The following is a 111,748-nucleotide window of genomic DNA, read 5'->3' as shown; positions in this document are numbered from 1 at the left end:
GTCGCGGTGCGATTCCCGCCGGTGGTTCACGCCGATCCACTCGCGGTGGGTCAGGGCCACCCCGCGCAGCCGGGCAGCGTCGAGGCTGCGGTCGTCCGCGTTCAGGCCCGCGGCCGTCGTCCGCAGTTGGTCGTACATCTCGGCGGTGAGGTTGGCGCCGGCTTGGGACATCATCAACCGCACATACAGTGTCGCGGCCTCGGCCAGATCGGGCAGCAGCGCGCTGTCGCGTTCGACGCGGGCCCCGCCCGCGGTCAGTGCCTCGGCGACCCGCTCGACCCCGCCCCGCACCGCGGATCCGGTCGGGATGAACGGATGTTCGTCGAGTACCAGGACCCGGAAGTCGGCGAGCCGCTGGTGCCGCGCGGCCGGCAGCCGCAGATCGTAGGCGATGCCGTGCGTCAGCGGGTCCGGTCCCGCCAGCACATCCAGCAGTAGGCTGAGATCGCGGGCGGTGCGCGCCATCGGACCGCAGACGGCGAGGTCGCCCTCGGCCGGCAATGCCCGTGCCGGCGGCGGCACCATCCCCCGGGCCGGCACGAGTCCCAGGGTCGGCTTGTGCGCGTAGATCCCGCAGAAATGCGCCGGATTGCGCAGTGACCCCGCGAGATCGGAGCCGAGGGACAGCGCGCCGAACCCCGATGCCAGCGCCGCCGCCGATCCACCGGAGGATCCACCCGGCGTGCGATCGTGATCCCACGGATTGTTGGTGGTGCCGTAGATCTCGTTGAAGCTCTGCCAATTCTGCAGCATCAGCGGCACATTGGTCTTGCCTAGGATTACCGCGCCCGCGGCCTTCACCCGCGCCACCGCCAGCGCGTCCTCGGCGGCCCGATGGTCCGCGAACTGCGGCATCCCCCACGTCGTCGGCAATCCGGCGATGTTGTAGGACTCCTTGACCGTGATCGGGATACCGAGCAACGGCCGATCTTCGCCGCGCGTGTACGCGGCGTCGGCGTCACGTGCCGCGGCCCGCGCCCGGTCGAAGTCCGGGACGCAGATCGCGTTGATCGCCTTGTCGCCCCGCTCGATCCGGGCGATCGCCTCCTCGGTCAGCTCCACCGAGGTCACCTCACCGGCCCGGAGCGCGTTCCGCTGCTCCTCGGCCGACCGAAAACTCCACTCCATCGAACCGACCCTACCGACCGATTCCGGGCGCCCGGATATGCGCGGGAGGCCCGCGTCCATCGGGAGGCGGGCTGTCGCTGGACGGCCGCGACTTTCACGGCCCGCCCGATCCCCGCCGTGGTGACGGATCAGTGGAGCCACGAAAAGCCCTTGCGCGCAACGAAACCGGTGTCCGACCGGCCGCGAAGGGCAGCCCGAACCGGTCCCGGTGGAGTCAGGACCGGCCGGTTCGAGGGTTGTCGCCCCAGCGATCCTGTGCCGGTACCCGGTCCAGCGGCGGTGCGGCGATGGAGCAATGGGTTTTGCATTGTGGCGCGGCGCTTTCCGGTGCGGCACGCAAGGTGTTGTCGGAGACGGTCAGGGTGGTGAGGGCGGCGCCGGCCAGCATGGTGATCGCGCAGGCCACGATCGCGTGGTGGAAGCCGGATGCGAAAAGGGCCGGGTCGGTATAGGCTTCGCCGCCGAGGCCGGCCAGTGGCGGAACGGCGGCGACGCCGAGCAGGCCGGCGGCGCGGGCAACGGCGTTGTTGACGCCGCTGGCGATGCCCGCGTGCCGGGGGTCCGCGGAGGCCAGCACGGTGGCGGTCAGGGGCGCCACCATCGCCGCGAGACCCAGCCCGAACACGAACACGGCCGGCAGCACCGTGCCCGGATAGGTCGAGGTCCGGCCGACGCGCAGCATCAGCAGCATGCCCGCCGCGGCGACCACCAGCCCGACGGTCATCGGGATGCGGGGGCCGATCCGCTGGGCGAGACCGCCGGCGGGCGCGGACAGCAGCAGCATGACGACGGTGACCGGCAGCATCGCCGCGCCCGCGACGATCGGCGAGAAGCCCGACACCACCTGGAGGGTGAGGGGCAGCAGGAAGAACACGACTCCCATCGCCCCGTACACGACGAAGGTCACCCCGTTCACGGCGGTGAACTGCCGCGAGCGGAACACCTGCGTCGGCAGCATGGGCTGCGGGCCGGTGGTGTCGTGCGAGCGTCGTCGTTCGACGACGATGAACCATGCCGCCGCACCGACCCCGGCTACCGTGGCGAGGAGCACCAGCAGACGGTTCGCGGTATGGGTCGGCGCCTCGGTCAGCGCGTAGGTGATACCGGCCAGGGCCGCCGCCGCGAGTGCCGCGCCGAGCACGTCGAAGCGGCCCCGGGCGCTGTCGTCGGAGGTCTCGGGCACGTGCCGGGCGGCGACGGCGATCACCAGCACGGCCAGCGGCAGATTCAGCAGGAAGACCCAGCGCCAGCCCGCCACGTCGACCAGCCAGCCACCCAGGAAGGGCCCGGCCGCACCCGCGATCCCGCCCAGTCCGGACCAGGCGCCCACCGCGCGGGGCCGGTCGTCCGGCGTGAAGGACGCCTGGATGATCGCCAGCGCGCCCGGGGTCAGCAGCGCGCCGCCCACACCCTGTAGCGCCCGCGCCGCGACCAGCATCGGAATGTCTTGCGCCACAGCGCACAAGGCGGAGGCCAGGGCGAACCACACCACCCCGATCAGGAACACCCGCCGCCGCCCGAACCGGTCGCCCAGCGATCCGCCGAGGAGGACGAATCCGGCGAGGGTCAGCGTGTAGGCGTTCACCGTCCACTGCAATCCGGCCATCGACGCGCCGAACTCGGAGCCGATCCGGGGCAGTGCGACGTTCACGACGGTGGCGTCCATCATCGCCATCCCGGATCCCAGAACGGTGGCGAGCAACACCCAGCGCCCGGCGGCGGTCGACAGCCGAATATCGGAACTCATGCAGGCATCGTCGCATCGGGCGACCGTGCAGCGGGGCAACGGTGGGCGAATTCCGCCGGACGGTACGCTGCCCGGGTGCGCAGCGAACCCGTGGAGCGGCTCATCGACACCGTGGCCTGGGTGCGCATCGAGGAGGGCCGCATCCTGTGCGCCCGGCCGCGCGGCAAGGACGTCTTCTACATCCCCGGCGGCAAACGCGAACCGGGCGAATCGGATCTGCGGACGCTGCTGCGCGAGATCGACGAGGAGTTGACCGTGGCGCTGCTGGCCGGCACCGTCGCGCATGTCGGCACCTACGACGCGCCGGTACCCGGCGAACCCGGAACGCTGGTCCGAATGGCTTGCTACACCGCCGAATTCACGGGCACGATCGCGCCGAGCAGTGAGATCGACGAGATCGCCTGGTTCCGTTACGCGGACCGGGACCGGGTTCCGCCGGTGGACCGGATCCTGTTCGACGACCTGGTCGGGCGCGGCCTGCTCCCCCGCGATTAGTCCGGCAGGATCGGCACCGACAGGCCCTCACCGCGACCGAGCAGGGCCGCCCGGGTCACGGTGCCGGCGCCGAACCGGTCCCGCAGCCGGTCCAGGGTGGCGTCGAGGGTGGCCTCGGGCCGGGGGCCCAGTGGCAGGGCCAGTTGCACGGCTTCGGCATCGTCGAGGTTGGTGAGCGACAGGCCGATCAGGGTCAGGCCGCGGTCCCGGATCGCGGGCAGCACGCCGGACAGCAGCGCGCGGGCCGTGCGCAGCAGGGTCGCGCCGCCGTCGGTGGCCTCGCGCAGCGTGTGTGAGCGGGTGGCGCGGGTGAAGTCGCCGAAACGCAAGCGCAGCACCACCGTTCGGCACACTCGGCCCGCGGCGCGCAGCCGGTGGCCGAGGCGGTCGCTGAGTCCGGCGAGATACGCGTCGATCTCGTCGGCGGACCGTGGCCGCTGCCCGAGGGCACGCTGCGCGCCGATCGACCGCCGGCGGCGGCCCGTGTCGACCCGCCGCGGGTCCCGGGCCCAGGACAGGGCGTAGAGGTGTCGCCCCGCACCCGGTCCGAGCATCGACATCAGCGGACGTTCGCCCAGCGCGGCGAGTTCCCCGATGCGGGTGATGCCGTACTCGTGCAACTTCGCGGACGTGACCGCGCCGACGCCCCAGAGTCGTTCCACCGGTAGCGGATGCAGGAAGGCCAACTCCCGGTCCGGCGGAACCACCAGCAGCCCATCGGGTTTCGCGACCGCGCTGGCGACCTTCGCGAGAAATTTGGTGCGCGCCACTCCCACCGAGATGGGCAGTCCGACCTCGCGGCGCACCCGGTTCCGCAGTTCGGTCGCGATCCGTTCCGGCGTGCCGTCGATCCGCCGCAGGCCGCGCACGTCCAGGAACGCCTCGTCGATCGACAGCCCCTCGACCTCGGGGGTGGTGTCGCGGAAGATCTCGAACACCGCCTTGCTGGCGCGGGTGTACGCCGACATCCGCGGTGGCACCACGATCGCCTGCGGGCACAACTGCCGGGCCTGCCGGGCGTTCATCGGCGTCCGCACCCCGAACGCCTTGGCCTCGTAGCTGGCGGCGAGTACGACCCCCGCGCCCACGATCACCGGCCGGCCGCGTAGGCGCGGGTCGTCGCGCTGCTCGACCGACGCGTAGAACGAATCCAGATCGGCGTGCAGGATCGCCGCACCCGTCGTGTCCGGCGTCGTCGCACCCTCCGTCATAGAACATATGTTCGCATACCCCGGCTCCGGGCGACCGGGCTCCCGCGGGAGAAAACGGTCGAGCTGTCGCCCGGGGCCTGCCGGGCGGCCGGGCGCGTGCCGCGTCACCCTTGGGCGGGCCGGGTCGCTCCGGGCCGCCGGGCGCGTGCCGCGTCACGCTCGGGCGGGCCGGGCCGCTCCGCCAGGGGCGCGCCGCGTCACCTTCGGCCGTGCTCGTTCAGGACCGCGGCCAAGCGTGACAGGTAGCCCCCGGCGATGTAGGCCGCGTTGTGCTGGCCGGTCAGATATCCCCGCACGCCGTCGGCGGCGGCCTGGTAGCGCTGCCAGGTCCGGATCGGATGCATCCACCAGTTCGGGTCGCCCGGCTGCCATCGGTTGTCGCGCAGCCTCGTGATCAGATCCTCGGTCCAGCCACCCAGTTCCGCGAAGGAGAACGCGCTCATCGCGTCGGCCACGTTTCGCAACGGGGAATCCGCTGGGCAACAGGTGATCACGTCCAGCCGGTTCGCGCTCTCGACGTGCGGGTGCGGTGGATCGAACCGCACCCGGCCCGCGATCCCGAAGCCGATCGAATCCGGCTCGATCGAATCCCCTTCGCGCCGTAGCGGATTGGCGACACACGCGGTCCAGGCCACCTCGCAGTCGGGAAATTCGCCGTGCGCCTGCGCCTCCGCGAACCGGGTCACCACCTCGGCGCCGAGCGAATAGCCGAGGATGCCGACGGGATTCACCGCGGCCCGGATCGCCTGCGCCAGGTTCGCGACGCCCTGGCGGACCGACTCGGCCTCCGACGGCCCGAGCGAACTCCCCTCCGGCCCGGCCGGTCCCACGGAGGCCGGATAGGGCAGATCGCCGATGAGCGTGTACGCCGCCGGATTCAGCTCGGCGGTCACGTAGGACAAGAGATTTCGGGTCCCGCCCGCCGGCTCGGCCGTGCCGCGGCACGTGATGACATCCACCGTCATGGCCGATCCTCTCGCCGGGTATCACGGCGCGCCCGGGAAGAACCGAGCGGCGTCGCCGGCGACCGTCTGCGGTGACCGGTCCTCGTCACGGTAACGGCCACGGCGCGCGACCGTTGCCGAAACCGGCCCGGAAGAAGTTCCGAACAGCGCACTATCGGCGTGTCGGAGCCGGGATGGATTCCGAGTGGCATTGCGCGAGAGGTTATTTGCCGCGCCGTCGGTCGGAGCGTCGCCCGCCGAGGCCGGGTACGCCGCGCGTGTCGACCGGCAAACCCCAACTGCCGCCGCTAATTCGGGTTCTGATCACCGGCGGTGGCCGAGGACGGGTCGCCCGTTCGCCGCAACCGGTTCCGTTGTCCCGGAGCATATTCGCGGCGGGGCCGTGGTCTGCCCGGAAACCTGCTCGCGCCGGACGGCGAAGGCCCTGTCTACTGGGGGCATGGTCATGGGATGGGTGCAGGTCGCGATCGTTGTCGTCGTGATCGGGGCGCGGTTGCGGGCGGCGGGATGGCTGCTGGTGGCGGGGGTACTGTTCACCTTCGGGCTGCTGCCACTGGCCTTGCTCGGCCCGCTGGTGGCCGACGGTTTCCTGGCGCCGCACGCCGCCTGGCCGTTGCTCGTCGTGGCCGACGTCCTGCTCCTCATCAGCGCGCTGACCTTCCCGGACGGCGGCGACAACGGCCCGCTCAGCCCCATCCTGAGCGAGGCCGCCGCGAGCTCTCCACTGGGGAACCGGGTCGCGACGGCCGGAATCCTCACCGGCGCCGCCTACGTGACGGCGCTGGTCGTGCTGACCGTCTGGACCGTGGTCGGCTGAGACCACGACCGGCGCGGCCCCCGGCCGACGGCGCGCCTCGGCGGTATGTTGTCGTCGGCTCATCCGGATCGGCGGACGGCCGCCGATCCGGATCCGGCACCGATCTGACATGCGTTGCCCGGGAGGAATTGTGGATATCGCCCAGCTGATCCTCGACGACCACCACGAGCAGCGCCGGCTGTTCGCGATCCTGGAGGAGATCGATCGCGCCGACACCGGCGTGCTCACCGCGATCTGGGACAGGTTGTCCGCCTTCCTCGAACTGCACGCGCAGGCGGAGGAGGACATCTTCTACCCCGCGCTGCTGCAGGCCGGGATCGCCGCTCGCCGGACGGCCGGGGTGGAGGACGAGACGCTCGACGCCATCCACGACCACAACGAGATCCGGGACGCGATCGCCGAGGTGGGCCGGCATCGGGTCGGTACCGACGAGTGGTACGCGGCCGTCGCCGCGGCGAACGCGGCCAACAGCGACCACATGGCCGAGGAGGAACGTGAGGGCCTCACCGACATCCGTCGCCTGACCGGCCTGCCGCGCCGCCACCAATTGGCCGTCGCCTTCGCCGCTTTCGAGGCACGCAACTATGCCGGCGTCGAGCCGGTCGACAAGGATCCCGAAACCTATGTCCGTGCGATGGAAGGCGATCCGCTGGTCACCACGTGCGGGTCACTGCGTGTCGGCAGCCTGAAGCGGCCCTGAACCAGGAATCCGCGGTCGGATGTCCGAGCCCCGGACGTCGCTATCCCGTATGCCGGCGGGCTGCTGGTGACCGAGGGCGCGGTGATCCTCGGCGCGATCGGCGCCTCCGGAGCCCATGCCGCACAGGACGAGGAGGCGGTCCGCTTCGCGGTGACCCGCTGGCACGAGCACCGTTCCGGGATATAGTGAAACCGGTGCCTTTCGGCCGAATCCGCGACACCGGTGCGCCGGTACCCGATCGGGGCGGTGATTGCTGAGCGGCGCCGGACCACTGATCGATCGGACGCTCATCCGCCGCACAGAGGGGACCTGCCGCGATGCGCTGCGCCGGGGTGCCGACGACCGTACTCGGTACCGTCCTGATCATCGCCGCCGCGATGGTAACCGCTTGCGGGAGCGGCGATTCCGTGAAACCCGCGTTGAAGGCGGGACCGGCCACGGAAACGACCACCACCACCACGATCGCCCCGTCCGGTACCGCGCAACCCGCCACGCTCCCGTTTCCCGGCCTGCAACAACCCCGAGGCCTGGCGGTGAGCGCCACCGGTGACGTGTTCGTCGCGGACCGCACCGAAGGAGTACTCGGATTGGCTTCGGGCGCAGACAAACCGGTCCCGGTCATCTCCGCCGGTCCGGGCAGCCCCGCGAAGGTGGCCCTCGACACCGCCGGAAACCTGTACGTCACCTACGGACTCGGCGTGGGCAAGGTGCTGAAGGCGATTCCCGGATCGGACACCCCGATCACCCTGCCGTTCACCGACGCCAACGCGCCCGCGGGCGTCGCCGCCGACGACGCGGGCAACATCTACATCACCGACGAATCCCTCGGCCGGGTACTGAAATTGGCGGCGGGCACCAACGCGCAGACCGTTCTTCCCTTTCCCGGCCTGGTCGCCCCGGCCGACGTGGCGGTGGATCACTCGGGCGCCGTGTACGTCGCGGACAGGCAGCGGGTGCAGAAATTCGCGCCCGGCGCGCCGGCCCCGACCGCACTGCCGTTGCCCGGACTCACCGCACCACAGGCGGTCGCGGTCGACGCCACGGGCAATGTCTATGTCGCCGACCGTGATTCGAACCGAGTGCTGCGACTGGCCGCCGGCGCCACCACCCCGACCGTGGTGCCCTTCGGAAAGCTCACCGCCCCTTACGGTCTGGCCGTCGACGCCGCCGGTGACGTGTACGTCACCGGCGACGACCGGACCGTCCTGAAACTGCCGGCGGCCCGCGCCGCGGTCGACGCCGCCGCGGTCCCCGGTTCCGCCGCCGCGGCGACCAGCGGCGCGCCCGTGATCCCCGGCCACGCCACCGTGATCCTCGACGGCGTGGATCAGCACGCGGGCGGCACCGTACAGTGCACCACCGCGGACGGTTTCGTCACCATCCGGATCAGCGGCAGCATGCTCGGCGCGAAGATCACCGCCGCCGACCCGCCGCAGGCCGAGGAGGTCACGGTCTCCGCCCTGGTCGGTGCGACCGAGACCTGGTCGTACAAGCGGGGTGTCGCGGGCGCGGCGACGGTGACCAGGTCGGGTACGACCTACCGGATCACCGGCACCGCGGCCCGCGCCGGATCCGCCACCACCACGAGGCCGTTCGAGTTCGCCGCGACCTGCCCGTAGCGGAAACCGCTCGGCCGCTACGGTATCGGCGAGGCCGACCGGCTCAGCGGCCACCCACCGAGCGGAAGAACTCCCGGATGTCGGCGACGAGTTCGACGGGCGCCTGCAGCGAGGCGAAGTGGCCGCCGACCGGATACTCGTTCCACCGGACGACGGTGTTCGCCCGCTCCGCGAGGCCGCGGACCGCGCGATCGCCGCGGAAGTTCGCGACCGCCGTCGGCACACCCGAAGGCGCGGGCTTACTGCCCCACGAGCTTCCGGACTCCCGGTAGAGCCGGGCGGCGGATCCGGCGGTGCCGGTCAGCCAATAGGTGGTGACGTCGGTCAGGACGATGTCGCGATCGACGGGCGCCTGATCGGTCGTGGTCGGGTCCCAGTCGACGAACCACTCCAGATTCCAGGCCAATTGGCCGGTCGGAGAGTCGTTGAGGGCGTACGCGATCGTCTGCGGCCGCAGGGCCATCTGGGTGGCGTAGCCGTTGTGCCCGTACCACCACATCTGGTTCTCGGTCACCTTCGCCCGGTCCGCCTCCGACAACTCGTCGAGTTCCCGGCCGGAGCCGGTGACGGTCGCGGCGTCGGCCAGCGCGTTCACGTGCACGCCGACGACCCGGTCCGGTGCGATCCGGCCCAGCGCCGGCGAGATCAGGCTGCCGTAGTCGCCGCCCTGGGCGCCGTAGCGGTCGTAGCCGAGCCGGCTCATCAGCTCGTCCCAGGCCCGTGCGATCCGGGGCACGTCCCAGCCGGTGTCGCGGGTCGGCCCGGAGAAGCCGAATCCGGGCACCGACGGCGCCACGACGTGGAACGCGTCCGACGGATCGCCGCCGTGCGCGCGCGGATCGGTCAGCGGCCCGAGGATGTCGAGGAAGTCGGCCGGCGTGCTGGGCCAGCCGTGGGTGAGGATCAGCGGGGTCGCGTCCGGCTCCGGTGACCGGACGTGCAGGAAATGCACTGTCTGCCCGTCGATTTCGGTGATGAACTGTGGCAGTCGGTTCAACCGCGCCTCGTGCTCGCGCCAGTCGTAACCGGTTCGCCAGTACTCGGTCAGGTCGATCAGGTAGTCGCGGTCGACCCCGTAGGACCAGCCGACGCCGGGCAGGGCGTCGGGCCACCGGGTGCGGCCGAGCCGAGCGTGCAACTCGTCGAGGTCCGCCTGCGGAACGTCGATGCGGAAGGGGGTGATCACGGAGGATGTCTGGGTCACCCGGACAGCATCCGGCGTATATAGGACGCGATCGGTCCTCGATGTGCGCGATGATCGGAACATGTCGCAAACCACTCCCGTCCGGCTGCTCCGCCTGCTGTCGCTGTTGCAGCGGCACCGGGACTGGACCGGCGCCGAGCTGGCCGAGCGACTCGACGTCACGACCCGGACCATCCGCCGCGACGTGGATCGGCTGCGCGAACTGGGCTATCCGGTGCACGCGGTGATGGGACCGGTCGGCGGATACCGGCTCGGCGCGGGCGCCGCGCTGCCACCGCTGCTGCTGGAGGACGACGAGGCGGTCGCCGTCACGCTGGGTTTACAGGCGAGCGCGACCGGCGAGGTCGTCGGCCTCGAGGAGGCGTCACTACGCGCACTGACCAAGGTGGAACAGGTGCTCCCGGCACGACTGCGGCACCGCGTCGACGCTCTCCGCGGCGCGGTGGTCGCGCTGCCGCCCCGCTACGATCCCGGCGCGCCGGTCGACGCCGACACGCTCACGGCCATCTCGGCCGCCGTCCGCGCCGCCGAGACCCTGCGTTTCGACTACCGCAGCCACAGCGGCGCCGAATCCCGCCGCAGCGTCGAACCCCACCGGATCGCGCACTGGAGCCACCGCTGGTACCTCGTCGGCTGGGACACCGGCCGCACCGACTGGCGCACCTTCCGCGTCGACCGGATGTCGCTGCGGACACCCAACGGCCCGCGCTTCGCCCATCGCCCGTCCCCGGACGGCGACGTCGTCGCCTACCTGCGCCGCACCATGGGTTTCGCCATGTGGCCGTATCGCTCCGTCATGCGTGTCCACGTCCCGGCCGAAGATCTCGCCGGCCGGATCGAAGGCATCGTCACTCCCATCGACGAGCGCACCTGCCGCCTCGAAATGGGTTCGGACTCCTACGCATTGGTCGCCCTGGTGGTCGGCATGCTCGACGTCGAATTCGAGGTCGAGTCCCCGCCGGAATTGGTAGCGCACCTCCGCGCCCTCGCCGAACGGTTCACCCGCGCCGCGAATCCGCGGTGAGCGGGTCACCGTTGCGCGGAGAACCGTTGCGGCAGCGCGGATCACGGGTCGGCGCGCGCTCTGCCGGATTCCCGGGGAAGCGGATCCCGATGTCGGCTAACATCACAATGCCACACGGCGCGGGCCGGTGCCCGCCGCCGTGTCGGATCCTGGTGTAGCTCAGCGGCAGAGCACCCGGCTGACCGGGAGGGCGCGAGTTCGACCCTCGCCGCCAGGGCAGATCGGCCCTTTCGGAGGATTCGTTGTCTGATCAGGTGTTTCGCGACGGCCCGGCGCAGTACGCGATCGGGCAGCTGGAGCGTGCGCTGGAGGCCGCGATGCGGGCGGACGACAGCGCGGCACGCGAACGGGCCCGGCAGAAGGCGCGACGCTGGCGAGATGTGCTGGGCGGCATGGCGTCCGGGGCCGTCACGATCGGCAGCCGCACACCCGTCGCGGACCTGCTCGCCTGGGTGACCCTCGAGGTGGCGCACGGCGGTTTCGCCACCGGCCGGGCACGATCCGAAGCGCCGTTGAGCGCGGCCGAAGCCGACCTGGTCACCCGGCTGCCAGCCGAGGTGCCGGGTGCGACGGACCGGGAACGGCTGAATCTGTGGTACCTGGGTGACGCCGGCCGGGCCGAGCTGCTGAGCTCGATCGCGAACGGCCGCTACCGGATCGAGCTGCCCGAGGACGCGGCGCTCGCCGTCGTCGCCTTGCTGCTGCACCACGGCTTCCCCGAACAGGCGCTGGATCTGATCACCGCCCTGCGGCCGTTCCTGGCACGGTTGCGCTTCACCCCGGTCATCCCCGCCGCCGCCCGCCCGGCCGGTCCGACGGTGCGGGTGGTGTCGGCGGCCGCAGCCGCGGCCACGCTGCGGGCGGTCACCACGCCGGAACAGCTCACGGTCATGCGCACCACGGTCGATGTATGGACGCCCCTGTACGACCGCCTGGTGCGGCTGTGGTGCGACTCGGTCGACGGCGACCTCCCGCGCCTGGACGACTCCGGCGCGGTATGCGGTGGATGGCCCGGCCGGATCCGGGGGGCAGCATGGGAGGACGACCGCATCTACTGGCTGATCGACTTCGGCGCCGCTCGCCGCGACCACAAATTCCGCGGACGGCACGCACACCGCAAGAGCAACTTCACCCGGCTGCACGAGGCCCTGCTCGACTGCGCCGACCTCGGCCCCCGGCAGCTCGGCCGGGTCCGCCGCGCTCTCGCCGACACGATCACCCGGCACGGCGAACCCGGAAGTGCCGCACGCGAATCCGCACGACTCGCGCAGACCGAGGCCGTGTCCGGGCCGCTGTTCGCCGATTACGCGGCAGTGCTGGCGGCCCGGCTGGATCGCGTCCCCGGCGACGGCGGGCTGCCCTCGCCCGACCCGATCACCGCCCTCGTCTCGGCCGCGGAGGCGGCGACCTCCGGCCCGTCCGTCACGCCCGGTACGGCGATTCCGCAACACCTGCGGGACAAGGCCTTTCGCGCGCTGGAGGCGCCCGTCGACGAGCTGATCCGGCGCGGGGTCATCCGCTCCGGCGAGGCGCTCGCGGACGTCCTCCCCCAACTCACCGCGCGACTGCTGTTCGCGGACATCACCGACCCGGTGGTCGCGGAGCTGGCCGAACAGCTCTACACCGCCTACCGCGGGCGGCGCAGCCTGCTGCTGACCGGCCTGCGGGGACAGGTGAGTCCGAAGGAGCTGCCCTGGTTCACCGCGCTGAACCCGTTGCGCCCCCACCGGAACGACGCGGGACCGCAGGCCGCCGCCCGCGCGCTGCTGCGGGAGCTGACCGTCCTGGCGATCGAATCGTTCCCGCACACCCCGCTGCCCAACCCGCTGATCAGCGAATTCCACACTCTCGCAGAGCGAGCGGGCCTGGAACTCCCCCTGGTCGAGGAACTCGCGGCGGACATCTTCACCGGCGCCTTCACCGAGAAATGGCGCGCCGCCGCCCACACCGCGAGCCGGACCCTGAACGGCACGCTGTACCAGGCGTATTACGACCTGCCCGCGCCGTCGGCATGGAACATCCAGAACCACAACGCCGTTCGCTGGAACCGCGTGATCGCCCCGGAGTTCGCCACCCGATGCGAGCAACGTGCCGCGGAGGCCGGCACCGGCGGAGGCCACGTGGCCCGCAACGGAACGGTACTGGAGCAGAGTCAGATCCTGACCACGCACAATCTGGCCGTGCTGGTCGACGCGCTCGACCTCGACGACCGCCTCCGCGCGATCGCCCCGGCAGCCGCGCGTCGCGCTTTCGACCGGATCCTGCGGCGACTGCGCCCGTCGGCCCACGGCCACGCCGCCCTCATCCAGGTGAAGAACGCCGCCTACGCCTGGCGACAGGCCGTCTTCCTGCTGAGTTACTGCGACGAGCCCACCCAGCGCGCCGAACTGCGCCGAATCTCCGAACAGGCCAACGCATCCCGGCTCGCCCCGGCCGTCACGGGCCTGGCGCACATCCTCGCCGGCGGCCGCTTCACCCCGGACGGCCGCACCCCCGACGGCCTCGGCCGCCGATTCCTCGGCTGGTCCGCGGGACCCCACTGGTACCTCGACTGAACGCGCCCTGCGCCGCCGTTTTCCGCCCTCACCGCTGGAGCCCCGGAACGCGGAGTTCGTCGGCAGCGGCGCTCGCCGGAACGCGCAGCACCGCCAATTGGCCCTCGACCAGTTGTTCCAGCAATTCGCGGAGTTCGTCGGCGCGGTCGGCGGCTACCCGGCACAGCGTTGTCCCGTGCACGAAACTGGTCGCCTGCTCGTAGGCGACCGAGTGGACTGCCGGCCAATCCGGATGCAGCACATCAACGATTTCGATTGCGCGCGGCGCTCATCGCCTACGACAGCACGGGCCACGCGGCGCCGCTGGTCCCGATGCCGCTGTCAACCTTCACAGCACCCGCTGGGGAAATTTTACATGTCTGCCCGAAAGGCCGTCGGGGACTTCGAATAGCGTGCGATATTCCTCGACATGATTGGCCTGAACAAAGTTTCCGGACGGACTCGGGGACTTGTCACCCTCGGCGCCGCTTTCGCCGCGCTGATTCAATGCGGCAACTATTCCGCCGCGCATGCCGACCCGGCACCCGCGACACCGTATCCGGTGCCGTACAACTTCATCGTCGACGCCGCGTTCGCCGCACTGCGGAACATCGGGGGTTCCGCTCCCGGCACCAACAACTGGACGTGCAAGCCGTCGGCCGAGCATCCGGAGCCGGTGGTCCTCGTGCACGGATTCCTGGCGAACCGCAACGACAACTGGCAGACCCTCGGACCGCTGCTGGCGAACAACGGTTACTGCGTCTTCGCCCTGACCTACGGCAACGACAACGGGGGTTCGTCGGCGGGGCTCGTCGGCGGCCTCGCTTCCATGGAGTCCAGCTCACACCAGCTGGACGCCTTCGTGGACAAGGTGCTCGCCGCGACCGGCGCGAGCAAGGTCGATATCGTGGGGCACTCCGAGGGCGCCACCATGCCGTACTGGTACATCAAGATGGACCACGGCTCGGAGAAGGTCGCGAAGATGATCGGCCTGGCCCCGCTGGTGCACGGTGTCGGCATCGCGCCCGGCGCGAGTACCGGTTCGAACACCGGCTCGGCGAACGGCCCTGCGCTGGCGGAGTTTCCGGCCACCTCGGCGTTCATGCAGCAACTCGACGCGGGTGGCATCACCGTGCCGGGCGTGGCCTACACCCAGCTGGTCACCCGGTTCGACGAGGTGGTGATTCCGTATACCAGCGGCATCATCGCCGAACCGGGCGTCACGAACATCACGGTGCAGGACCAGTGCCCGCAGGACTTCGCCGACCACCTGTCGATCAACTCGGATCCCGCCGCCGCCGCCGATGTGCTCAATGCGCTCGATCCCGCTCACCTGCAACCGATTCCGTGCACGCTGGTGCTGCCGGCGGTCGGGGCGGTGGGTAGCGGTTCCGGTGGGTCCTCGTAGGCGGATGATCCGCGACCACTCGACACCGGACCGAGGCAGGCGCGGCGTCGGCGGGAACCGGATCCTCACCGGTTCGTCGTGGGCACCATCACCGAACGGGCGGCGAGGATGTGCGCCTGCATCAGCGCGTCGGCCCAGTCGCCGTCGCCGGCCCGGATCGCCGCGACCAGCTCCAGATGCTGGGCGGCGCTGATCCGGATGCGCTCGGGTGCGTATTTGTGAAAGGTGCGCGCTATCAACGGGATATCGATGATCCCCCGTAACTGGGTGCCCAGATGCCGGCTGCGGGCGGCCAGCACGACGGCGCGGTGGAAGTGATTGTTGAGTTCGGTGAGCTCGTCACGGTCGGCGTTCGGATCGGCGGCCAGTTCGGCCATCCGGGTGGCCGTGGCCTCGAGTTCGGCGATGTCCTCCGGCTCCCGGCGGGCCGCGGCCAGCCGGGCGGCCAGGCTCTCCAGCCGGGCCCGGATCTGGTAGAGATCCTCGAGTTCGAGCGCCGACCAGGCGGTGACCTGCGCACCGCGGTTGGGAGCGAATTCGACCAGACCCTCCGCCTCCAGGCGCCGCAGCGCCTCGCGGATCGGGGTCCGCGACACACCGAGTTCCTGGGCGAGTTTCCCCTCCCGCAGCCATTCGCCACGGTTCAGCCGGCCGGTGACGATGTCGTCCCGGATCGAGGTGTACGCGTTCGCTGCCGCATCCGCCATGGTCGTCTCCTCGCTGTGGTCCGGTCGCCCGAAACTAACCGACGGCGCCCGGGAAGCCGCCCGCACGGGGCAGTAGCGCCGGCAGCTCCTTGCCCAGCAGCATGGTCATCTCACCGCTGGCCGCGATGAGCGCCTCGAGGTCTAGCCCGGTCGGCTGCCCGCCGCGGTCGAGCAGGTACACCAGATCCTCGGTGGCGATGTTGCCGGTCGCACGCGGCGCGAACGGGCAGCCGCCGATGCCGCCGACGCTGGAGTCGAGGGTGTCGGCCCCGTGCGCGAGCGCGGTCCAGGCGTTGGCGTAGCCGGTGTTCCGCGTGTTGTGGAAGTGGAAGCGCAGGCCGGTATCCGGCCCGGTGATCGCCCGGGTGCGGTCCGCCAGCAGCGAAACCTGCGGTGGCACACCGACACCGATGGTGTCGGCGAGGCAGATCTCCTGCGCGCCCGCGGCGTGGGCGGCGGTGACGATGCGCAGCACCGCCGCTGGATCGACCTCGCCCTCGAACGGGCAGCCGAATGCGGTGCCGACCGTCACGGTGGCGAAAATCCCTGCGGCGCGCGCTCTTTCGATGATACCGGCCGCGATCCGGGTGGAGTCGGCGGTGGACATGTTCTGGTTGCGGCGGCTGAAGGTGTCGCTGGCGCACACGACCACGTTGATCTCGTCGACGGCCGCGTCGAGCGCACGGTCGAGGCCGCGGTCGTTGAGCACCAGCGCCGAATAGCTCACGCCCTCGACCCGGTGGATGCCGGCGAGCACCGCCTCGGCATCGGCCATGGCGGGCACCAGTTTCGGATGGACGAACGACGCCGCCTCGATGCGCCGCACGCCGGCGTCGGCGAGCAGATCGGCGAACCGGATCTTGTCCGCGGTGGGTACCAGCACCGATTCGTTCTGCAGGCCGTCGCGCAGCGACACGTCGACGATCGTGGGTCCCGTGGTCATCGCGCCTGCCCTGCCTCGACGGATTGGGTTGCGCCGGTGGCGGTTCCGGTCTGCTCGGCGACGAGCTCGCGCACCTCGGCGTCGTGCTCGCCGTGCCGGGGGCCGCCCCAGCGGACCCGGCCCGGGGTGCGGCTCAGTCGCGGCGCGACCGCCTGCATCGGCACCGCGCCCAGCTCGTCGTCGGGCACCTCGACGATGCTGCGGCGCGCCGCGAACTGCGGATCCGCCAGCATGTCGGCGGCGACGTAGATGCTGCCGACCGGCACGCCGTGCTCGTTCAGGACCTCGAGCAGGTCCGCGGCGGTCAGCGTGCGGGTCCAGCCGGCGACCAGGTCGTCGAGTTCGGCCTGCCGGGCGCCGCGCGCGCGATGGGTCGCGTACTCCTCGGACTCGGCCAGTTCGGGCCGGCCCATCGCGGCGGCCAGCCGCCGGAAGACGGTGTCCTGATTGGCCGCGATGAGCAGCATCTTGCCGTCGGAGGTGGGGTACACGTTGCTGGGAGCGATGCCCGGCAGCACCGATCCGGACCGCTCGCGGGTGACCCCGGCGACGGCGTAGTCCGAAACCAGGGATTCGGTCATCGCCAGCACCGATTCGTAGATCGACACGTCCACCACCTGGCCCTGACCGGACCGGTGCCGTTCCTGCAGCGCGAACATCGTGCCCAGCGTCGCGTGCAGACCGGCCAGCAGGTCGCCCAGCGAGACGCCGAACCGGCTCGGCGCGGTCGCCGGATCGCCGACCAGGTAGCGCAGGCCGCCCATGGCCTCGCCGATGGACCCGTAGCCGGCCCGGCTCGCATACGGCCCGTCCTGGCCGTAGCCGCTGACCCGGGTCAGGATCAGGCCCGGGTTGAGCTCGCTGAGCACATCGAAGCCCAGTCCGAAGCGCTCCAGCGTGCCGGGGCGGAAGTTCTCGATCACCGCGTCCGCCCCGGCGGCCAGTCCGAGCACGAACTCGCGCCCCTCCTCGGTATGCAGATCGGCTGTGACACAGCGCTTTCCGCGACCGATCACGTTCCACGACAACGATCGGCCCCCGTGCACGACGCCCCACTCCCGCATCGGATCGCCGCGCTCGGGCTGCTCGATCTTGATGACGTCGGCGCCGAAGTCGGCCAGCAGCTGGCCGCAGAACGGCCCCGCGATGAGCTGACCGAGTTCGATGACCCGCAGCCCGGCGAGTGGTCCCTGCGGGCCTGGCGGAGGAGTCATGGGTTTCCCTTCTTCGGCGAGCGTGGCCGGCGCCACAGATATTGCATACAATCTTCCGCATCGAACCCGGCATATGTCAAGAAAATGCCGGTAAGTCCCAGAAATTGCATACGTATCCGGCCGAGCGCTACCCGATCAGGGCCAGACCCAGCCGCTTGCGGGCCTCGGCGTAGACGTCGGCCGGCAGTGGCCCGCGCGTGACCGTGGCGACGTTGGCCCGTAGGTGTTCGAGGTTGGCGGTGCCCACGATCGTGCTGGCCACGTCGGGGTGGCTGATGGTGAAGCGCAGGACGAACTCGTGGCGGCTCATACCGTCCAGGAGTTCGTCGAGCCGGGCGGCCTGCCAGCGATCGAGGGCCGACGGGCCCGACGCGCTGGGACTCAGCGGCTGCACACTGAAGTTCTTGTCCTCCGCCGTGGTGCCGCGGGCGGTTCCGCCGCGCACGATGACGCCCGCGCCGGCGTGGGCAGCGTCCGAGATCAGGGTGTCGTGTTCGGGTTGCAGGGCCGAATACGGGATCTGGAATTCGTCGAAGACGTCCATCGCGATATGTTCGGGCAGGTGGGGCAGCGTCCCGGACATACCGAGGAATCGCACCTTGCCCTCGGCGCGCAGCGCCTCGAGCGTTTCGATGGTTCCGCCGGTCTCCAGCTCGCTCCGCGACGGTGACAGGTGCACCTGGACGAGGTCGAGTCGATCGGTGCGCAGGCGCGTCAGGCTCTGTTCGACCCCGGCCCGGACGTTCGCGGCGCCGAAATCGTGCGTGTCGGGCATCGGCATGACGCCCGGCGGCAATGCCAGCGGGCAGCCGCATTTGGATGCCAAGAAGTATTCGTCGCGGCGAGCGCCGACGTGGCGGCCGATGAGCTCCTCGCTGTGGCCGTAGTCGATCGAGGTGTCGATGAGGTTCACACCCGAGTCGAGCAGTTCGTTCAGCAGTCGGCCGGCGTCGGCGTCGGGCAGGGCCGGACCGCTCATGAACTCGGCGCCGCGCAACTCCATCGCGCCGTAGCCCAGCACCGAGACCTCGGCCCCGGTTCGGCCGAGTGTCCTGCTCGGAAGAGTCATGGGTGTACTCCGTTCGATCGTTCCCGTGGATCACTATTACGGTACTTATGAGTTTCGAAACCGGCAAGTACTATATGTGGGAGGAAATCGGAGGTGTGAGGTGTCGGAGCAGCAGAGCCGTCCCGGTCGCAAACGTGATTCGTCGCGCGATGGCGCGATCCTCCAGGCGACGTTGGATGTCCTGGCCGCGGCCGGCTATGAGGGAATGACCACCGATATGGTGGCGGCCCGCGCGAACGCGAGCAAGGCGACGATCTATCGGCGCTGGCCCTCGAAGGCCGAACTCGTCGTCGAGGCGGTGGAGAGCCTGCGGGCCGAGCCGCTCGGCGACGCGCCTGACACCGGCAGTCTCGCGGGCGATCTCGCCGCGATGCTCGACACCTCCGGGAATGCCGCCGAATCCAGGAAGTTCAAGGTCGTGATGGGCCTGCTCTCGCTCCTGCCGCAGGATGCGGACCTCGCGAACGCCGTTCAGCGCCGGATCCTGGGGCCCCGCTCCGCGGCGATCCGGGTCGCCGTGGAACGCGAGCAGGCACGTGGCGGCATCGTCGCCGATCGAGACGCCGGACTGCTCGCCCTGGTCGTCATGGCGACGATTACCTATCGGCTGATCGTCACCGGCGAGCCCGTGGACCGGACATTCCTGACGGCCCTCGCCGACGGAGTGCTGAAGGGCTGACCCCCGAGCCGGCCGGTCGGATCGGACCGAATCATCGCGGCGCGAACTCGTTTCGCACAACACGCGAAGACACCTACCCGGACGAAGGTTGAGATACCGCGAAAGTTTCGATACAGTTTGTTTCGAAGTTATGAAACAGACTGTCGCAGAAGGGGTGTTGTGCGACCACTGGATCCACGCACGGTGCGCAGTCGGGACACCGCGCTCGCGGCGGCCCGGGAATTGCTGATCGAACAGGGATTGGCCGGGCTGACCCACGGTGCGGTCGCGGCACGGAGCGGGATCAGCCGCGCCACGTTGTACCGGCTGTGGGCCGAGCCCGCCGAACTGGTGCGAGCCACACTCACCCTGCACATCACCCGAGCGCAGTCGCGGCCGACGGGCGATCTGCGCGCCGATCTGCTGGCCGAACTCTCGGCGTCGCATGCGATGCTGCACGAGCCCGCCAGCGAGCAGGGGATGCGCGTGATGATCGAAAGAGCCGCCGTCGACCCGGCTTTCGCGGAGGCCAAGGAGGCGCTGTATCGCTCCGGCACCCGGGTGACGCGGGCCATCCTGACGGCGGCCGTCGCCCGCGGCGAGTTGCCGGCGAGCCTCGATGTCGACTCGGCCGTGGATCGGCTGTACGGCCCGATGTTCTTCCGGCGCTTGGTCGCTCATCGCACCTTCGATCTCGGCTATGTCCGCGATCTCGTCGACGACTTCCTGCGCAGCCATCGCGTCGAATCTCCACACCGGGAAGGGAACTCCTGAGATGACCGATCAGAGAACCGAAACAGCCACCGCCCCCAGACTTCTCGCCGTACTCGTCGCGATCGTCACCATGTTCGGTGCGCTGCTGGCGGATTTCGTCATCCCGGCGACCGCCGATCAGCACATGCGCAACGACGCGTGGCCGCCGCACGCGAAATTCCATGACGCCCAATACATCGTGATGTCGTTCCTGCTCGGCGGGGTCGCGCTGGCCCTGCTGGCGGCGCGCGGCGGCGGGGGCCGCTCGCGGCTGTGGACGGCCTGCGCGGTGCTGGCGGCGCCGTGGCTGGGCATGCTGGGCGCGATCCTGTTCCCGCGCACCGCGATCCAGGATCCCGAGTTCGACAATCCGACCATCGCGCGCCTGCATCCGCAGCTGCTGCTGGCCCTGATCCTGCTGACGCTGCTGCTCGTCGCCGTGCTGCTCCCCGCGCGGGCGATCCGGCGCCGCTGATCCGACGGCGGCTCGGGCTCAGCCGGATTCGCTCTCGACGGCGGCATCGTCCGGGAGATGGATGGTGCGCAGGATCCGCCGGGTGCGGCCCGGAGCGGGTTCGTTGGCCAGGCGCGGTGCCAGCACGCCGTACAGGTCGGCGAGGAAGTCCGTGAATTCGGTGTCGTCGAGCCACATTCCGGCCATCCGGTAGCCGACTCCGTCCCGGACGTAATCGATCTCGTCACGGTCGAGGTAGCGATCGAAATCGGCCATGACTCCGGCGATGTAGGCCATGAAGGCGCGGCGGTGCTCCTCGGTGCTCATCGTGGCGAGCCGGTCCGGGGTGATCTGCGCGGCGGCCTGCCGCAGCCGGTAGGTGCGTTCGACCGTGCCGCGGATCCGGCGCTCGGCGACCACCTCCAGGACGTCGGCGGCGACCAGGCGCGCGACGTGCCGATAGAGGCTGCCCGGCGGAACGTCGCCGAGTTCGGCGTTCAGCCCGCTCGTGGTCAGGGTCCGGTCGCCCAGGAACGCCTGCACGATCCGCAGCCGGACGGGGTGCAACAGGAGTTCGACGGAATCCATGATGCCGACCGTAGCAGTTATCGCTATCACTATTGATAATGTTCTCGAAGTTGGTAACAATGGTCCCCGTCGAACCTGGAAGGGGACCCGAATGTCGCATGTTCCGATGGCCGCGCTGCTACCGCTGGTCGTGGTGGCGGTCGGTTTCGTGGGTTTCTGCTGGTACGACCTGTCCCGGGCCCGGGTCCGCTACCTGCCACGATGGGTGTGGGCGATCATCTGCCTGGTCAGCATCCCGGTCGGCGGGATCGTCTATCTCGTGGTGGGCCGGGAGCCGGGATCGGATCGTGGCTGATCCGCGCCTCGAGGCGGCGGGGGTGTCGGTCCGGTTCGGCGACTTCACCGCGCTGGACCGGGTCGACTGGAGAATCGACCACCCGGGCGTCATCGGATTGATCGGGCTCAACGGCGCCGGCAAGACCACCCTGATCCGCGCGGTGCTGGGACTGCAACCGGTCACCGCCGGCGCCGTCCGGGTGCCGATCGGGCTCGGCGCGGTCGGATATTGCCCGGACACACCGGGTTTCGAGCCGTGGCTGTCGGCACGGGAAGTGCTCGAGCAATCCATGGCCATCGGGCCGGTCCGCCGCACCGGCCGCGCCACGATCGACACCGCGCTCGCGGCAGTGGATCTGGAGCGCCATGCCCATCGCCGCGCGGGCGGGTTCTCGCGAGGGATGTTGCAGCGCTTGGGAATCGCCGCGGCGCTGGTGCGCGACCCCGAGGTCCTGATCCTCGACGAACCCACCAGCGCGCTCGATCCCGAGGGCCGCGCCGCGGTCCTGGCGTTGATCCGGGAACTGGGCGGCCGGATGACGGTGGTCTTCTCCAGTCACCTGCTGGCCGACGTCGAGGACCTCGCCGACCGGCTGCTGGTACTGCACCGCGGGCGGGCGATCTTCACCAGCGACACCGCGGAGTTCCGGGCGGGCCACGCCGCCGAACCGACCCTGCGCATCGCCCTGACGAGTGGCCGGATCATCGAGGCCGCGCCCGAGCGGTGGGAAACGGTGCTGGCCGAGGTGTCCGCGCGCAGCGCCGAGATCGACGACATCCGCATCGACCGACCGTCGCTGACCGATGCCTTCTTCACCGCGATCGGGGAAAAACCTTGAACCGCATGATCTTCCGCGTCGAATGGTACCGATGGCTGCGCACCCGGCGACTGGTGGCACTGGTGGCGGCGTTCGTGCTGTTCGCCTTCCTCTCGTTGTTCGGCGCGAAATATCTGCCGGATCTGATCGGGCACTCCACCGAGATCCAGCTGTTGCGCACGCCCGATTGGCGGGACGGGATCCAGCAGTACGTGAAGAACGCCGGGCTGCTGCTCGCGGCGGTATCGGTGGTCCTGGCCGCGCAGGCGTGCGCGGTGCGCGGGAGCGACCCCGTCGGCATCTACTACCTCAGCCGCGAGGTCTCCCCGATCCGCCTGTACCTGCCGCGCATCCTCGTCTCGGCTGCCGTGGTCGCGGTGGCGGCGGTGCTCGGGGCGGTGATCGCGCTGTACGAGTGCCGGGCGTTGTTCGGCCCGTACCCGCTGGCCGCGGCGTCGAGTGTGCTTGCGGTGCAAGGGATCGCGCTGGTGTTGTTCGCCGTGTTCGGTGCGGCCGTGGCGGCGCGGACCGCGTCGGCCGGTCGCGCCGTGGCCGTGGTCGCGGCGGTGTACGTGCTGTGCCTCCTCGTCGCGACCGTGCCCGCGGCCCAGCCGTACCTGCCGATCACCGCGTTGCAGCCCGGTGTCGGCGACGCCGGAATGCCGGTCGTCGCCGCGGCGAAATCGTTGGCCGCGCTCGCGGCCGCGTCCGGGCTCGCACTCGCGGCGGCACTGACGGCGCCGATCCGCGCGATCGGCGCCTCGGCATCGTCGGAGGCGCGCACCGGGCAATAGTTTCCGTCGCCTTCGCCGAACCGACGGTCCGCGGCGGTAGCCTGTCGCGGTGAGGTCATCGGACGACACACCGGGCACAACGTCGCGACCGGGTATCGCACTGGCGGCGGTCACCGCCGTGCTGTTCGTCACCTTCCTCGACACGACCGTCGTCAGTGTCGCGCTGGGCGATATCCGCCACGAACTCAGCACCGACGTGATGCTGTTGCAGTGGGTCGTCAACGCCTACACGCTGGTCTTCGCCGGGCTCATGCTCGCCGGTGGGTCGCTGGGCGATCGGTGGGGCCGCAAGCGGGTGATGATCGCCGGGCTGGTGGTGTTCTGCGCGGGTTCGGTGCTCGCGGCGACGGCGGCCACCGTGCCGGTGCTCATCGCCGGGCGCGCCGTCATGGGGCTGGGCGCGGCGGCGTCCGAACCCGGGACGCTGTCGGTGCTGCGGCACATCTTCCCGGAGGAGCGGGTGCGCGCGCGGGCGCTCGGCGTGTGGGCGGCGGTGTCGGGGCTGGCGCTGGCGGCCGGGCCGGTGCTCGGCGGGGTGCTGGTGCACGCGTACGGGTGGCGTTCGATCTTCTGGTTCAACCTGATCATCGGCGCGGTGGCGCTGGTCGCGGCGCTGTGGTCGGTGCCGGAGAGCGCCGACCCGCATCCGGGGCCGATGGACTGGGCCGGAATCGTCTTGGGCGCGGGCTTTCTCGGGTCGGCGATCTATGCCGCGATCAGCGGGGAGGACCGCGGATACAGTGCGCCCTCGGTGATCACGCTGTTCGTGATCGCGGCCGTGGCGTTCGCCGGGTTCGTCGTCGTCGAGACCCGGGTTCGCGCACCGATTCTCGACTTCCGCTATCTGCGCCTGCCGGCCGTGCGTGACGCGCTGGTGGTCGCCTTCGCCGTCTACTTCGGCGTCTTCTCGATCTTCTTCTTCACCGCGCTGTATCTGCAAGTGATGCAATCGTATTCGGCCGCGCGCACGGCGGGGGTGTTCGCGCCGATGGCCGCCGGCATCATCCTCGGCTCGCTGGCGGCGGGCTTCTGGGTGTCGCGCCGGGGCGCCCGCACGCCGATGATCATCGGATGTCTCGCCGGCGCCGCGGGACTACTGCTGACCCGACACGAGCTCGCCGGGCCGCTGCACGACGGGCCGCTGGCGACCGCGATGGCCGTGGCCGGAGTGGGTTTCGGCATCGCGGTGGTGCCGCTGACCTCGGCCGTGTTGTCCGGGGTGCCCGCCGAACACTCGGGAATGGCCGCGGCGGTGACCAATACGATGCGTCAGGTCGGCTCCGCGGTCGGTGTCGCGGTGCTCGGCGCGCTGGTGAACTCGTTCCTCACCTCGGATCTGAAGAACCGGATGAGTGAGCTGGGGCTGCCGGGTTCGCTACAGCCCGCCGCGATCGACGCCGTCGAACGCGGCCGGATCCCGAAGGGTGTGGACACCACCCCGTACCTCAAATACCTGTCCAAGGTGAACGACGTCCTCAACACCGGCAAGGTCGCCTTCCATCACGGACTCGATGTGGCGCTGCTGGTCTCGGCGATACTGATCCTCGCCGCGGCCGCGTTCACCACTGTCGACGCGATCCTGCACCGGGACACGCCCGCGTAGTCCGCCGCCCGGGGCCGCCGCGCCGGATCCGGATCCCGCCTGAGCTATCGGGCGTGGTTCATCTGCACCTGGATTCGCAGCCAGGTCGGATCGCTGTCGGTCGCGGTGTCGACCGTCTCCAGATCGCCGGGCTCCCAGGTCCGCGCCCCGTCGGTGAGCACGAGTTGCGATTCGAGGTCCGCGTCGGCGTCCACGTCGGAGGTGCCCGCCAGGAAGTCCGTCACCGCGGCCGGTGACGCCACCGCGCGATCCGCGGATGCCGCGAGGCGAACCAGTTCGCCGGTGGCGTCGGCGACGACCAGGTCACCGCTCGCGGTGGCGGCCAGGGCGGTCACCGCGGCGCCGCTCGGGATGTCGTGAGCCAGCGAGCGCTGATTGCCGAGGTCGGCTTCGACGAGGGTGCCGGTCGGCGTGCCGATCCAGAGCACGCCGGGCCGGGTCCCGAACGCGATGTTGTGCCGTGACCAGGCCCGCATCCGGTCCAGCCAGTCCTGCGGGTACGGGTAACCGGGGCTGGGTTCGCCGAGCGTCGTGGACAGCACGTTGTCCAGCGAGGGGAACTCGAACACGTCCAGCGTGTTGACGTAGGCGTTGCCGCGGACCGCCAGATACCGGCCGTCCGGGCTGAAGATCGGCGTCTCGTAACCGTCGACGTCCAGGATCAGCGCACGGCGCAGCACCCGGGGCGCGACGGTGTGCCCGTCGCCGGCCCGGGCGAAGATGCCCAGTGTCGCGCCCTGATTGCTGCGCAGCGTGAGCACCAGCCCACCGGCGGGGTGGGCCGCGACGCCGGTGTCCCAGCCTGGTCCTTTGCCGCACGCGCCGGATTCGAGATCCACGACATCGGAGCATTCCCAGGGATCACCGTCGGTCACCGTCGGGATCGCCCACACCGTGCGGGCGTCCGGGCCGAAGGCCACGTTCCGGTAGCCGGTCGGGAACTTCGTGAGTTCGGACACTCCGGCGGGTGTCCAGCACCGCACCGGACCCCCGTCCGCGATCAGCAGTACGGGATCTTCGGGATGCCAGGCGACGGCCGGCCCGCGACCCCGGCCGTCGCTCGGCGACGCGGCCTCGACGACGCCGAGCGTGCGCAGATCGCTTGCGTCCCAGACATATACGGCCTCGCGGCCGAAGTCCAGGCCGGCGATCAGGGGCAGTCGCGGATGGCACACCACTCGCCCGACAACAGCTCCCCCACCGACCCGGACACGTGTGACGGTCTCAACGGTCATCCAGACACCGTAACGCCAGTGGCCGCGCGGCGCTCTCCTCAGCGTCGGGAAGAGATGTGCGGGCCGCTGACATGCTGTGGCACAAGCGATTCGGCGACGAACTCAGCGCCGGGACGAGGTGCGCGCGGGCACGGGATCGGCGGGACCGGACTCGAACGGTGACCAGGGCAGCACCTTGCCGTCGCGGATCAACTGCCCGTAGTGGTCCGGGCGGGCCGGGCGCAGCACGAGGTCGAGCAGCGCCACGGCCGCCGCCGCGGGGGTGGGCTGGTCGGAGACGTCCCACCACAGCGCCGAGGTCGGGGTGTTCATCATGCCCGGGCAGACCGCGGCCAGCAGGATGTCGCGCGCGAGATCGTCCTCGCGGCGCTGCGCCGCCAGCGCCCGGACGGCCGCGACCTGCGCGATCTTCGACGGGATGTTGACGAATCCGGGCCACGCGCCGGCTCGGGCGCTGCCGTCGGCGACGGCGTCGCGCCACGCGGCGACCTCCTTGTCGACCTCGTCCAGTGAGGCCGGGGCCGCGAATCGGTCGTGCAGCACGGGCGCGAGGTGATGCAGGGTGCCCAGCGAACTGGCCACGACGAGCAGCCGTCCGTGATCACGCAGCAGCGGCGCGAACGCGCGCAGCAGCCGGGTGGTGCCGAAGTTGTTGACCTCGGTGTACCGGTCGACGATCGCGCGCGGATCGTCGTCGGGGCCGACGCGCATGACCGCGTTGCCGAACACGATGTCGACGCCGCCGTGCCGCTGCCGCAGTTGTGCGGCCAGCCGCGCGGCGGCGTCGGGCTCGGCGACGTCGAGCAGTTCGCCGCGCACCGTCGCGCCGCCGGCCGGAACCGCCTCGACCGCGCGGTTGATCCGGTCGAAGTCGCGGCCGGTGAGGTAGACGGTGCCGTCCGGCCCCAACCGGCGGGCCAGCCCCTCGACCAGGGCCAGACCCAGGCCCTGGGTGGCACCGGTGACGAGAGCGACTGTGGGAGTGGACATTTCAGCCTTCCTGAGGGTGGATCGCGATCCGTTACCGGTCCGCTCAGTTCATGGTGGGCCTGTGCCCGTCATGTGACCAGCGAAAGTTGATCAGATGTGGTATGCGTAAATGTCATGGCCTTCGGTGACGCCTCGCTGACCGCGCTCCGGGTGTTCCGCGAGGTGGCGGAACGCGGCACACTGACCGCCGCGGCAGCGGCCCTCGGCTACACCCAGTCGGCGGTGTCGCGGCAGATCGCGACCCTCGAGCGCGCGGCGGGCGCCGAGCTGTTGCAGCGCCGCCACGACGGGGTCCGGCTGACCGCGGCCGGTCGGGTCGTCGCCCGCCGCGCCGCCGCCGTGATCGACCAGATCGATGCCACGGCAAGAGAATTGGCGGGGATTCCGGAGGAACTGGCCTCGGTCCGGCTGGGCTGGTTCACCAGCGCCGGGACCTGGCTGGTGCCGCAGGCGCTGGCCGAGTTGCGGCGCACGCATCCGGGGATCACCGTCGTCGGCCGCGAGGGCAGTACGCCCGCGCTGGTGCGGGCACTGCGCGCGGGCACGATCGACCTCGCGCTGCTCGCCTCGGCGCCACCGTACCGGCCGCCGGATTCGGAGACGCCCGCGCTGCGACTCCAGGTGCTCGCCGAACGCAGTCTGCTGGTGGCGGTCCCGGCCGATCACCCGCTCGCACGCGGCGAGTACATCGATGTCGACGATCTGCGCGGCCGCCGCTGGATCGCCGGCCCGCGCGGCGATTACACGATGGGCGTCTGGCCCGGGGTCGACGAACGACCGGAGATCGCGCACACCACCCGCGACTGGCTGGCGAAACTGCAACTGGTGGCGGCCGGTTGCGGCATCACCACCGTCCCCGCCGGACTCGGCGCGATCCTGCCACCGGGCGTCCGCGCCCTACCGGTGCGCGGCGGCGCCGACGAATCCCGCCGCCTGCTCCTGGCCCGCCTCCCGCACCCCCTCCCCGAGCCCGTAGCCCGCCTGGCTACCGCCCTCCGCACCGCCGCCGTCGGCACGCCCGCCTCCGGCTGACAAGCTGCGGCACAAGCGAATTCGTGGGCGGGCACCGGAAATCCCGCACCAGGCCCGCGACCGAGTGTTGACAACACGTATCCGGAGGACCGGGTGGCTTTGTTCGTCGTCGGCGGCCGCAACACAGGAGTCGCGATTGCGGTCGAATCGGCAACGCGCGGAGCGGCTGTCGGGAACAGCTACCCGGGCGATGCGGTCGTGACCGAGCACCGCCCGCGCCGCGGTCCGCCGATTCTCTTCCGTCGCCCGCCGATTCGACGCCGTATGGGGTGCGTACCGGCGGCTCGACACCATGCTGCGCTCGAGTGCCCGGATCCGGGGGCGGCACCGCCTGCTGTAGCTGGGCGTCTGTACAGGTGACGTTCGAGATCCTCGATCACGGTCCCGGATGGTCGCCGGGTGCCGTGGTCGAGTGGGAGCGCCGGACATTTCGACGATGTGGAGGTAGCCTTCTTTTGAAGGTTACCTTCTATTTGGAGAGTCTCATGTTCTCTTTCGGAGCGGCGCGGTGGTGGGCGCTCGGCGCGGTCAGCCTGAACGTGCTGGCGGTGAGCCTCGACGGCACGGTGTTGTCGGTGGCGTTGCCGACGCTGGCGCGGTCGCTGCACGCCACGGAGTCCGATCTCGAGTGGTTTTCGGCCGGATATCTGCTGGTCCTGGCGGCCGCGGTGCTACCGGCCGGGCTGATCGGCGATCGGTTCGGCCGCAAGGCGACGATGCTGGTGTCGCTGGGGCTGTTCGGGATCGGGTCGGCATGGTGTGCCTACGCGCCCTCGCCGGGCTGGTTCCTCGCCGCCAGGCTGCTGATGGGGGTGGCCGGCGCGGGCATCACGGTGATGGCGCTGTCGGCGCTGACCGTGCTGTTCGGCGAATCCGAGCGGGCCCGCGCGGTCGGCATCTATCAGGCGGCGAACTTCCTGGCACTGCCGCTCGGGCCGATCCTGGGCGGCTGGATGCTGTCGCATCTGTGGTGGGGCTGGATGTTCCTGCTCAACGTGCCGATCGTGCTGGCGGGCCTGGTGGTCGGGGCGGCGCTGGTGCCCGAGTCGAAGGCGTCGCGGCGGCCCGGTCTGGATCCCGTCGGGGTCACGGCGTCGGCGGTCGGGCTGGTCGCCCTGACCTACGGGCTGATCGAGGCCGGGCAGCGCGGCTGGACGGATGCGATCGCCGGATCCGCGATGGCCGCGGGCGTGCTGGCGCTGGCCGGATTCTTCGGCTGGGAGCGGTATCTCGCCCGCAGCGGCGGGCAGCCGATGATCGATCCGGAACTGTTCCGGTCCCGCGCGTTCACCGCCGGGGCGACGCTGGGCGGTCTGGTCGGTATGGGCATGGTAGGGCTGCTGTTCACGATGCCGCAGTACTTCCAGGCCGTGGCCGGGACGGACGCACTGGGATCCGGGTTGCGGCTGCTGCCGCTGGTCGGTGGCCTGATCGCCGGAGCGCTGCCCGCGGCCTGGTGTACCCGGACGATCGGTGCGAAGGTGACCGTGGTGCTCGGATTCGGGCTCACCGCCGTCGGCGCCGGGCTGGGCGCGACCACCGGCACCGGATCGGGCACCGGCTTCGTCGCCGCGTGGATGGCGATCATGTGCGCGGGCACCGGGCTGGCGTTGAGCGCGGTCACCTCGGTCGCGGTCGGGACCCTCACCGCGGAGCGCAGCGGGATCGGGTCGGCGGTGGTGCAGGCGTTCCAGAAGACCAGTGCGCCACTGGGTACCGCGATCCTGGGCAGCGTGGTCGCCGCCGACTACCGCGGCCGGCTCGACCTCACCGGATTGCCGCCCGCGGCCGCCGACACCGTCCGCAGCGGCGTGCACGGTGGGCTCGAGGTGGCGCGACGGACGCCCTCGCCGGGCTTCGCGGCGATGGTGCAGGATGCTTTCGTGCACGGAGTGGATATGTCGATGCTGGTGGCCGCCGGGATCGCGGTGGCGGGCGCGGTCGCGGCACAGGTGTTCCTGCCCGGCGCGCGTGCCCCCGAACCCGCCGCACCCCAGGAGTCGCATGCCGTCTGATCCCGCCAAACCCGGTCTGCGCGAACGCAAGAAGGCGCAGACGCGCGCCACCATCTCGGCGTGCGCGCTGCGCCTGTTCGACGAGCAGGGCTACGAGGCGACCACGATCGAGCAGATCATCGAGGCCGCCGCGGTCTCGGAGAGCACCTTCTACCGCTACTTCCCCACCAAGGAGGATCTCGTCCTCCAGGACGAGTACGACCCGCGGATCATCGCGGCGCTGCGGGCCCAGCCCGCGGACCTGCCGCCGATCACCGCGCTGCGCCGGGCCTTCGCCGCCGTGTTCGGCGACCTGTCCGACGCCGCGCGGACGGAGTTGCGCGAGCGGACCGCGCTCATCCTGACGGTGCCCGCCCTGCGCGCCACGATGCTGGACCAGTTGTTGCAGACCATGCAGGCGTTGGCGGTTCCGCTGGCCGAGCGCGCCGGCCGGGATTCGGACGACTTCGCGGTGCGCACGGTGGCGGGCGCGATCGTCGGCGCGCTGACGGCGGTGCTGGCCGAACTCGCAGACGATCCGCAGGCCGATGTCGCCGAGCTCGTCGAGCGGATCGTGGAACAGCTGGAATCCGGGCTCAGTCTGTGACGTCGGGAATGTCGACCACGATCTCGCCGCCGAGCCGGTAGCCCCCGATCAGGCGCAGATTGTCGCCGCTCCAGAACTTGCCCGGGTCGTAGTAGTTGGGGCGTTTCTCCGGCAGCAGGCCCATCGCCTGATACGTCATGGCGACGATCTCCGCGCAGTACGCGTTCTCCAGGCCCGCCGCCTCGGCGTCGTCCTTGCGCGACCGCCGGGGCAGCGGGACCCGGCCGAGGAACCAGCGGCCGGCGAGCGCGCTGGTCGACGGGAAGGGCATGCCGTCCAGCCGGGCCACCACCCGCAGCGCCGCGTCCTCCATCTCGCCGGTGACCGGGCGATCGAGCTGGCGCATCCACGCCTGCTGCCCGTATTCGTGCGTCCAGCGCAGGACCGCGGCCCGCAGATCGTGCAGCTGGGCGCCGCGGTGATTGGTGCCGGACCAGGCGTCCGGCAGCGCCCGGCCCAGTTCGGCATGCCAGATCAGCGGCGGTAGATCGTCGACGGCCACGACCATGCCGACATGGTTCACGGGACTGTTGGTGAGGCCGCGGATCGCGCGATCGGCGGGCGTGTGCCCGCGGAACAACCAGAGATCTCCGGTCCGGGCCAATTCCACCGCTTCGTCCAGGCCGATACTCGTGGGGGCTTCGCGTGGCACGGCGACTAGCCTAGACGCATGCGCTGGTGGAAAGTACTGGGTCTGGCGGGAGCGGCCGGGGTCGCGGCGACCGGTGTGGTGATCGTGCAGGCCGAACGCAAACGGCGCGCATACACCCCGGACCAGGTCCGGGAACGGCTGCACGCGCGCCTCGACGAGCAGGCCGCGCAGGCGCCGGCGGCCCCGTCGCTGGAGCCGGTCACCGCGCCCCGGTCGCCGATCTCGCTGGGACTGATCGTGATTCGGGAACGCGCCCGGCAGGTGAAGCGATCGATCGCCGCCCGGCGCCGATAGGCCGAGGGCCGCGTCGGTCACCGTCGCGCCGAGCGGTCGAGCCGGCTCGGATCATGGTGGGAGCGTGTGTTTTCCGCGACCCTCACCGATCGTCAGCGGGACGCCGATCGCCCGTCCGCACCGTGGCATCGCTGAGCACGGCCCGCAGCCCGGCGGTGAAGCGCCGGTCCCGGTCGCCGGTCATGATGGCGAGGATGTCACCCGACTCGTCCACGCGCGGAACGTCGTTCGACAACAGGGTCCGTACCAGCGGCTGCCATTCGCCGGTGCTCTCCAGCTCCAGGTAGGCCTGTTCCTCGATGACGAAACCGACTGTGTAGGAACGCAATACCGAGGCCAGGTCACCGGGTTGGAAGGGTGGCCGGGCGATCGCGGCGAGCAGGGTCCGCAGCACCGCCGACAGTTGCGACGCCGCGCCGAACGGCGAATACGAGCCGGCGACGATGCGGCCGCCGTCCCGGAAGCCCAGCATCGCCGCCCGCAGCCGCTCGCAGCAGGTGATCACCTGACCCACGCCCGGGTGCGCGGTATCGATGTCGCCGAGGCCGACGGTCCGGTAGATCGCGTCGGACATGGCCCGCTGCAGATCCTTCCGATCCCGCAGATGTTTGTACAACGCACCCGGCGTCACCCCGGCCGCCGAGGCCAGCCGGCGCATGGTGAGGGCGTCCAATCCGTGTTCCGCGACGTACTCGTGGGCGAGCTCCACCAGCCGGTCGCGGGTCAATCCGCGTTTGACCATCGGCGTCGAGCCTAGTGGCGCGCGCGCCCGGCGACGACGAGCCAGCCGGTGGCGAGCGCGGCGACGCCGAGTACGACGAGCAGCAGTGCCGGCGGCGTCAGGCGCAGACGCTCGTGCGCGACCGCGAGCAGGAACGGAACGGCGAAGCCGAGATAGCTGAGCGTCTGGTACACGGCGGTCGCGGTGCCGAGCGAACGCGGATCGGCGGCCTGCTGGATGTCGGCCAGCCCGCAGAATTGCGTGACACCGTAGGCGAATCCGAGGATCAGGGAGGTGACCAGCACCGCCGCGGGCGACAGCGACCACGCCGCCCCGGCCGCACCGGCGATGCCGATCAGCACCGGGATCATCGCCACGGGCAGGACGCGGCCGGGCCGCAGTCGCCGCAACGCGGTGCCCAGCGGCACCGCCGCGATCCCGGCCACCGCCCCGGCCCCGGTCGTGATCGCGGTGAACAGCAGCGGCCGATCCACCCGCGTGGCGACCAAGGTCGGCAGATAGGCCAGCGCGATCGCCGCGGAGCCGAACACCCAGGGCGCGAAGGGCAGCAGCACCAGCAGGAAGTGCCGGGTGAGCCGGTGCGGCGCAACCGTTTCCGCATCGGGCACGGGTGCGGCGCGCAATTCCCCGGGGGTGCGCCACGCGGCCGGTACGGCGGCCGCCACCAGCACCAGATGCGGCAGGTAGGCGGTCACCGTGGGCGCCGGAAGCCATTGCGCCGCAACGCCCGCCACGAACGGACCGGCCGCGAAACCGGCGGTCATGGCGACCGTCGAGCGCCGCGGACCGGCGGCCGCCGTGCCCGCCGCGGCCGAGAGTTCCCGTACCCAGGCCGCGCCGGTCCCGAACGCCGCGCCGCTGGCGACCCCGGCCAGGAACCGCCCGGCGAACAACCAGCCGACGTCCCCGGCCATCAGCAGGCAGGAGGCCAGCAACGACAGGGCCAGCGCGGGCAGCATCACCGGGCGGCGGCCGAACCGGTCCGACAACCGGCCCCCGGCCACCAGCGCGGGCACCAGGCCCAGGGCGTAGAGTCCGAACATCGCGTCGACGGTCGCCGTCGACAGTCCCAGCCGCTGTTGGTACAGCACGATCAACGGGGAGAACTGGTTCGCGCCCCAGCCGACCGCGGCCAGCGCGACGCCCGCGCCGAGCCAGTCCCGCCGGGACACCCTCGGGGACCGCGCTTCTCGTGTCATGACCATGTGGTCAACCCTGCGCCGCAGCCGAATCCGGCGACAGAGTCCGATCCGACAACAGGCGTACAGTTTCGGACATGAGCGTTGTCGCCGTCGCCCTGTCCGAAGGCGTGCCGATGTACGAACTCGCGGTGCCGTGCACCGTGTTCGGCACCGACCGTACCGAGATCACCGGCACCGACTGGTACGAGTTCCGGGTGTGCGGCCCGTCCGATGCCCGGGTCGACCGCTGGTTCCGCTTCACCGCCGAATACGACTACGCCGATCTGGCCCGCGCCGACACCGTGATCGTCCCGGCCTGCCACGACGGCGCGCTACGGCCGCCGGCGGATCTGGTGAGCGCGGTGCGGGCGGCCTACGAGCGCGGCGCGCGGGTGATGTCGATCTGCACCGGCGCCTTCGTGCTCGCCGAGGCCGGATTGCTCGACGGTCGCCGGGCCACCACGCACTGGCAGTCCGCGGCGTTGCTGGCCCGGCGCTATCCCGCAGTCACCGTCGACCCGGACGTCCTCTACGTCGACGAGGGCCGGGTGCTCACCTCGGCGGGCAAGGCCGCGGGCATGGACCTGTGCCTGCACGTGGTCCGGCGCGACTACGGCGCGGCGGCCGTCAACGAACTCGCCCGCCGCCTGGTCACGCCGCCGCACCGGGAGGGCGGGCAGGCCCAGTACATCACCACGCGGGTCCCGAAGTCGGTGCGGGACAACTTGACTCCCGTATTGGATTGGGCGCTGGCGCATCTCGGCGAGCCGATCACGGTGGACGACATGGCCGTTCGCGCCCATCTGACCCCGCGCTCGCTGCACCGGCACTTCCAGGAACGGGTCGGCACCAATCCGTCGACCTGGTTGCAGCAGCAGCGGTTGCGCCGGGCACAGGAACTGCTGGAGCACACCGACCACGGCATCGATCTGGTCGCCGAGCGCTCCGGCTTCGCGACCGCCGCGACGCTGCGACGGCATTTCCGGCGCGCGCTCGGCACCAGCCCTGACAGCTACCGCCGCACTTTCACCGGCCGCCTCGCCGGCTGAGCCTGCCCACCGGCTCGCCGACCGGGTCGGATCATCGGCTCGCCGGTTGAACCGAATGACCGGCTCCTCGGCCTGCCGAATCAGCGGCTCATCGGTGGAGTCGGATGACCGGCTCGCCGACCCGGTCGGATCAGCGGCTCACCGGTAGTACCGAATCGGCGGAATCGGTTACCGCCGTGCGGCATTCGCCGCCTTCACGAACTCGATCTGCGCGGGTGTCGGACCGCAGAACTCCTGCCGGATCCGGTCGGCGTTCTCGGTGTGCATGCGATACAGGCTGTCCCGCAATCCGTCGTCGCCGCCGTGGAAACCTTCCAGCAACGCCATCCAGCGCGCGGCCAGCTCCCCGGCCTCCGGGGAGGCCGGGTCCATACCGGCTGCGAGGGCGGCGTCGACCTGCGGGATGAGTTCGGCCCAGGCCGCTTCGGCCTGCCCGATCCGCTCGTCGCCGAGTTGCTCCCGGCGTTCGGCGAGCTGCGTCAGTTGCTGTTCGGAGAAGTACTGCTTGACGGTGTCGTCGACCATGACGGTCCTCCTGATCAGTTCCAGGAAGCGATCCGCGGACGCGTCGGGCCGGTTCCGCGCGGTCTCGGCCAGTACCTCGACCAGCGTGTGCAGATCCCGGATCGCGGTCAGCCGCGCGGCCAGATGGTCGCGATGCGCGGCCAGCACGTGCGCCATTTCCACGACCCCCGACAGCACCTCCGCGATCCGGTCCAGGCCGAGGCCCAGCTGACGGAGCGCCAGCACCTGATAGAGCCGTTCGACATCCGCCTCGGTGTACAGCCGGTGCCCGATCCCGCTGCGATGAGCCGGGCACACCAGCCCGATCCGGTCGTAGTGGTGCAGTGTCCGGATGGTCAATCCGGCCTCGGCCGCCAGTTCGCCGACCTTCCACACCTGTCCGGATTCCGGCACGTCCGCTTCCTCTCCGCTTCCACCGGCCCGTTCGCGCCGGTGCCGGTGACGCTATGACCCGACGCTACGTCAGGCGCAAGCCGCGAAGATCCGGCCCGGTGGAATCGAGCCGTCGCGACCGGTGGGCGTGACACTATGGCCTCCAAGATGGAACGTGTTCTAGGCTAAGAATGAAACGTGTTCTAGTAGAGGAGTCCACTACGCCATGCGTACCGAGATCTGTGAACGGCTGGGCATCGACGTCCCCATTTTCGCCTTCACCCACTGCCGCGACGTCGCCGCCGCGGTGAGCAACGCCGGCGGGCTCGGTGTGCTGGGCGCGGTCGGATTCACCGCCGAACAGCTCGAGATCGAGCTGGCCTGGCTGGACGAGCACGTGCACGGCGTGTACGGCGTGGATCTGGTGATCCCGTCCAAATACGAGGGCAAAGGCATCGAGGGGTTGAGTCCCGCCGAGCTGGAAGCCAAACTGGCCGAACTGGTTCCGCAGGAGCATCGCGACTTCGCCGAGAAGATCCTCGCCGACCACGGCGTCCCTCGTCTGCCGGAGGACGAGCACCACAACCAGCTGCTGGGCTGGACCGCCACCACCGCCGGGCCGCAGGTGGAGGTGATCCTGCGGCATCCCAAGGCCAAGCTCGTCGCCAACGCGCTGGGCACCCCGCCCGACGACGTGATCAAGCAGGTGCAGGACTCCGGCCGGCTGATCGGCGCGCTGTGCGGTTCGGTGAAGCACGCGCTCAACCATCAGCGGGCGGGCCTGGATTTCGTGGTCTGCCAGGGCACCGAGGGCGGCGGCCACTGTGGTGAGGTCTCCTCGCTGGTGCTGTGGCCGCAGGTGATCGACGCGGTCGGCGACCTGCCGGTGCTGGCCGCCGGCGGGATCGGCGACGGTCGTCAGGTCGCCGCTGCGATGGCGATGGGCGCCGCGGGCGCGTGGACCGGTTCGCTGTGGCTGACCGTCGAGGAATCGAATGTGCCGCCGGCGCAGATGCAGACCTACATCGAGGCCACCAGCCACGACACCGTCCGGTCCCGGGCATGGACCGGCAAGCCGGCCCGCATGTTGCGCAACGAGTGGACCGAGGCGTGGGAGCGTTCCGACACCCCCAGCCCGCTGCCGATGCCGCTGCAGATGATGGTCGCGCTCGACGGCGTGAAGCGCGGCCACCGCTACCCGGAGGCCGCCAAGGACGTCAACTTCAACCCGGTCGGCCAGGTGGTCGGGCAGCTGAACAAGGTCGAGCGCACCGCCGACGTGATGCAGCGCCTGATCGAGGAGTACCTGACGGCCTGCGAACGGCTGAACAAGCTCAACAACTCCTGAAAACCGTTCCGCCCCCCGCCATTCCGAGCGTATGTGGCCGGAATCCGTTGCCGGGTCCCGGCCACGATCACGCCGGGACGACGAGGGGCGCGGTCCCGGGATATGCACGGTCGGCGCCGATGCTGCCAGTATCCGGCGCGGAAGGTGTGTTGCCGAGACCCGAGTATCCGGGGCGCTACCGTATTTCGCTCACCCCGCGCGCACGGCGAGGACCTCCTTGACCACCGGCAGCGCCGCGAACACGTTCGGCCAGCCGACGTAGAACGCCAGATGTGTGAGCACCTCGGCGGCCTCGGCCTCGGTCAGTCCGGCGTCGAGCGCCCGTTCCAGGTGGAAGGGGATCTGCTCGACGTGCCCGGTGGCGAGGAGCGCGGCCACGGTGACCACGCTGCGGTCCCGCGGCGCGAGCCCCGGCCGCAGCCACAGATCGCCGAACACCAGCTGGGTGGTGTACTGCACGACACCGGGCGCGGTCGCGCCGAAATTGCGCTCGACCTCCTCGGCCCGTCGCGCCTCCGCCGCCGCGTCCTGCGGCAGCGGCTCCGCCTCGACCGGCGGTAACTGCTCGCGGCCGATGCCCCGGTGGTCGAACACCTTCTTGATGGTCGGCACCGAGGCGAGCGCGTCGGCCCAGCCGGCGTAGAAGGCCAGGTGGGTGACCATTTCGGACAGCTCGGCCGGGGTGATGCCGTTGTCGAGCGCCCAGAAGATGTGATACGAGAGGTCGGACAGGTGATTGCGCGCGATCAGCGCCGACACCGTGACCAGGCTGCGGTCCCGGGAGGAGAGGTCCGGCCGTTTCCATACCTCGCCGAGCAGGACCGATTGGGAGTACCTGTCCAGGACGGGTGCGACCGCGCGCACCTCAGCTGTGGGTAACCAGTCGACCATGTCCGTCCCCTGTCCGTTTGTCGGTCGGCATTGACGCAATCACGGCAGAACAGCAGCTAGCGGGTCACACGTTATGGCAGTGATCATCGCACACCACCCCGACACGGCCTCGGCCCGGACCGGCGCGATCCGGCTCCGGATCGGTGCACGTGATGCCATCCCGCAGCGGGTGCGGGACGCGTGGCACGGCGGCTGTGTTAGAACCGAGGCAGGTGTTCGGGGGCGTGCGGAAGGATCGAACAGGTGTCGCGGAGTGTGGACGGCTCGGCGGTCGCGGAGCTGATCGCGCGGCGGCGGGCGGCGGGCAGCGCGCCGGGTGCGCGCGCGGACGACGCGCGGCTGGCGCTGGTGGTCGAGGGCGGTTCGGCGCGCGGTGCGTACTCGCACGGCATGGTCATGGCGCTGGAGGAACTCGGCCTGGTGGACTGTTTCGACGCGGTGTACGGCTCGTCGGCCGGCGCGCTGAACGGGGCGTGGCTGTTGTGCGGGCGGGCACGGCATTCCGAGCGGGCCTGGCATCCGGACGTGGTGCGGCGGGTGATCTCCCCGGCCCGGATGCTGTGGGGTGGCCGGGTCGTCGACACCCCCTATCTCGTGCACTCGGTGTACGGGCACATCGTGCCGATGGACTTCCCGGCGATCCTCGCCAATCCGGTGACCTTCCATCCGATCGGTACGGACGCCGCGACGGGCGCGGCGGTCGATCTGCATCCGCATCTCACCGATGTGGCCGCGTTGCAGCGCGCGCTGCGGGCCACCACCTGCCTGCCGATCCTCGCCGAGCATCCGGTCGAACTCGGCGGTCGCCGCTACGTCGACGCCGGGCTGGCCGAGCCGGTGCCGGTCCGTACCGCGCTGGCCCAGGGCGCGACCCATGTGCTGGTGCTGCGCACCCGGCGGGCCGACGAAAAGGCGAGTGCGCCCTCGGGCCTGGAGAATCGGATCGTCACCCGATTCCTGACCCGGCACGCGCCCGGAGTCGTCGACACCTGGCTGACCCGCGTCGCCGTGCACGCCCGGGACGAGGAGCTGATGGCCACCCACCCGGCCGTGCTGCAGGTCCGGCCGCCGCTCGGCGCGCCGACGATCGGCCGCGTCGCGCGGGATTCCCGGACGTTGCTGCAGGCCCTCGCGATCGGCCGCGCCACGACCGCCGACGCGCTGGCTCCCTATCTCCCGGCGGCCACGCGCGCGAGCTGAGCGGATTGCACGGTATGCCGACCGGCAGCCGGTGCGTTCCGCCGCGCGCCGGTATCGACACACCGGAATCGGCGAAACACGTTGCTAGCCTGTTGCTGTGACCTCGACGTCGGAGCCGCCCGCACCGTTCTGGAATCTCGAGACCGAGCTGTCGTCGGTACTGCTCGTGCTGGCCGGATTCGTCGGCGCCGCGGCCTACACGCATTCCGAGGGATACTTCGTCACCTTCATGACCGGCAACACCGAGCGCGCGGTGATCGGCGGCTTCCTCGGCGATCGAGGTTTCGCGCTGGGCGCGATGGGATTGATCCTCTGCTTCCTCGGCGGGGTGTTCGTCGGCTCGGTGTTCCGGCGCTGGCGATGGTGGGGCAATCATCCGCACGGCTCGACCGTGCTGGCCACGATCGCGCTGGCCGCCGCCGCGGTGCTGGACTGGATCCTGTACGCGCACGAGGCCGATCTGGGGCTGGTGCCGATCCTGTTCGTCTCGTTCGGGATGGGCATCCTGAACACCTCGTTCGTGCGCAACGGCGAGGTCGCCATCCCGGTCACCTACGTCACCGGAACCCTGGTGAAGTTCGCCCAAGGGGTGGAGCGGCATCTGCTCGGGGGCGGTACCCACCGGGAGTGGCTGGGTTACGCGGTGCAATACCTCTCGTTCGCGCTGGGCGCGCTGCTGGGCGGCCTGGTCTCCCTGGTCGTCGACGGCCGGGACATGCTGGAGGCCGCGGTCGTGGCGTCGGCGATCGTGGCGGCGTACACGTGGCGGGCCGATGTGCGGTGGGTGCGCCGGCAGGAACGGGCCTGACCCTTCCGGTGGTAGCCGGACGCTTCGTCCTGTGACACATCTCGCGCCGCCACGATTTAGTTAGTTAGCCTCACGCAACTATTCTAAGTGGAGAACCTGTCCGATTACCCCGATCCGGAGGGGACCTCCCTTGGCTTCCGCACCCACACCCGGTGCCCTCGACGTCGATGACGTCGAGACCATCCAGCGCCGGCGGCGCATGGACCGCGACCACCCGAAGTACAAGTGGGTGGCGCTGTCCAATACGACGCTCGGCATGCTGATCGTCACCATCAACTCGTCGATCGTGCTGATCTCGCTACCCGCGATCTTCCGCGGCATCGACCTCAATCCGTTGTCGGCGAGCAACGTCAGCTACCTGCTGTGGATGATGATGGGCTTCCTGCTCGCCTCCGCCGTGCTGGTGGTGATGTTCGGGCGGCTCGGCGACATGTTCGGCCGAGTGCGGATCTACAACTACGGTTTCGTCGTGTTCGCGATCGCCGCGATCGCCACCTCGCTGGACCCGTTCTCGCACGGCGGCGGCGCGATCTGGCTGATCGCGTGGCGCGTGATCCAGGGCATCGGCGGCGCGATGCTGATGGCCAACTCGGCGGCCATCCTCACCGACGCCTTCCCCGCCAACCAGCGCGGCATGGCGCTGGGCATCAACCAGGTCGCGGCCATCGCGGGTTCGTTCCTCGGTCTGCTGATCGGCGGCGTGCTGTCGGAGTGGGACTGGAAGGCCGTCTTCTGGGTGAGCGTGCCGTTCTCCGTCGTCGGCACCATCTGGTCGTACCGCTCGCTGCAGGACTTCGGCCAGCGCAGCGCCGGATCCCTCGACCTGCCCGGCACGCTGACCTTCGCCGTCGGCCTGACCGCGCTGCTGACCGGCATCACCTACGGCATCCAGCCCTACGGCGGCTCCAACACCGGCTGGACCAACCCGTGGGTGCTGGGCGCCATCATCGGCGGCATCCTGCTGCTGATCGCGTTCTGTGTGATCGAGTCCAAGGTCGCCCAGCCGATGTTCAACCTCGCGCTGTTCCGCAACCGGGCCTTCAGCCTCGCCAACCTCGCCGGTCTGCTGTCCTCGGTCGGCCGCGGCGGCATGCAGTTCATGCTGATCATCTGGCTGCAGGGCATCTGGCTGCCGCTGCACGGTTTCGACTACGAGTCGACCCCGCTGTGGGCGGGCATCTACATGCTGCCGACCACGATCGGCTTCCTCGCCGCCGGCCCGATCGCGGGCTACCTGTCCGACCGGTTCGGCGCGCGCCCGTTCGCCGTCGGCGGTCTGATCCTGGTCGCGCTCAGCTTCATCGGCCTGATCGTCATCCCGGTCGACTTCAACTACTGGCTGTTCGCCGCGCTGATCTTCCTCAACGGCATCGGCTCGGGCGTGTTCGCCTCGCCGAACACCGCGGCCATCATGTCCAGCGCGCCCGCCGCCCAGCGCGGCGCCGCCTCGGGCATGCGCGGCACCCTGTTCAACGGCGGTTCGGCGCTGTCGATCGGCCTGTTCTTCTCGCTGATGATCGTCGGCCTGTCCAACACCCTGCCCGGCGCGCTCGGTTCCGGGCTGCGGGAACAGGGCGTCTCCGGGCCCGTGGCCGACCAGCTGGCGAACATGCCGCCGGTGGGCAGCCTGTTCGCGGCGTTCCTCGGCTACAACCCGATCCAGGAGCTGCTCGGCCCCAGCGGCGAGCTGAGCCGGCCGGGCGTGCACGGCGACGTGCTCACCGGGCAGGAGTTCTTCCCGCACCTGATCTCCGGCCCGTTCCATTCCGGTCTGGTGGTCGTGTTCCTCGCCGCCGCGGCGATGATGCTGATCGGCGCGATCGCCTCCTGGTTCGCCGGTAACGGTATCGCCGTGGACGAACAGGCCGAACTCGCCGAGGCCGCGCGAGAGGGCATAATCTCCGAAACGGACAGCATCGACGGCGATGTCGTCGGTGCGGCGACTGACGACACTGTCGTCGGTGTCGAGATGTCGACGTCGTCGAGGACGACCGGGTAGGAGCAGCCCACCGATGATCCAGCAGGAGCGCTCGCGCAGCACCGAGGAATTGGCCGAGGCAGCCGATCTGTACCTCGCCATCGGGCGCGTCACCCGGGTGCTGCGCCGCTCCGGGGATCTGGGATCGCTGAGCCAGGGGTCCGCCGCCGCACTGGGCACGCTGGTGCGGTCGGGCCCCATGCGGCTCAGCGATCTCGCCGCCGTCGAACACGTCACCGCGCCGACCATGTCGCGGATCGTGTCGGGACTGGAGAAGCACGGTTACGTCGTGCGCAGCGCGGACCCCGGTGACGGCCGGGCCCAGTTGCTCACGGTCACCGAACGGGCCAGCGCGCTGGTCAACGGCCTCACCTCCGCGCGCATCCAGCGCTTCGCCGCCGCGCTCGAACAACTAGACCCGGCCGAGCGCCGCACCCTCCTCGCGGGGCTCACGAAACTCGTCGGGCTCCTCGATGACTGACTTTTTGGCGCCACGGCGGCACTTTTGCGCCGAACTCTCCGACTTGCCGGTCGGTATTCATATTTTTCGGATGTTTACCGGAACTTTTGCGCGGGAACACAGTCCAGTGCCATAGCCCTCGGCAACTCGACGCAGTCGAGCGCACAAAGGTGATCACGGGAATCAGCAAACTGTCGGCCCGATCGGTGTTCGCATCGAAAGAATCGCCGTCATATCAACGATCCTTGCTCGGAATTACGGTTGCTGGTATACAGGTCGGAATTCTACCGACAAGATCTGGATCGCTCACAGCGTTGTGAGCCGGAGGCACCAGCCCCGGAACACGTATGATCGCTGCGGGTTTCGGGGTCCACACGGATTCCGGAGGAGATTCGTGATGATTTCCCGCCCGCAGACCACGCCGGTGACACCGAGGGAGAGCGAAGATTCGCTCGCCGACACTGTCGTCTGGCCCGATCCCAGTCCGCTGACCGCCTGGTGGCAGCAGGTCATGCAGACCCCCGCCGAGCAGACCGTCCCACCCGCGGCCGGCTGACGAACCGACAATCAAGCGGCACAACGGATCCCCGGGGTGCCTAGTTCCGTGGCGCCTGTGCCACGGTGAGCGTCACCGGGGTGTTCGCCGAGACCGTGGTACCGGGATCCGGTGCCTGTCCCGTAATCGTCCACGGGACAGTGAAACTCGCCGGATCGTGCATCACGTCGTGCCCGTCCGCGGTCACGACTCCGGTGACGTCGTAACACAACCCGCTGCCGACGACCGTGGTGGCCAGCGGCGCGCCACGGAAGTCCGGAATCGGTTGCGGCCAGCCCCGACTGCTACAGCGCGCGGCCGCGTTGCCGGCGGTGGGCGCGGCCGCGGCGCTGCTCGTGGCCGCCTCGCCGGTGGTCGAATCCGGCGCGGCCGCAACCGAACTCGACGCGGGCGCCGCCGCTCGCGGCGCCGCCGCCGGCGAACTCGCGGCGACCGTCACATGTGAGGCGACGGGCGCACCCGCGCCGGCTCCGGTGCTGCCTCCACCCGAATCACCGCAGCCGGCAACGAGAACGGACGCGAAGACGACCGATACGGGTACGGTCACGGCGGGGCGGCGCATGGAGGTCCTCTGTGGTCGCGGGGTCGGCGGCACGCTGCGCCACGCACCCTATCGGCGCGCCTCGACATCCCCGCGACGGGGGTGCCGTGCACCGGCTCCGGTCGGCGAAACCCCTCGCGAAAAATCGTGTGCCCGGAATTTTTTCCGTGGTGGTCACCGTTTCCGGCGGGCCACCGGAAAAACAGCGAATGTGAAATGGGCGAAGGTCCGAATCCGCCGTGACAAGGAGAATCGGGCGGTGGGGTCCGAGGGACAATGCACATCCCGGACCCCACCCGATCTGCGGTGTTGTCCACCGCGAGCCTTCGAATCGAACGATCCGTCCAATCGAAATAATGCGCCCGCGGCAGACATTCTATTCATCGATCGGTGTTACGAGCTGATGAATTCGCTGGATCACTGCTGCAGATAGTGCACCAGCTGTTCCCGCTCGGTCTGCAGCTCCGAGATGGCGCTCTTGACCACGTCGCCGATGCTGACGATGCCGGCCAGCCGGCCGTCCCGCAGCACCGGCAGATGCCGGACCCGATGTTCGGTCATCGTCGAACGCAGACTCTCCACCCGATCCTCCGGCGAGCAGGTGTGGACCACCGCGGTCATGATGTCGGCCACCGGCCGGTCCAGCAGTTCCGCACCCACGGTGTGCAGGCGCCGCACGATGTCCCGCTCGGACACGATGCCGTCCACCGTGCCGCCGCCTCGCGACACCACCACCGCCCCGACATTGCGCTCGGCCAGCACGCCGAGCAATTCCCGTACCGTCGCCTCCGGTACGATCGTCACAACCTCCGCGCCCTTCCGACGCAGAATCTCCGAGATACGCATAGCGGCCGCCCTTCCTAGTCGCGCCTCGCGTATCTATCAATATCCCGCGTCCCATCCCCGCTGACCAGGGCCGACTACTCGCAGGTTTGCGGCGGAGCCGAGGCAATCGAACACGAAGCAATCAAGCACCTTGTAGCATCCGGAAGATGGCCGATGCGAACCGTTCCGCCGCGGTGCGGGTGCTGGTGTATTCGAGCGACGCCGATACGCGCCGCCAGGTGACTACCGCCCTGGGCCGGCGGCCGCGGGCGGATCTACCGCCGTTCGACTATCTGGAGGTGGCCACCGCGGCGGTGGTCCTGCAGCAACTCGACGCGGGTGGTATCGACCTGGTCGTGCTGGACGGCGAGGCCGCTCCCACCGGCGGGCTCGGGCTGGCCAAGCAGTTGAAGGACGAGATCGCCGCCTGCCCGCCGATCGTGGTGCTCACCGCCCGGCCCGACGACGCCTGGCTCGCGAACTGGTCCCGGGCCGAGGCCGTGGCCGCGCATCCGATCGATCCGTTCCGGCTGGCCGAGGCCGCCGCGACCGCCCTGCACTCGCGCTCCGCCGCCTAGCGCGGCCCCTTCCCCGCACCGCCGGAAACCGGCGGTTCTCCGCCGTCGCCGGCACCCGTCGATCCGTCGTGCGGGTGCGGTTGTCCGGTCGCGTCGATTGCGCCGTTTCGGTCATAAGTGACTGTCCGGTTTTCGATCAAATGCCGGGGCGAAAGCACGGGCATCCATAACGATCAGTTGTAGGCTGTGCCGTAGCTCACACGAGTGCACCCGGCGATATGAATCCCCCGCGCCCCCGCTGAGCACGCCTCGAGGCGCGATTGACCCGGCAGACGACGTCGTCAGCCGCGTCTCGGCAGCTGCTGCTGTCAGACCGCTGTCAAGGGAGAGAGGTAGTGCAGTTGTGAATACCGAGGTGCCCACACTCGTGCTCGGCGCGGTCGCCGCCGCTTTCGGGCTGATATCCCTCGTTCTCGCCACCGTCGTCGGCCCCAAGCGCTACAACCGGGCCAAACTCGAGGCCTACGAATGCGGGATCGAGCCGACCCCGCATGCCATCGGAGGCGGCCCGGGAAATGCTGCGGGACAACGCTTTCCGGTGAAGTACTACCTCACCGCGATGCTCTTCATCATCTTCGACATCGAGATCGTGTTCCTGTACCCGTGGGCGGTACACCTCGACGCGCTCGGTGTGTTCGGTCTCGCCGCGATGGCGCTGTTCTTCTTCAACGTCTCGGTGGCGTACGCCTACGAATGGCGGCGCGGCGGACTGAGCTGGGACTGATCACTACAGGAAGTGGGTGTTCGGCATGGGTCTCGAGGAGAAACTGCCCAGCGGTTTCCTACTGAGCACGGTCGAACAGTTCGCCGGTTATCTGCGCAAGGGCTCGCTGTGGCCCGCGACGTTCGGGCTGGCGTGCTGTGCGATCGAGATGATGGCCACCGGGGCCGGGCGGTACGACCTGGCCAGATTCGGGATGGAGGCGTTCCGCGCCTCGCCGCGGCAGGCCGATCTGATGATCGTCGCGGGCCGGGTGAGCCAGAAGATGGCGCCGGTGCTGCGCCAGGTGTACGACCAGATGACCGAGCCCAAATGGGTTCTGGCCATGGGGGTCTGCGCCTCCTCGGGCGGCATGTTCAACAACTACGCGATCGTGCAGGGCGTCGACCACGTGGTGCCGGTCGACATCTATCTGCCCGGCTGCCCGCCGCGGCCGGAGATGCTGCTGCACGCGATCCTGAAGCTGCACGAGAAGATTCAGCAGATGCCGCTCGGCGTCGATCGCGCGGAGGCCGTCCGGGCCGCCGAGGAGGCCGCGCTCGCCTCCACGCCGACCATCCGGATGGGAGGTCTGCTGCGATGACGTTCGACACTCCCGGCCAGACCGGCGGATCCGATACCGGCGCGGCCGCGGCGCCGGATCCGGCCCCCGACGCGAACGCGGCCGCCGCCCCGACCGCCGGCTCCGGCGAGGAGGTGATCGGGCTGCGGCACGGCATGTTCGGCGTCAGCGGCAGCGGCGACACCTCCGGGTACGGCCGGCTGGTCCGCTCGGTCGGCCTGCCCGGCGGCACCGAGCCACCGTACGGCGGATACTTCGACGAGCTCGTCGATCTGCTGCGGAAGTCGTTGTCCGACAAGGTTTTCGCGCTCTCTATCGAGAAGGTCGTGGTGTTCCGCGACGAGCTGACGCTGCACGTGCGGCGGGAGCGGCTGCCGGTCGTCGCGCAGGCGCTGCGCGACGACGAGGCGCTGCGATTCGAGCTGTGCCTCGGCGTCAGCGGCGCGCACTATCCGGAGGAGACCGGCCGCGAACTGCACGCCGTGTACCACCTGCTGTCGGTCACCCACAATCGGCGGGTCCGGCTCGAGGTGTCGGCGCCGGACGCCGATCCCCGGATCCCCTCGCTGTATTCGGTGTATCCGACGAACGACTGGCACGAGCGGGAGACCTACGACTTCTTCGGCATCCTGTTCGACGGCCACCCCTCGCTGACCCGGATCACGATGCCCGACGACTGGCGAGGCCATCCCCAGCGCAAGGACTATCCGCTCGGCGGGATCCCGGTCGAGTACAAGGGCGCGCGCATCCCGCCGCCCGACCAGCGGAGGGCGTACAGCTGATGAGCGACATCGATACCCGGGGCGCCGAGGGCGCCCCCGCGCCGGCGACGCCGGAGCGCACCGTGACCGTCGTCGGCCAGGACTGGGACGACGTGCGGCAGTCCCTCGACGGGGTCGCCGAGGAACGCATCGTCGTCAACATGGGCCCGCAGCATCCGTCGACCCACGGGGTGCTGCGGTTGATCCTGGAGATCGAGGGCGAGACCGTCACCGAGGCCCGGTGCGGTATCGGCTATCTGCACACCGGCATCGAGAAGAATCTCGAATTCCGCAACTGGGTGCAGGGTGTCACCTTCGTGACCCGGATGGACTACCTGTCCCCGTTCTTCAACGAGACGGCGTACTGCCTCGCGGTGGAGCGGCTGCTCGACATCACCGACGCGATTCCCGAGCGCGCCACCGTGATCCGCGTGCTGCTGATGGAATTGAACCGCATCTCCTCCCATCTGGTGGCGCTGGCCACCGGCGGCATGGAGCTCGGCGCGCTGACGCCCATGCTGTTCGGCTTCCGGGAACGGGAACTGATACTCGACGTCTTCGAGACCATCACCGGCCTGCGGATGAACCACGCCTTCATCCGGCCCGGCGGCATCGCCCAGGATCTGCCCGACAACGCGGTCACCGAGATCCGGGATCTGTTGCAGCTCATGCCGAAACGGCTGCACGATCTGGAGCTGCTGCTCAACGAGAATCCGATCTTCAAGGCCCGCACCCGTGGCGTCGGCTACCTCGACCTGACCGGCTGCATCGCGCTGGGCATCACCGGGCCGGTGCTGCGGTCCACGGGTCTGCCGCACGATCTGCGCAAGTCCCAGCCCTATTGCGGGTACCAGGATTACGAGTTCGACGTGATCACCGACACCGGATGCGACTGCTACGGCCGCTACTGGATCCGGGTGGAGGAGATGAAGCAGTCGCTGCGCATCGTCGAACAGTGCCTGGACAAGCTGCGGCCGGGCCCGATCATGGTGGACGACAAGAAGATCGGCTGGCCCGCCGATCTGCGACTGGGCCCGGACGGCCTCGGCAACTCCCCCGCGCACATCGGGCGCATCATGGGCACCTCGATGGAGGCGCTGATCCATCATTTCAAGCTGGTCACCGAGGGGATGCGGGTGCCGGCGGGCCAGGTGTACGCGGCGGTGGAGTCGCCGCGCGGCGAGCTGGGCGTGCACATGGTGTCCGACGGCGGCACCCGCCCGTACCGGGTGCACTACCGCGACCCCTCGTTCACGAATCTGCAAGCGGTGGCGGCGATGTGCGAGGGCGGCATGGTCGCCGACGTGATCGCGGCCGTGGCCAGTATCGACCCGGTGATGGGCGGTGTCGACCGATGACATCCGAGCGGAGCGAATCGATGAAATCCGAGATCTTCGTGGAGTTGACCCCCCGGACGACACCGTATCCGAAGGAGGTCCGCGACCGGCTCGAACTGGACGCGAAGCAGATCGTCGACTGCTACCCGCAACCGCGCTCGGCGCTGCTGCCGCTGCTGCATCTGGTGCAGGCCGAGGACGGCTGTGTCACCGGCGCCGGAATCCGGTTCTGCGCAGAGAGATTGGGGCTCACGGACGCGGAGGTCACCGCGGTCGCCACCTTCTACAGCATGTACCGGCGCACCCCGACCGGCACCTACCACGTCGGCGTGTGCACGAACACACTGTGCGCGGTGCTCGGCGGCGACGAGATCTACGCGACGCTGCAACGACATCTGGGCATCGGGCACGGCGCGACCACCGACGACGGCGCGATCTCGCTCGAGCACATCGAATGCAACGCGGCCTGCGACACCGCACCCGTGGTGATGGTCAACTGGGAGTTCTTCGACAACCAGACCCCGGACAGCGCAACGGAACTCGTCGACGCGCTGCGCGCGGGCCGGCCGGTGACCGGGTCCCGCAGCGGCGCCCCGCTGTGCACCTTCCGGGAGACCGAACGCATCCTGGCCGGCTTCCCGGACGAGCGTCCCGGCGCCAACGACGGCCCCGTCGGCCCGGCCGCCGTGGCCGGTCTGGCGGCCGCCGCCGATCAGGACGGCCCGCGATGACGCTCACCCCGGTCCTCAGCCGGCACTGGGCCGAGCCGCAGCCGTGGACGCTCGCGGCGTATCGGCGCCAGGAGGGTTATCGCGGGCTGCCGAAGGCGCTGCGGATGGGCCCGGACGAGGTCATCGCCCTGGTCAAGGACGCCGGGCTGCGCGGCCGCGGCGGCGCGGGCTTCCCGACCGGCATGAAATGGGGCTTCATCCCGCAGGGCGACGACAAGCCGCACTACCTGGTCGTCAACGCCGACGAGTCGGAGCCGGGCACCTGCAAGGACATGCCACTGATGCTCGCCACCCCGCACGCCCTGATCGAGGGGGTGATCATCGCCGCCTACGCCATCCGCGCGTCTCACGCGTTCATCTATGTGCGCGGCGAGGTGGTGCCGGTGCTGCGCCGGTTGCAGACCGCGGTCCGGGAGGCCTACGCCGCGGGTTTCCTGGGGCGCGACATCCTGGGCTCCGGCTTCGATCTGGAGCTGATCGTGCACGCCGGCGCCGGCGCCTACATCTGCGGCGAGGAGACGGCGCTGCTGGATTCGCTGGAGGGCCGCCGCGGCCAGCCCCGGCTGCGGCCGCCGTTCCCGGCCGTCGCGGGTCTCTACGCCTGCCCGACGGTGGTCAACAACGTCGAGTCCATCGCCAGCGTGCCCTCGATCCTCGCCGAGGGCGTGGAGTGGTTCCGGTCCTTCGGCACCGAGAAGTCGCCCGGATTCACCCTCTACTCGCTGTCCGGGCACGTCACCCGGCCCGGCCAGTACGAGGCTCCGCTGGGAATCACGTTGCGCGAGTTGCTCTCCCACGCCGGTGAGGTCCGGGCCGGGCACACGCTGAAGTTCTGGACCCCGGGCGGTTCGTCGACGCCGATCTTCACCGCCGAACATCTCGACGTGCCACTGGATTACGAGAACGTGGCCGCGCACGGCTCGATGCTCGGCACCAAGGCGTTGCAGATCTTCGACGACACCACCTGTGTCGTGCGCGCGGTGTTGCGCTGGACCGAGTTCTACGCGCACGAGTCCTGCGGCAAGTGCACACCCTGCCGGGAGGGCACCTACTGGCTGGTCCAGCTGCTGGAACGGCTGGAGGCCGGCACGGGCACCGAGGCCGATCTGGACACGCTCACCGACATCGCCGACAACATCAACGGAAAGTCGTTCTGCGCGCTCGGCGACGGTGCGGCGAGCCCGATCTTCTCCTCCCTGAAGTACTTCCGCGGGGAGTACCTCGAACACGTCCGCCTCGGCCACTGCCCGTTCGACCCGGCCAGGTCCACGGTCTGGGCCGGGAACGGCGGCGCCGCAACGGAATCCGCCGCCACGACCGAAGGGATCGCCGGATGACCGCGACCGTGAGCACCAGCGCCGGCGGCGGGGTGACCCCCGCCGAGATGGTGAGCGTGACCATCGACGGCACCACCGTCAGCGTGCCGCCGGGCACCCTGCTGATCCGGGCCGCCGAACTGATCGGCGTCCAGATCCCGCGCTTCTGCGACCATCCGCTGCTCGACCCGGTCGGCGCCTGCCGGCAGTGCATCGTCGAGGTGGAGGGTCAGCGGAAGCCGGTGGCGTCCTGCACGATCGCCGTCTCCGACGGGATGGTGGCGCACACCCAGCTCGGCTCGCCCGTCGCCGCGAAGGCGCAGGAGGGTGTGATGGAGCTGCTGCTGATCAACCATCCGCTGGACTGCCCCGTCTGCGACAAGGGCGGCGAATGCCCGTTGCAGAACCAGGCGATGTCCTCCGGCCGCGGCGAATCCCGGTTCGAGGGCGTGAAACGCACCTACCCCAAACCGATTCCGCTGTCGACGGCGGTGCTGCTGGACCGGGAGCGCTGCGTACTGTGCGCCCGCTGCACCCGTTTCGCCGACCAGATCGCGGGCGATCCGTCCATCGAGATGATGGATCGCGGTGCGCTGCAACAGGTCGGCATCCCCGCCTCGATGGGGCTGGCCACCGATTCGGGAAACGGCTCCGGCGGCGAGACGTTCGACTCGTACTTCTCCGGCAACACCGTGCAGATCTGCCCGGTCGGCGCGCTGACCGGCAGCACCTACCGGTTCCGGGCGCGGCCGTTCGACCTGGTGTCCAGCCCGGCGGTCTGCGAGCACTGCGCCTCCGGCTGCGCCCAGCGCACCGACCATCGCCGCGGAAAGGTGTTGCGCCGCTTGGCCGGAGACGACCCGGCGGTCAACGAGGAATGGAACTGCGACAAGGGCCGGTGGGCGTTCGCCTACGCCACCGAGCCCGATCGGCTGACCACCCCGCTGATCCGGGACTGGGACGGCAACCTGGCGCCGGCCTCCTGGCCGGAGGCGCTGGCCCGGGCCGCGGAGGGCCTCGCCGCCGCGCACGGCAACGCGGGGGTGCTGGTCGGCGGCCGGGCCACCGTCGAGGACGCCTACGCCTACGCCAAATTCGCCCGAATGGCGTTGCACACCAACGACATCGACTTCCGCACCCGGATGCACTCGGCGGAGGAGGCGGAATTCCTCGCCGCCCGCGTCGCCGGGCAGGGCACCCCGGTCGAATACGCCGATCTGGAGACCGCTCCGGTGGTGCTGCTGGCCGGTTTCGAGCCGGAGGAGGAGTCGCCGATCGTGCATCTCCGGCTGCGCAAAGCGGCCCGCAAGCGCGGGCTGCCGATCTACGCGCTGGCCCCGTTCGAAACCCGCGGCCTGCGGAATCTGTCCGGGCGCCTGCTCGCCACCGTGCCCGGCGGCGAGGCCGCGCAACTGGAGTCGCTGCGCACCGACCCCACCTCGGAGCTGTCCCGCCGGCTGCGGGAACCGGGCGCGGTGATCCTCGCCGGTGAGCGGCTCGCCGGTTTCCCGGGTGCGCTGTCGGCGGTGGCCCGGCTCGCCGACGAGACGGGGGCCGCCCTGGCCTGGGTGCCACGGCGCGCGGGTGAACGCGGCGCGGTCGAGGCCGGTGCGCTGCCGGATCTGCTGCCCGGCGGGCGGCCGCTGGCCGACCCGCGGGCCCGGCACCAGGTGAAGACGGTCTGGAACATCGACGATCTGCCGGTGACACCCGGTCGGGACACCGCCGCGATCCTCGCCGCCGCGGCACATCTCGGCGCGCTGGTGATCGGCGGCGTGGAGGTGGACGATCTGCCCGACTCGCGAGCCGCCTCGGCCGCCTTCGACAGCGCCCGCTTCGTCGTCAGCCTCGAGTTGCGGCGCACCGAACTGACCGACCGCGCCGATGTGGTGCTGCCGGTGGCCTCGGCGATGGAGAAGGACGGCACCTTCCTCACCTGGGAGGGCCGCCCACGACCGTTCGCCGCCGCCCTCGGCGACGCGACCGTCCGGCGGGCGGCGGCGCCGCTGGCCGATCATCGGGTGCTGCACGCCCTCGCCGCCGAACTCGGCACGGATCTCGGCCTGCCCGATATCGCTTCCGCGCGAGCCGAACTCGCCGAACTCGGGGTCTGGGACGGCCCGTCACCGGCGCTGCCGGCGCGGCCGCCGCACCCGGTGGCGCAGCCGGCCGCGGGCTCGGCGGTGCTGGCGGGCTGGCGAATGCTGCTCGACCGCGGCCGCATGCAGGACGGTGAACCCGGACTGGCCGGTACCGCCCGTCCGGCGGTCGTCCGGCTGTCGCCCGCGACGGCCACCGAAATCGGCGCCGCCGCAGGCGATTCGGTGCGGGTCAGCACCGAGCACGGCGCGGTCGTGCTGCCACTGGCGGTCACCGGGATGCCGGACCGGGTGGTCTGGCTGCCGCTGAATTCCCCCGGGTCGGTGGTGTATCGGCAACTCGCCGCCGCCCCCGGACATCTGGTGAGCATTCGACGGGAGGACGACGGTGAATGAGATCTTCGGCCACGATCCGTGGTGGCTGGTGGTCGGGAAGTCGATCGCCGTATTCGTGTACCTGCTGCTGATCCCGTTGCTGGCGGTGCTGATCGAGCGCAAGGTCGTCGCCTACATGCAGATGCGGGTGGGCCCCAACCGGGTCGGGCCGCGCGGCACCCTGCAATCCCTCGCCGACGGCGTGAAGATGCTCCTCAAGGAGGACATCGTCCCGGCGATCGTCGACAAGCCGATCTTCGTGCTGGCCCCGGTCATCGCGCTGATCCCGGCGGTGATGGCGTTCGCGGTGATCCCGCTGGGCCCGGAGGTGTCGGTGTTCGGCACCCACACCGCGCTGCAACTGACGGACATGCCGGTGGCGGTGCTCTACATCCTCGCGATGGCCTCGATCGGCGTCTACGGGATCGTGCTGGCGGGCTGGGCCTCCGGCTCGACCTACCCGCTGCTGGGCGGGCTGCGGTCCACCGCGCAGGTGATCTCCTACGAGATCGCGATGGCGGCCTGTTTCGCCGCGGTGTTCCTGTTGTCGGGCACCATGTCCACCTCGGGCATCGTCGAGAAGCAGTGGGGCACCTGGAATGTCTTCCTGCTGCTGCCGTCGTTCCTGATCTACGCGGTGGCGATGGTCGGCGAGACCAACCGCGCGCCCTTCGATCTGCCCGAGGCCGAGGGCGAACTGGTCGGCGGTTTCCACACCGAGTACTCGTCGCTGAAGTTCGCGATGTTCATGATGGCCGAGTACATCAACATGGGTACGGTGTCGGCGCTGGCCAGCACGATGTTCTTCGGCGGCTGGCACGCGCCGTTCCCGATCAGCCTATGGCACGGCGCCAATTCCGGCTGGTGGCCGCTGCTGTGGATCACGGCGAAGATCTGGATCTTCCTGTTCGTGTTCATCTGGCTGCGCGGCACGCTGCCGCGGTTGCGTTACGACCAGTTCATGAACCTGGGCTGGAAGCTGCTGATTCCGGTCTCGCTGCTCTGGGCGATGATCGTGGCCACGTTGAAGGTGTTGCAGGACAACGGGTATCACGTGCAGACCGCGGGCCTGGTCGGCGCCGGGATCGTCGTCTCGCTGCTGCTGATCGCGGTGGTGGTGCGGGCGGGCAAGGCGCGCGGCCCGATCGCGGACTCCGAACCGGCTGCCGCCGAACAGGTTCCGATCTATCCGGTGCCGCCGATGCCGGAGAATCCGGGGTCGCAGCCGGAGAAATCGGGTCTGCTGGACCCGCTGGCCGGATTCGCCGTCACCGCGGCGACGATGTTCAAGAAGCCCAACACCGAGTTCTATCCCGAGGTGAAGACGCCGACCGCGCCGCGCTATCACGGCCGGCACCAGCTCAATCGGCATCCCGACGGGCTGGAGAAGTGCATCGGCTGCGAGCTGTGCGCGTGGGCCTGCCCCGCCGACGCGATCTTCGTCGAGGGCGCCGACAACACCGAGAGCGAGCGATTCTCCCCCGGCGAACGGTACGGCCAGATCTACCAGATCAACTACCTGCGCTGCATCGGCTGCGGCCTGTGTATCGAGGCCTGCCCGACCCGCGCGCTCACCATGACCAACGAATACGAAATGGCCGACGACAACCGCGGCGACCTCATCTACGAGAAGGACCGGCTGCTCGCGCCGCTCGGGTCCGGGATGACGGCGCCGCCGCACGCGATGCAGCCGGGGACGACCGAGGCCGACTATTACCTCGGCAGGGTGGCGGGCGCGGAATCGGCTGAGCCCGAATCGGATCCGGCGCCGGCCGGTGGGGGTGTGCGATGACCACGTTCGTGGCGGAGGCGGTGGAGCGGACCTCCGGCGGCGAGGCCGTGCTGTTCTGGGTGCTCGCGGTGGTCGCGGTGTGCGGGGCGCTCGGCATGGTGTGGTCCCGCAAGGCCGTGCATTCCGCGCTGTGCCTGGCCGGCACCATGATCTCGCTGTCGGTGTTCTACATCGCCGAGGACGCGCTGTTCCTCGGCATCGTGCAGATCGTCGTGTACACCGGCGCGGTCATGATGCTGTTCCTGTTCGTGCTGATGCTCGTCGGCGTCGACTCGGCGGAATCGCTGCGAGAGACGTTGCGCGGGCACCGGATCGCGGTGCTGCTGGTCAGTCTGGGTTTCGGCCTGCTGCTGATGTCGGCGATCTCCCGTGGTGTGCGCGACGATTCGGTGGCGCGGACCGGGCCCGGTTTCACCGCCGATCCCATCGGCGCGCTCGCGGAACTGCTCTTCGTGCAGTATGTCTGGGCCTTCGAGCTGACCGGCGCGCTGCTGATCACCGCCACCATCGGCGCGATGGTGCTCGCCCACCGGGAACGCTTCGGCCCGCGCACCGATCAGCGGGAACTGTCGAAACGCCGCTTCCGCGAAGGACATCGGGTCACCCCGCTGCCGACGCCCGGCGTGTACGCGCGGCACAACGCGGTCGACTCGCCGGCCCGCCTGCCCGACGGCTCGTTCGCGGAACTGTCGGTCAGTTCCATTCTGCGCCAGCGCAAGAATCGCGCTCATACCGAGGCCGCGGTCGTCGGTGTCGGTACCCCTCCAGCCCCGGACGAGGAAGGCTCACGGTGAATCCGGACAACTACCTGTATCTGTCCGCACTGTTGTTCACCATCGGCGCCGCCGGTGTTCTGGTGCGGCGCAACGCGATCGTGGTGTTCATGTGCATCGAACTGATGCTGAACGCGGTGAATCTGGCGTTCGTCACCTTCGCTCGGGAACACCACAACCTGGACGGCCAGGTGTTCGCCTTCTTCACGATGGTCGTCGCCGCCGCCGAGGTCGTGGTCGGGCTGGCGATCATCATGACCATCTTCCGCGCCCGCCGCTCGACCTCGGTCGACGACGCCAACCTGCTGAAGTACTGACATGGGTACCGCGGATCAACTCTGGTTGCTGCCGGCCCTCCCGCTGGCCGGCGCGGTGATCCTGTTGCTCGCCGGGCGGTTCACCGACCGGTGGGGTCACTGGCTGGGCTGCCTGGCGGCGCTCGCGTCGTTCGGGGTCGGCGTCTGGGCCTTCGCCGGGATGCTCGGCCGGGAGGCCGCCGACCGGCCCGTCTACCACCACTTCTTCAGCTGGGTGCCGGTCGCCGGGCTGCACGCGGACTTCGCGCTGCAACTGGATCAGTTGTCGATGTGCTTCGTGCTGCTGATCACCGGGGTCGGGTCGCTGATCCATCTGTACTCGGTCGGGTACATGAAGCCCCGTGCCGAGCACGACGACTACACGGTTGCCGGTCGGCGGCGGTTCTTCGGCTATCTGAACCTGTTCCTGGCCGCGATGCTGGTGCTGGTGCTCGCCGACAACTTCCTGGTGCTGTACCTGGGCTGGGAGGGGGTGGGCCTGGCCTCGTACCTGCTGATCGGGTTCTGGTCGCGCAAGCCGTCCGCGGCGGCGGCCGCGAAGAAGGCGTTCGTGGTCAACCGGGTGGGTGACATGGGCCTGGCGATCGCGCTGTTCGTCATGTTCGCCACCTTCGGATCGGTCGACTACGGCACGGTGTTCGCGGCCGCGCCGCACGCGGGGCAGGGCACGCTGACCGCGATCGGGCTGCTGTTGCTGCTCGGCGCGTGCGGTAAGTCGGCGCAGGTGCCGTTGCAGTCCTGGCTCGGGGACGCGATGGAGGGCCCGACGCCGGTGTCGGCGCTCATCCACGCGGCCACGATGGTCACCGCCGGCGTGTACCTCATCACGCGGTCGAGCCCGATCTTCGACCTCGCGCCGGGGGCCCGGGCCGGGGTGCTGGTGGTCGGCGCGGTCACCCTGCTGTTCGGCGCGATCATCGGCTGCGCGAAGGACGACATCAAGAAGGCGCTCGCGGCCTCCACGATGAGCCAGATCGGCTACATGGTGCTGGCCGCCGGGCTGGGACCGGCCGGGTACGCGGTGGCGATCATGCACCTGCTCACGCACGGCTTCTTCAAGGCCGGGCTGTTCCTCGGCGCGGGTTCGGTGATGCACGCGATGCACGACGAGACCGATATGCGCCGCTACGGCGGCCTGCGCAAGGTCATGCCGATCACCTTCGCCACCTTCGGACTCGGCTATCTCGCCATCATCGGGGTGCCGCCGTTCGCGGGGTTCTTCTCCAAGGACCGGATCATCGAGGCGGCGTTCGGCTACGGCGGCCCGGCCGGGACCACCCTCGGCGTGGCGGCGCTGCTCGGCGCGGGGATCACCGCGTTCTACATGACCCGGGTGATGCTGCTGACCTTCTTCGGGCCACGCCGCTGGGCGGCGTCGACCGACGGCACCGTGGCAGAGCCGCATCCGCACGAGGCGCCGCTGAGCATGACCGGCCCGATGATCCTGCTCGCGATCGGCTCGGTCTGTTCCGGCGGCCTGCTGGTCTACGGCTCGTCCCTGGTGAACTGGCTGGAACCGATTGTCGGCGAACATCATTCGGAGGGGAGCCTGCCCTCCTGGGTGGTGACGACCCTGGCGCTGGCCGTGGTGGTGGCCGGTGTGGCGGTCGCCTACCGGCAGTACGGCCGCCGCGAGGTACCGGTCACGGCGCCCGAGACGGTCTCGGCCCTCACCGTCGCCGCACGGCGGGACCTGTACGGCGATGCCGTCAACGAGGCCGTGTTCATGCGGCCCGGACAGCATCTGACCCGGTCGCTGGTGTTCGTCGACACCCGCGGCATCGACGGCCTGGTGAACACCACAGCCGCCGTCATCGGCGGCCTGTCGGCCCGAATCCGGCGGGTGCAAACGGGATTCGTCCGCTCCTACGCCCTGTCCATGTTGACCGGCGCGACCCTGGTGGTCGCCGCCCTGCTCGCGGTGAGGTTGCTGTGAACGAGTTTCCGTGGCTCACGACGCTGTGGGTGCTGCCGCTGGCCGGGGCGATCGTGGTCGCCGCGCTGCCGGGACGCTTGCGGGGGGTGGCGCGCTGGACCGGTCTGGTGTTCGCGCTCGCCGCGCTGGCGATCGGGATCGTGGTCGCCGTGCGCTTCGAACCGGGCGGGCCGCAGTACCAACTGGTCGAATCACACCGCTGGATACCGGCTTTCGGGGCCGGGTACACCCTCGGCGTCGACGGTATCGCGCTGGTGCTGGTGTTGCTGACCGCGGGCCTCATGCCGTTGCTGCTCTTGGCCGGCTGGAACGACGACATCGGCGGCGCGGCCGGCGGCGGCGCCCGGGTCACCCAGGTCTACGTGGCGCTGATGCTGCTGGTCGAGTCGATGGTGCTGATCTCGTTCACCTCGCTGGACATCCTGCTGTTCTACGTGTTCTTCGAGGTCATGCTGATCCCGATGTACTTCCTCATCGGCGGCTTCGGGCCGCGCGGGGACAACGTCGCGGTCCGGCAGCAACGGGCCCGCGCGGCGGTGAAGTTCCTGCTGTACAACCTGTTCGGCGGACTGATCATGCTGGCCGCGGTGATCGGGCTGTACGTGCTCACCGCGCGGCAGCACCTCGGCGGCGCGGGCACCTTCGATTTCCGGACGGTGGTGGCCGCGGCCAATTCCGGGCAGCTCGGCGCCGGTCCGGCGGTGCTGAACGCGCTGTTCCTCGGCTGCATGTTCGCGTTCGCGGTGAAGGCGCCGCTGTGGCCGCTGCACACCTGGCTGCCGGATGCGGCGGTGTCGGCGACCCCGGCCGGCGCGGTGCTGATGATGGCCGTGGTGGACAAGGTCGGCACCTTCGGCATGTTGCGGTACTGCCTGCTGCTGTTCCCGTCCGCGACCCACACCTACGCGCCGCTGGTGAGCGTGCTCGCGGTGATCGGCATCGTCTACGGCGCGCTGCTGGCGATCGGGCAGACCGACGTGATGCGGCTGATCGCCTACACGTCCATCTCGCATTTCGGCTTCATCATCCTGGGCATCTTCGCCATGACGAATCAGGCCGGCGCGGGGGCCGCGCTGTACATGGTCAATCACGGCATCTCGACCGCCGCGCTGTTCCTGATCGCGGGATTCCTGGTGTCGCGCCGGGGAACTCGCGCGATCGAGGCGTTCGGCGGGGTACAGAAGGTGGCGCCCGTCCTGGCCGGCACCTTCCTGATCGCGGGCCTGGCCACGTTGTCGCTGCCGGGGCTGGCGCCGTTCGTCAGTGAATTCCTGGTGCTGGCGGGCACTTTCACCCGATATCCGGTGGCGGCGATCTGCGCGACCAGCGCGCTGGTGCTGGCCGCGCTGTACGTGCTGTGGCTGTATCAGCGCCTGATGACCGGGCCGGTGCGGGACGGCAACGAGAAGTTGCGGGATCTGCTGCCCCGGGAACTGGTCGTGGTGGTGCCGCTGCTCGCGGCGCTGCTGGTGCTCGGCGCCTATCCGAAACCGGTGCTCGATCGGATCAATCCGGCGGTGGCGTCGACGCTCACCACGATCGGGGCCCACGATCCGGCGCCGGCCGTGCCCCAGCCGGAGGCCGCGCCGACCCACGGAGGTACGCGATGACCAGTCAGCTTCTCGCCGCGGCGATCCCGGCGCCGTCGATCCGATATCGGGATTTGTCACCGATGCTCATCGTGTTCGGGGTCGCCGTCGCCGGGGTGCTGGTGGAGGCGTTCCTGCCGCGCTCGTGGCGCTACCCACTGCACCTGGTGCTCGGATTGGCCGGGCTGGCAGTCGCTTTCGGCGCGGTGGTCGGCCTGGCCGGCACCCGCACCACCGTGATGGCCGACGCGGTCGCGATCGACGGGGTGACACTGTTCCTGCAGGGCACCATCCTCGTGGTGGCGGCGCTGAGCCTGCTGCTGATCGCCGAACGCGGTGTGGCGCCGGCCCTGGCCCGGGTGCGGCGGGACGGTCCCGGCGCCTGGAGCCGGGCCGCGGCGACCCCCGGGGGCGCGCTCGTCCTCGACGGGTTCACCCCGCAGGCGGCGGCCGTGCCGGGCAGCAGCGACGAACTGGCCGCGGAGCGAGCGGGTTTCGCCACCACCGAGGTGTTCCCGCTGGCGATGTTCGCCGTCGGCGGGCTGCTGCTGTTCCCGGCGTCGAACGATCTGCTGACCATGTTCGTGGCGCTCGAGGTGCTGTCGCTGCCGCTGTACCTGATGTGCGGGCTGGCCCGCCGGCAACGGTTGCAGTCGCAGGAGTCGGCGCTGAAATACTTTCTGCTGGGCGCCTTCTCGTCGGCGTTCTTCCTCTACGGGATGGCCCTGCTCTACGGCTACGCCGGTACCGTGCGGTTCGCCGGAATCGCGGATGCGCTGGCGCGGGACCCGAATTCGAAGACCCTGGCCGTGCTCGGCGTCGCGATGCTGGCGGTCGGACTGCTGTTCAAGATCGGCGCGGTGCCGTTCCAGGCGTGGGTCCCCGACGTGTATCAGGGTGCGCCGACGTCGATCACGGGATTCATGGCCGCGGGCACGAAGATCGCCGCGGTCGGCGCGTTGCTGCGCGTGTTGCAGATCGCGGTGCCGGGCCTGCGCGACGACTGGCGGCCGATCGTGGCGGCGGTGTCGATCGCGACGATGGCGGTCGGCGCGATCATGGCCGTCACCCAGACCGATGTGAAGCGGATGCTGGCGTATTCCTCTGTGGCCCATGCCGGTTTCATCCTGACCGCGCTCGCCGGAATCGACAACGACGGGGCCGGTGGCACGTTCTCGCGGCCCGCGTCCGCCGCGCTGTTCTATCTCGCCGCTTACGGTGTGAGCACGGTCGGGGCGTTCGCGGTGGTCACGCTCGTGCGCGAGCGCGGCGGCGAGGAGGCGACGGCGCTGTCCGCCTGGGCCGGCCTGGGCCGCCGCTCCCCATGGCTGGCAACGACCTTCGCGCTGTTCCTGCTCTCCTTCGCGGGCATCCCACTGACCAGTGGCTTCGTCAGCAAGTTCGCGGTGTTCTCGGCCGCCTCCGCCGGTGGCGTGCCGGCCCTGGTGATCGTCGGTGTGATCTGCAGTGCGATCGCGGCGTTCTTCTACATCCGGGTGATCGTGCTGATGTTCTTCACCGACCCCCCGGCCGACGCCGCGGTGGTGGTGACCCCGGTGGTCTCGACACTCGTGATCGCCGTGACCGCGCTCGCCACCCTGGTCCTCGGCATCGTGCCGCAGCCGCTGCTGGATCTGGCCGACAAGTCGGCGGTGTTCGTGCGCTGAGTGCGAGTTCGCAACATGTGCCCCGGGCGGAATTCGCCCGGGGCACACTGCTGTTCAGGAATCGTGCGCCCCGGGGGCCCGGTCCGGGAGCGGCCGCGCGCCGGCCGCGCGCATCCCGTCCAGGTACAGCGCGAGATGCCGGCGCCAGGCGTGCGGTGCGGTTTCCCGGGTCATCTCCACGGTCCGGGAGATGCCCCACACCACGAAGGCGAGATCGCCGAGGGTGAGATCGGGCCGCAGCTCACCGGCGGACTTGGCGCGCGCGAACAGGTCCTCGAGCGCGGTCGCCCCGCGCAGCTGTAGCGCCTGCGCCGCGCCGGAGCGCAGTCCCCGCGCCGCCACCTCGTTGAAGCCCCGATCCTGCGCCTGCAAGGCGCACATACCGGTGACGTAGGCGACGACGCCCTGCCACGGATCCGGTTCGGCCGCCGCCGCTTCCGCGAGCGTCGCCAGCGTCTCCAGCCGGTCGAGGAAGACCGCGTCGATCAGGTTCTGCCGGGTCGGGAACCGGTTGTAGAGGGTGCCGTTGCTGACACCGGCGTGCCGCGCGATATCGGCCATCGCGACGTCGACGCCGTGCTCGGCGAACATCTCGCGGGCGGCGCGCAGCAGCAGTTCGCGGTTGCGGCGGGCATCACTGCGCAGCACGCGGGATTCGGCGGGAGGCATCGGCCGATTCTACAAGTTGACGATGCCGTCATGATATCGGTAGCCTGCCGATCGTAAGTTGACGAGACCGTCATGTTAATTCGGAAGGTGTCATCCGATGTCTCGAACCATCGCCGTCCTCGGCGCCGGACCCGGTTTCGGCCGATCCGTCGCGCACCGATTCGGTCGGGAGGGGTACCGGGTCGCGCTCGTGGCCCGTACTGCCGCGAAACTCGATCCGCTGATCGCGGAATTGGCCGCCGCCGGCATCGAGGCCGCCGGATTCCCCGCCGACCTCGCCGATCGCGCGGCCCTGCCCGTACTGCTCAGCGCCGTCACCGACCGGTTCGGGGACATCGATGTGCTCGAATACGCTCCCGCCGGACCGGAATGGCTGTCCCGGCAGGTGGATATCCGTGCCACCACAGTGGATTCGCTCGAATTCCCGCTGAACATGTTGCTGCGGACCCCGATCGAGATCATCGGGCGGGTGCTGCCGGGCATGCTCGCGCGCGAGCGCGGCACCATCCTGTTCGGACTGCCCACCACGGCGATGCCGATACCGCAGATGGGCAATGTCGCGACGATCGCCACCGCGGCCCGCGCCTATCTGCACGCACTGCACGTATCCCTCACGGGCACCGGCGTTCACGCGGGACTGGTCCAGGTCGCGGGCATGGTCGGCGGCAGCGAATCGGCTGCGTTCGTCCAGCGGAACTGGGATCCGGCCCTGCTGCCGGAGCCGCTGGATCCGGCCCGGCTCGCCGACGCCGCGTGGGAATTGCATTCCGGGCGAGACGAATTCGAACGGATCGTCGGCTGAGCGGGCGCGGGCCGTGGATGCCGCATAGCCGCCGCCAGGGTCGGCGGATACCGTGGGGGCGAGTGTCGGAACATGATGTAGCGAGGAGCAGCCCGGTGGTGGCAGCGGTGAACGTGGCCGATCTGGTGGGGCACGGTTACCGTGCCGACGACTATTACGAGGTCGGCCGGGAGAAGATCCGCGAGTACGCGCGAGCCGTGCAGGACGCCGCGCCGGCCCACCGGGACGAGGCGGCCGCCGCCGGCCTCGGCTATTCCGGGCTGCTCGCGCCGACCACCTTCCTGTCCGCTGTCGCCATGCTGGCCAACCGGCGGCTGCTCGAGAGCGTCATGAGCGGATACGACGTGTTCGTGCAGACCGATCAGGTCTTCGAGATGTACCGGCCGGTACTTGCCGGGGACCGGTTGACCAGCCATGTCGAACTCTCCTCGGTCCGCCGCATCGCGGGCAAGGATCTCATCACGATCACCAACACCTTCCTCGGCCCGGACGGCGACATCGTGCAGGTCATGCACACGACCGTCGTAGGCATCACCGCCGACGAGGTCGGCACGGGGATCTCCGAGGCGCTCGAGGGCGTGATCATGCACGACGTCGACCTGTCGACGCGGAACACGGCCGGGTCGGTGACGGTGGCGCCGCCGACCGGTTCCCGCTTCTCGGCGGTCACCCGGACCCGCATCCCGCGCACCGCGCGCCGATTCGAGGAGATCGCGGCCGGCGACGAACTGCCCCCGCGCACCGTGCGGCTGACGCGGGGCGATCTGGTGAACTACGCCGGCGTCTCCGGTGACGCGAACCCGATCCACTGGCACGACCGGATCGCCGGGCTCGCGGGCCTCCCGGATGTCATCGCGCACGGCATGCTCACCATGGGCCTGGGCGCCGGGTTCGTCACCGACTGGCTCGGTGATCCGGGGGCGATCACGCGTTACGGGGTGCGGCTGTCGAATTACACGGTGGTCGAGGCCGCGGACGCGGGGATCATCGAGTTCGCCGGCCGGATCAAATCGGTGGACCCCGAGACCGGGTCCGCGGTCGTCGTCATCGTCGCGAAGTCCGCGGGCCGCAAGATCTTCGGCCTGGCCACCGCGGACATCCGGCTCGCCTGATCTTGCCGAGGCGGACCGGTCGCCGAGGTGGCGACAACCGGCGATCCGGGCCGGAGGTCGTGCGGCCGGACCCGCGGAAGGTCATCGCCGGCGCCGATGTCATTGTGGCAGGGCTGTTCTCGGCCAAGCGCACGGATCGGTCGACGGTGATCGCCGACATCGAGGCCGAGGTGTGCCGCCTCGGCGGCCGGGTCGTCGCGAGTTTCGTTCAGCGACGCGGAGTCTCGGGGGGCAAGAAGGGAAGCGCCCCCGGTGGCGTGGCCGCGATGTCCGAACCGTATTCGTCCAGGACGCTGATGAGCGCGGGCAAGGTGCACGAGATCGCGGAGGCGTGTGCCCGGACGAACGCGGCGGCAGTCGTATTCTCCAACGAATTGACCGATCGGCAACGGACGGTGCTGACGAGGATCTGCGGCCGCCCGGTGTTCGGCCGCGACGATCTCACGCGGTGCGTCCCGGACCGGCCGTCACGGCCGGTCCGGGACGCGCACGAGGGCGAACCGCTGTAGGCCCGAGCCGTACGCGACGGCGGTGCGCGTCAGGCCGTCAGTTCGCGCAGGCGGTCGGCGAATTTCACCGGGTCCTCGGTGAAACCGCCGTGACCACCGGGGAACAGCTCCGGCTCGATCGACAGTTCGGCGCCGAGCGCGCGGGTCGCGCGGTCGCAGAACGTGCCGGCGGATGTCTCGCCGATGCCGAGCAGCAGGCGGGTCGGGGCGGCGCGTAGCGCGTCGAGGTCGGGCTGCCAGCCGGCGGTGCCGCGCAGTTCGTGCAGGTAGAAGTAGTCGTCGTTGGCGATGGCCGCCGCGTCGCGCTCACCGCCGAACATCTCCTGGAACACCGGTTCCGGCATGTGGATGTCCGCGAAGGTGAAGAACTTCCGGATCGCGCCGACCACGTCGCCCGCGACGTAGGTGGCGACGATGTCCTCGCGGGCCGCCCGCTGCTCGACCCGGTCGGGCAGCAGTTCCGACAGCGGCGGCTCGTGGGCGATCGCGGTGCGCACCAGCTCCGGATTCGCCTGCAGCAGAGCCAGAGTGGTGATGGCGCCGCCGGAGGAACCGAAAACCGTTGCGGGACCGGTGTCGACGTGCCGCAGCAACCGGGCCAGGTCGTCGGCGCGCAGTTCGGGCGTGGAATCACTGCCCGGATCGGTCAGCACGCTGCCGAAATGGCCGCGGGGATCGGTGGTCAGTACCGTGTGGTCGGCGGCGAGCGCGTCGGCCACCGGCGCGAAGGGGGCGGTGTGCATGGGCGAGCCGACCAGTGCGATCAGCGGTCCGCTGCCGCGCAATTCGTAGTAGAGCGTCCCGTCCGGGACGGCGAGGGTGGCGGTGTTGACGGTCGGGGTCATCGGATCCTCCGGAATCGATCGAAACGTACTCACCAGCATCGACGCGGTGCGCGGCCGGAACTCATCGGCGGATCCGGAACACCGGCCACCGCTGGCGGTTTGCCGCCATGAGCAAACCCGATACCCCGCATGTCCGATGCTCCTAGGATTGAACACACAACGAGATCTTCGAATACAGGGGTTGGTTCCCATGCCCGACAGCGCGGCGCAGATCGATCAGTCGAAGCCGAGCATTGCCCGCGTCTACGACTATCTGCTCGGCGGCAAGGACAACTATGCCGTCGATCGGCAGGTCGGGGACTTCTTCATCAAGGACCTGCCCGGTTCGGTGGGCATCGCGTACGCCAATCGGCAGGCGCTGATCCGCGCGGTCGGCAACATCGCCCGCGCGGGGGTCCGGCAGTTCCTCGACATCGGCAGCGGATTGCCCACCGCCGACAATGTGCATCAAGTGGCGCAACGCAATTCGCCCGACGCTCGGGTGGTGTATGTGGACAACGACCCGATCGTACTCGCGCACGGCCACGCCCTGCTGGCGACCGACGACCGCACCACCGTCATCCACGCCGATCTGCGGCAGCCGCAGGAGATCTACGATCACCCGGATGTGCAGCGGCTCATCGACTTCGGTGAACCGGTGGCGGTCGTCTTCAGCGCGATCCTGCACCACCTCAACGACGACGAGGATCCGGCGGGCCTGGTGCGCTGGTGGGCGGATCGGGTGCCGTCCGGCAGCTACTTCTACATCTCCCACTTCCGCACCGGGCACAACGAGGAAACCGCGGCCGCCGAGGAGAAATTGCAGGCCAGTTTCGGTCGCGGCCGCTGGCGTTCGGACGCCGAACTGGCGGCGCTGTTCGGCGATCTGGAACTGCTCGAGCCCGGCCTCGTGCCCTGTTCACGGTGGCGACCCGAGCCGAGCCCCGAGGGCATCGACAAGATCGGTCCCGCGGAACGGGAGATGACCGTCTGGGAGCACCTGATCTATTGCGCCGTGGCGAAGAAGCCCTGATCACCTGATAGCTTCGGCACATGATCAACGGTGCTCACACCATCGTGTACGCGGCCGACCCCGGGGCCGCGCGCGACTTCTTCCGTGACGTCCTCGGACTGCCGTACGTCGACGCCGGGCACGACTGGCTCATCTTCCGGTCACCACCGGCCGAATTGGCCGTGCACCCGGCCGACGGATCCGGTAGCGGCCGGCTGGAGCTGTACCTGATGTGCGACGACCTGTCCGCCACCATGGCCGAGTTGACCGCGAAGGGCGTCGAATTCACCTCGGAGGTCACCGATCAGCGCTGGGGCCTGCTGACCAGTCTGCGGGTTCCGGGCGCCGGCGAGATCGGCCTGTACGAGCCGAAGCATCCGACCGCCCACGACATCGACGGGCCGTCGCTCCCCTGAGCCCCTACCATCGGAGACATCCGCCGTAGCGAGGAGTCGTGCCGATGGTCAACCCGTATCCGCCGGGGCCGCAGCAGTATCCGGGGCAGCCGTGGCCACCGGCGCCGGGATATCCGGCGCCGGGCCACGGTGCGAGGTCCGGGGCACCCTGGCCGGTGCTGGGCGTCGTCATGGTCGGCCTGGCGCTGTTGTGCTTTGTCGCGCAGTCGATCTGGGAAATCGCCGACAGTCATCACGCCGACTGGTACCTGGTCCCGGACGTACTCTGCGCGGTGGTCGGCGTGGTCGGCGCGATCCTGGTGCTGACCCGGCCCGCCGTCCCGGCCGGGCGCGCGCTCGCGGGCGCCGCCGCCGGCGCGATCTTCCTGCGCGCGATCAACGGCGTGATCGGCAGCCTCCAGTTCTCCGAATACGAACCCTTCTCGCACGACGGGTTCTGGCTGTTCATTCCGGCGACCATCGCCGCGGCCGTCGCCATCGTGCTGCTGGCACTGCCCGCCGCACCCCCGGAGACCGCCCCCGCCCCACCGCCCTGGCCCGCGCCGGGCGTGCCGCCGAATTACGGAGCGCCGCAACCCTATCCAGCACCGGGTGCGCCGCCGCCCGCCGGATACCAGCCGCCCTGGCCGGGCCGGCCACAGTAGCGGAGGAGTCGCGGGCCGGGGACGGTGCGGCGGCGCTGCGGGTCTCAAGGCGAATCGTGCGGCCGCCTCGCGGGATCGGTTGTCTCGTAGGTCAGTTTGACGATCTCGGAGAAGGTTTTCACGGCCGTGAGGCTCAGGTCGGCGTGCTGCCCCGGTCGGAAGAACTGCTTTCCGGTCCCGGCCAGAACAGGGTGGACGGCGAGGTCGAGCACGTCGAGCAGCCCGGCGCGCAGCAAGGTCTCCCCCAGCAGGCCGTGGCCCATGACCAGCAGATTTCCTCCGTCCTGCTGCTTCAGCCGAGCCACCTCGGCGACGACATCGCCCCGGACGACGGTCGGATCGCCCCAATCCCCCTGTCGCAAGGTCGAACTGAACACATACTTCGGCATCGCGGTCAGCCGGCCGGCCCACATCGGCTTGTGCGCCCCACCGGCGCCGTAGAGTTCGGCGAACGCTTCGTAGGTGCGGCGGCCGAACAGGATCGCGTCGCACGCCATCAGCAGGCCCAAGCCGTCCCGGAGATACGCCTCGTTCTGGTATCTGCCGACTCCCATGCCCACCGGGTCCTCGAAGACGCCGTCCGCCGAGATCAGAACGTACTCGATCACCTTCCGCATCGCGCGACCTCCTGGGTCGAATCTTCGGCGCCGGTGGCCGAAGCCGGGGCCGGTGCGCCCGGGAGAGATTGCGGCAGGCCGAATCCGAGCACGGTCTCGTCGAATCGGGTCAGCGCGCTGATCCGGCCGCCGGCGAGGGTGAGGACGAAGAGGCCGGCTCCGCGGCGACCGGCCGGGGTGGGCCGGTAAACCTCCAGTGCCGGTTGACCGTTGGCGCGCGTCGGCGCCAGTTCGGATCGTCGTCCCGAGGCGAAGAGGAAGGCGCAGAAGCGGGCGACGCTGTCCCGGCCTCGGTATTCCAGCGGTATCGGCGGCATCGACATGAAGACGTCGTCGGTGAACAGAGCCACCAACGCGTCGATGTCGGCGGATTCGTACGCGCTGACGAACTTCGCCACGATCTCCTCCTCGGCGGCTGAGTCGCGGGCGGGCGGCTGCTCTCGGGGCACCGGCAGCCGGCGCCGCATTCCGGCACGTGCGCGCTTCAGGGCGCTCTTGACCGATTCGACGGTGGTGTCCAACATCTGGGCTACTTCGTGCGCGCGGAATCCGAGGACGTCGCGCAGGATGAGGACGGCGAGCTGGCGGGGCGGCAGGACCTGCAAGGCGGTCACGAAGGCCAGGGAAATCGATTCGGTTTGCTCGTACCGGGCTTCCGGACCGAGCGGCACACCGAACGCATCGTCCAGCAGGGCGTCGGGATACGGTTCCAGCCAATGGATTTCGCCGAGCCCGGTGGGTTCCGGGGGTTCCGTTCCCGGGACGTCCCACTGCCGGGCCGGTCGCCGGCGAGCCGAGCGCAACGCGTCGAGGCACCGGTTGGTCGCGATGCGGTAGAGCCAGGTGCGCAGGGTCGCGCGCCCGTCGAACCGGTCGAGACCACGCCAGGCGGCGAGCATGGTGTCCTGGAGGGCGTCCTCGGCATCCTGGAACGATCCGAGCATCCGGTAACAGTGCACCTGTAGCTCGCGACGGTGCGGCTCGGTCAGCGCCCGGAACGCCTCGCCGTCGCCGGCCCGTGCCCTCGACATCAGGTCCATTCCGGCCACCTCACTTCTCGTGTCTGGTTCCACACCGTATGGACGTCGGCCGAGGTGCGAACGGGGCGCTCGCATAGAGCCCCCTTCGCCGGCGCCGCGGCGTCCGTACCGATGACAGCCGACAGCGTCCTCGAAGGAGCACGGAAATGGGAAGAATCGTCATCAGTTCGAACGTCACGCTCGATGGAGTGGTCCAGGACCCGGACGGCGAGGAAGGTTTCGAGCGGGGCGGCTGGTTCCACCGGTTCGTGACGGGCAAGGACCTCGAAGCCTGGGTCGCCCGCGAGACGGCGGAAGTGCTGGGTGCCGAGGCGCTGCTGCTGGGCGCCCGCAGCAGTGAGTGGTTCGCGTCCCGGATGCTGGGCGCGGATGTCCGCGTGAGCCCCGAGTGGGCGGATCGGGTGCGCAGCCTCCCCAAATACGTCGTGTCGTCGACCCTCGAGGATCCGCGGTGGAGCAACGCCACGATTCTCGAAGGCGATGTGGCGAAGGAGGTTTCGGAGCTGAAGCGGACGGTGGACGGGGACATCCTGGTCTACGGCAGCTACCGTCTGGTGCGGGTACTGCTGGAACAGCGGCTGGCCGACGAACTGCGGCTGATGATTTTCCCGGTCGTGGTGGGATCCGGTCGGCGGATCTTCGACGAGACCGGCGACCAGCAGCCGCTGCACCTGGTCGATATGCGAAAAGTCGGCGACGGCTTGATGTTCTGCGCCTACGAGCTCGTGGGTGGCTGACGGTCAACGCGATTGACCGGCCCGGCTCGGCCGTTCTACGGTGGGTGGATGTCCGGGCAGGTGACGGTCCGCTCGGCGGCGGGGATCGTGAGTGTGGTGTATCCGGGCCGGGGCGTGCCGGCTCGATGACGAAACCCGAACTCCCCGAACCGAACACCCGACGCGGCGAACTCCTGGACCGTCCATCGCCGCACTGGCGGCCGGTTGTGCTGGTGGCCGCCGTGACCGGCCTCGTGCATCTGGCGATCGCCGCCCGGTTCGGCTGGCACCGCGACGAGTTCTACTACGTGATCTGCGGACGGCATCCGGACTGGGGTTACGTCGATCAGCCGCCGCTCGCTCCCCTGCTGGCCCGCGCCGCGGCCGCCCTGCCCGGTGGTGTGCTGCCGCTGCGGATCCTGGCGATCGCGGCGCAGGTCGGGTGCGTGCTGCTGGCGGCGGTGCTGGCCGCGGAGTTCGGCGGCCGGCGCCGCGCGCAGGTGCTCGCCGCGGGGGCCGTCGCCGCCTCGCCGGTGTTCGTCGCGGGCTCGATGCTGTTCGGCACCACCGTGCTGGATCAGCTGGCCTGGGCGGCCGTGCTGGTGCTGGTGGCGCGGGCGCTGCGCCGCGGCACCCTCGGCGCGTGGCTGTCCGCCGGGTTCGTCGCCGGAATCGGCCTGGAGAACAAGAACACCCTGGCCGTATTGTTGCTCGGCATCGTGGCGGGCCTGGTCATGCTCCGCCGGGAGGTTCTGCGCGGCCCGGGCCCCTGGCTGGCCGGTGGCGTCGCGGGGCTGCTTGCCGTGCCGAATCTGATCTGGGACGCGCGCCACGAATGGGCGAATGTGCATATGGCGCAGCGGTTGTCCGAGAAGCAGGGCGGAGTCCTCGGCTCGGCGGCCGAGTTGCCGGTGACGCTGCTGCTCCTGGCCGGGCCTCCCCTGGTGGTGCTCTGGGTGGCCGGGGTGCGGCGGCTGTGGTCGGCGGACGGGCGGGAACACCGCTGGTTGCTGGTGGTCGCGGTGGTGGCGCTGGTGCTGTTCACCGCCGGTGGCGGCAAGGGGTACTACCTCGCCCCCGTGCTGGTCGGCCTGTTCGCCGCCGGAGCCGTGCGCGTCGAGGCGAAGGACGCCGGGCGGGTCGCGTGGCCGATCGCGATGGTGGCGTGCGGACTGGCCGCGGTGCTGATCGGGCTGCCGGTCCTCACCTCGGCCGTCTCGTCGGCGCTGCGCTCGGTCGACCCGGAGCCGATGGAGACCTACGGCTGGCCCGGATACACCGATCAAGTGATCCGCGCGGTGGCCGAATTACCGCCCGGCACACCGATTTTCACCAGCAACTACGGCGAGGCCGGAGCGCTCGAGCTGCTCGGACCGCCACGCGGGCTGCGCAATCCGGTCGTGAGCGCCCACAACAATTATCTGCTGTGGGGACCACCGCCCGGCACCCCGGACACCGCGCTCTGCGTGGGCGAGTTCGAGGCGACCTATCTGCGCCGCTTCTGGTCGGATGTCACGGTGCTGGCCCCGATCACCCTGCCGGACAGGCTGTCGAACGAGGAGACCTCCGACCACGCCGCCATCTACCGCTGCCGCGCACCACACGGCAGCTGGGCGCAGATGTGGCCGGAACTGCGCCATCTCGACTGAGATTCCACCGGGCCGGACACCCCGTCAGACCTGGGCCTGCCCGCCGTCGGCGAAGAGCTCGGTGCCGTTGACGAAGGACGCGTCCGGTGAGACGAGAAACAGAGCGGCACCGGCGATCTCGGCCGGATCGGCCACGCGTCCGAGCGGGACGTCACCCGCGAGGTTGTCGAGCAGGCCCTGCTGCTGATCGTCGGGAACCAGGCCGAGCAGGCCCGGCGTCCGTGTCGGTCCCGGGGCGAGCGCGTTGACGCGGACGTGACGGTCCTTCAGATCCAGGGCCCAACTGCGCGCGAAGTTCCGGATCGCGGCCTTGGAGGCGGCGTAGACGCTGAAGGCCGCTCCGCCCAGGACGGACGTGGTCGAGCTCATCAGGACGACGGAGGCGCCGTCCACCAGCAGTGGCAGCGCGCCCTGCACGGTGAACAGGGTGCCCTTGACGTTCGCGTCGAAGGTCTCGTGATAGTGCTCCTCGGTGATCTCGCCGAGCGGGACGAAGGTCCCGCCGCCCGCGTTCGCGACCAGCGCGTCGATGTGACCGGCCTGTTCCCGCACGGTCGCGTAGAGCGCGTCGAGGTCCGCGGGGACCGCGGCGTCGGCGCGCACGCCCGTCACGTCGCCGCCGATCTGCTCGACCGCGGCCCGCAGCGCCTCCGGGCGCCGCCCGGTGATGAACAACCGCGCACCCTCCGCGGCGAAGCGCTGGGCGATGGCCAGGCCGATGCCGCTGGTCGCGCCGGTGACGACCGCTACCTTGCCGTCCAGGGTCGTGCTCATGTGCCGCTCCTCACGAGTTATGGAATGTTCGTTCCCGATCTTGCAACACGATATCAGGAACGTTCATTCCAAAACTGATAGGCTGGTGAGCGTGGCCAGACCGAGAACCTTCGACGAGTCGACCGTCGCGCGGCATGCCCGCGAGACGTTCCACGACCATGGCTACACCGCGACCTCCGTCGAGCAGCTCACCGCGGCGACCGGACTGCCCCGCAGCAGTCTGTACGGGGCGTTCGGTGACAAGCACGGACTGTTCCTGCGGGCGTTCGAGCAGTATTGCGACGAGGAGATGGCCGCGGTGCGCACCGAGTTGGCGGGCGCCGATCGGGAGGCGTTCGCGCGGTTGCGGCGTCATCTCCGCGGGAAGACCGCCGACCCGGTGGCCTCGCGCCGCGGCTGCCTGCTGGCCAAGGCCACCGCGGAACTCGCCGACCGGGATCCCGACGTGGCGCGGATCTCGGCGGCCGCCTACCGGATCTACGAGCAGGCGCTGACCGAATGCCTGCGCGCCGCGCAGGCCGCCGGCGACGCGCGCTCGGATCTCGACCCCGGCGCCGGCGGCGCGCTGCTGCTCGCCGTCCTGCGCGGCATCGAGGCGCTCGGCCGCGCCGGCCATTCCGAACCCGCGCTGCGCGCGATCGCCGACTCCGCTGTGGCGATGCTCGCGGCCGGTCACCCAGCGACAGTGGAGGATCGACCGTGACGACCGAGGACCGGATCGGTGAACTCGTGCGGCGCAACCTGTTCGAGGTGTTCGGCGAACGAGACGGCGACGTTCGGCGCGCGGTGATCGCCGAGTTGTTCACGCCCGACGCGCAATTCACCGACCATGAGGGCACCGTCACCGGCCACGCCGGCATCGACGCCGCGGCAGAACGGGTGCTGACCATGTTCCCGCGGTCGCACTTCGCCGCGGCGGGCGCGCCCTCGGCGGTCGGCGATCTCGGCCGGATCGCCTGGGAGCTGCGCGGCGCCGACGATGTCGCGCAGGCCCGCGGGACCGATATCGCCACCGTGGCCGACGGGCGGATCACCCGGATGTGGACCTTCGTCGAGCCGGCCGCCGACGAGGGTCCGCGGGCCTGAATCGCGACCGGTGCCACCGGCGGCCGGAAGCCGCGGAGCGGCGGCGAATCGCCTCCCGGCCCGGGGAATTCGCGGTGCGGGTCAGCCCAGCGCCGCGCCGGCGGCCCGCAGTTCCGCCAGGGCGGCCACCGTGTACGGTGCGAGACCGGTTGTGCCGGAGTCTGTTTCGGACCAGCGGGCATAGCCGCGCTTGAACGCGAGAACCCCCATCTCGGCCGCGAGATGGGCGGCCGGCTCGGGGACGCCGCGGGCGAGGAGCGCGGTGGTCATCGCGTCGGCGAGCCCGATGTGCTTGAGTGCGTCCCGTTCCCGGAGTTCGGCGCTGGCCGCGACGGCGGCCTTCAGCCGGGGGCCGAGTTCCCGGTTCAGCGGGCCCATTTCGTTCGAGGCGCGCTCCAGGCCGGCGGCCACCGCCTCCAGGGGGCCGGCGCTCGCGGGGGCCTGCTCGATCCCCTCGGCGAGCAGATGACTCAGGGTCGCCTGCCCCGCGACCAGGACATCGCGCTTGTCGGAGAAGTGCCGGAAGAAGGTACTGCGGGTGACGCCGGCGCGTTCGGCGATCTGCGCCACGGTGGTGACGTCGTAGCCCTGTTCAATGAACAGGTCCACGGCCGCGACGACCATGCGTTCGCGCGCTCCGGGTTCCCATCGAGCCATGCCGGTACCGTAGCAGAGTGATGCGACACGTGTCCCATCCCTCTGCTACGGTGATGAGACAACAGTCCCATCACCTTCCTGGAGAACTCCCATGCATGTCTTCGTCACAGGCGGAACCGGCACGATCGGCTCCGCCGTCATTTCCGAACTGCTCGGTAGCGGGCACACCGTGCTCGCGCTGGCGCGTTCGGACGCCTCGGCGAGAACGCTCACGGACGTCGGCGCCGAGGTGCTGCGCGGCTCGATCGCCGATCTCGACGCTCTGCGCGCCGGTGCGGCGCGGTCCGACGGCGTGATCAGCCTCGCCTTCGACCACCACGGCGACGCGGACGGGCTCGTGCGGGCCATCGCCGAGGAGAGCGCCGCCCTGGCCGCGCTGGGCGACGAGCTGATCGGGAGCGATCGCCCGATCGTCGCCGTCTCGGGCACGCCGTGGGTGCCGGGCCGCATGTCCGTGGAAAGCGATCCGCTACCGGCCGAGGGACCCGTCGCGGGCCGCGCCCGATCGGTCGGCGCGCTGCTGGAACTGGCCTCGCGCGGTGTGCGCGCCACGGCGGTCCGGATGCCGCGCACCGTGCACAACGAGGGCAAGGGCGGATTCGCCGGCCTGCTGACCGACCGGGCGCGCCGCACGGGCGTCGCGGGTTATCCCGGCGACGGCACCCAGCGCTGGCCCGCCGTGCACGCCCTGGACGCGGCGGTGCTGTTCCGGCTCGCCCTCGAGTCGGCGCCGGCGGGGACGTCCTGGCACGCCGTCGCCGACGAGGGAGACGCGGTGCGCGACATCGCCGCCGTCATCGGGCGCCGGCTGGGCCTGCCGGTCGAGTCCGTCCCGGCCGAGGATTTCGGCCCGTTCGGCCCGATCTTCGCGATGGACCAGCCGGCCTCCGGCACCTACACCCGCGAAACCCTCGGCTGGCAGCCGAAGCACCCCGGTCTGCTCGACGACCTGGAGAACATCCGCGCCTGAGGATCGGATGCGCCGCTGCGCGGGGCCTGAGGGTGTCGTGCGCTCGATGGTTGAGTCAGTTACGGACAGGTGTCTATTCTAGTGTCCGACCGGCTGGTGGCGTGGGGTCGTCTGCCGGGACGGGAAGAAAGGCTCGACCATGACGAAAGTTCCCACCCGCGAAGCACGGCTGGCTCATGCGGCGAAGCATGCCGAGTTGTGGAACGCCGGCCGCAAGGACGAATGGGTGGCCTCGTGGCGTACCATCATCCCGGCCGACGTGCGCCTGTTCGATCCGGTCGGCACGGAGGAGAAAACCGGTTTCGACACCGTCACCACCCACGCGTGGGATCTGTTCCAGCACCTGCTGCGGATCACCATGCTGACCGTGCAGGTCAACGGTGACGAGATGGCCTGGGTGTGTGAGAACCGATTCGGCACCGGTGACGACGTGATCATGGTCCACAGCATCGAGACCTTCGCGTGGGATCACGAAGGCAACCTGCTGATCAAGACCTACTATCCGATGCCGGAACAAGTGAGCGCCGACGACGATCCCTATGCCCACATTCTCGAAGGCCACCGCGGCAACAGGTCGTGATCGGCCGCGACGGCCCGGCCCTGACCCCGGATGCGGCGCCGGTCAGCGGTACCGGGCGGACAGTTCGGCGCCGATCCGCGCGAGTTCGGCGCGGACGGGCTCGGGTTCCGTGACGTCGATCATCGTGCCCCAGCCTGCCAGGTGCCGGGCGATGTCGAGTGCGGTCGGGGCGCCGACACGTACCCGCACCTGTTCGGCGTCCACCGGGCCGACCTGTTCGACATGGCGACCGAACTGATCGCGCAGAACGTAGGCGTAGCGCCCGGGAACGATGACCGTCGCCCACAGCCGTGACCTGCGTTCCTCCATCTCGCCGACGACCTCGTCCCACGCCTGCTCCAGCGTGAAATCATCCGGCCGCCGGGCGATTTCGTCGGTGGATCGCATCGAGAGGATCCGGTCCACCCGGAAGGTCCGCCGGCCTCGGTCGCTGCCCGCCACCAGGTACCAGGTGGCGTTCTTGTCCACCAGGCCGAGGGGGTCGAGCAACCATTCGCTGCGCTTGCCCGCGTGGTTGGCGTAGCTCACCCGGACTTTCCGTCGCCGGATCACGGCGGTCTGCAATTCGGCCACCATGGGCGGCCGGTCCCGGTCCTGCTCACCCCACCGGCGGTCGTCCACCACGGTCGCCTCCGCCGCGGCCACGGCGTCCGCGCGGAAGGTGCGCGGCAGCGCCTGCACCAACTTCCGCAAGGCGCCCTTGGCCTCGGCCGACCCCGCCGCGGGGCCGAGCAGCAGGAACAACGCCCGCGCCTCACCCTCCGACAACCCCGACAGATCCGTCCGCGCCCCGCCGACGAGCGACCACCCACCACCCCGACCGGCCTGCGGGTACACCGGGATCCCGGCCGTCGACAAGGCCTCGAGGTCTCGGCGCGCCGTCGCCACCGACACCTCCAACTCCCGCGCGACCTCGGCGGCGGTCACGCGGCCGCGCGACTGCATCAACAACAGAACTGCCACCAAACGATCAGCGCGCACGAGAAAAGTATCCGCCGAAAAGTGCTCAGTTGTTGAGCACTTTCGCGACGAGCATGGTTCCTGTCAGCCGGACCGAGAAAAGGACATCCCATGTTGCGTGGACTCACCACCGTCAACCTCTTCGCCACCGACGTCGCGGCCGCGCGCGACTGGTACGCCGAATTCCTCGGCACAGCAGCCTATTTCGCCCGCGACATGCACGGCGCTCCGGTCTACGTCGAGTTCCGGCTCGGCGATCACCAGCACGAGCTCGGCATCGTCGACGCCCGGTTCGCCGCTCACGGGCACGACGGCACACCCGCCGGCGCCGTGGTGTATTGGCACGTCGACGACGTCGAGGCCACCCTGGACCGGCTGCTCGCGCTCGGCGCCACCGTGCACGAGGCACCCACCGACCGCGGACCGGGATTCGTCACGGCCTCCGTCACCGACCCGTTCGGCAACATCCTCGCCTTCATGTACAACCAGCACTATCTCGACGTGCTCGGCGCCCGCGTGGCGGCCTGAGGTGAACACGTTCGATCCCGCGACGGCACCGGTAACGACTGCATCGTTACAATGGGCCGGTGACCGATGACCGGCTGGCGTTTCGCTTCGACCTCGGCGCCACGTGGCTGAACCTGCTGGCCACCAGCGGGCGCACCTTCGGCGCCGATCCGATCGAACGTATCGCCGATCCGCGGCGGTTGGCCACATGGCTGGAGCACAGCGGGCTGAGGCCCCTGGCCGAACCGACCGACGCCGACGTGCGGGCGGCCCGGGAATTGCGGGAGACGCTGCGGCCGGTGGCGCTGGCTGTGGCGGGCGGTACCCCGCCGGAGCCGGAAAGTGTTGCGGCCCTTCAATGCTACCTCGGCACCGAACCGGAACCGATGCAGCTGATCGCCGCCGATCGGCTGTTGCGGTCGGCTCCGGCGACCACGTCCGTGGCGCTGGCGCGCATCGCCCGGCAGGCCGTCGATCATCTCACCGGGCCCGAACGCGACGATCTCGCCGTCTGTCCCGAATGTGATTGCCGCGCGGTGTTCGTCAATGCGGGCGGGCGGCGTCGGTGGTGCCCGTCGCCGGCGTGCGCCAGCCGAGGGCGGGTGCGCGCCCTGCGCGAGCGGCGGCGTGCGGCGGCCGAGCGATGAGCCGGGTTTCGACACCCGAGGGCTGCCGCCGAACCACCGGCGGGCCGATCCACCGGTGCGCTCTGGACGGGCTGTGGCGAGCTGGCGGGATGAGTTCTGTTGCCGCACATCGGCTGTGGTCCGGTCGCGCTGCCGAGGACGGATAGTGTGACCATGGATCGCGAACGCCTCGCGGATTTCCTCCGCCGTTCCCGGGAACGGTTGCGGCCGCGGGAGGTCGGGCTGGCGGAGGGGCCGCGCCGGCGCACACCGGGATTGCGCCGTGAGGAACTGGCGCAATTGGCCGGCGTCTCAGCGGATTACGTGATGCGGCTGGAGCAGGCGCGTAGTTCGCAGCCCTCGACCCAGCTGCTGTCCGCGCTCGCGCAGGCGCTGCGGCTGACCGGGGACGAACGGGATCATCTCTATCTGCTGGCGGGGCATCGGCCGCCGGAAGGGGCGCGTGCCGGGCACGATGTGCGGCCCGCCATGCGGTATCTGCTCGATCGGCTGGGTGACACCCCCGCCCAGTTGCTCACCGATATCGGCGATCTGCTCGCGCAGAATGCGTTGGCGGAGGCGCTTTTCGGCTGCGTGTGCACGATCGAGGAGCCCGATCGCAACATCGTGTGGCGCTGGTTCACCGATCCGTTCGTCCGGGAGGCGTACCCCGTCGAGGAACACGAGCGCCTCGACCGGGTGCACGTCGCGGACCTCCGGGCCGCCGCGACCCGGCGGGGCTACGATCGGTCCGCGAGCGTCCTGATCGACCGGTTGTCCACGGCCAGCCCGGAATTCACGGAACACTGGCAGCGGCACGAGGTCGCGGTGCGGCGGGACAGCCGGGTGCGGGTGCGCCATCCCTCGGTCGGGCTCGTCGAATTCGACTACGAGGTGGTGCAGACCCGGGCGGCGGACCAATGCCTGCGGCTGTTCACGCCACCGCCCGGCTCCGGGACGGACGCGGCGCTGGAGGTGCTCCGCGGCGTCGGCCCGGAGGTCGTGCACCGCCGTCATCGCTGAGACACGCTCGCCTGCAACGGCTTCCGGGTCTCGACCCGCCGGGTGCATGCGGGCTTCCGGTCGGATGCTCCGGGCTGCGCCGATGTCGTTGCCGAGACGCAGCCTGGGTCGGGTTCGGGGAGCCGTCGCCGGTGTACCGCGAGTTGCGTTGGGCGCCTGAATCTTCGGCGATCAATTCGCGCGATGGGTCCAGGACGGCAGCCAGACAGCGGTACGAGCGGTACCGGATCGCCGGGCCGCCACGAATTCGCGGAGCTCGGCGAGGGCGGGGTGCGGGTTGTCGACGCGCCGGATCATCGACAGCGGATAGATCGGGCTGGGATCGCGAATCGGTATGCGACGCAGATCATAGCTGTCCGGCCACATGTAGCGCGAGTTCGCGCCGACCAGGGTCGCCAGGTCGGCGGAATCGGCGATCTCGTCGAGCAGCGCCTCGTTGCCGAACACCGGGCCGAGCATGTCGATCGTCACGCCGAACACCGCGGCGAATTCGGCATAGTAGTCGGCCACCTCACCGCGAGCGGCGAGGCCGGGCATCCAGATGCGGTGGCCCGCAAGCCGTTCCGGCGTGACCGACCGGGCGCCGGCCAGCGGGTGCCGCGGTCCGACGAGCAGTTCGTGCGGCTCCTCGACCGCGGGGGCCGCCGCGATCGCCTCGGGCAGTTGCCGGTGCGGCGGTACGCCGTGGAAGGTGGCGTCGATCGTCCCGGCCTCGACCGCGGCGATCGCGCCCTCGACGTCGGTGTCCAGGGTCACCACGTCCAGTTCCAGGTCCGGCCGGGTGCGGTAGAAGTCTTGCAGCAGAACGGCGGTGGCGATACGCCGATTCACGACGTCGATGCGCAGGGCTCGCCGGCCGGGCCGGACCGAGGCGTCCGCGCGCTCGGCCACCCGCAGCAGTTCGCGGGCGTGCGGCAGGAACGCCTGCCCGTCGATCGTGAGCCGGGCGCCGCGCGCGGTGCGGGTGAACAGCCGCACCGCGAGGTCCTTCTCCAGCGTCGCGATGCGCTTCGAGACGGCCTGCTGGGTGAGCGACAACGCGGCGGCGGCCTCCTGGAACTGCCCGGTGTCGGCGACGGCGACGAAGGTGCGCACAGCGTCGAGATCCATACCGCGAACCCTATGAGAACAACTACCGGTTGTGGCACGCCGCCCGCCCGGTTGTTTGATTCCGCACGTCGGCGTTGCTTTGATGCGTAGCGATTCAACGACGGGTTGTGTTGGGCGAGAAGGGTGCGGTGTGTGGCGGCGAGTGAATCCCTGGGGCGGAACTTCGGCTGGTTGTGGGCAGCGTACGCGGTCAGCGCCTACGGCACCGGGCTGGGTTTCGGCGCCTTCCCGCTGATCGCCGTACTGGCGTTGCACGCGAGCCCGGCGCAGGTGTCGGCGTTGTCGGCGGTGGGCCCCGCGGTCGGCGCGCTGATCGCGCTGCCACTCGCGCCCTGGGTGGAGTTCCGGCGCAAACGTCCGGTCATGATCGCGATGGATCTGCTGCGCTGCGCGGTCATGACGAGCGTGCCGATCGCCTACGCCCTCGGCGTGCTCGGTTTCGCGCAGTTGCTGGTGGTGTCGGCCGCGGTGGCCGCGGCCAAGATCGCCTTCAACGCGGCGAGCGGGGCCTACCTGAAGGCGCTGGTCCACAAGGACGATCTGCTCGTGGCCAACGCCCGATTCGAGTCCACGAACTGGAGTTCCATCGCGATCGGCCCGCCACTGGGCGGCGCGGCGATCGGCCTGCTCGGGCCCGTGGTCACCGTGCTGGCCGACGGACTCAGCTACCTGCTCTCGGCACTGGCGATCCTCGCGATCCGCGATCGGGAGCCGGCTCCGGAGCGAACCGGTACGGGCCGGATCGGCCTCGGTGAGGTACTGGACGGCTGGCGGCACATCTTCGGCCATTCCGGCCTGCGCGCGCTGTACCTCAACAACCTGACGGTCAGCGGTCTGATCATGGCCACCGAGCCACTACTGGCCGTGATCATGGTGCGGCAGTTGGGTTTCGCGCCCTGGCAGTACGGCCTCGCGTTCGCCGCGCCCTGCGTCGGCGGGCTCATCGGTTCGCGGCTGGCCCGGATCGTCGTCGCGCGGTGGGGCGAACATCGCGTGTTCCGGATCGTCGGCACCCTGCGCGTCGTGTGGCTGATCGGCCTGGTCTTCCTCCGGCCGGGGGTGATCGGGTTGCTCACGGTGATCGCCGTCGAACTGGCGATCATCGTCAGCATGAGCCTCTACACCCCGGTCCTGGCCACCTACCGGCTGACCCACACCCCGAAACACCTTGTCGCGCGCACACTTTCGGCATGGTCCATCGGCGGCCAGGCCGCCATCGCGACCTGCACCGCACTGGCCGGCCTGCTCGCCGACGCCACCACCCCCCGCACCGCCCTCGCCGCCGCGGGCCTGCTGATCCTCGCCAGCCCGCTACTGCTGCCCCGCCGACCGGCACCGGAACCACAGAACGCGGATCCCGCCGATGCGCCACAACAGGATTCGGCCCCGGCCTCGATCCGGCCCCGAACGCCGGCAGATCCGGCCGGACCACTGCCGGATTCGGACGGGCACCGGCCGTCGTTGAGGCTGTGACCGGGTCCGCGGCCGGACCGCGATCACGGGGGCAGCGGAGTATCCGGCGAATCCGTTGCCGGCGTTGCCTATTCGGTGACCGGTGAGGCGGCTACGGCCGGTTCGGGGTGCTCGGCCTGCTGATGACGACCCGGTCGCCGAGCACGGCCGGCGATGGACGCTACCGGCGGCCAGCGTCCATGAGCACTCCCTATCCGGCTGCCCGGCTGGGTGCATGCTCTCGGGTGACGGCCAGGCGATACCGGTGATTCGGCTTTCCGAAGGTCGGGTGGCTCACAGCCCACGCGGCGGCACTGATGATCGCCGACTTGACGCGCGCGGCCGTCCGTCCGCACAGGGCTCCCGGCTTCGCTCGCCCGTCCCCGTCGACCAGCTGGAACAGCCCATCGTTGCGGCCGAGGCTGATGTGGTTGCCGAGATGGGAGAAGGCGGTCGGCGCGACTTTGCGGCCGGTCAGGTCCCCGATGATCGCCGCCGTCGCCGCCTTGCTGGTGGGTCCCGCCGAAGCACACGACATCGGGTACGGCAGGCCGTTGTCGCCGATGACGAAGACGCTGTCACCGGCGGCGTAGACGTTCGGGTGGGACACCGACCGCATCTGCCGGTCGACGGTGATCTGTCCGTTGGATTCCACCCGCAGACCGCCGGCGGCAGCGATCGGGTGGACGGCGAAGCCGGCCACCCAGACAATCGCGTCGGCGGTGAGCGCGGTGCCGTCCGCGGCGATCGCCGCAGCCTTCTCGACGCGCTCGATCGCGGTGTACTCGTGGACCGTGATACCGAACCGGTCGAAGGCGCGCAGCAGGTGACGGCGGGCCTCGGGACCCAGCCAGGCGCCGAGTTCGCCGCGGGTGACGAGTCCGATCCGAAGCCCCGGCCGGGATTCGGCGAGCTCGGTGGCCGTCTCGATCGCGGTCAGATTGCCGCCGACCACCAGCACCCGCCCGCCCTCGTCCAGCTCGTCCAGGCGTGCCCGCAGGCGCAGCGCGGCCGGTCGCGCCGCCACATGGTAGGCGTGCTCGTCGACACCGGGAACGCCGTGGTCCGCGATGGTGCTGCCGAGCGCATAGAGAAGCGTGTCGTATTCGAGCCGGTCGACACCGTCGCCGTCGGCGACCGTGACGGTCCGATGCTCGGCGTCGATGCCGGTGACGCGTGCCGGCCGCAGCTGGATGCCGGTGCCCGCGAATACCTTCGTCAGCGGCCGGTGGCGCAACTCCTGCCCGGCGGCGAGTTGATGCAGGCGCAGCCGCTCGACGAAATCGGGTTCGGCGTTGACCACGGTGATCTCGAAGTCGCCGGGATGGAGCCTGCGGGCCAGGAACGTGGCGGAGAAGGCTCCGGCGTATCCGGCGCCGAGAATGACGATGCGGTGCTTCATGATTGAGACTCCAGTCTGGTTCGCGTGCTTGCCGAACGAGACACCGCCGGTCGCGATTTCCTGACAGCCCTCACACAGACCGAACGGAACTGTGACCTGCTTCACAGGATGTCAGGATTTTCGTCGATGGGGTGTCTTGTTCTCGTCCAGGAGAGGAACTCATGAGTGGCCACACCACCCTCGCGGCGACGGAAACGTTTGTCGCGCACCGCAATCTGCTGTTCACTGTGGCCTACGAGATGCTCGGATCCGCGGTGGACGCCGACGACGTCCTGCAGGAAACCTGGCTGCGCTGGGTCGGCGTCGACGCGGCGCGCGTCGACGACGCGCGCGCCTACCTGGTTCGGATCACCACGCGGCAGGCGCTCAACCGGCTGCGTGCGGTGAAGCGCCGCCGGGAGGCGTACGTGGGCTCCTGGCTTCCGGAGCCGCTGCTCACCACTCCGGATGTGGCCGCCGATGTGGAACTCGCCGAAAGCGTGTCGATGGGCCTGATGGTCGTGCTCGAGACCTTGACCCCGACCGAACGAGCGGTATTCGTGCTGCGCGAAGCGTTCGGGTTGGGCTATGACGAGATCGCGGCCGCGGTGGAGAAATCTCCCGCCGCCGTGCACCAGATCGCCCACCGCGCCCGCCGTCACGTCGAAGGCCGCCGACCGCGCCGCACGGTGACCGCGCGCGAGGCACAAGCGGCTGTCGCGGCGTTCCGGCGCGCGCTCGAGACCCGGGACCTGCAAGGACTGCTCGACGTACTCGCCCCCGACGTGGTGGCGATCAGCGATGGTGGCGGCATCAAGCAGGCCACCCCGCTGCCCGTCATCGGCGCGGACAAGGTGGCGCGATTCGTGGTCGGGGGCCTCACCAAGCACGATGTCGCGCTCACCGTCGAACCGGCCGCGATCAACGGCGGCCCCGCCTTGGCGCTGCACGTCGACGGGGAACTCGACGGTGTCATCGCGGTGCGGATCGAGAACACCCTCATCACGGGTCTCTACTTCGTCCGCAACCCGCACAAGCTGACCCACATCGACGCCGAAACCCCTCTCACCCTGCGGTGACACCGGCCACCCGATGGTCACGGTGGTCGGCAGCAGTGCCGCTGACCGCGCTCGCACGCGGCACCGGTCGCCGGGCCACCCGCGTTCGTACGCGGCACCGGTCGCCGGGGGCACCCGTGTTCGTGGTCGCCGGCCGTTCCCTGATCACGCACCGGCGCCGATCCCGCGTGGACGCCGCCGGGTCCCGGCGGGCCCGTTGGTTCAGGCTCCGGCACCACCGTCGACCGGGACGATCGCGCCGGTGACCATCGAGGCGCGGTCGCTGAGCAGCCAGGCGGCCGCCTCCGCGACCTCGCGTGGTTCGGCCATCCGGCCGAGCGGGATGGCCGTGGTCAATCGCGCGATCACGCCGGGGGTTGTGGCCTCCCATGTCCGCATCATCTCGGTGACCGTGCCACCGGGGGTGATCCCGTTCACCCGGATGCCGTCGGCGGCCCAGGTCACCGCGGCGGATTCGGTGATGCTGTTGAGTGCGCGCTTCATGGCGCCGTAGGCGGGCAGGACCGGGTTCGCGCGGCGGCTGCCGATGCTCGAGGTGTTGACGATCGCCCCGCCGCCGTTGCGCCGCATGAGTTCGGCCTCGGCGGTCATCGCCGTCCAGTGCCCGCGGAAGTTCACGGCGAACTGCTGATCGATGTCTTCGTCGGCGGTCGTGTCGAGCGGGCCGGGTTGCTGGATGGCGGCGCCGTTGTTGAAGGCGCCGTCCAGTCGGCCGTGCAACTCCGCGACCCGGTCGACGGCGGCCCGGATGCTCGCGCGGTCGGCGAGATCGAGGGGCACGGCGTCGGCGGTGCCGCCCGCCGCGCGGATCTCGCTGACGAGGCGGTCGAGGGCGTCGGTCCCGCGGGCGGCGAGCACGACGGCCGCACCCTCCCGGGCGAACAATCGGCCCGCCGCGGCCCCGATGCCACGGCTGGCGCCGGTGACGAGGACGACCTTTCCGGTGAGCAGGCCGATGGGTGCGAATTCGATGGTGTCTGTCATGACGACAGTGTCGGGCGGTCCGCGGGCCCGGATTCAGGCACAAGCAGTACCAGGATGCGCGGCGGCGGGAGGAGCACACTCGGGGTATGGACAAGCTGGAACTCGGGGTATTCCTCCGGACGCGGCGCGAGCGGTTGCGGCCCGAGGACGTCGGCCTCCCCTCCGGGCCACGCCGCCGGACACCGGGGCTGCGCCGCGAGGAGGTCGCTGTCCTCGCCCACATCTCCACCGAGTACTACGTCCGGCTGGAGCAGGGCCGGGCGCCGCGACCGTCGGGCGAGGTGCTCGCGGGGATCGCGGACGCGCTGCGGCTCACCGACGCCGAGTCCGATCATCTCCACCTCCTCGCCGGGACCGCGCCGAGCCGGACGGGGTTGCACCGGCGTGATGTCCGGCCGAGCATCCTCGCGCTGCTCGAGCGGCTGCCGCAGACGGCCGCGTTCGTCACCTCCGCCACGTTCGAGGTGCTGGCGTGGAACGATCTCGCGGCCGCGCTGATGGAGAATTTCGCGGCCCTGACGCCGGCGGAGCGCAACCTCGCCCGCCGGGCGTTCCTCGGGCCGCCCCGACTCGGATCGACGCTGTACGGGGTGTCCGATGTCGCGGAGTTCCGCCACCATGTCGTCATGCAGTTGAGGTCCGCGCTGGCCCGGTACCCCTCCGATCCCGCGGTGACCGGCCTGATCGACGAACTCCGTTACGGCAGTGACGAATTCGCGCGGTTGTGGGAGCGGCACGACGTCCGGGCGGCGACGGTGCTGACCAAGACCTTCCGGCACCCGGTGATCGGGAAGATCACCGTCGACTGCGATTCCCTCACACTCACCGACCGGGACCAGCACCTGGTGCTCTACACGGCGCCGGTGGGATCACCCGATGCCGAGGCGCTGGCCCTGTTGAACGTGCTCGGCGCCGAGGCCGGTTCGTACCTGCGTTGATCCGCGCGTTCGGGTGACCGGTCACGGTCGAGTGCGGCGCATCACGACCCTGCCGGGCAGGTCCGAGCCTGACCGTTCAGGTCGCGGACCCGAGGCTGCGCGGCACGCAGGGAGGCCGCGGAACCGGTCGGCAATGTGCACACCCCCATGTAACGCTCGGCTCGTTACTACAGTACCCTTGTAACGGATAAACCGTTACTAACTTGGAGTGGACATGACCGGTACACCGCCGCTGGCACAGCAGCTCACCCCCGCCCGGCTGGATCGGGATGATGGTTATCGCATGCTGAATCTGTTGCAGGACAACGCGACTCAGCAGGCCACCCTGCCCGGCCTGGAGACGATCGCCCCGGGATTCGCCGACTGGGTGGTCACCGCCCTGTTCGGTGGCACCTATCAGCGGCCGGGCCTGTCGCTGCGGGACCGGCAGGTGGCGAATCTGGCCGCGCTGACCGCCCTCGGCGGGGTCGATCCCCAGCTGACCGGGCATGTGCGAACCTCGTTGCGGGCGGGGCTCTCCCGCGAGGAGATCATCGAGGTGTTCGTGCACCTCGCGCCCTATATCGGAGTCCCGAAGGCGCTGGCCGGTCTCCGGGTCGCGGCCGCGGCGCTGGCCGAGGCAGAGCGACCGTGACCCACCGGAGCGCAGCGACCGTGACCCGCCCGAGCGGCGCGACCGTGACCCGCCCGAGCGGCGCGACCGAGACCCGCCCGAGCGCAGCGACCGTGACCCGCCCGAGCGGCGCGACCGAGACTCTCCGGAGCGGAGCGGCTCGGCCCCACCGCATCCGGACCGTGCTCGGCGACATCGACCCTGCGGAGTTCGGCGTCTGCGATGCCCACGACCATCTGTTCATCCGCACGCCGAAGCTGCCCGGGCAGGCACTCGACGACGCGGAAGCCGCTCGGGCGGAACTCGTTTCGTTCGCCGGAGCCGGTGGCCGGGCCGTGGTGCAGTGGACGCCGTGGGGTATGGGCGGGCGGCTCGCGGATCTGCCGGGGCTGTCGCGCGACACCGGCGTGCACCTCGTCGCGGCGACGGGTCTGCATCAGGCCGCGCACTACGATCCGGCCGAATTGTCCACGGTGTACGACGATCTCGCGGAGCTGTTCGTCCGGCAGCTCACCGAGCCGCCGGTGCGCGCGGGAATGATCAAGGCCGCCGGGGATTTCCATCACGCGGGCGAGCATTCGCGGCACGTCCTGGCCGCCGCCGCGGCCGCCCATCACGCCACCGGTGCTCCGATCGGCGTTCACCTCGAGGCCGGGACGGCCGCTCCGGACGTTCTCGGGATTTTGTGCGGCGAGCACAATATGCCCCCGGCGAGTGTCATTCTCGGGCATCTGCATCGCTCCCCGGACACCAGGATTCACCGGGAGGTTGCCGCGGCGGGCGCCTACGTCCAGTTCGACGGGCCGTCGCGGGCGCACCACGCCACCGATTGGCGGCTGCTCGACAGCCTCGCCGCCCTGGTCGACGCAGGTCACGCCGACCGGATCCTGCTCGGTGCCGATACGGTCACCCCGTCCATGCGTGCCACCGGCGAGGGGCCGGGCATGCCGTTCCTGGTCGGTGGGCTGCGCGCGCGTATCGCCCGCGAACTCGGCGACGATGTCACCACCGCCGTGTTCGTGACCAATCCGGCTCGGGCGTTCGCCGCCGAATGGCGCTAATCCGTGACCGGATGCACCTGCAGCGCACAGGTATCGATGGGGACCGCGACGGTGGTTGTCTCGGTGCTGTCGGGCGGGGTGACCAGCAGGCCGGTGTATTGCGGGCAGCCGTTGCCGGCGGCGTCGACGGCCACACCCTCGACGATCGCGTGCGCGAGGTGGTCGGCGTCCAGCCGGATCACCGGCGCGGTGTCGTCGCCGGCGGGCAGTCCGCCCATGAAGCCGCGCGGGGTCCGGGTGGCGTGCAGTAGTGGCCCGCCCGCCCCGCTGTCCACCCCGGGATAGCCGTGCAGGGCGCAGGGCGCGGCGGCGCCGACCAGCGAGAAGGTCAGTCGCACACCACGATGCAGGGTGGCCGGGGACATCGCCTCGGCGCCGGTGATGATGGTGCCGGTGGGGCACGCCGCGACCGATTGCGCGGGCGGGGATCCCTGCGGCGCCGCGGAACCGGGCCCGGCCGAGGGCGCGACCGTGTCACCCGGGGCGCCGGGCGCGGACTGGACCGAACCGGGAGTCCCGATCGGGCCGGGCGGTGCGGACGGGTTCGGAGAGCATCCGAACAGAGCTGTGGTCAAGCCGCACAACGCGACTGCCGACCGGACCGACGAACCGACGCGCATGGCATTCCGCCTCTCGATGCGTGGGTGATTCCCCCACTCTGACATCGCGATCCGGGACTCGGGCGTTTCCCGGATCGCGGTCGGGTTGCGTCTTGGTTGCGCGTGTCATGTAAACGGCGATTGCTGGTGACCCAGGCCACTTTCGCGGTCCGTAGTGACCTTGACCACATTCACGAGCGTGTGCTTTCATGAGCACGACGCACTGTGCTGAACAACTGTTCAGCAGGGGTGAGGAGTGTGGCGTGAGCACATCCGAGGACATCTCCACCGGCCGCGACGAACGATCGGCGATCACCGAGATAACGAGTTGGGTGCGCGGGTATCTGGGCCGGCATCCCCTGGCGGCACTGCACACCGTGGGCGGGCAGGTCGTGATGGGCGTCCACGCCGTCCGATACCTGGTCGCCGACATCGTCACCGGGCAGTTCCCGTTCCGGGAGTTCCTGCGGCAGGCGGCCTTCATGGCGAAGACCTCCTATGTGCCGACCCTCGCGGTCGCGCTGCCGATCAGCGCCACCCTCTCGATTCAGTTCGGGCTCTTGGCCGGTCAGGTCGGTGCGACCGCATTGGCCGGTGCCGCAAGCGGTTTGGCGGTGATCAGGCAGGCCGCTCCGCTGGTGACGGCGATGCTGCTCGCGGCCGCGGTCGGCTCGGCGATCTGCGCGGACCTCGGATCGCGGGCGATCCGCGAGGAGATCGACGCCATGGAGGTGATGGGCGTCTCGCCGCTGCGGCGGCTGGTGGTGCCGCGCCTGGCCGCGGGCGTGATGGTGGCGATGGGGCTCACGGGCGCAAGCTGTTTCGTCGGTTTCCTGGCCGGCTACCTGTTCAACGTCTACGTGCAGAACGGCACGCCGGGCAGTTTCCTGGCCACCTTCTCCTCCTTCGCCACCGTCGGCGATCTGTATCTGGCGATGGTGAAATCCGCGGTGTTCGGCGCGATCGTCACCGTGGTCGCCTGCGAGAAGGGGTTGAGCACCAAGGGCGGTCCGGGCGGGGTGGCCAACTCGGTGAACGCCGCGGTGGTCGCCTCGATCATGCTGCTGATGGTCGTCAACGTCGGCTTCACCCAGCTGTACACCATGCTGTTCCCGCGGACGACGCTCTGATGGCCACCCGGTACCGTCCCCCGCTGCTGCGGCCGCTGGCCGGTATCGCCGGTATGCCGGCGGGCCCGGTGATGCGGCTCGGGCATCTGGCGAGCTTCTTCCTCCGCGCGATCGCCGCGATTCCGGTGGCGCTGCGGCACTATCGCAAGGAATGCCTGCGCATCCTGTCCGACGTGACCTGGGGCAACGGGTCGCTGGTGGTCGGCGGCGGCACCGCGGGCGTGGTGCTGGTCCTCGGCGCGGCGGCGGGCGGCATCGTCGGTATCGAGGGCTACAGCGCGCTGAAACTGCTCGGCATGGGCCCGGCGACCGGCATGATCGCCTCGACCGCCGCCACCCGGGAACTGGCGCCGATCATGGCCGCGATCGCGTTCGCCGCCCAGGCCGGCTGCCGGTTCACCGCCCAGCTGGGTTCGATGCGGATCGCGGAGGAGATCGACGCGCTCGACTCGATCGCCATCCGGCCGATCCCGTATCTGGTGACGACCCGGCTGCTGGCCGCGGCGGTCGCGGCGGTGCCGCTGTATCTGGCCGGGCTCGCGATCGACTATCTCGCGGTGGAGGTCTTCGTCGATATCGCGGGCGGACAGGCGACCGGCACCTACGAACACTATTTCCGCCTCGTGCTGTCCGGGCGCGATGTGCTGTATTCCCTGGCGAAGGCCGTGGTGTTCGTGGTCATCACCTCGACCATCCAATGTTATTACGGGTTCTACGCTTCCGGCGGGCCGCAGGGGGTCGGCGTCGCCGCCGGCCGGGCGATGCGCGCCGCGATCACGGTGATGATCTGTGTGAACCTGCTGATGACGATGGCGCTGTGGGGTTTCGATTCCGGCTCGAGAATCAGCGGGTGAGAAGATGCCCATCGCTTTCGAATCCGACGGGCGGCCGGTCTCCGACCGCGTATTGTTCCTGCGCGGAATCGTTTTCCTGATCGTGGCCGCGGCCGTCGCGGCCCTGATGATCGCCCGCTCCGAGGGCGTGTTCGAGCGGCCGGTACGGGTCACCGCCGAACTGGTCGACGTCGGCGACGGGCTTCCGGCGAAATCGGATGTGAAATATCGCGGGGTCCTGGTCGGCCTCGTGCGGTCGGTGACCGCGTCCACCGGTGGCGGCCCGAATCAGGTGCACATCGACCTGTTCCCGCATTCGGCGGTGGGGATACCCGGCACCGTCACCGCACGGGTGGTGCCGAGCAACGTATTCGCCGTTCCCTCGGTGCAATTGGTCGACAACGGCCGGGGCCCGGCACTGGCGGCGGGTGCGCGCATTCCGCAGGACCACGGCCTGGAGACCGTCCGATTGCAGACCTCGCTGACGGCGCTGAGCCGGATCGTCGCCGCCGCGGGCCGTTCTCCGGCGGATCCGACCCTGGGCATCCTCGCCACCGTCGAACAGGCCACCAGCGGACACGGCGCGGACGCGCTGCGCGCCGGCGCGCAGCTGGACCGTATCGCCCGCGGCCTGGACACCGCCATGGCACCGGACGGCAACCCGTCGATGCTGGTCGCGCTGGCCGCGGCGTTGAGCGGATTGCAGTCCGCCGCACCGGATCTGCTCGACGCGGTGCACCACGCGGTGGTGCCGATGCAGGCGCTGGCGGCCGACCGGATCCAGCTCGCCGATCTGCTCTCCGGCGGCCTGGTCACCACCACTACGATCGGAAACGCGTTGCAGCACAACACCGATACCATCACCGGCGTCACCGGGCGGATGTCGCCGGTACTGGACGTGATGGCCCGGGGTGGGGCGAACTTCACCCAGATGGCCGTCTCGGAGACCAGGCTCTCCACCGTGTTCCGGAACGAGTTCTGGCACAGCGACACCCAGGGCGCGACCGCGAAGGTCATCGTGGAACTCACCCCGCACAAGCAGTACACGCGCGCCGACTGTCCCCGCTACGGCGATCTGGCCGGACCGAGCTGCGAGACCGCGCCGGCCGGCGGGCCGAGCATCATCGGCGCCGGCGGCAATCCGAACGACGACGACCGCATGCTCGGCGGGGCCGTCGGCCCGGTCGGCAGCCGCGCCGAACAACAGCGCATCGCCGACGCGTTCGGCGGCCCGCCGAATTCCGCAGCCGATCTGCTGATCGGACCACTGGTGCGCGGCAACGACATTCGGATCCTCCCGGCCCCACCGGACGGAGGCGCGAAATGAGTGTCCGCGGACCGCTGTTCGGCGTGATCCTGTTCCTGGTGGCGTCGATCGCCGCGACCTGGACCGTCTACGCCACCCTGCAGCGCGGCGTGCCCGGCCGGTCGGATCGGTATTCGGCGATCTTCACCGATGTGTCGGGCCTGCGCACCGGCGACGACGTGCGCATGGCCGGGGTCCGGGTGGGCCGGGTCGACGCCATCGACCTGGAGGGCACGAACGCGAAGGTGACCTTCGAGGTCCAGCACGGTCAGCCGATGTACACCGACACGGTCGCCGCCGTCACCTATCAGAACCTGATCGGCCAGCGCTACATCGGATTGTCGTTGCGCGGCAACGGAACCCACACAATGCTCCGGCCGGGAGCGCAACTGCCGCCGGACCGCACCGAGCCGTCGTTCGATCTGTCCAAGCTGCTCAACGGTTTCGAGCCGCTGTTCAGCGTGCTGCAGCCGAAGGACGTGGACAACATCACCGCGGCGGTGATCCGGGCGCTGCAGGGCGACAACGGCTCGATCGCCGCGCTGATCGCCGAAACCTCGCGCCTGGCCGAGACATTCACCGGCCCGGACGAGATCCTCGGGCAGTTGATCGACAATCTCGCGCGCGTTCTCACCGATCTGGCGCACCAGCGTGGGGACCTGCAGACCGTGATCACCCAGACCGGCAAGATCTTCGACGGTCTGGCGGCACAGCGGGACACCCTGTTCGATCAGGTCGATTCGCTGTCGGTGGTGCTGGATCGGGCCGCGCAGGTGGTGCGCGGCGCGCAACCGCAGATGTCCGTGTTCCTCACCCGGGAACCGGGTTTCAGTCAGCACTTCCTCAACAACCAGGACAAGTTCGCCTATCTCGGCTACAACCTGCCGCTGATGTTGCAGGGCATGACCAGGATCGTCGACAAGGGCGCGTATCTGAACGCCTACGTGTGCAACATCCACTTCAGTATCGCGCCGGGGGTGGATCCGATCATCGAGAATCTGCTCGCCCTCGCCGGACCGAGCGGATCCGTCGAGCATTCGGCGATCTGCAGATGAGAGGGATCCCGATGCCGATCCGGACCTGGTGGCGGTCGGCGCGCGGCCGCCCGCTCGACAGCTACGACCGGGTGCGACTCGGCGCGGCGGCGATCGTCGTGCTGCTGGTGGCGGTGGGGATCACGGTGTACGTCAACTCGCTGCACCTCGGGCAGGTCACCTACCGCGCCGATTTCGCGCAGGCCGCCGGGGTCGGCGCGGGCGACGCGGTGACCGACGCCGGCATCCAGGTCGGCACGGTCACCGGCACCCGGCTGGCCGGGGACCACGTGGTGGTCACCATGAAGATCCGGTCCGGGGTGGCGCTGGGCGCCGAGACGCGCGCGGCGATCAAACTGACCACCCTGCTCGGCTCGCGCTACGTCGAATTACGTCCGGCCGGGCCGGGGACGCTGCCCGGCCGCACGATCGCAGTGTCGCACACCGAGGTTCCCTACGATCTGGAAACCGCGCTGCAGGCGGCCACCACCACGTTCTCCCAGGTCGACGCGGACCGCATCGCGACCTCGATGACCACGCTGTCGCAGCAGTTGCAGAGCGTGCCGGCGCTGGTGCCCGAGGTGTTGCGCAACGTGCGGGATCTGTCGGCCGTGATCGCCGGGCGGCGGGCGCAGATCGCCGCATTGCTGACCAGCACCGCCCAGGTCACCCAGGTGATCCGCGCGCAGCAGGCCGACCTGGCCGGACTGATCGGGCAGGGCACCGCGGTGCTGCAGGAGATCGCGACCCGGCATGCCGCGTTGCAGCGGCTGATCGCCGCGGCCACCACGCTGGTGCACGAACTGGAACCGATCGCGGTCGGCGACCAGCCGCAGATCCAGCAGTTGCTGACCAATCTCGCGACCATGACGCACCTGATCGCCGCGCACGACGACCTGCTGCGCAACATCCTGCAGATCCTGCCGGTGCCGTGGCGCTATTTCTCCGACGCCACCGGCACCGGCGCGGAACTGATCGGCAACGCACCCGCCGGCGCGTTCATCGACTCGTTCATGTGCGCACTCAGTGCCAAGGCGCAGCAGGCGAATCTCACGCCCTACCTGAAGGATTGCCAATGAGCGGGCCGCTGCGCACGATCCAGTGGGTGGCGCTGCTGGCGCTCGGCGTGCTGGTCGCCGCGGGCTGCGCCGGCGACGGCGGCCTCGTCCACCACACCCGCACGATGACCGCGCAGTTCGACAACGGCAAGGGACTCTACCTCGGCAACAAGGTATCGGTGCTGGGCATGCCGATCGGCAAGGTCACCGCGATCCGCCCGCACGGCACCGGGGTGGACGTGACGATGTCGGTGGACGCGGACGTCCCGGTGCCCGCCGACGCGCAGGCGGTGACCGTCTCCGATTCCCTGCTGACCGACCGGCACATCGAGTTGTCGCCGCCCTACCGCGGCGGCCCGGCCCTGCCGGACCACGCCGTGCTCGATCTCGCGCACACCAAGACCCCCGTCGAATTCGAGAGTCTGCTGGCCATGGCGGACAAGCTGTCCGCCTCGCTGGGCGGCGACGGCAACGGCAACGGGCCCGTCGCTGATCTGCTGACCCTCGGCGCGAACACCACCGCGGGCAACGGCGGCCGGCTGCGCGACGCACTGAGCGCGTTGTCGCAGGCTCTGCAACTCGGCCCCGAAAACGGCGCCGCGACCCGGGCGGCGATCACCGAGGTCGTCACCGATCTGGACGCGCTCACCGCGGCCGCGGCCCGCAACGACCGCACGCTGCGCGACTTCGGTTCGGGGGTGCGGCAATTGAGCGAACTGCTGGCCGAGGAGAACTTCGGCGCCGGCGACACCGGCGCGCAGTTGAACGCGATCGTCGCGCAGGTCGCCGATCTGCTGCAACGTAATCGCGGCGCGCTGGCCGGACTGGTGACCGATTCGACCACGATGACGACGTCGATGGCCGACCACCAACGCGACCTCGCCGAATTCCTCGACGTGTTCCCGCTGGTGGCCGACAACACCTACAACGCGATCGATCACGACATCGGCGCGCTGCGGGCCTCGGTGGATCTGAACCGGGTGCTGCTCGACGGTCAGATGGTGAAGGAGATCTGCAACCTGCTCGGCCTGCACGAATTGGGTTGTGCCACCGGATCGATGAAGGATATGGGCCCGGATTTCGGTCTCACCGCGATCCTGCTCGCGGCGGCGGGGGTGCCGCGGTGACGGCCACGATCCGGCGGGTCGCGACCGCGGCGCTGGTCCTGCTGACCGGCGCCGGCTGTGCGGTGTCGGTCGACCGGCTGCCGTTGCCGGCCCCCGGTCCGGGCGGCGGCACCTACACCGTGACCGCGACCTTCGCCAATGCCCTGAATCTGCCCACGAAGGCGAGGGTGAAGCTCAACGGCGCCGACGTCGGCGAGGTCGCGACGATGACCGTACGGGACTACACGGCCGTGGTCACGATGCGTATCGGCAACGGGGTGCTGCTGCCGGTCGGCACCACCGCCGAACTGCGCTCGGCGACCCCGCTCGGCGACGTGTTCGTGGCGGTGACCCCGCCGGTCCACCCGGATCCCGCCGCCGGCCCGCTGCGCGACGGCGCGAACATCCCGCTGGCCGCGACCACCGAGGCGGCCAGCATCGAGGAGGTGCTCGCGCGGGCGGCGCTGCTGGTCAACGGCGGCACCATCGAGAACGTCACCCGGGTGCTCAACGCGCTCGGCGAGGATGTCGGCGGCCGCGGCGACAGACTGGCCGAGCTCATCGCGCACACCCGCGAACTGCTGGACGGGCTCGCGGCCCGCTCGGACCGGATCCGGGAGGTGGTCGCCACCGCCGAGCAGCTGGGAGCGACTGTGGCACAACAACAGTCATCGCTCGACGCCGCGATCGCCGCGGCCGGCCCGGCCAGTGCCACGCTGGCCGCCAACACCCGCGGCCTGCTGGATCTGGTCGGCAAGCTCGCCGTCATCGCGACCGAACTGTCGCGTTTCCCCTCGGTCCGGGGCACCAACGATCGCAGTCTGATGGCCGAGGTCGACCAGCTGGCCCGCGAGCTGAACGACGCGGCGGCGAGCCCGGAGGCGAATCTCGGCTCGCTCAACAGCATCATCGCGCCGATCCTGAAGATTCTGGACGGCACCTCCGCGCACGCCGACATCGATGTCGCCCAGGTCGCGATCGGGGCGGTGCCGGACCCGAACTTCCCCGGCGATCCCGGCGCGCGGCCACCCGACGAGACCGACTGGATCAATTTCGTGGGCTCGCTGCAATACAACCTGGGCCGTCTGCACGACCGCATCGCGGGACCCGGCCGATGACGGAGAGGCGGAGCGCATGACCGTGAGACCGGGGATCGCCGAACGCGCGGCGCGGGTGCTCGTCGACGCCGTGCGGGTCCTGCCCCGGCACCGGACATCGTTGTCGGTGCTGGGCCTGCTGGCCGTCCTCGTGTTCGGCGCCGGCTATCTGTCGGTGGGCGCGCTGCAACTGGATCCGTGGCGATCGCATTTCCGGGTCACCGTCGAGCTGGACCAATCCGGTGGGCTGCTGCCGAATCAGGACGTGACCCTGCGGGGTGTGCGGGTCGGGCGGGTCTCGTCGGTGGAGGTGCACGGCGAGACCGTGCTCGCCCGGGCCGAGATCGACGGCGGCGCCCACATCCCGGCCAGCGGAACCGTCCAGGTGTCGGCCCTGTCGGCGGCAGGCGAGCAATATCTCGACTTCGTACCCACCGGTGAGGGCGGCCCGTACCTGTCCGACGGATCGGTGGTGACCGCCGACCGCACCTCCACCCCGGTCACGCTGAGCACCATGCTCGGTGATTTCAACGGCACACTCGCCCAGGTCGATCCGGCGAAGCTGGCGGCCATCCGGCAGGAACTGGGCGCGGGCCCGGACGGCCCCCGGAAGCTGCGCGCGATCGTCGACGGCGGGATGTTCCTGGTGTCGACGCTGGATTCGGTCCTGCCGCAGACGCTCGGCCTGCTGCACAACAGCACCGTCGTGCTGACCACGATGGCCGACGTCGCCCCCGGTCTGCGGGTCACGTCCCGGAATCTGGCGGCCACCGCGGCGGGTGCCGCCGGCATGACGAACGGTTTCGACACGCTCGTCCGGCAGACTCCGGGCCTGCTGTCCACCTTGGACAGCGTGATGGCCGACAATTCGCCGACGATGGTGCAATTGCTGGGTAATCTCGTGACGGTTTCCCAGATGGCGTATGTGCACATTCCCGCGATGGAGGAATTCTTCTTCCCGCAGCAGCGCACGGGGTCCACCCTCGACGCGGTCGATTCGGCATTCCACGACGGTGTGGTGTGGGCGCTGGTCAGCATCTATCCGCGCCGGGCCTGTGATTACGACATGCCGCGTCGGCCGAGCACCGTCCCGGACTTCCCGCCGCCGTATATCGACGCGCACTGCACCGATCCCGACCCGACGCTGCTGCCGCGCGGCGCGCGCAACGCACCCCGCCCGCCGGGCGACGACACCGCTTACGCCGCACCGGGTTCCGATCCCCTGGCCACCGCGGATCGCACCCCGAGCGGGCCACTGTCGATCCCGACCCCGTACGGCGGCACCTGGGCCCCCACGTACGTCCCGCGCTGATTCAGGCGCGGTGCCCCGGCGGCAGCAGGCCGCGCACGCCCGCGCCGCCCCGCACGGCCGCCGCGCGATCGAACCGCGCGGCGATGTGGATCTGCCCCGCGCCGAGCAGGATCACGCAGAACCCGACCAGCACCGACAGCGCCACAATGGTTTTGGTCTGCCACACCAGGATTCCCAGACCGGCGGCCAGGGTCAGCAGTCCGGAGACCTCGAGATAGGAGCTGTCGGGCAGATTCTCCGACCACGCGCCGACCATGGCCTGCACGATGCCGTGCGCGACGAACGCCATCGCGATCCAGACCGCCAGCAGTGTGGGCCATTCGCTGCTCCGCATACACGAAAACCCCAGCAGCGTAACGAATACGGCGATGAGGTAGGTCAATGTTCGCATCGCGCGGCCGATCCGGGCCCGCGCCGCGAAGACCACCTCCCACGCCGCGAGCAGGAACAACGCGAGCGCGAACAGCGCCTCCGACACCCGTGGTGGCTTGTCCGGCCATGTCGCCATCACGACACCGAGTACCAGGGACACCCAGCCTAGGACGAACGCCGCCTGCCAGGCGCCACCGTCGAAAACATCGGTGCGCCCGGTGACTCGCAGTATGGGCATGAATCGATGATATGGCCCGGAATGCGGTAGCTGTCCATTCGCTGTCAGCGAATACCGGTGCCGCATAACCGGAACAATTTCCGTTGCGTGACCGGCGGCCGGCGGATCCGGCCGAACAACCCGGTAATCGCACGAAATTCATGAATATCGGATTCGATTGCCTCGGCTTTTTCCGCGCCGATTTCGTGCGTGACCGGCGACCGGATCGTGACCGGTCCGTGACGGCCGCTCAGTGCACCTCGTTGATCCGCAGCAGATTGCCCGCGGGGTCGCGCACCGCGCAGTCGCGCACACCGTAGGGCTGATCGACCGGCTCCTGCACGATATCGGCGCCCCCGCTGCGCAGCCGCTCGAACAGCGCGTCCAGATCCTTGGTCGCGAAGGACATGATGGCGTAGGTCCCCTTGGCCATCATGCGCGCGACGGTCGCGCGCTCGTCGTCGGTGCGACCAGGATCGGCCTCCGGCGGATAGAGCACGATGGATGTTCCCGGCTGCGCGGGCGCCCCCACGGTGATCCAGTGCATCCCGTTGAATCCGACCTCCTTGCGCACCTCGAAACCGAGCAGGTCGCGGTAGAAGGCCAGCGAGGCCTCCGGATCGGTATGCGGGAGGAAGGCGGAGTGGAGGGTGATATCCATGGCCCCAGGCTAGATGCCGGAAGGTAACCTATGCTTCTCGATTCCTGATCGGTCTGGTCACCTGCTTCGCGACGCAGGCCGGAATGCCCTCGACATCCCCCACCTGATCGCGCCGGTACACGCTCGGCGGCACCCCCACCAGCTCGGTGAACCGGGTGCTGAAGGTGCCCAGCGACGAGCACCCCACCGCGAAGCACACCTCGGTGACGCTCAGGTCCCCACGCCGCAGCAACGCCATCGCCCGCTCGATGCGGCGGGTCATCAGATAGCTGTACGGTGACTCCCCGTACGCGATCCGGAACTGCCGGCTCAGATGCCCCGCCGACATGTGCACGTCCCGCGCCAGCGCCTCCACGTCCAGGGGCTGTGCGTAGTCGCGATCGATGCGATCGCGGACGCGCCGCAGCAGCACGAGATCACTCGGATGCTGGGCGGTCGGCTTACTGGTCATCTCCGACATGGTGCCACGCGGCGGCGCGATGTGCCCGGACAGGTTTCCCGCTACCGGAGGGCTACCTCAGGCCGTCGTGGTGACGTCGGCCACGGAAACGGCCTGCCCGGTGGATCGAGCCACTTGGGCCAGAGCCGACTCGTGCAGGGTGGCGTTGTAGTCGGGGACCGCGGGCCCGCCGATCCCGCGCAGGCACGATCGGGCTACCTCGTCCGCGTTCGGTCCCTGGCCCCACAGGGCTCCGCCGAGCCCGCGTTGCCGCACTGTGGTCGCCGGCCGTGGTGCCGATGGCTCGTGGCCGACATCCGACCGCGGGTGCCCAGCGGCTACAGCACGCCCGTTCTCGATATCGCGTTTCAGCGCGAGCTGATAAGCCCGGTGCGACGCCGTCCCGTTGTCGGCGGTGAACCGGATCAGGGCCGGATCGGCGAGGAAGGTGAGACGCTCGTCGACCGTCGTGGTGCCGTCACCGTTGTCGGTGAAGGTGATCCGCTGGTGGGTGGTGATGTCCGGGACGTCCCAGCTGTCACTGGTGTAGTAATGCTCCGCGGCGTGGATGCGCTGCTGCGCCTGGGTGTGTCCGGGGAAGGTCACCGGCCCCATCGGAATGTCTTCCAGCGCAGTGAAATCGATGACCCGGACGCCGTCCTCCTCGCAGCTGCGGTGGGTGACGACATCCTTCAGGAACGGATGGCGGCCGATATCGTTGCGGATGTCGGAGTACACCGCCCAGACCTCGTCCCGCGGGGCGGCGATGGTGATCGGCAGATCCGCTTCCGTCACGGACCGGGAGTCGCTCGAATTCCGCTGCTCCGCTTGATAGATCGACCAGCTGGCCTGCCATTCCGGCGTGTACCCGTTCACCGACTCGACACAGGCCGGCGTCGATTCCGCGTGTGCCGCAGGCGAAATCGACGCAGACGCGACAACAGCCAACGCACACCCCATCACGAACCGCATGCGCGGGACATTACCCGACCGGGAGCCGGTCCGGCGCGCCTACCGCGCGGCGGCCGAGCACTGCCTACCGCGCGCGATGGGGACGTGGCTCAGGGCGGTGCGAGATCGGCGGGCCCCGTTTTCCGTCCACTGGTCATGAATATGCCCGGCCCGCTTGCGCGGCGCCGGCCGGCCGGCCGGCGTTCAGCTCGGCGCCTGCTGCGCTGCGGCCCTACGGGTGTCGGCGAGTAGTTCATCCAGCAGTCGCTCGGCCCTCTCGGCGCGTGCAAGCGACTGCGCCCGCGTCTGGTCGACCGCGGTGAGCCGGTCGGCGAATTCCCGCTGGGTCTGCTCGAGCGTCTTGGCCGCCTCGGCTCGGACTGCCGCGACATCGGCGGCCGCCTGCCGGCGCATCTCGGCGAGTTCGCCACGCGCCGCGTCGGTTTCGGCTCGTGCTCGGGTCAATTCCTGCTTGCTGTCGGCCAGCGCTTGGTTCCGCTCCGCGACTGCGGCCTCGGCCCGGTCTATGGCTCGCTCCGCGTCGGCGACGCGTTGCACGGCCAGATCACGTTCCGCGGCAGCCGCGGTAACCTGTTGCGCCGCTTCCCGTTTGGCCCGCTCGGTCTCCGCCGCAGCCTTCTGCCGCGCGAGCCCGATCTCCTCGGCCGCCTGCTCTCTGGCCCGCTGCATGTCGTCGGCAGCCTCGCGCCGCGCGGTGCGCACGTCGGTCTCCGCCTCGGTCCGCGCCTCGAACACGTCGTCGGCCGCCTGTTTGGTGACCTTCTCGACCTCCCGTAGCGCGTCGTCCCGCGCCGCCAGCGCTTCGGCGATCCTTGCCTCCGCAGATTCGGCGGCGGACGCGGCGTCCTCGGCAGCGGCCTCCGCCGCATCCCGCGCTTCCTCGGCTTCCCGCCGCGCCTGTTCGGCTGCGACGGTCGCCATCTCCGCTTCGGCGATCCGCCGTGCGGCATCCGCCTGCACCGCCTGGATCTGCGCTTCGGCCACGGCCGGATCGGCGAGTGTGGACAACTCCGCGACCGCGGCATTCAGGGTGTTCCCGAGCTGCCCCGCCAGCTGACGGAACTGAACGAGCAGCTCATCGGCCCGCAACCGAGCCGTGGTGGCCGGCCCCTGTTGCGTCACAGTGACGTTGGTGGCCGATGCTTCGACACCCTGCTGCTGCCGTTGCCGTTCCCGCCAGGCGCGCCACCGAGTGTGCTCCGGGTGATCACAGTATTCCGACGGCCGCCCCGGACCGCCGCCGCGCGTCACGGGTCGCGCACACCCCGGATAGTTGCAAACGTTCGACACCCGCGAATCGTAGCGTTTGTTTCGTCGAATCCAACGAATCAACACGCAACGAAACCCAGTGGCTCCGTTCGGAAACGAGCGACCTCTGACCTCCGATAAGTGAACCTTATCGGAGGTCAGCTTCAGTCGCTTCCCCATTCGTCGACGGAATTAATACGTTTACGTTTGGTTGGTTCAAACGAAACGAATAGGTGGCGAAAGTCGAGAAAAACTGGGATCGGTGGGACGCCCGTACCGAACAGCCCGAGGCGATACCGGAATGTCCTCGCCTGATCGCCCAACCCGGCGCGGACCGCCGTCCCGCGCGGACCCGTCGCCGAATTCCTTCGCTTGCGAGGCGGAGCCGGATCAGGGCACACCGAGGACGAGATCCGCTACGCGCGGCGCCGCTACCTCAACGCCGAAGCCGCCCGGAAGATCGCGATCGAGATCGCCAACGCCACCCGCCTCGGAGGTCCACGTGATGGTCGACGGCGCGATCCATCACGGCACCGAGATGCAGGTGGAACGGAGCGAACTCGATCATCTTCTACGGCAAGAACTCCGAGATCGCCTCCTCGAACCGCCGTGACGAACAGGAGATGTCGGTGTTGTGCCTGCGGATCTGCCAGGCCGCCCTCGTGTACGTGAACGTGCTGATGATCCAGGACATCCTCGATGACCCCGGCAACCCGCTCGAGCTGGGCGCCGAGGATGAACGCGGCCTCACCCCGCTGTTCTCGTCTCATGTGCTCCCGTACGGAGAGGTGAAACTGAACATGAACAGCAGTCTGGCCGCTCGGCGGATAGCCTGCGGTACCCCTGGGCCGACGCCGAGCTCTTACTGACAGCCGCAGTCATCTCCATACTGCGGGATACCGGGCGGTGATTCGTGCGTCCGTGTTCGTGCCTGTGGTTATGTTCGGTCGGCCTGTTCGTCGGCGAACAGCTTTGTCGAGGTTTCTCGTATGTCGATTTTGCGGATCTTGCCGGTGACGGTCATGGGGAATTCGTCGACCAGGTGCACGTGTCGGGGGATCTTGTAGTGGGCGAGGCGGCCGTGGCAGAAGTCGCGCAGTGCGGTGGCGTCCAGGAGTGTGGCGCCGTCGCGGAGTTGGATCCAGGCGACCAGTTCTTCGCCGTATTTCGGGTCCGGTATGCCGACGACCTGGGCGTCGAGGATGTCGGGGTGGGTGTGGAGGAATTCCTCGATTTCGCGGGGGTAGATGTTCTCCCCGCCGCGGATGACCATGTCTTTGATGCGGCCGGTGATCGCGATGTAGCCGTCGTGGTCCATGGTGGCCAGGTCGCCGGTGTGCATCCAGCGTGCACTGTCGATCGCCTCGGCCGTCTTACCCGGCTCGTTCCAGTAGCCGAGCATGACCGAATAGCCGCGGGTGCACAGTTCACCCGGCTCGCCGCGGGGCACCGTGCGCCCGGTCGTCGGATCGACGATCTTGATCTCCAGGTGCGGGCCGACTCGGCCGACGGTGGCGGTGCGGTGATGGATCGAGTCGTCGCGGCGGGTTTGGGTGGACACGGGGGCGGTCTCTGTCATGCCGTAGCAGATACACACCTCCCGCATCCCCATCCGGTCGATCACCTGCTTCATCACTTCCACCGGGCACGGTGAGCCGGCCATGATCCCGGTGCGCAGCGATGACAGGTCGTAGGTGTCCAGTTCCGGTTCCGCCAGCTCGGCGATGAACATGGTCGGTACCCCGTACAGCGATGTACAGCGTTCGGTGGCAACGGTTTCCAGCGTGCCCCGTGCGTCGAAAGAGGCTGAGGGAATCACCATCGCGGCGCCGTGGGTGGTCGCGGCCAGGTTGCCCATCACCATTCCGAAGCAGTGGTAGAACGGCACCGGGAGGCAGATGATGTCGGCTTCTGTGTAGCCGCAGAGTTCACCGACGAAGTAGCCGTTGTTGAGGATGTTGTGGTGGCTCAGCGTGGCCCCTTTGGGGAATCCCGTGGTGCCCGAGGTGTATTGGATGTTGATCGGGTCGTCCGGTGACAGCATCGCCTGCGCGGTGGCCAACGCGGCAGGATCGCCGGCCCGGCCGGTCTCGAGCAGCGCGATCCAGCTGGGGTCATCGAGCAGGATCACCTGCTCGAGCCCGGGGCAGCGTGTGCGCACCTGTTCGATCATGACCGCGTACTGCGAGGTCTTGAACTGTGTGGCCGCGATCAGCATCCGGATCTCGGCCTGGTTGAGTACGTATTCCAGTTCGTGGGCCCGATAGGCGGGGTTGATCGTCACCAGCACCGCCCCGATCCTGGCGGTCGCGTATTGGGTCAGAACCCACTCGGCCCGGTTGGGCGCCCAGATGCCGACCCGGTCTCCCTTGACGATCCCGCTCGCGAGCAAACCCAGAGCCACCATGTCGACCTCGGCGACGAATTGTCGATAGGTCCAGCGGACTCCGGTCACCCGGTCGATGAGGGCCACGCGTTCCCCGTGTGCCGTCACGGTCCGGTCGAGGTTGACGCCGATGGTGTCGCTCAGCAGCGGCGTCTGCCAGCTGCCGTGGGCATAACTGGTTGCAGCGGCACTGCCCGTCGTCGCGCTCATAGATCGACCATCCTGTTCACCCACTCCGCCGGCAACCCCCAGCGGAGGTTGCGTTCGAACTCTTGTTTCCCCATCGCTGCATCCCCGCAGGCCCCGGGCTTCGGGCCGGTCAGGGGCGGTGTCCGAGCTCGTGGCGCCACACTCCACGATTCGGAACTATTGACGCCCTAATAGTTCTGCGGAACTATTACACGGGTGGTAGTCCCATTGTGTCAAGATTGGACGGTGACCAGACCCGGCGCCCCCCTGTCCCACCTGCTGACGCGCGCTGTCGGCGCCATCGCACACGCCGCCCCGGCCGGCGACGGCACCGAGGCCCGCGTCCTGGACGCGGCCATCGCGGTGCTGGCCCGCAAGGGCACCCGTGAGGCGACCATGGACGACGTCGCCGCCGAATCGGGGCTGGGCCGCACCACGCTGTTCCGCCGCTTCGCCGGCAAGGACCAGTTGTTCGAACGCGCTCTGGCTCGTGAGTTCAGCCTCATGCTGGATGGGCTGGCCGAACGAATCGCACGGGTCACCGGCCCCACCGAACAACTCGTCGAAGGATTCGCCGCCTTCATCCAACTGGTCCACCGCCATCCCCTGTTCCGCGGCGGCGACCCCGAGCGCCGCGCCGAGTTGGTGCAGGCACTCGATCACGGTGACCCGTCTCCGATGCGGTGGGGCCACACCGCGGTACGGACCCACCTCGCCGTCTCCCAGGCCGCTGGCACGCTGCCCCCCGGAGATCCCGACCGCCAAGCCGACGCCGTGGTCCACCTGGCCCTCGGCTACATCGCGGCCCCCAGCCTCGTCGACGACCTCGCCGACCTCGCCGCGATCGAGCACCTCGCACGGATCGCCCTCACCCCGATCCTTACCGGCACACCACCGTCGCCGACCCGCCCCCACAACCGCGCCACACCGGACTGACCGGCCGCAGCTGTCCGTCGCGGCCCGGCCCCGGCGCAGACCGCATCAGGCGGCAGTCCGTGCGCGTGCGGGCACGCGTCGGTCGCAACCCCTTATCGAAGGAGCAAAGTGAGCACGAACCTGTCCGGAGCAAGGGCGCTTCGGCTCGGCATCCTCGCCGCCGCCGCTGTGCTGGCAACCGTCCTCGGTGGCGGCACTGCCGCACCCGCGCACGCCGATCCGCCTCCCGCGCAGCCCTACGCGGTACCGGACCAGTTCCTGATCGACGCGATCAGGGCCTCGCTTCAAGGCGGCGGAGCCGCCAGCGCGCCGGGGACCAACGACTGGACGTGCAAGCCCACCGCGCAACATCCCGAGCCGGTCGTTCTGGTCCACGGGATTCTGGCCAACCGCAACGACAACTGGCAGACCTACGGCCCCTTGCTGGCCAACGCCGGTTACTGCGTCTACGCGCTGACCTACGGCGGCCCGGGCGGCGACCCCGACGGGTTCATCGGAGGGCTGGGATCGATGCGCAACGGTGCCGCCGGCCTCGACGCCTTCGTCGACCGCGTCCGCCAAGCCACCGATGCGCCCCAGGTCGCGATCGTCGGGCACTCGCTCGGCGCGACCATGCCCTACTGGTACCTCAAAGCCGGTGGTGGCGCCGGGAAGGTGTCGAAGATGATCGGCCTTGCCGGCGCTGTCCAAGGCTTCGAGCGCAACATCGTGACCACCGGCTCGGCCGACATCATCCAAGGAGAAGGACTACCGAGTTCGACGTTCATGCAGGAACTGCACGACGGCGGAATCACGGTACCCGGAATCGCCTACACCCAGATCGTCACCAGATACGACGAAATCCTCCCCTACACAGCGGGCCTGATCGACGAGGCCGGCGTCACGAACTACATCGTGCAGGACCTGTGCCCCCAGGACTACGCCGACCACCTGTCCATCAACTCCGACCCCGTCACCGCCCGACTGGTCCTCAACGCCCTCGACCCCGGACATCCGCAACCGGTGGGATGCACCCTCGTCCTGCCCGCGATCGGAGTTCCCCCCACCGGCCCCAGGTAGCAGGCGCTCAACCGCACATGAGCGCGAGGGTCTGGCCGCCGCATGGGCCGGCGGCGCGAAATCCGGGCGGCGCCCCCAGGTTGCCGCGCTCGGCGCCACCGAACAGGTCCGCGCCGACTACCGCGACGGTGTCAGCATCGCGGCACTGGCCCGCCGCCACCGGGTGAGCCGGGTCGCGATCCGCACCGCGGTCGCAGACCTGAGGCCCGGGCGCGACAACTCCCCTGACCCCACCGGCGCGGAAGGTGAACCACAGCAACCGATCCGGATCGAGATTCCCGGAACCGTCACCGCGCCACCAAGGGCGCACCGGCTGCTGCTGGCCGCGGCCCAGGCGGCGGCCGGGGAGAACGCGTCGAGCGCCGACCGGAAGGCACTGCGGATCTACCGAGACCGGCTGAACACCGCGACCGGCGCGGATACGGAGTCCTGACCAGCACCACATCGAACGCAGCACCGCCCATGTACCTGGTGACACGATCCTTACCAGCACCCCGATCAGGTGGACGCGTGCCGGAACGCCGGCGAGACCGGACACGAATCTGCCGGACATGTCCTCGATCCGATCGCCGAGTGATGTCCGAGAATGGTGCTCGACTCCGACGTCTCAGGTGAGCGGCGCAGACAGCGTCGCCGACGACAATCGGGAGCAACCATGAAGTACATGATCTTGACCTACGGCAGCCAGCAGGATTACGACGCCTTGGCCGGTGCGAACACCGGCGGTCCGGCTTGGACCCCTGACGATGTCGCCGCGATGGGCGCGTTCATGGAGACGTTCTCCAAGGAGCTGGAGGAGTCCGGCGAACTGGTGGAGACGCGCGGGCTCGCGGCACCGGTGCACACCCGCAGGCTCGGTGCGAAGGACGGCACCGCGTTCGTGACCGACGGGCCCTATGCCGAGACGCAGGAGGTGCTGGCCGGGTATTGGGTCGTCGAGTGCGAAAGCTTCGATCGGGCCACCGAGATCGCCGCCCGGCTGAGCGGATGCCCCGCTCCCGAGCAGGTCGCCGCCAACGCCTACGCCGACGTGCGCCCGATCGTCGGAAGTCGCGACGACCTGGAGCTGTGACATCCTCGTCCGGCCGGCCGCTCGAGGATCTGCTGCGCGATCTCGCGCCGCAGATCCTCGGGGCGGTGGTGCGCCGCTACGGCCATTTCGACCTCGCCGAGGACGCGGTTCAGGAGGCGCTGACCGCGGCGGCGATCCAGTGGCGCGCCGGTAGCCTCCCGGACAACCCGCGGGCCTGGCTGATCACCGTGGCCGCCCGCAAGTTGACCGATCTCCTGCGCAGTGAGCAGGCTCGCCGCCGCCGCGAGGACGACCTCGCGGCACGGGCGCTGCCCGAACAATGGCTCGCACCGCCCGCCGATCGGCAGCCGTCGGACACCGACGACACGCTGATCCTGCTGTTCCTGTGCTGCCATCCGGCACTGTCGTCGCAATCACAGGTGGCCCTGACGCTGCGGGCGGTCGGCGGCCTGACCACCGCGGAGGTCGCCCGCGCGTTCCTGGTCCCCGATGCCACCATGACCCGGCGCATCAGCCGTGCGAAGAAAACGGTCAAGGACAGCGGCGCCGCGTTCGCCCCGCCCACGGTCGCCGACCGGGCCGATCGGCTCGCGGCGGTGCTGCACGTGCTCTATCTGATCTTCACCGAAGGCTACGCAGCCACCTCCGGGCCGACCCTGCAACGGGTGGAGTTGTCGAGCGAGGCCATTCGGTTGACGCGCATCGTGCACCGGCTGCTGCCCGACGACAGCGAGGTCACCGGCCTGCTCGCGCTGATGCTGCTCACCGACGCCCGCCGGCCGGCCCGCACCGGCCGCGGCGGCGAGCTCGTCCCGATGGCCGAACAGGACCGCACCCGCTGGAATTCGGCAGCTGTCGCCGAGGGCATCGCGTTGCTCACGCACGCTCTCCCGCGCGGCGAGACCGGCCCGTATCAACTTCAGGCCGCGATCTCCGCGCTGCACGACGAAGCACCGGACTACGCCGCCACCGACTGGCCCCAGATCGTCGCGCTCTATCGGCAATTGATGCGGATGACCGATAATCCGATGGTCGCGCTCAACCACGCCGTCGCCGTCGCCATGGCCACCGGGCCGGCCGCCGGACTCGCACTCGTCGAAGCCCTGGCCCACGACCCTCACCTCGCGGACGACCACCGGTTACACGCCGTCCGCGCACACCTGCTCGAACTGTCCGGCGACCACGAACAGGCCCGCATCAGCTACACCCTCGCCGCGGAGAAAACCATCAGCCTGCCGCAACAGCGCTATCTGCACGCCAGAGCGGCACGCTTGTCCGAAACCCGGGGTGACGGGCAGGCCACCTATGTTCCTCCGTAACCGAATCACTTGTCCTGCAAAATATTTGGTGCCTTCCGGAGAGCGGGATCAGTCCCGCAGGTGACCGATCCCCTGTGGTGGTGACGGATCGGCCCGGCCTCTCTTGCCGAGGAATGTTCGAGACTCGTCCTCGATGAGGAGTGACCGGGCCGATCCGCCTGTCGCCCGCTGCCTATCGCGGGACCGATCTCACCTCAGGTGCCGCGCGAAGAATCCGGCCGCGTCCTCCCCCGCGGACTGCGGGACCCCGGTGTGTCCGCCCATGTTGGCGAGCAGCGTCTTCTCCTTCGAGCCGAAGGCGTCGAAGAGGTCCAGGGCTGCCTGCCGGTCGTTGCCTTCGTCGTCCCATTGCAGCAGGACGTGCAGCGGAATGGTGACGCGGCGGGCTTCCTCGAACATGACGCGAGGAACGAAACTTCCGGCGAACAGGCCGGCGGCCACGATGCGTGGCTCGACGACCGCCAGCCGGACACCGATGGAGATCACTCCTCCCGAATATCCGACCGGGCCACCGACCTCGGGCAACGCGAGAAGGGCGTCCAAAGCGGCTTGCCATTCGGGGACCGCTTTGTCGACCAACGGGAGGACGACGGCGTCGATGATCTCGTCGCTGACCGGCTCGCCGGCCTGTATCGTCCGGCGCAGATCCGCGCGCACCCGATCGAGGGCGTCCCAGCGGGGACGGTCGCCGCTTCCGGGAAGTTCGATGGTGGCCGTGGCGAAACCTTCCGCCGCGGAGCGGAGTGCCCGGGCCACCAGACGGGGATACATCTTCGACAATCCGAGGGTGGGATGGCCGAGCAGGATCAGCGGAACCGGTTCGGAGGCGGATTCCGGCGTCCAGAGGATGCCGGGGATGTCGCCGAGAGTGAACTTGCGCTCGAGGACGTCGTCATCGAGGCGCTGTTCGGAAGTGAATTGCATGGTCGTGCCTTTCGGGAGTGCTCGTGAAACGGCGCTCCCGGACGACCTATCGCCCGACCGTGACCCCGGAGGGGAGCACCCATGTGATTACTACGTTCACGGGTACCACCTCCTCGTCGTCCGGCACGGCTCCCGGAAGGTTAGCAGCGACCGGCCACCGACCGCCAACGGGTTTTCCGAAGACCTCCTCCGCCTAGTATCCGGGCCCTCATGCCTCACGTCTGCTGCAGCGGGGCGTAGTCGGCGGCGTCGAGGTCGAAGGTCCAGGCGACACCCGCACGGGCAGTCTGGGTTTCGGGTGGGACGCGGAGCCAGTAGGTGTGGTGGGTGCCGTCCGGTTCGGGGGTGGAGTTGACCACCTCGACCATGACGACGTCCTCGTCGTCGGACAGCGGGATGCGCCAGAGGATTCCGGTCTCGTCGCGGTGTACCGGCTCGGCCCCGGATTCGGCGAGGTAGCGGTCGTAGCCGTAGTGCTCCAACAGGACTCGGCGCAGTTCCGCGTTCTCCTCGCCGCGGATGCGGGCCGGGGTGAGGGTGGACAGTCCGGCGAGGAAGTCGGTGTGTACGGGCATGCCGTGCCAGGCGTGCAGGGCGAAGCCGTCGGGGAACAGCACGGCCGGGCCGTCGGCGGCATGCAGGCGGCCCGCCTCGTCGCGCAGCAGCCGGGACGGGCGTTCGCAGAGCACGACCACGTGCTCGAACGGCCACCACCAGCCGGCGGCGCGTGCCACTCCGGCGAGACCGGACAGCCGCTCGGCGCGGTCGTCGAAGGCCGCCAGCCAGGGGGCCTCGTGCTGACCGAGCACCGCGTCGAGCAACAGGCCGCGCACCTCAGCCTCGGCGGCCGCGGGGTCGGTATCGATGTATCGGCCCGATTCGAGCATCGCCGCGACCACACCGGCCCGCAGCCGGTCGGTGAGCAGGCGAGTGGTGTCCCACAGGTGGCCGCCGGTGGCGTGCCACAGTTCGGTCCAGCCGGCCGGGCCGAGTTCGTCGTGCAGGCGTCGGCGCTCGGCGGCCCAGGGAAGGGTGCGGATGTCCTCGCGGACCGAGCGACCGGGGGCGTCGAGATCGGCGAGGGCGAGCACGCCGCTCAGGGGTGAGTCCGCCCAGACGAACCCGGCGGGTTCCGCGAGCCCCGCCGCGCGATAGGCCTCCCGCACCGCGGTCTCGGCGGCCGGGCGGTCGGCGGGACCGGTGGCGGCGGCGACGGCGACGGCACGCCACGCGTCGATGTCCGACATTCTGAAACTCCTTGTGCAGTGGACGAATTCGGTGCGAAAAGTCAGTCGGCGACGATCCGGACGGCGCCCGGCGTGTATTCGCGCTGCCGGACCACCCGGTACCAGCCCTTCGGCAGCACGATGGGCGCGTGCTCCTCGTGTACCAGCCGCCCGCCCTCCGGCAGATGCAGCAGCCGGATCGACGGACCCGAGCGCAGCAGCCGCCCCGGCGCGGTGAGCGCGTGCGCGTGGCCACTGACCTCGCCGAGCGCCAGCACCATGCGGCCGTGCGCATCTCGCGGTTCACCCGGCGCCTCGCGCAGATGTCCGGGCACCGCTTCGTCGGACATCGGCACGATCAGGACATCTCCCTGCCGAAACATGTTCGCTCCCTTCCCCGCCGCCGCTCGTGCGCCGGCTCGATGTCGAAAGTAGCGCGGGGGTCCGACAGTCCGCGACCGGTGTGCAACCCCGGCCGGATGCTGTCGGACCGACTTGGTAGAAACGTCCCGATACCTCGGATCGGCCGGATCGCCACCGGCACCGACCTCGCCCAGGGAGCTTGCGACATGACCATTTCCGAGCACATGGAGACATTCCACGGCCTGCCGATCTTCGAGTTCCCGGAGCCCGGCGAATCGCCGGCGCTGCCCACGGCCGACGCGGCGGCCTGGCGGATCTCGGTGTTCTACGACGCCGACGAGACCTGGGCGCAGGCCTTCGGCCGTTTCCTCGCCGCGGTCGACTCGACCGCGGTGCGGGCCCTGGTGGTCGGCAGCTGGGCCGACGAACCCGGTGAGGGCTCCGAGGAGGTGGTCGCCGCGCTGGTCGAGGCGAAGGACAGGTTCCCCGCGCTGCGGGCGCTGTTCCTCGGCGACATCACCTACGAGGAGAGCGAGATCTCCTGGATCAACCAGTCGGATGTCACCCCGCTGCTGACGGCGTTCCCGCAGCTCACCGAGTTCGGTGTGCGTGGTGGCGACGGCCTGGTGTTCCCCCCGATCACCCACACCGCGCTGCGCTCGCTGACCGTGGAGACCGGCGGGCTCGGCGGTGAGGTGGTCCGCGGAATCGGGGCCAGCGACCTGCCCGCGCTCGAGCGGCTCGACCTGTGGCTGGGCGTGTCCTGGTACGGCGGCACCGCCACCGTCGCGGATCTGGAACCGTTCCTGTCCGGCACGCGGCTACCGCGCCTGACCACACTCGGCCTGCACAACAGCGAGATCCAGGACGAGATCGCCATCGCGATCGCCGCCGCGCCCGTCGTGGCCCGGCTGTCCACCCTGGACCTGTCCATGGGCACGCTCGGCGACGTGGGCGCCGAGGCTCTGCTGGCGGGTCAGCCGCTGACCCATCTCCGCACGCTGGACCTGCACCACCACTTCATGACCCAGGCGATGGCGGACCGCGTGGTCGCGGCTCTGCAACCGGCCGGTGTCACCGTCGACGTCTCGGAGTCGGAGACCGCCGACGCCGAGGACCGCTACACGGCCGTCGCGGAATGAGCACACCGGGTTCGGCTGCCGCGCTCGGCCACGGCGAATCCGCGGCCGAGCGGTACGGGCACGGCGCAGTCCGGCTCGCGCTGGTCGGCAATCCGGAGAACCGGCGGGTCTCCCTGTTCCAGGACGCGCTGCGCCGGGCCGGCTGCCCGCCGGCGCGGGTGGTCGCCTGGCACGAAGTACTGTCCGGCCGAGCCGAATTCCGCCCGGGCGAAATGGTGCGGCTCGACTCGCCGGGCGAGAATCCGGCGGTGGACCGGGCACTGCGCGAAGTGGCGGATCCGGCCCGCGCGGAGGGCACCGCGTTGTGGTACGAGCGCTTCCTGGCCGCCGCCAGATCCGTCGCGGACCGCGTGACCGATTGCGGCGCAACGTCACTCGACGCTCCGGACGAGCTCGCCGTGCTGTTCGACAAGCGCCGTTGTCATGCCGTGCTGCGCGAAGCCGGTGTCCCGGTGCCGTTCTCGCCGACCTCCGGGGGCGTCACGGCGGTCCGCGGCTGGGCCGACGTCCGAGATCTGATGACGGCGACCGGGTTGCGCCGGGTGTTCGTCAAGCTCGCGCACGGGTCGTCCGCCTCCGGCGTCCTGGCGGTGGAGACCGCGAGCGACGGCCGGGTGCAGGCGACCACTTCGGTGGAACGCGACGAGCGTGGCCGCTTGTTCAATTCGCTTCGGGTGCGCCGATATACGACCGTGGCCGAGGTCGCCGCGATCGTCGACGCGCTGGCCCCCGACGGACTGCACGTGGAACGCTGGCTGCCGAAGGCGTCGCTGCACGGTCGCAGCGCCGATCTTCGGGTCGTGGTGGTCGGTGGCCGCGCGACCCACGCGGTGGTCCGCACCGGCCGGTCACCGATGACGAACCTGCACCTCGGCGGCGCCCGCGGCGACCTGGCTGCTGCGCGCCGGGCCATCGAGAGCGCGGGCGCCCACTGGGCCGATGTCCTCACGCTGTGCGAGCAGGCGGCGGCGTGCTTCCCGGGATTCTCGCGGGTCGGTGTCGACCTGCTCCCTCTCATCGGGTGGCGGCGGTTCGCGGTCGGCGAGGTCAACGCCTTCGGCGACCTGCTGCCGGGCCTGAACGGGTTGCCGGGCAGCGGCGCCGAGCACGGCGACGCCTACGACGCGCAGGTCGCGGCGATCACGCACCGCTTCGGAAACGAGCGGCCACATGCCGCCTGACCATCAGGACGAAGCCGTGCGGCTCGGCCGGGCCGGCCATCTCGATCGGGCCGAAAGCTCGCAGCCGACCACACATCCGGCCCGGACGATACCGCCCGCGGTTCGGCCAGAGTGGGTTGCGCACTCGGGTCCGGAGCCCGCCGGTGACCATGGTCTCGCGGATCAACCGGACATGAACGAAGTGGTCGGCCGGGACGATCTGCTGTTCGTCACCCTCGACACGTTGCGGTAC

The 111,748-nt window shown here is 69.9% G+C and carries 116 protein-coding genes, 1 tRNA gene and 1 pseudogene (2 of these 118 only partly in view); 78 read left to right on the top strand and 40 right to left on the bottom strand.

All coding sequences use genetic code 11. The features are described from left to right. Positions 1–1,128, bottom strand: partial view of an amidase gene (locus NRB56_RS31120; RefSeq protein WP_153347882.1) — the 5' portion only. It extends 339 nt beyond the left edge of the window; the window shows 1,128 of its 1,467 coding nt (coding positions 1–1,128); its start codon is at positions 1,126–1,128; its stop codon lies beyond the left edge, outside the window. Positions 1,129–1,342: 214 nt separating this feature from the next. Further along, on the bottom strand, positions 1,343–2,875 hold the full coding sequence (locus tag NRB56_RS31115) for an MFS transporter (RefSeq protein WP_153347881.1): 1,533 nt from the start codon (positions 2,873–2,875) through the stop codon (positions 1,343–1,345). 75 nt (positions 2,876–2,950) lie between these two features. On the opposite strand from NRB56_RS31115, the gene NRB56_RS40285 reads away from it, so the two are divergent. Then, positions 2,951–3,370, top strand: coding sequence for an NUDIX hydrolase (locus NRB56_RS40285; protein WP_319943790.1), 420 nt, complete (start codon positions 2,951–2,953; stop codon positions 3,368–3,370). Here the strand turns inward: NRB56_RS40285 and dinB are convergent. Next, on the bottom strand, positions 3,367–4,581 hold the full coding sequence (gene dinB, locus NRB56_RS31105) for a DNA polymerase IV (RefSeq protein ID WP_153347880.1): 1,215 nt from the start codon (positions 4,579–4,581) through the stop codon (positions 3,367–3,369). The two genes, NRB56_RS40285 and dinB, sit on opposite strands and share 4 nt — an antisense overlap. 197 nt (positions 4,582–4,778) lie before the next feature. Then, the gene (locus tag NRB56_RS31100; RefSeq protein WP_153347879.1) at positions 4,779–5,546 is read right to left on the bottom strand and encodes a PE-PPE domain-containing protein; all 768 of its coding nucleotides are present in this window, start codon (positions 5,544–5,546) and stop codon (positions 4,779–4,781) included. Positions 5,547–5,985: 439 nt separating this feature from the next. Between NRB56_RS31100 and NRB56_RS31095 the strand changes: the two genes are divergently transcribed. From NRB56_RS31095 to NRB56_RS31080, 4 genes and pseudogenes are all read left to right on the top strand, one after another. Next, positions 5,986–6,363 carry a hypothetical protein gene (locus NRB56_RS31095; RefSeq protein WP_153347878.1) on the top strand — a complete coding sequence of 126 codons (378 nt, stop codon included), beginning with the start codon at positions 5,986–5,988 and terminating at the stop codon, positions 6,361–6,363. Between the two features lie 130 nt (positions 6,364–6,493). Continuing rightward, positions 6,494–7,063 (top strand): hemerythrin domain-containing protein, encoded by a 570-nt coding sequence (locus tag NRB56_RS31090; RefSeq protein ID WP_319943789.1) that lies wholly within the window; start codon positions 6,494–6,496, stop codon positions 7,061–7,063. Between the two features lie 36 nt (positions 7,064–7,099). Then, a pseudogene (locus NRB56_RS31085) lies at positions 7,100–7,249 on the top strand (heme-binding protein); the annotation flags it as partial. Positions 7,250–7,470: 221 nt separating this feature from the next. After that, positions 7,471–8,682 carry a lipoprotein LpqH gene (locus tag NRB56_RS31080; RefSeq protein ID WP_194291052.1) on the top strand — a complete coding sequence of 404 codons (1,212 nt, stop codon included), beginning with the start codon at positions 7,471–7,473 and terminating at the stop codon, positions 8,680–8,682. Positions 8,683–8,725: 43 nt separating this feature from the next. Here NRB56_RS31080 and NRB56_RS31075 read toward each other — a convergent pair whose 3' ends face one another. Then, a complete protein-coding gene (locus tag NRB56_RS31075; protein WP_319943788.1) occupies positions 8,726–9,886 on the bottom strand; it encodes an epoxide hydrolase family protein in 1,161 nt (386 codons plus the stop codon). A gap of 61 nt (positions 9,887–9,947) precedes the next feature. Here NRB56_RS31075 and NRB56_RS31070 point away from each other — a divergent pair, with 61 nt between their 5' ends. From NRB56_RS31070 to NRB56_RS31060, 3 genes are all read left to right on the top strand, one after another. Then, complete coding sequence (locus tag NRB56_RS31070; protein ID WP_153347874.1) at positions 9,948–10,910, top strand: helix-turn-helix transcriptional regulator; 963 nt, start codon at positions 9,948–9,950, stop codon at positions 10,908–10,910. 148 nt (positions 10,911–11,058) lie between these two features. Beyond that, a tRNA-OTHER gene (locus NRB56_RS31065) sits at positions 11,059–11,127 on the top strand. A 25-nt stretch (positions 11,128–11,152) separates the two neighbouring features. After that, positions 11,153–13,465, top strand: coding sequence for a hypothetical protein (locus NRB56_RS31060; protein ID WP_153347873.1), 2,313 nt, complete (start codon positions 11,153–11,155; stop codon positions 13,463–13,465). A 28-nt stretch (positions 13,466–13,493) separates the two neighbouring features. Here the strand turns inward: NRB56_RS31060 and NRB56_RS31055 are convergent, their stop codons facing one another. Further along, positions 13,494–13,706, bottom strand: a complete 213-nt coding sequence (locus tag NRB56_RS31055) for a hypothetical protein (RefSeq protein WP_153347872.1) — start codon at positions 13,704–13,706, stop codon at positions 13,494–13,496. A 168-nt stretch (positions 13,707–13,874) separates the two neighbouring features. On the opposite strand from NRB56_RS31055, the gene NRB56_RS31050 reads away from it, so the two are divergent. Then, on the top strand, positions 13,875–14,852 hold the full coding sequence (locus tag NRB56_RS31050) for an esterase/lipase family protein (RefSeq protein WP_153347871.1): 978 nt from the start codon (positions 13,875–13,877) through the stop codon (positions 14,850–14,852). 65 nt (positions 14,853–14,917) lie between these two features. On the opposite strand, the gene NRB56_RS31045 is transcribed toward NRB56_RS31050, so the two are convergent. The 4 genes from NRB56_RS31045 to NRB56_RS31030 all read right to left on the bottom strand — a co-directional run bounded on the left by NRB56_RS31045 (position 14,918) and on the right by NRB56_RS31030 (position 18,785). Then, positions 14,918–15,559, bottom strand: a complete 642-nt coding sequence (locus NRB56_RS31045) for a GntR family transcriptional regulator (protein ID WP_153347870.1) — start codon at positions 15,557–15,559, stop codon at positions 14,918–14,920. 34 nt (positions 15,560–15,593) lie between these two features. Beyond that, a complete protein-coding gene (locus NRB56_RS31040) occupies positions 15,594–16,502 on the bottom strand; it encodes a hydroxymethylglutaryl-CoA lyase (protein ID WP_153347869.1) in 909 nt (302 codons plus the stop codon). Next, entirely contained in the window at positions 16,499–17,716 is a 1,218-nt protein-coding gene (locus NRB56_RS31035; protein WP_153347868.1) for a CaiB/BaiF CoA transferase family protein, read from the bottom strand. The genes NRB56_RS31040 and NRB56_RS31035 overlap by 4 nt, the downstream gene beginning before the upstream one ends. Before the next feature lie 127 nt (positions 17,717–17,843). After that, positions 17,844–18,785, bottom strand: coding sequence for an aldo/keto reductase (locus NRB56_RS31030; protein WP_153347867.1), 942 nt, complete (start codon positions 18,783–18,785; stop codon positions 17,844–17,846). Between the two features lie 25 nt (positions 18,786–18,810). Here NRB56_RS31030 and NRB56_RS31025 point away from each other — a divergent pair, with 25 nt between their 5' ends. From NRB56_RS31025 to NRB56_RS31015, 3 genes are all read left to right on the top strand, one after another. Next, positions 18,811–19,464: a TetR/AcrR family transcriptional regulator gene (locus NRB56_RS31025; RefSeq protein WP_194291051.1), complete on the top strand. Its 654-nt coding sequence runs from the start codon at positions 18,811–18,813 to the stop codon at positions 19,462–19,464. 183 nt (positions 19,465–19,647) lie between these two features. After that, on the top strand, positions 19,648–20,217 hold the full coding sequence (locus tag NRB56_RS31020) for a TetR/AcrR family transcriptional regulator (protein ID WP_319943787.1): 570 nt from the start codon (positions 19,648–19,650) through the stop codon (positions 20,215–20,217). 1 nt (position 20,218) lies between these two features. Further along, positions 20,219–20,671 (top strand): DUF6640 family protein, encoded by a 453-nt coding sequence (locus NRB56_RS31015; RefSeq protein ID WP_153347864.1) that lies wholly within the window; start codon positions 20,219–20,221, stop codon positions 20,669–20,671. 18 nt (positions 20,672–20,689) lie between these two features. Here NRB56_RS31015 and NRB56_RS31010 read toward each other — a convergent pair whose 3' ends face one another. After that, complete coding sequence (locus NRB56_RS31010) at positions 20,690–21,238, bottom strand: helix-turn-helix domain-containing protein (protein ID WP_153347863.1); 549 nt, start codon at positions 21,236–21,238, stop codon at positions 20,690–20,692. A 91-nt stretch (positions 21,239–21,329) separates the two neighbouring features. Here NRB56_RS31010 and NRB56_RS31005 point away from each other — a divergent pair, with 91 nt between their 5' ends. The 4 genes from NRB56_RS31005 to NRB56_RS30990 are packed head-to-tail and all read left to right on the top strand — an operon-like array spanning position 21,330 to position 24,729. Next, a complete protein-coding gene (locus NRB56_RS31005; protein WP_153347862.1) occupies positions 21,330–21,533 on the top strand; it encodes a hypothetical protein in 204 nt (67 codons plus the stop codon). Then, positions 21,526–22,353, top strand: coding sequence for an ABC transporter ATP-binding protein (locus NRB56_RS31000; protein ID WP_153347861.1), 828 nt, complete (start codon positions 21,526–21,528; stop codon positions 22,351–22,353). The genes NRB56_RS31005 and NRB56_RS31000 overlap by 8 nt, the downstream gene beginning before the upstream one ends. A gap of 5 nt (positions 22,354–22,358) precedes the next feature. Continuing rightward, entirely contained in the window at positions 22,359–23,126 is a 768-nt protein-coding gene (locus NRB56_RS30995; RefSeq protein ID WP_153347860.1) for a hypothetical protein, read from the top strand. Positions 23,127–23,175: 49 nt separating this feature from the next. Then, entirely contained in the window at positions 23,176–24,729 is a 1,554-nt protein-coding gene (locus tag NRB56_RS30990) for an MFS transporter (RefSeq protein ID WP_319943786.1), read from the top strand. Positions 24,730–24,773: 44 nt separating this feature from the next. Here NRB56_RS30990 and NRB56_RS30985 read toward each other — a convergent pair whose 3' ends face one another. Together NRB56_RS30985 and NRB56_RS30980 are read right to left on the bottom strand one after the other, a co-directional pair. Continuing rightward, a complete protein-coding gene (locus NRB56_RS30985; protein ID WP_153347859.1) occupies positions 24,774–25,964 on the bottom strand; it encodes a hypothetical protein in 1,191 nt (396 codons plus the stop codon). 102 nt (positions 25,965–26,066) lie between these two features. Then, entirely contained in the window at positions 26,067–26,954 is an 888-nt protein-coding gene (locus NRB56_RS30980) for an SDR family NAD(P)-dependent oxidoreductase (RefSeq protein ID WP_153347858.1), read from the bottom strand. A 114-nt stretch (positions 26,955–27,068) separates the two neighbouring features. Here NRB56_RS30980 and NRB56_RS30975 point away from each other — a divergent pair, with 114 nt between their 5' ends. The 3 genes from NRB56_RS30975 (at position 27,069) to NRB56_RS30965 (ending at position 30,587) form a co-directional block, all read left to right on the top strand. After that, on the top strand, positions 27,069–27,986 hold the full coding sequence (locus tag NRB56_RS30975) for a LysR family transcriptional regulator (protein ID WP_153347857.1): 918 nt from the start codon (positions 27,069–27,071) through the stop codon (positions 27,984–27,986). 485 nt (positions 27,987–28,471) lie between these two features. Next, entirely contained in the window at positions 28,472–30,001 is a 1,530-nt protein-coding gene (locus NRB56_RS30970; protein ID WP_153347856.1) for an MFS transporter, read from the top strand. After that, positions 29,991–30,587, top strand: coding sequence for an acyl-CoA-like ligand-binding transcription factor (locus tag NRB56_RS30965; RefSeq protein ID WP_153347855.1), 597 nt, complete (start codon positions 29,991–29,993; stop codon positions 30,585–30,587). The genes NRB56_RS30970 and NRB56_RS30965 overlap by 11 nt, the downstream gene beginning before the upstream one ends. Here the strand turns inward: NRB56_RS30965 and NRB56_RS30960 are convergent. Further along, complete coding sequence (locus NRB56_RS30960; RefSeq protein ID WP_319943785.1) at positions 30,577–31,239, bottom strand: hypothetical protein; 663 nt, start codon at positions 31,237–31,239, stop codon at positions 30,577–30,579. The genes NRB56_RS30965 and NRB56_RS30960 overlap by 11 nt on opposite strands. Before the next feature lie 18 nt (positions 31,240–31,257). On the opposite strand from NRB56_RS30960, the gene NRB56_RS30955 reads away from it, so the two are divergent. Then, entirely contained in the window at positions 31,258–31,533 is a 276-nt protein-coding gene (locus NRB56_RS30955) for a hypothetical protein (protein ID WP_153347854.1), read from the top strand. 82 nt (positions 31,534–31,615) lie between these two features. Here NRB56_RS30955 and NRB56_RS30950 read toward each other — a convergent pair whose 3' ends face one another. Both NRB56_RS30950 and NRB56_RS30945 read right to left on the bottom strand, forming a co-directional pair. After that, on the bottom strand, positions 31,616–32,275 hold the full coding sequence (locus NRB56_RS30950) for a TetR/AcrR family transcriptional regulator (RefSeq protein ID WP_153347853.1): 660 nt from the start codon (positions 32,273–32,275) through the stop codon (positions 31,616–31,618). An 11-nt stretch (positions 32,276–32,286) separates the two neighbouring features. Next, complete coding sequence (locus NRB56_RS30945) at positions 32,287–33,480, bottom strand: MFS transporter (protein ID WP_153347852.1); 1,194 nt, start codon at positions 33,478–33,480, stop codon at positions 32,287–32,289. A gap of 71 nt (positions 33,481–33,551) precedes the next feature. On the opposite strand from NRB56_RS30945, the gene NRB56_RS30940 reads away from it, so the two are divergent. Continuing rightward, positions 33,552–34,505 (top strand): helix-turn-helix domain-containing protein, encoded by a 954-nt coding sequence (locus tag NRB56_RS30940; protein WP_153347851.1) that lies wholly within the window; start codon positions 33,552–33,554, stop codon positions 34,503–34,505. 168 nt (positions 34,506–34,673) lie between these two features. Here NRB56_RS30940 and NRB56_RS30935 read toward each other — a convergent pair whose 3' ends face one another. Further along, on the bottom strand, positions 34,674–35,423 hold the full coding sequence (locus tag NRB56_RS30935; RefSeq protein ID WP_319943784.1) for a MerR family transcriptional regulator: 750 nt from the start codon (positions 35,421–35,423) through the stop codon (positions 34,674–34,676). A gap of 205 nt (positions 35,424–35,628) precedes the next feature. Between NRB56_RS30935 and NRB56_RS30930 the strand changes: the two genes are divergently transcribed. After that, positions 35,629–36,750, top strand: a complete 1,122-nt coding sequence (locus NRB56_RS30930; protein ID WP_153347850.1) for an NAD(P)H-dependent flavin oxidoreductase — start codon at positions 35,629–35,631, stop codon at positions 36,748–36,750. 189 nt (positions 36,751–36,939) lie between these two features. Here the strand turns inward: NRB56_RS30930 and NRB56_RS30925 are convergent, their stop codons facing one another. After that, on the bottom strand, positions 36,940–37,641 hold the full coding sequence (locus tag NRB56_RS30925) for a carboxymuconolactone decarboxylase family protein (protein WP_153347849.1): 702 nt from the start codon (positions 37,639–37,641) through the stop codon (positions 36,940–36,942). 243 nt (positions 37,642–37,884) lie between these two features. Here NRB56_RS30925 and NRB56_RS30920 point away from each other — a divergent pair, with 243 nt between their 5' ends. The 5 genes from NRB56_RS30920 (at position 37,885) to NRB56_RS30900 (ending at position 42,643) form a co-directional block, all read left to right on the top strand. Beyond that, a complete protein-coding gene (locus NRB56_RS30920) occupies positions 37,885–38,841 on the top strand; it encodes a patatin-like phospholipase family protein (RefSeq protein WP_319943783.1) in 957 nt (318 codons plus the stop codon). 97 nt (positions 38,842–38,938) lie between these two features. After that, entirely contained in the window at positions 38,939–39,649 is a 711-nt protein-coding gene (locus tag NRB56_RS30915) for a YoaK family protein (protein ID WP_319943782.1), read from the top strand. Positions 39,650–39,848: 199 nt separating this feature from the next. Further along, positions 39,849–41,648 (top strand): MFS transporter, encoded by a 1,800-nt coding sequence (locus NRB56_RS30910; RefSeq protein WP_227838487.1) that lies wholly within the window; start codon positions 39,849–39,851, stop codon positions 41,646–41,648. Between the two features lie 13 nt (positions 41,649–41,661). After that, positions 41,662–42,108: a MarR family winged helix-turn-helix transcriptional regulator gene (locus tag NRB56_RS30905; protein ID WP_153347847.1), complete on the top strand. Its 447-nt coding sequence runs from the start codon at positions 41,662–41,664 to the stop codon at positions 42,106–42,108. A 373-nt stretch (positions 42,109–42,481) separates the two neighbouring features. Then, the gene (locus NRB56_RS30900; protein ID WP_153347846.1) at positions 42,482–42,643 is read left to right on the top strand and encodes a hypothetical protein; all 162 of its coding nucleotides are present in this window, start codon (positions 42,482–42,484) and stop codon (positions 42,641–42,643) included. Positions 42,644–42,683: 40 nt separating this feature from the next. Here the strand turns inward: NRB56_RS30900 and NRB56_RS30895 are convergent, their stop codons facing one another. Together NRB56_RS30895 and NRB56_RS30890 are read right to left on the bottom strand one after the other, a co-directional pair. Then, a complete protein-coding gene (locus tag NRB56_RS30895) occupies positions 42,684–43,205 on the bottom strand; it encodes a hypothetical protein (RefSeq protein ID WP_153347845.1) in 522 nt (173 codons plus the stop codon). 396 nt (positions 43,206–43,601) lie between these two features. Then, a complete protein-coding gene (locus tag NRB56_RS30890; protein ID WP_153347844.1) occupies positions 43,602–44,030 on the bottom strand; it encodes a CBS domain-containing protein in 429 nt (142 codons plus the stop codon). Positions 44,031–44,176: 146 nt separating this feature from the next. Between NRB56_RS30890 and NRB56_RS30885 the strand changes: the two genes are divergently transcribed. The 14 genes from NRB56_RS30885 to nuoN all read left to right on the top strand — a co-directional run bounded on the left by NRB56_RS30885 (position 44,177) and on the right by nuoN (position 60,563). Next, on the top strand, positions 44,177–44,587 hold the full coding sequence (locus tag NRB56_RS30885; RefSeq protein WP_153347843.1) for a DNA-binding transcriptional response regulator: 411 nt from the start codon (positions 44,177–44,179) through the stop codon (positions 44,585–44,587). A 343-nt stretch (positions 44,588–44,930) separates the two neighbouring features. Continuing rightward, positions 44,931–45,311: an NADH-quinone oxidoreductase subunit A gene (locus tag NRB56_RS30880; protein ID WP_319943781.1), complete on the top strand. Its 381-nt coding sequence runs from the start codon at positions 44,931–44,933 to the stop codon at positions 45,309–45,311. Positions 45,312–45,336: 25 nt separating this feature from the next. Beyond that, positions 45,337–45,891, top strand: coding sequence for a NuoB/complex I 20 kDa subunit family protein (locus NRB56_RS30875; protein ID WP_153347841.1), 555 nt, complete (start codon positions 45,337–45,339; stop codon positions 45,889–45,891). Further along, entirely contained in the window at positions 45,888–46,652 is a 765-nt protein-coding gene (locus NRB56_RS30870) for an NADH-quinone oxidoreductase subunit C (RefSeq protein WP_153347840.1), read from the top strand. Before NRB56_RS30875 ends, NRB56_RS30870 begins: the two co-directional genes overlap by 4 nt. Then, positions 46,652–47,989, top strand: coding sequence for an NADH dehydrogenase (quinone) subunit D (gene nuoD / locus NRB56_RS30865; protein WP_153347839.1), 1,338 nt, complete (start codon positions 46,652–46,654; stop codon positions 47,987–47,989). The genes NRB56_RS30870 and nuoD overlap by 1 nt, the downstream gene beginning before the upstream one ends. Positions 47,990–48,009: 20 nt before the next feature. Then, positions 48,010–48,699, top strand: a complete 690-nt coding sequence (gene nuoE / locus NRB56_RS30860) for an NADH-quinone oxidoreductase subunit NuoE (RefSeq protein ID WP_227838460.1) — start codon at positions 48,010–48,012, stop codon at positions 48,697–48,699. Further along, positions 48,696–50,036 carry an NADH-quinone oxidoreductase subunit NuoF gene (nuoF, locus tag NRB56_RS30855; RefSeq protein WP_153347837.1) on the top strand — a complete coding sequence of 447 codons (1,341 nt, stop codon included), beginning with the start codon at positions 48,696–48,698 and terminating at the stop codon, positions 50,034–50,036. The genes nuoE and nuoF overlap by 4 nt, the downstream gene beginning before the upstream one ends. Next, positions 50,033–52,510 (top strand): NADH-quinone oxidoreductase subunit G, encoded by a 2,478-nt coding sequence (locus tag NRB56_RS30850; RefSeq protein ID WP_153347836.1) that lies wholly within the window; start codon positions 50,033–50,035, stop codon positions 52,508–52,510. The genes nuoF and NRB56_RS30850 overlap by 4 nt, the downstream gene beginning before the upstream one ends. Continuing rightward, the gene (gene nuoH, locus NRB56_RS40570; protein WP_406603549.1) at positions 52,503–54,281 is read left to right on the top strand and encodes an NADH-quinone oxidoreductase subunit NuoH; all 1,779 of its coding nucleotides are present in this window, start codon (positions 52,503–52,505) and stop codon (positions 54,279–54,281) included. The genes NRB56_RS30850 and nuoH overlap by 8 nt, the downstream gene beginning before the upstream one ends. After that, positions 54,278–55,075 (top strand): NADH-quinone oxidoreductase subunit J, encoded by a 798-nt coding sequence (locus NRB56_RS30840; protein ID WP_153347835.1) that lies wholly within the window; start codon positions 54,278–54,280, stop codon positions 55,073–55,075. The genes nuoH and NRB56_RS30840 overlap by 4 nt, the downstream gene beginning before the upstream one ends. Continuing rightward, the gene (gene nuoK, locus NRB56_RS30835) at positions 55,072–55,371 is read left to right on the top strand and encodes an NADH-quinone oxidoreductase subunit NuoK (protein ID WP_019926335.1); all 300 of its coding nucleotides are present in this window, start codon (positions 55,072–55,074) and stop codon (positions 55,369–55,371) included. Before NRB56_RS30840 ends, nuoK begins: the two co-directional genes overlap by 4 nt. A 1-nt stretch (position 55,372) precedes the next feature. Continuing rightward, complete coding sequence (nuoL, locus tag NRB56_RS30830; protein ID WP_153347834.1) at positions 55,373–57,307, top strand: NADH-quinone oxidoreductase subunit L; 1,935 nt, start codon at positions 55,373–55,375, stop codon at positions 57,305–57,307. Further along, positions 57,304–58,917 (top strand): NADH-quinone oxidoreductase subunit M, encoded by a 1,614-nt coding sequence (locus NRB56_RS30825; protein WP_319943780.1) that lies wholly within the window; start codon positions 57,304–57,306, stop codon positions 58,915–58,917. Before nuoL ends, NRB56_RS30825 begins: the two co-directional genes overlap by 4 nt. Next, positions 58,914–60,563, top strand: a complete 1,650-nt coding sequence (gene nuoN / locus NRB56_RS30820) for an NADH-quinone oxidoreductase subunit NuoN (protein ID WP_153347833.1) — start codon at positions 58,914–58,916, stop codon at positions 60,561–60,563. The genes NRB56_RS30825 and nuoN overlap by 4 nt, the downstream gene beginning before the upstream one ends. Positions 60,564–60,617: 54 nt before the next feature. Here the strand turns inward: nuoN and NRB56_RS30815 are convergent, their stop codons facing one another. Next, positions 60,618–61,232, bottom strand: a complete 615-nt coding sequence (locus tag NRB56_RS30815) for a TetR/AcrR family transcriptional regulator (RefSeq protein WP_153347832.1) — start codon at positions 61,230–61,232, stop codon at positions 60,618–60,620. Between the two features lie 97 nt (positions 61,233–61,329). Between NRB56_RS30815 and NRB56_RS30810 the strand changes: the two genes are divergently transcribed. From NRB56_RS30810 to NRB56_RS30800, 3 genes are all read left to right on the top strand, one after another. Then, positions 61,330–62,034, top strand: a complete 705-nt coding sequence (locus NRB56_RS30810) for an SDR family NAD(P)-dependent oxidoreductase (protein WP_153347831.1) — start codon at positions 61,330–61,332, stop codon at positions 62,032–62,034. A 95-nt stretch (positions 62,035–62,129) separates the two neighbouring features. Next, complete coding sequence (locus NRB56_RS30805; protein ID WP_319943779.1) at positions 62,130–63,146, top strand: fused (3R)-hydroxyacyl-ACP dehydratase subunits HadA/HadB; 1,017 nt, start codon at positions 62,130–62,132, stop codon at positions 63,144–63,146. 104 nt (positions 63,147–63,250) lie between these two features. Further along, positions 63,251–63,655: an HflX-like GTP-binding protein gene (locus tag NRB56_RS30800; protein WP_319943778.1), complete on the top strand. Its 405-nt coding sequence runs from the start codon at positions 63,251–63,253 to the stop codon at positions 63,653–63,655. 29 nt (positions 63,656–63,684) lie between these two features. Here NRB56_RS30800 and NRB56_RS30795 read toward each other — a convergent pair whose 3' ends face one another. Continuing rightward, a complete protein-coding gene (locus NRB56_RS30795) occupies positions 63,685–64,500 on the bottom strand; it encodes an alpha/beta fold hydrolase (protein WP_153347829.1) in 816 nt (271 codons plus the stop codon). A gap of 190 nt (positions 64,501–64,690) precedes the next feature. Here NRB56_RS30795 and NRB56_RS30790 point away from each other — a divergent pair, with 190 nt between their 5' ends. The 3 genes from NRB56_RS30790 to NRB56_RS39855 are packed head-to-tail and all read left to right on the top strand — an operon-like array spanning position 64,691 to position 66,551. Further along, a complete protein-coding gene (locus NRB56_RS30790; protein ID WP_153347828.1) occupies positions 64,691–65,512 on the top strand; it encodes an SAM-dependent methyltransferase in 822 nt (273 codons plus the stop codon). 20 nt (positions 65,513–65,532) lie between these two features. Continuing rightward, positions 65,533–65,907 (top strand): VOC family protein, encoded by a 375-nt coding sequence (locus tag NRB56_RS30785; RefSeq protein ID WP_153347827.1) that lies wholly within the window; start codon positions 65,533–65,535, stop codon positions 65,905–65,907. 44 nt (positions 65,908–65,951) lie between these two features. Continuing rightward, on the top strand, positions 65,952–66,551 hold the full coding sequence (locus NRB56_RS39855) for a hypothetical protein (protein ID WP_194291050.1): 600 nt from the start codon (positions 65,952–65,954) through the stop codon (positions 66,549–66,551). A gap of 44 nt (positions 66,552–66,595) precedes the next feature. Here the strand turns inward: NRB56_RS39855 and NRB56_RS30775 are convergent, their stop codons facing one another. Together NRB56_RS30775 and NRB56_RS30770 are read right to left on the bottom strand one after the other, a co-directional pair. Beyond that, complete coding sequence (locus tag NRB56_RS30775) at positions 66,596–67,168, bottom strand: dihydrofolate reductase family protein (protein ID WP_153347826.1); 573 nt, start codon at positions 67,166–67,168, stop codon at positions 66,596–66,598. Beyond that, entirely contained in the window at positions 67,156–68,217 is a 1,062-nt protein-coding gene (locus NRB56_RS30770) for a sigma-70 family RNA polymerase sigma factor (protein WP_319943777.1), read from the bottom strand. The genes NRB56_RS30775 and NRB56_RS30770 overlap by 13 nt, the downstream gene beginning before the upstream one ends. A 137-nt stretch (positions 68,218–68,354) precedes the next feature. On the opposite strand from NRB56_RS30770, the gene NRB56_RS30765 reads away from it, so the two are divergent. Next, entirely contained in the window at positions 68,355–68,945 is a 591-nt protein-coding gene (locus NRB56_RS30765) for a dihydrofolate reductase family protein (RefSeq protein WP_153347825.1), read from the top strand. Positions 68,946–69,070: 125 nt separating this feature from the next. Further along, positions 69,071–70,573, top strand: coding sequence for a glycosyltransferase family 39 protein (locus NRB56_RS30760; protein WP_153347824.1), 1,503 nt, complete (start codon positions 69,071–69,073; stop codon positions 70,571–70,573). Positions 70,574–70,597: 24 nt separating this feature from the next. On the opposite strand, the gene NRB56_RS30755 is transcribed toward NRB56_RS30760, so the two are convergent. Then, the gene (locus NRB56_RS30755) at positions 70,598–71,347 is read right to left on the bottom strand and encodes an SDR family NAD(P)-dependent oxidoreductase (RefSeq protein ID WP_153347823.1); all 750 of its coding nucleotides are present in this window, start codon (positions 71,345–71,347) and stop codon (positions 70,598–70,600) included. 91 nt (positions 71,348–71,438) lie between these two features. Between NRB56_RS30755 and NRB56_RS30750 the strand changes: the two genes are divergently transcribed. Together NRB56_RS30750 and NRB56_RS30745 are read left to right on the top strand one after the other, a co-directional pair. Continuing rightward, the gene (locus NRB56_RS30750; RefSeq protein ID WP_319943776.1) at positions 71,439–72,050 is read left to right on the top strand and encodes a TetR/AcrR family transcriptional regulator; all 612 of its coding nucleotides are present in this window, start codon (positions 71,439–71,441) and stop codon (positions 72,048–72,050) included. Beyond that, positions 72,047–72,433: a nuclear transport factor 2 family protein gene (locus NRB56_RS30745; protein ID WP_153347821.1), complete on the top strand. Its 387-nt coding sequence runs from the start codon at positions 72,047–72,049 to the stop codon at positions 72,431–72,433. Before NRB56_RS30750 ends, NRB56_RS30745 begins: the two co-directional genes overlap by 4 nt. 81 nt (positions 72,434–72,514) lie before the next feature. Here the strand turns inward: NRB56_RS30745 and NRB56_RS30740 are convergent, their stop codons facing one another. Continuing rightward, complete coding sequence (locus NRB56_RS30740) at positions 72,515–73,090, bottom strand: TetR/AcrR family transcriptional regulator (RefSeq protein WP_153347820.1); 576 nt, start codon at positions 73,088–73,090, stop codon at positions 72,515–72,517. Between the two features lie 91 nt (positions 73,091–73,181). Here NRB56_RS30740 and NRB56_RS30735 point away from each other — a divergent pair, with 91 nt between their 5' ends. Both NRB56_RS30735 and NRB56_RS30730 read left to right on the top strand, forming a co-directional pair. Further along, a complete protein-coding gene (locus tag NRB56_RS30735) occupies positions 73,182–74,060 on the top strand; it encodes an SDR family oxidoreductase (protein ID WP_153347819.1) in 879 nt (292 codons plus the stop codon). 139 nt (positions 74,061–74,199) lie between these two features. Next, positions 74,200–74,640, top strand: a complete 441-nt coding sequence (locus NRB56_RS30730) for a hypothetical protein (protein ID WP_153347818.1) — start codon at positions 74,200–74,202, stop codon at positions 74,638–74,640. Positions 74,641–74,682: 42 nt separating this feature from the next. Here the strand turns inward: NRB56_RS30730 and NRB56_RS30725 are convergent, their stop codons facing one another. Continuing rightward, the gene (locus NRB56_RS30725) at positions 74,683–75,621 is read right to left on the bottom strand and encodes a helix-turn-helix transcriptional regulator (RefSeq protein ID WP_319943775.1); all 939 of its coding nucleotides are present in this window, start codon (positions 75,619–75,621) and stop codon (positions 74,683–74,685) included. 90 nt (positions 75,622–75,711) lie between these two features. Here NRB56_RS30725 and NRB56_RS30720 point away from each other — a divergent pair, with 90 nt between their 5' ends. From NRB56_RS30720 to NRB56_RS30710, 3 genes are all read left to right on the top strand, one after another. Further along, complete coding sequence (locus NRB56_RS30720; RefSeq protein WP_153347817.1) at positions 75,712–76,128, top strand: VOC family protein; 417 nt, start codon at positions 75,712–75,714, stop codon at positions 76,126–76,128. A gap of 59 nt (positions 76,129–76,187) precedes the next feature. Further along, positions 76,188–76,754, top strand: a complete 567-nt coding sequence (locus NRB56_RS30715) for a CGNR zinc finger domain-containing protein (RefSeq protein ID WP_319943774.1) — start codon at positions 76,188–76,190, stop codon at positions 76,752–76,754. A gap of 153 nt (positions 76,755–76,907) precedes the next feature. Continuing rightward, a complete protein-coding gene (locus tag NRB56_RS30710; protein ID WP_153347815.1) occupies positions 76,908–77,756 on the top strand; it encodes a helix-turn-helix transcriptional regulator in 849 nt (282 codons plus the stop codon). Between the two features lie 171 nt (positions 77,757–77,927). Here the strand turns inward: NRB56_RS30710 and NRB56_RS30705 are convergent, their stop codons facing one another. Further along, positions 77,928–78,866 (bottom strand): LysR family transcriptional regulator, encoded by a 939-nt coding sequence (locus NRB56_RS30705; protein ID WP_153347814.1) that lies wholly within the window; start codon positions 78,864–78,866, stop codon positions 77,928–77,930. Between the two features lie 132 nt (positions 78,867–78,998). Here NRB56_RS30705 and NRB56_RS30700 point away from each other — a divergent pair, with 132 nt between their 5' ends. Continuing rightward, complete coding sequence (locus NRB56_RS30700; protein WP_319943773.1) at positions 78,999–80,339, top strand: MFS transporter; 1,341 nt, start codon at positions 78,999–79,001, stop codon at positions 80,337–80,339. 190 nt (positions 80,340–80,529) lie between these two features. Here the strand turns inward: NRB56_RS30700 and NRB56_RS30695 are convergent, their stop codons facing one another. Beyond that, positions 80,530–81,720: an NAD(P)/FAD-dependent oxidoreductase gene (locus NRB56_RS30695; RefSeq protein WP_153347813.1), complete on the bottom strand. Its 1,191-nt coding sequence runs from the start codon at positions 81,718–81,720 to the stop codon at positions 80,530–80,532. A 161-nt stretch (positions 81,721–81,881) separates the two neighbouring features. Here NRB56_RS30695 and NRB56_RS30690 point away from each other — a divergent pair, with 161 nt between their 5' ends. Next, positions 81,882–82,778 carry an RNA polymerase sigma-70 factor gene (locus NRB56_RS30690; RefSeq protein WP_153347812.1) on the top strand — a complete coding sequence of 299 codons (897 nt, stop codon included), beginning with the start codon at positions 81,882–81,884 and terminating at the stop codon, positions 82,776–82,778. 201 nt (positions 82,779–82,979) lie between these two features. Here NRB56_RS30690 and NRB56_RS30685 read toward each other — a convergent pair whose 3' ends face one another. Further along, positions 82,980–83,762: an SDR family NAD(P)-dependent oxidoreductase gene (locus NRB56_RS30685; protein WP_153347811.1), complete on the bottom strand. Its 783-nt coding sequence runs from the start codon at positions 83,760–83,762 to the stop codon at positions 82,980–82,982. An 86-nt stretch (positions 83,763–83,848) separates the two neighbouring features. On the opposite strand from NRB56_RS30685, the gene NRB56_RS30680 reads away from it, so the two are divergent. From NRB56_RS30680 to NRB56_RS30670, 3 genes are all read left to right on the top strand, one after another. Beyond that, a complete protein-coding gene (locus tag NRB56_RS30680) occupies positions 83,849–84,700 on the top strand; it encodes a helix-turn-helix transcriptional regulator (RefSeq protein WP_153347810.1) in 852 nt (283 codons plus the stop codon). Positions 84,701–84,914: 214 nt separating this feature from the next. Further along, positions 84,915–85,334, top strand: coding sequence for a carboxymuconolactone decarboxylase family protein (locus NRB56_RS30675; protein WP_153347809.1), 420 nt, complete (start codon positions 84,915–84,917; stop codon positions 85,332–85,334). 161 nt (positions 85,335–85,495) lie between these two features. Then, positions 85,496–86,374 carry a phosphotriesterase family protein gene (locus NRB56_RS30670; RefSeq protein WP_319943772.1) on the top strand — a complete coding sequence of 293 codons (879 nt, stop codon included), beginning with the start codon at positions 85,496–85,498 and terminating at the stop codon, positions 86,372–86,374. On the opposite strand, the gene NRB56_RS39395 is transcribed toward NRB56_RS30670, so the two are convergent. Next, positions 86,371–86,949, bottom strand: a complete 579-nt coding sequence (locus NRB56_RS39395) for a DUF4232 domain-containing protein (RefSeq protein WP_227838459.1) — start codon at positions 86,947–86,949, stop codon at positions 86,371–86,373. The genes NRB56_RS30670 and NRB56_RS39395 overlap by 4 nt on opposite strands. 287 nt (positions 86,950–87,236) lie before the next feature. Between NRB56_RS39395 and NRB56_RS30660 the strand changes: the two genes are divergently transcribed. The 8 genes from NRB56_RS30660 to NRB56_RS30625 are packed head-to-tail and all read left to right on the top strand — an operon-like array spanning position 87,237 to position 95,849. Beyond that, positions 87,237–88,103 carry an MlaE family ABC transporter permease gene (locus tag NRB56_RS30660; RefSeq protein WP_319943771.1) on the top strand — a complete coding sequence of 289 codons (867 nt, stop codon included), beginning with the start codon at positions 87,237–87,239 and terminating at the stop codon, positions 88,101–88,103. Further along, entirely contained in the window at positions 88,103–88,957 is an 855-nt protein-coding gene (locus NRB56_RS30655) for an ABC transporter permease (protein ID WP_153347807.1), read from the top strand. Before NRB56_RS30660 ends, NRB56_RS30655 begins: the two co-directional genes overlap by 1 nt. 4 nt (positions 88,958–88,961) lie before the next feature. Next, a complete protein-coding gene (locus NRB56_RS30650) occupies positions 88,962–90,263 on the top strand; it encodes an MlaD family protein (RefSeq protein ID WP_153347806.1) in 1,302 nt (433 codons plus the stop codon). Continuing rightward, positions 90,260–91,297 carry an MlaD family protein gene (locus tag NRB56_RS30645; RefSeq protein ID WP_153347805.1) on the top strand — a complete coding sequence of 346 codons (1,038 nt, stop codon included), beginning with the start codon at positions 90,260–90,262 and terminating at the stop codon, positions 91,295–91,297. The genes NRB56_RS30650 and NRB56_RS30645 overlap by 4 nt, the downstream gene beginning before the upstream one ends. Before the next feature lie 11 nt (positions 91,298–91,308). After that, complete coding sequence (locus tag NRB56_RS30640) at positions 91,309–92,355, top strand: MlaD family protein (protein ID WP_153347804.1); 1,047 nt, start codon at positions 91,309–91,311, stop codon at positions 92,353–92,355. Further along, the gene (locus tag NRB56_RS30635; RefSeq protein ID WP_153347803.1) at positions 92,352–93,461 is read left to right on the top strand and encodes an MCE family protein; all 1,110 of its coding nucleotides are present in this window, start codon (positions 92,352–92,354) and stop codon (positions 93,459–93,461) included. Before NRB56_RS30640 ends, NRB56_RS30635 begins: the two co-directional genes overlap by 4 nt. After that, positions 93,458–94,558 carry an MCE family protein gene (locus NRB56_RS30630; RefSeq protein ID WP_319943770.1) on the top strand — a complete coding sequence of 367 codons (1,101 nt, stop codon included), beginning with the start codon at positions 93,458–93,460 and terminating at the stop codon, positions 94,556–94,558. The genes NRB56_RS30635 and NRB56_RS30630 overlap by 4 nt, the downstream gene beginning before the upstream one ends. Positions 94,559–94,574: 16 nt before the next feature. Continuing rightward, positions 94,575–95,849 carry an MlaD family protein gene (locus NRB56_RS30625; protein ID WP_153347802.1) on the top strand — a complete coding sequence of 425 codons (1,275 nt, stop codon included), beginning with the start codon at positions 94,575–94,577 and terminating at the stop codon, positions 95,847–95,849. 1 nt (position 95,850) lies between these two features. Here NRB56_RS30625 and NRB56_RS30620 read toward each other — a convergent pair whose 3' ends face one another. From NRB56_RS30620 to NRB56_RS30600, 5 genes are all read right to left on the bottom strand, one after another. Further along, a complete protein-coding gene (locus NRB56_RS30620) occupies positions 95,851–96,459 on the bottom strand; it encodes a DUF308 domain-containing protein (RefSeq protein ID WP_194291049.1) in 609 nt (202 codons plus the stop codon). A gap of 229 nt (positions 96,460–96,688) precedes the next feature. Beyond that, on the bottom strand, positions 96,689–97,099 hold the full coding sequence (locus NRB56_RS30615; protein WP_153347800.1) for a VOC family protein: 411 nt from the start codon (positions 97,097–97,099) through the stop codon (positions 96,689–96,691). Between the two features lie 28 nt (positions 97,100–97,127). Further along, positions 97,128–97,550 (bottom strand): helix-turn-helix transcriptional regulator, encoded by a 423-nt coding sequence (locus tag NRB56_RS30610; RefSeq protein ID WP_153347799.1) that lies wholly within the window; start codon positions 97,548–97,550, stop codon positions 97,128–97,130. A 66-nt stretch (positions 97,551–97,616) separates the two neighbouring features. Continuing rightward, positions 97,617–98,333: an SRPBCC family protein gene (locus NRB56_RS30605; protein ID WP_153347798.1), complete on the bottom strand. Its 717-nt coding sequence runs from the start codon at positions 98,331–98,333 to the stop codon at positions 97,617–97,619. Between the two features lie 360 nt (positions 98,334–98,693). Beyond that, positions 98,694–99,845, bottom strand: a complete 1,152-nt coding sequence (locus NRB56_RS30600) for a coiled-coil domain-containing protein (RefSeq protein WP_319943769.1) — start codon at positions 99,843–99,845, stop codon at positions 98,694–98,696. Between the two features lie 437 nt (positions 99,846–100,282). On the opposite strand from NRB56_RS30600, the gene NRB56_RS30595 reads away from it, so the two are divergent. Beyond that, a complete protein-coding gene (locus NRB56_RS30595) occupies positions 100,283–100,627 on the top strand; it encodes a Tn3 family transposase (RefSeq protein ID WP_319943807.1) in 345 nt (114 codons plus the stop codon). A 68-nt stretch (positions 100,628–100,695) separates the two neighbouring features. Here NRB56_RS30595 and NRB56_RS30590 read toward each other — a convergent pair whose 3' ends face one another. Beyond that, positions 100,696–102,354: an AMP-binding protein gene (locus NRB56_RS30590; protein WP_153347796.1), complete on the bottom strand. Its 1,659-nt coding sequence runs from the start codon at positions 102,352–102,354 to the stop codon at positions 100,696–100,698. 225 nt (positions 102,355–102,579) lie between these two features. Between NRB56_RS30590 and NRB56_RS30585 the strand changes: the two genes are divergently transcribed. From NRB56_RS30585 to NRB56_RS30565, 5 genes are all read left to right on the top strand, one after another. Next, positions 102,580–103,269, top strand: a complete 690-nt coding sequence (locus NRB56_RS30585) for a TetR/AcrR family transcriptional regulator (protein WP_194291048.1) — start codon at positions 102,580–102,582, stop codon at positions 103,267–103,269. A 108-nt stretch (positions 103,270–103,377) separates the two neighbouring features. After that, positions 103,378–104,328 (top strand): esterase/lipase family protein, encoded by a 951-nt coding sequence (locus tag NRB56_RS30580; RefSeq protein WP_319943768.1) that lies wholly within the window; start codon positions 103,378–103,380, stop codon positions 104,326–104,328. Between the two features lie 163 nt (positions 104,329–104,491). Continuing rightward, positions 104,492–104,761, top strand: a complete 270-nt coding sequence (locus tag NRB56_RS30575; RefSeq protein ID WP_153347794.1) for a hypothetical protein — start codon at positions 104,492–104,494, stop codon at positions 104,759–104,761. A 222-nt stretch (positions 104,762–104,983) separates the two neighbouring features. Further along, a complete protein-coding gene (locus tag NRB56_RS30570; RefSeq protein ID WP_153347793.1) occupies positions 104,984–105,400 on the top strand; it encodes a YciI family protein in 417 nt (138 codons plus the stop codon). Continuing rightward, entirely contained in the window at positions 105,397–106,680 is a 1,284-nt protein-coding gene (locus tag NRB56_RS30565) for an RNA polymerase sigma factor (RefSeq protein WP_319943767.1), read from the top strand. Before NRB56_RS30570 ends, NRB56_RS30565 begins: the two co-directional genes overlap by 4 nt. 189 nt (positions 106,681–106,869) lie before the next feature. Here the strand turns inward: NRB56_RS30565 and NRB56_RS30560 are convergent, their stop codons facing one another. The 3 genes from NRB56_RS30560 to NRB56_RS30550 all read right to left on the bottom strand — a co-directional run bounded on the left by NRB56_RS30560 (position 106,870) and on the right by NRB56_RS30550 (position 109,213). Beyond that, positions 106,870–107,604, bottom strand: a complete 735-nt coding sequence (locus NRB56_RS30560; RefSeq protein WP_153347791.1) for an alpha/beta fold hydrolase — start codon at positions 107,602–107,604, stop codon at positions 106,870–106,872. A gap of 215 nt (positions 107,605–107,819) precedes the next feature. Beyond that, a complete protein-coding gene (locus NRB56_RS30555; protein WP_153347790.1) occupies positions 107,820–108,851 on the bottom strand; it encodes a DUF6745 domain-containing protein in 1,032 nt (343 codons plus the stop codon). A 41-nt stretch (positions 108,852–108,892) separates the two neighbouring features. Further along, positions 108,893–109,213: a hypothetical protein gene (locus tag NRB56_RS30550; protein WP_153347789.1), complete on the bottom strand. Its 321-nt coding sequence runs from the start codon at positions 109,211–109,213 to the stop codon at positions 108,893–108,895. Positions 109,214–109,399: 186 nt separating this feature from the next. On the opposite strand from NRB56_RS30550, the gene NRB56_RS30545 reads away from it, so the two are divergent. The 3 genes from NRB56_RS30545 to NRB56_RS30535 all read left to right on the top strand — a co-directional run. Further along, positions 109,400–110,335, top strand: coding sequence for an STM4015 family protein (locus tag NRB56_RS30545; protein ID WP_153347788.1), 936 nt, complete (start codon positions 109,400–109,402; stop codon positions 110,333–110,335). Continuing rightward, on the top strand, positions 110,332–111,516 hold the full coding sequence (locus tag NRB56_RS30540; protein WP_194291047.1) for an STM4014 family protein: 1,185 nt from the start codon (positions 110,332–110,334) through the stop codon (positions 111,514–111,516). Before NRB56_RS30545 ends, NRB56_RS30540 begins: the two co-directional genes overlap by 4 nt. 172 nt (positions 111,517–111,688) lie before the next feature. Continuing rightward, a protein-coding gene (locus tag NRB56_RS30535; RefSeq protein WP_153347787.1) for an STM4013/SEN3800 family hydrolase crosses the window boundary here: on the top strand, positions 111,689–111,748 show its 5' portion. 759 nt of this gene lie beyond the right edge of the window; only the first 60 of its 819 coding nucleotides appear in the window; its start codon is at positions 111,689–111,691; the stop codon falls past the right edge of the window.

The sequence above is a fragment of the Nocardia aurantia genome (assembly GCF_009604425.1).
GTDB lineage: Bacteria > Actinomycetota > Actinomycetes > Mycobacteriales > Mycobacteriaceae > Nocardia > Nocardia aurantia.
The sequence above is the reverse complement of the archived record's forward strand: the minus strand, read 5'-3'. Positions and strand labels throughout refer to the sequence as shown.

Bases quoted from the DNA above. Each gene is read 5' to 3' on its own strand.
- NRB56_RS31115 (WP_153347881.1), bottom strand. From the start codon at position 2,875: ATGAGTTCCGATATTCGGCTGTCGACCGCCGCCGGGCGCTGGGTGTTG.
- dinB (WP_153347880.1), bottom strand. From the start codon at position 4,581: ATGACGGAGGGTGCGACGACGCCGGACACGACGGGTGCGGCGATCCTG.
- NRB56_RS31100 (WP_153347879.1), bottom strand. From the start codon at position 5,546: ATGACGGTGGATGTCATCACGTGCCGCGGCACGGCCGAGCCGGCGGGC.
- NRB56_RS31095 (WP_153347878.1), top strand. From the start codon at position 5,986: ATGGTCATGGGATGGGTGCAGGTCGCGATCGTTGTCGTCGTGATCGGG.
- NRB56_RS31070 (WP_153347874.1), top strand. From the start codon at position 9,948: ATGTCGCAAACCACTCCCGTCCGGCTGCTCCGCCTGCTGTCGCTGTTG.
- NRB56_RS31050 (WP_153347871.1), top strand. From the start codon at position 13,875: ATGATTGGCCTGAACAAAGTTTCCGGACGGACTCGGGGACTTGTCACC.
- NRB56_RS31045 (WP_153347870.1), bottom strand. From the start codon at position 15,559: ATGGCGGATGCGGCAGCGAACGCGTACACCTCGATCCGGGACGACATC.
- NRB56_RS31040 (WP_153347869.1), bottom strand. From the start codon at position 16,502: ATGACCACGGGACCCACGATCGTCGACGTGTCGCTGCGCGACGGCCTG.
- NRB56_RS31035 (WP_153347868.1), bottom strand. From the start codon at position 17,716: ATGACTCCTCCGCCAGGCCCGCAGGGACCACTCGCCGGGCTGCGGGTC.
- NRB56_RS31030 (WP_153347867.1), bottom strand. From the start codon at position 18,785: ATGACTCTTCCGAGCAGGACACTCGGCCGAACCGGGGCCGAGGTCTCG.
- NRB56_RS31015 (WP_153347864.1), top strand. From the start codon at position 20,219: ATGACCGATCAGAGAACCGAAACAGCCACCGCCCCCAGACTTCTCGCC.
- NRB56_RS31010 (WP_153347863.1), bottom strand. From the start codon at position 21,238: ATGGATTCCGTCGAACTCCTGTTGCACCCCGTCCGGCTGCGGATCGTG.
- NRB56_RS31005 (WP_153347862.1), top strand. From the start codon at position 21,330: ATGTCGCATGTTCCGATGGCCGCGCTGCTACCGCTGGTCGTGGTGGCG.
- NRB56_RS30995 (WP_153347860.1), top strand. From the start codon at position 22,359: ATGATCTTCCGCGTCGAATGGTACCGATGGCTGCGCACCCGGCGACTG.
- NRB56_RS30985 (WP_153347859.1), bottom strand. From the start codon at position 25,964: ATGACCGTTGAGACCGTCACACGTGTCCGGGTCGGTGGGGGAGCTGTT.
- NRB56_RS30980 (WP_153347858.1), bottom strand. From the start codon at position 26,954: ATGTCCACTCCCACAGTCGCTCTCGTCACCGGTGCCACCCAGGGCCTG.
- NRB56_RS30975 (WP_153347857.1), top strand. From the start codon at position 27,069: ATGGCCTTCGGTGACGCCTCGCTGACCGCGCTCCGGGTGTTCCGCGAG.
- NRB56_RS30970 (WP_153347856.1), top strand. From the start codon at position 28,472: ATGTTCTCTTTCGGAGCGGCGCGGTGGTGGGCGCTCGGCGCGGTCAGC.
- NRB56_RS30965 (WP_153347855.1), top strand. From the start codon at position 29,991: ATGCCGTCTGATCCCGCCAAACCCGGTCTGCGCGAACGCAAGAAGGCG.
- NRB56_RS30955 (WP_153347854.1), top strand. From the start codon at position 31,258: ATGCGCTGGTGGAAAGTACTGGGTCTGGCGGGAGCGGCCGGGGTCGCG.
- NRB56_RS30950 (WP_153347853.1), bottom strand. From the start codon at position 32,275: ATGGTCAAACGCGGATTGACCCGCGACCGGCTGGTGGAGCTCGCCCAC.
- NRB56_RS30945 (WP_153347852.1), bottom strand. From the start codon at position 33,480: ATGGTCATGACACGAGAAGCGCGGTCCCCGAGGGTGTCCCGGCGGGAC.
- NRB56_RS30940 (WP_153347851.1), top strand. From the start codon at position 33,552: ATGAGCGTTGTCGCCGTCGCCCTGTCCGAAGGCGTGCCGATGTACGAA.
- NRB56_RS30930 (WP_153347850.1), top strand. From the start codon at position 35,629: ATGCGTACCGAGATCTGTGAACGGCTGGGCATCGACGTCCCCATTTTC.
- NRB56_RS30925 (WP_153347849.1), bottom strand. From the start codon at position 37,641: ATGGTCGACTGGTTACCCACAGCTGAGGTGCGCGCGGTCGCACCCGTC.
- NRB56_RS30910 (WP_227838487.1), top strand. From the start codon at position 39,849: ATGGACCGCGACCACCCGAAGTACAAGTGGGTGGCGCTGTCCAATACG.
- NRB56_RS30905 (WP_153347847.1), top strand. From the start codon at position 41,662: ATGATCCAGCAGGAGCGCTCGCGCAGCACCGAGGAATTGGCCGAGGCA.
- NRB56_RS30895 (WP_153347845.1), bottom strand. From the start codon at position 43,205: ATGCGCCGCCCCGCCGTGACCGTACCCGTATCGGTCGTCTTCGCGTCC.
- NRB56_RS30890 (WP_153347844.1), bottom strand. From the start codon at position 44,030: ATGCGTATCTCGGAGATTCTGCGTCGGAAGGGCGCGGAGGTTGTGACG.
- NRB56_RS30885 (WP_153347843.1), top strand. From the start codon at position 44,177: ATGGCCGATGCGAACCGTTCCGCCGCGGTGCGGGTGCTGGTGTATTCG.
- NRB56_RS30875 (WP_153347841.1), top strand. From the start codon at position 45,337: ATGGGTCTCGAGGAGAAACTGCCCAGCGGTTTCCTACTGAGCACGGTC.
- NRB56_RS30870 (WP_153347840.1), top strand. From the start codon at position 45,888: ATGACGTTCGACACTCCCGGCCAGACCGGCGGATCCGATACCGGCGCG.
- nuoD (WP_153347839.1), top strand. From the start codon at position 46,652: ATGAGCGACATCGATACCCGGGGCGCCGAGGGCGCCCCCGCGCCGGCG.
- nuoE (WP_227838460.1), top strand. From the start codon at position 48,010: ATGAAATCCGAGATCTTCGTGGAGTTGACCCCCCGGACGACACCGTAT.
- nuoF (WP_153347837.1), top strand. From the start codon at position 48,696: ATGACGCTCACCCCGGTCCTCAGCCGGCACTGGGCCGAGCCGCAGCCG.
- NRB56_RS30850 (WP_153347836.1), top strand. From the start codon at position 50,033: ATGACCGCGACCGTGAGCACCAGCGCCGGCGGCGGGGTGACCCCCGCC.
- NRB56_RS30840 (WP_153347835.1), top strand. From the start codon at position 54,278: ATGACCACGTTCGTGGCGGAGGCGGTGGAGCGGACCTCCGGCGGCGAG.
- nuoL (WP_153347834.1), top strand. From the start codon at position 55,373: ATGGGTACCGCGGATCAACTCTGGTTGCTGCCGGCCCTCCCGCTGGCC.
- nuoN (WP_153347833.1), top strand. From the start codon at position 58,914: ATGACCAGTCAGCTTCTCGCCGCGGCGATCCCGGCGCCGTCGATCCGA.
- NRB56_RS30815 (WP_153347832.1), bottom strand. From the start codon at position 61,232: ATGCCTCCCGCCGAATCCCGCGTGCTGCGCAGTGATGCCCGCCGCAAC.
- NRB56_RS30810 (WP_153347831.1), top strand. From the start codon at position 61,330: ATGTCTCGAACCATCGCCGTCCTCGGCGCCGGACCCGGTTTCGGCCGA.
- NRB56_RS30795 (WP_153347829.1), bottom strand. From the start codon at position 64,500: ATGACCCCGACCGTCAACACCGCCACCCTCGCCGTCCCGGACGGGACG.
- NRB56_RS30790 (WP_153347828.1), top strand. From the start codon at position 64,691: ATGCCCGACAGCGCGGCGCAGATCGATCAGTCGAAGCCGAGCATTGCC.
- NRB56_RS30785 (WP_153347827.1), top strand. From the start codon at position 65,533: ATGATCAACGGTGCTCACACCATCGTGTACGCGGCCGACCCCGGGGCC.
- NRB56_RS39855 (WP_194291050.1), top strand. From the start codon at position 65,952: ATGGTCAACCCGTATCCGCCGGGGCCGCAGCAGTATCCGGGGCAGCCG.
- NRB56_RS30775 (WP_153347826.1), bottom strand. From the start codon at position 67,168: ATGCGGAAGGTGATCGAGTACGTTCTGATCTCGGCGGACGGCGTCTTC.
- NRB56_RS30765 (WP_153347825.1), top strand. From the start codon at position 68,355: ATGGGAAGAATCGTCATCAGTTCGAACGTCACGCTCGATGGAGTGGTC.
- NRB56_RS30760 (WP_153347824.1), top strand. From the start codon at position 69,071: ATGACGAAACCCGAACTCCCCGAACCGAACACCCGACGCGGCGAACTC.
- NRB56_RS30755 (WP_153347823.1), bottom strand. From the start codon at position 71,347: ATGAGCACGACCCTGGACGGCAAGGTAGCGGTCGTCACCGGCGCGACC.
- NRB56_RS30740 (WP_153347820.1), bottom strand. From the start codon at position 73,090: ATGGCTCGATGGGAACCCGGAGCGCGCGAACGCATGGTCGTCGCGGCC.
- NRB56_RS30735 (WP_153347819.1), top strand. From the start codon at position 73,182: ATGCATGTCTTCGTCACAGGCGGAACCGGCACGATCGGCTCCGCCGTC.
- NRB56_RS30730 (WP_153347818.1), top strand. From the start codon at position 74,200: ATGACGAAAGTTCCCACCCGCGAAGCACGGCTGGCTCATGCGGCGAAG.
- NRB56_RS30720 (WP_153347817.1), top strand. From the start codon at position 75,712: ATGTTGCGTGGACTCACCACCGTCAACCTCTTCGCCACCGACGTCGCG.
- NRB56_RS30710 (WP_153347815.1), top strand. From the start codon at position 76,908: ATGGATCGCGAACGCCTCGCGGATTTCCTCCGCCGTTCCCGGGAACGG.
- NRB56_RS30705 (WP_153347814.1), bottom strand. From the start codon at position 78,866: ATGGATCTCGACGCTGTGCGCACCTTCGTCGCCGTCGCCGACACCGGG.
- NRB56_RS30695 (WP_153347813.1), bottom strand. From the start codon at position 81,720: ATGAAGCACCGCATCGTCATTCTCGGCGCCGGATACGCCGGAGCCTTC.
- NRB56_RS30690 (WP_153347812.1), top strand. From the start codon at position 81,882: ATGAGTGGCCACACCACCCTCGCGGCGACGGAAACGTTTGTCGCGCAC.
- NRB56_RS30685 (WP_153347811.1), bottom strand. From the start codon at position 83,762: ATGACAGACACCATCGAATTCGCACCCATCGGCCTGCTCACCGGAAAG.
- NRB56_RS30680 (WP_153347810.1), top strand. From the start codon at position 83,849: ATGGACAAGCTGGAACTCGGGGTATTCCTCCGGACGCGGCGCGAGCGG.
- NRB56_RS30675 (WP_153347809.1), top strand. From the start codon at position 84,915: ATGACCGGTACACCGCCGCTGGCACAGCAGCTCACCCCCGCCCGGCTG.
- NRB56_RS30655 (WP_153347807.1), top strand. From the start codon at position 88,103: ATGGCCACCCGGTACCGTCCCCCGCTGCTGCGGCCGCTGGCCGGTATC.
- NRB56_RS30650 (WP_153347806.1), top strand. From the start codon at position 88,962: ATGCCCATCGCTTTCGAATCCGACGGGCGGCCGGTCTCCGACCGCGTA.
- NRB56_RS30645 (WP_153347805.1), top strand. From the start codon at position 90,260: ATGAGTGTCCGCGGACCGCTGTTCGGCGTGATCCTGTTCCTGGTGGCG.
- NRB56_RS30640 (WP_153347804.1), top strand. From the start codon at position 91,309: ATGCCGATCCGGACCTGGTGGCGGTCGGCGCGCGGCCGCCCGCTCGAC.
- NRB56_RS30635 (WP_153347803.1), top strand. From the start codon at position 92,352: ATGAGCGGGCCGCTGCGCACGATCCAGTGGGTGGCGCTGCTGGCGCTC.
- NRB56_RS30625 (WP_153347802.1), top strand. From the start codon at position 94,575: ATGACCGTGAGACCGGGGATCGCCGAACGCGCGGCGCGGGTGCTCGTC.
- NRB56_RS30620 (WP_194291049.1), bottom strand. From the start codon at position 96,459: ATGCCCATACTGCGAGTCACCGGGCGCACCGATGTTTTCGACGGTGGC.
- NRB56_RS30615 (WP_153347800.1), bottom strand. From the start codon at position 97,099: ATGGATATCACCCTCCACTCCGCCTTCCTCCCGCATACCGATCCGGAG.
- NRB56_RS30610 (WP_153347799.1), bottom strand. From the start codon at position 97,550: ATGACCAGTAAGCCGACCGCCCAGCATCCGAGTGATCTCGTGCTGCTG.
- NRB56_RS30590 (WP_153347796.1), bottom strand. From the start codon at position 102,354: ATGAGCGCGACGACGGGCAGTGCCGCTGCAACCAGTTATGCCCACGGC.
- NRB56_RS30570 (WP_153347793.1), top strand. From the start codon at position 104,984: ATGAAGTACATGATCTTGACCTACGGCAGCCAGCAGGATTACGACGCC.
- NRB56_RS30560 (WP_153347791.1), bottom strand. From the start codon at position 107,604: ATGCAATTCACTTCCGAACAGCGCCTCGATGACGACGTCCTCGAGCGC.
- NRB56_RS30555 (WP_153347790.1), bottom strand. From the start codon at position 108,851: ATGTCGGACATCGACGCGTGGCGTGCCGTCGCCGTCGCCGCCGCCACC.
- NRB56_RS30550 (WP_153347789.1), bottom strand. From the start codon at position 109,213: ATGTTTCGGCAGGGAGATGTCCTGATCGTGCCGATGTCCGACGAAGCG.
- NRB56_RS30545 (WP_153347788.1), top strand. From the start codon at position 109,400: ATGACCATTTCCGAGCACATGGAGACATTCCACGGCCTGCCGATCTTC.
- NRB56_RS30540 (WP_194291047.1), top strand. From the start codon at position 110,332: ATGAGCACACCGGGTTCGGCTGCCGCGCTCGGCCACGGCGAATCCGCG.